Genomic DNA, 115343 nt, shown 5'->3' on the forward strand with positions numbered 1-115343 from the left:
CGAGCTTGGACATCGAGCGCAGCGCCGTGCCGACGGCGATGACGCGATCGGTCTCGCCACCCATCAGCTTGGGCAGCACCGCCGGGACGACCTGCCAGGACACCCCGAAGCGGTCGGTGAGCCACCCGCACGGACCGGGCGCGCCGCCGCCACTCGTCAACGCCTCCCAGAGCCGATCGATCTCGTCCTGGGTATCGACGATCACCTGCAGCGAGGCGGCATCACTGTGCGGGTGGCCCGGGCCGCCGTTCATCAGCGTGACGGCCTGGCCGTCGAGGTCGAGGGTGACGATGAAGGCCGAACCGTCGCCCTGGCGGGTGACCTCGACGACGCGCGAGTTCGGGACGGTCGCGGCATAGAGTTCGCCCGCCGCTTCGGCGTCGGCATCGAACCACAGGAATGTGTTGACGGACATGATGTGCTCCTTGGGGTGAGTGGCTTGCTTCACCCACTGGTCGGAGCCGCGCACCGCCCTTCGACACATCCACCGAACTTTATTTTCGCGGCAGGGTCTGCGCGAACCCCACCCCGCGTTCGACCCATTCCCGCAGTGCGGTGTCGTCGTCGACCGTTTCGGGGGCCACGCGCAGCCAGCCGTGCAGCTCGCGTCCGCCCATCACCATCGGCGTGATCGTCGATCCGTCGAGCAGGGCATCGCCTTCGGCCGGGGCGACCCGCACCAGCAGCCCGCCCTTGCCGCTGGCGGCCACGGCCATGTTGCCGCCGATCAGGAAGGCGAGACCGCCGAACATCTTCCGCTCGTCGAGATCGGGCCGTGGGTAGACGATCTCCCGGATCCGCTCGGCGAGTTCCTCGTCGTATGCCATCGGCTCAGTGTGCGCCGAGCCACCGACAAGAAGGCTCAGATGCCGAGGGCGGCGGCGAACATCGGCCAGGAATCGTGGACGTCGTCCTGCCAGTACGGCCAGGCATGGGTGCCCCCGGCGCGGAAGCGGACGTCCGCGGGGATACCGAGCTGGGCCAGGCGTCCCGCGAGTGGGCTCGAGCAGCTGCCGACCACGGCTTCCATGGTGCCGCCGACCAGCAGCCGGTCGAGCAGGACGCCGACGTTGCCCGCGATGCTCGGATCATTGAAGGCCTCGTGCGGGCCGGGAGCGCCGTTGCCCGAGGACAGGTAGATGGCGGTGCCGCGCAGGCGGTCGGCGTGCAGAGTCGGGTCGTTGGCCGCCCACGCCGGGTCGCCGGGGGCGCCCCACATGTTGGTCGCGTCGGCGCCGAACGTGGCCAGCTGGGACCGGACCAGCGTCTCCGCGAGCGGATTACTGGTCTGCGTGCACCCGCTGAAGGCACCGACCGCGCGATACAGGCCGGGCGCCGCGATCGCCAGATTCAAGGCCGAGGTGGCCGACATCGACAGGCCCGCGACGCCGTTGGCGCCGGTCATGCCGAAGCGATCGTTGAGCAGCGGGGGAAGTTCGTCGGTCAGGAAGGTGGACCACTTGTTGCGACCCAGCGCGCCGTCGTCGCGCTGCCAGTCGGTGTACATGCTGGCGCGGCCACCGATCGGGACGATCACGTTCACCGGCTTGTCGGCGAAGAAGTCGACCACATCGGTGCGCCGCATCCACGGCCCGCCGCCCTCGCCACCGTCGACCGCGTTCAGCAGATACAGCGCGGGCGCACCGGACCCGGGATGCGACATCCACAGGGTGATCGGGCGGTTCATCGCCGCGGAGTACACGACCACCTCGAATTGCCGACCGCCGAGCGGGCGAACATCGAGGATCCCCGACTCCGCCGATGCCGCGGGCGAGACGACGATTCCACAGCCGAGCAGGACGAGCAGACAGCACACAAGCCGACGCATGCGACGTAGTGTGCCGCATGACCCCGCTAATGTCCGGCATTGGGCGGTTCGTGTCCCTATTGTGCGTGTTCATCCGGAAAATGCGCGCGCAGCCCGGTGATCGAGGCGGGTCCCGCATCGGGGACGTGCATCCGGTCCGCAATCGTGGCGCGGAGCTTGCGCGGGAGTCCGGGCGCGTGCCGGGCGAGATAGGCCGAGAGCCATTCCGGTTCGCCGACGAGGAACGGGAAATCGGTGTTCATCATCGGACGGATCACCAGCATCGGCAGCGGGGCGTGCAGCGGGCGGTAGTCGCGATTCCACAGGCCCGCCACCGGGCAGCCGGGATAGAACTGGCCGAGCATGGCGCCCGCGCGCACGATGTCACTCTTTCGCGTGGCGTGGGCGGCGTCGATGCGGGTGGTGTCGTCGAGGTCGGGGAAGACGGTCAGAACGGCGGGGGTGTGGTCGAGGGTGCGGTAGAGGTCGAAGGCGTCGTCGACGGCCTCGGTGATCGAGCCGGTGCCGGCCAGTTCGGCGATCCACAGGGTGTGTTGTGCGGCAGCGGGTTTGACGAACGGGCAGACGGGGCCGGGCCGGCCCTGGGTGGGATCCGGTCGCATCAGGGTGTCGGCGAACCACTCCAGCAACGGCGCCGTTCGAGGGTGTTCGGCGGACCAGCGAACGGGGTCGTCGTAGACGCACCACCAGGTGGCAGCGGTGCGCCTGCCGGTCGTCGAGCGCAGGGTGGTCATGGTGTGGCCGTCGCGGTTTCGGCCGCACGCAGGTGACGGTCGAGGATCGGGCCGATGCGGGCGACGACATCGGCGTTGGTGAGCTGGGCGTGGGTGGTGTCGACCGGGTGCTCGACGAGACGACCCGTGACGAAAGGCCGCCAGATCTGGGCGTCGAGGAAGGCGGTCATGCCCTGGGTGGCGCAGAAGTAGAGGAGGTCGCCGTCGAACCGGTCGGGGCGGTAGCCGTGCGAGAGACGAACACCGTCGGCGTAGGCCTCGTGCAGTCGGGTCAGCTGGGCAGCGGTGAGCCCGGATCCGAGTGTTGCTCCGGCGGCGGCCAATTCGGCGGCGGCTTGCTCCGCCGAGAGGTCGGGAAGGGCGTCTGCGTCGTCGGGTTCGTCGCCGAGCAGGTGGGTGAGGAGGTCGCGCATGCGGGGGCGCGGGGGTGGATCCGCGTGCTCGGGGACGACGACACTGTCGAGCATGGCGAGGGTGGCGACGTCACGGCCTTCGGCGCGCAGCCGGACGGCGGTGGCGTGGGCGAGCTGGCCGCCGAGGGACCAGCCGAGGAGGTGGAGGGGGCCCTCGGGTTGCAGGCGGGTGATCTCGGTGGCGTAGGTCCTCGCGAGGAAGTCGACGGTCAGCGCGTCCGGCCGCGATGGTTTCGCGGTCACGTGCTCACCTGATGCGGCCCGGCCCGGCCCCGCGACCGACAAGGTCGGTGCCTGCAATCCGTACACCGGACGGTCCGTGATGTGGCGTGCCAGGCCGGTGTAGCACCAGGCGAGCGGGACGGCGGAGTGCACACAGAACAGAGGGGGGTGGGTCCCGCCGGTGCGCAAGGGCAGCACAGTGGCGAGGGCGTCGGCACCCGGGTCGGCGTCGGTGCGGTAGGTCTCGATGCGGTGGGCGAGGGCGGCGACCGTCGGTGCGGTGTAGAGCCAGCGGACCGTGATCGGGGTGTCCGTCGACTGGGCCAGCTGCGCCGAAACACTCACGCCGGTCAGGGAATTGCCGCCGATCGCGAAGAAGTCGTCGTCGGCGCCGACCGTCTCGAGATCGCAGGCGGTGGCGAAGGTGGTGGCGATCAGGTGCTGGAGCGGGGTTTGTGGCGATCGGTAAGGAGTGGCGGGCTGCGTGGGAAGTGCCGCGCGGTCGAGTTTGCCGTTGGCTGTCAATGGGAGGCGGTCGAGGGTGACCAACGCGGCGGGGACCAGGGCCGCGGGTAGGACAGTGCGGAGACGGGCGAGGGCCGCGGCGGCATCGAATGTGATGCCCGAGGCGAACAGATGCTCCGGCCCGCGGACCAGGACCCAGGCGGTGTCCGATGCGGGAGGATCGTCCGAGCCGCAGGGCAGGGGCGAGGCACTGTCGGACGTGGTGTTCGGCGCGCAGGATTGCCGCGGATCGGGGCGGCCGGAGGTTCGGGTCGGGACGACGTAGCCGATGAGCCGGGCGGCGGGGGTGCCCGCGTCGGCGATGTCGACTGCGGCGTGGGCGATGGCAGGGTCGGTGAGCAGCGCTGCTTCGACCTCGGCCGGTTCGATGCGGCGGCCGCGGACGGCCAGCTGGGAATCGATGCGGCCGAGGAACTCGTAGCCGCCGTCGGCGCGTGGTCCGACGAGATCACCGGTGCGGTAGACACGTCCGCCGCCACCCCGGGGATCTGCCACGAAACGGGCCGCGGTGTTCGCGGGATCGCCGATGTAGCCCTGCGCTACGCACGGCCCACCGAGGTACAGCTCGGCCCGCGCACCGGCGGGGACAGCTCGCAGGCGTGGATCCAGGAGCAGCGCCACCACTTCCGGCAGCGGTGCGCCGATGGTCACGGGCTCCCCCGCTACCAGGGGCTCCGATTGTGTCGCCATCACCGTGGCCTCGGTGGGGCCGTAGCCGTTGTGCAAGCGGACTCGGGCCGCCCAGGTGGCGACCAGTTCCGGCGGGCAGGCCTCGCCGCCGACGACCACCACCGCCAGACTCGGCACGTGGGCGGGGCGCAGTGTCGCCAGCACGGCGGGCGTGGTGAGCAGATGCGTGACGCGATGCTCGGCGATCAGCCCGGTCAGCTCCGCGCCCGCGACCACCGTGGGCGGTTCGATCACCAGGCGCGCGCCTGCGGCGAACGCGGCGAGGAGTTCGAGCAGGTGCGCGTCGAAGGCGGGTGAATGCGCGTGCAGCACTACCGAATCCGGTGTGGTGCGGTAGCGGTCGAGCAGATGGCCGGTCAAGGGAGCGAGGCCGCGATGTGTGACCGCGACGCCTTTGGGCGCCCCGGTTGTCCCCGAGGTATGGATCAGATAGGCCAGGTGCGCGGAGGTCAGCCGGCCGTGACGATCCGCGTCGGTGACGGGGTCCGATCGCTGATCGGCCACGCGGGCCAGGGTTTCCGCGTCATCGAGCATCAGCCAGGTGACCCCGGCTGCATCGCCGGTTCGCCCGGGGCGAGCAGCCCGTGTCGTCAACCCCAGCACCGCACCGGATCCGGCGATGATCCGGGCGACCCGCTCACCCGGATCACCCACATCGATCGGTGTCAGGCAGGCACCGGCCGCCGCGATCGCGCGCACTGCCAGCACCGACTCGAGCGACCTCGGAATCGCGGTCAGTACCGGACTTCCCGGCGTGGCCCCATACGCGATGAGGACCCTGGCCCACCGCGCCGCCGACTCGCCGAGCTCCCGATAGGTCATCGACCGGCCACCGTCCACCACGGCGACGCTGTCGGTCCCATCGAACCCGCTGAACAGTTCGCTCAACGTCGAAGTCGTCGCCGCACCGGTGTCCGTCCGTGAACAACTCGGCACCGATTTCGCAGCAGGGCGCAGCTCCGGTCGTCCTGCGATGTCACCGGCATCGTCGCGCTCACCGGGTTCCACGCCCGCGTCCTCGGCGGAGAATCGCGAGCGCGGCGTGCTGAATTCGGCAGTCAGGTCGCGAATCCGCCGGGTGGGCTCGGCGGCGAGGAACGTAGCGAACCAGTCGAGGAACAGGCGGTGGTACCAGGACAGGGTGGCGGCGTCGTAGCGGGCCGGGTTGGCTTGGAAGTCGATCGTCGCGGCGGTGTCGTCGGGACCGAGTTGATAGCCGTTGACGAGGAGATCTTCGACAGGGCCGAGGCTCAGCAGGTGGGCCCGGCCGGTAGCCGCCCCGAGGGTCAGCGGAGCGGTGAAGCCGAGGAGGTTGATCACCGGACCGAATCCGCCTCGGGCCAAGTGGGTTTCGCCACGGTCGCGCTGGATGTCCTCGTAGCGGTAGCACTGGTGACGCAGGGCGCCGATCACCCGCAGCCGCACCTGATGGATCAGCTCTTCGACTGTTGCCGAGCCGAGGTCGCGCAGCCGCAAGGGCACGACATTGGAGACCGATCCGGCCGAGCGTCGCAGGGCGGCGGTGGGCCGAGCGGCCACCGGCAGCGAGAGAACGACCTGGTCGGAGCCCGACATTCCGGCAAGGAACGCGGCGAAGGCGGCGGCGGTCAGCTCCGGAAAGCTTGCCGCGTAACGCCGGCGCGCGGCGGCCAGCAGATTCGCGGTGCGCTCGTCGAGGCAGGCCGACACCCGGTGCGGACAGGCCGACGCGGGCGCGGCGACACCGGCCACCCCGATCGGATCCGGCAGCCCAGCAGTCTCTTTCGCCCAGAAAGCCCGATCCGCCACCGCGCGCGAGGAATGCCGATAGACCCGATCCGCCTCGACCAGGTCCTCGATCGACAACAGCTGCGGGTGATCGAGACTGCTTCCCTCCGCATAGTTTTCGGCGGCCAGCCGCAGCAGCGCCACCGCACCGACACCGTCGAGCACCAGATGATGACTGCGCAGGTAGAGCAGGCACCGCTCGGGTGCGACGCGGTACAACGTCGCGACAGTGATCGCGTCCGCACACAGGTCCAACCGACCCCGGCGATCCGCCTCCATCCGCGACAGCGCTTCGGCTACCGCTGCACCATGATCCGTACCGCCGCCCGGCGGAACCTCGGCAGCACCGGTGAGATCGACCTCGGTGAGTTCGCCGAAGACGGCCGGGTCGAGGTATTGGTGTGGTGTGCCGTCGACGAGCCGCAGGCGCACGAGCGGTGACTGCAGTCGCACCGCCGCCGCGCGGATCGCGGTGCGCAGGCGCGCGATGTCCAGTGGCCCACGCAGATCCAGATACAGGGCGATCGTGGCGGGCACGCCGGGCGCGAGCTGATGAGCTACCCACCAGCGTAATTGTCCGGGAGACAAGGGAATCGGCACAGCTTCGGCCGCCATCACGGCATCTACCGCGCCGATACCATCCTCGCCTTGCCGCACCGGGCCTCCCGGGATTCGGAGCAACCGTTGACTGGTTACCCGGCAAACCTACGGCATCTACCCCGCGTCGGGCACCGATAGCCGCGCGGCCGCGTCGGCAGCGACCACCTCGGCGAGCACCTCGTCCAGCTTCGACGCGGTGATACCGAAGGTGGCACGCACCGCCGAATCGTCGACGACGAACTCGCGATGGGACATGTGTTTCGTCTCGAACAATTCGGTCCAGAACGGGTCCTGCTGGGCGAATTCGGTGATCTCCTCGTCGGTGAGCACCGCGAGTTCGGGCGTCGCGACGTCGGCCAGCTCGGCGAGCCGGTTCGCGATCGCGCGCACGGTCGTGGTGATCACCGGGGCATGCCAGGCCCTCCCCCACGACCGGTCGTCGCGCGCGACCGCCACCAGCGCGGCCGCGGCATCACCGGTCGCGGTGTACGAGTGCGGGAGGTCGAGTTCCTGCGGAACCTTGACCGGGGTGTTCGACAGGACCGCGGCCTGGACGAACAGGGTGAAGACCGAGACAGCGGCCGCGCCGAGGAATTGCCCCGCGCGCACTTCGGTGACGCGCAGCCGGCCTGCCTCGTGCACGGCGAGCGCATCGGCCCACATCCTGGCCCTGACCGCGCCCTTGCTGCCGGTCGCGGCGAGCGGGGTACGTTCGGACACGACACCATCGACCGGGCCGTAGCCGTACAGGTTCCCCAGCATGACCAGGTCGGCGCCAGCGGTTTCGGTGGCCGACAGGATCGAGCCGAACAGGGGCGGAACCGTTTCCGGCCAGGTGTGATACGCGGGCATCGCCATGTTGAAGACGGTGCTCGCACCGGTCGCGATCTCGATCAGAGCGGTGGTGTCGAGGGCGTCGAGGGCGATCAATTCCACGTCGGGATGGGTGGGGCCGAGCCCGGTCCGGCTCACCATCCGTACCCGATCCCCGGCTTCGACCAGCGACAACGCGGTGGCGGTAGCGGTGCCGCCACGGCCGATCACAACATGCGTGGACATGTGAATTCCCTTTCACAACAACATCTTTCGATGCGAGCAATGTGGTTGTGCCCGCGCCTTCCACGATGCCGTTCGCGAGACGGCTAAACTAGTGGCCGCACTGCCAGCTATCCCAAGGATCAGGCCATGAAGACCATTGCCGTGGTTGCTGTCCCACCGGTGAAGTCCTTCGATCTGTCGATGCCGGAAACGCTGATGGGCTCGATCACGGTCGGCGGCGAGCCCGGTTATCGCGTGGTGGTCTGCACCGCCGTGCCAGGGGCCCTGCCCTCGATGACGCCCGGTGGGTTCGATGTCGTGATCCGGCACGGGCTCGAGGTACTCGACACCGCCGACGCGGTGATCGTGCCGAGCACCGGCAGCCGCGCCGACGCGGATCCGGTGACGCTGAAGGCGCTGCGCGCGGCCGTCGACCGGGGCATCCTGGTCACCTCGATCTGCAGCGGCGCGTTCGTGCTCGCCCAAGCCGGACTGCTCGACGGGCGCACCGCGACCACGCACTGGGCACTGGCCGAGGAACTGGCCCGCGACCATCCGCTCGTCCAGGTGCGCAGCGACGCACTGTTCATCGAGGACGGACCGGTGACCACCGCGGCGGGCGCGGCAGCCGGAATCGACCTGTGCCTGCACCTGATTCGCGCCGACTACGGCGCCACCGTGGCGAACGCCGCCGCGCGGGCCGCGGTGGTGACGCCCGTGCGGCCCGGCGGACAGGCCCAGTTCGTCGACACACCACTACCCGCCGACGACGACCTGTCCCTCTCCGCCACCCGGACGTGGGCGCTACAACGCCTCGACACCCCCGTGTCCCTGCGCGACCTGGCCGAACACGCGCGAATCAGCGTGCGCACCCTGAGTCGCCGATTCCACGAGGAGACCGGCCTCAGCCCACAGAAATGGTTGCTGAGCCAGCGCATCCACCGCGCCAGGGAACTCCTGGAATCGACCACCCTGCCGATCGAACAGGTCGCGCGGCACAGCGGCATCGGGTCGGCCGAGTCGTTGCGCCAGCACATGGTTCGCCAGGTCGGCGTCTCCCCGAGTACCTACCGCGCGAATTTCAGTACGGCGCGATAGGCGGATAACCGGGGTAGGGCTGGTAGCCCTGCGGCGCCCGAGCCGCGAAGAAGGGCGAAGACGTCCGGTTCCACAGCAGGATCACCGCGGCGAGCCCGATCGCCAGGGTGACCGTGCTGAACACCAGCGCGATCCCCGCCGTCGAGGTGACGAACGCCGTCACCGTGCCTGCGGCATAGAGCAGCGCGTTGATCCCGAACAAGACCGTCCCCGTGATCCGGCCCCAGTTCTTTCCCGCCCGGCAGACGAACGCCATCCACACCCACAGCCCCACCGTCACCAGCGAACTCAGGAGGGCGCCGCCGACGCTCGCGTACACCAGAAGATCGAGTTCGTCTCCCCGCAACACCCCACCCGACGCGTCGAGCGCAGCACTGCGCGTCTCGTCGAGCACGGTGAGCGAGTAGGCCATGCTGAGCAGCGTGACCACCGCGCCCGCCAGCATCACGTAGAACGCGATCTGCACACTCTGCGGAACGACCCGAGGCCCGGCGTCCACCGGCGCACTACCCCCGGGATACGGAGCACCCGGCCCATAGGGCGGCGGCGGGGCGTAGGGCGGCGGCGATCCCACCGCACCCGGCACCGGGCCGTACGGCGGTTGCGGGACGGCCTGGCTCGGCGGTTGCGGATAGGCGCCGGGAACCGGTGGATTCGCGGTCCCCCGCGCCGCCGACTCGTCCGGGTACGACGTCAGCCCGTCATCCTGCGATGAATAGCCCTGACCTGCGGACGGATCTGACATCGAGCGGTGCCCCCTTGTTGTGAAGTCGGCCCAACTCTAGTCGCAGCCGCCCGCACCGGCTGCCTGTGCGATCGGCGTCAGCGAACGCCGACCAGCTCCCTGGCCGCGCTGCGATACCGATCGACGATCAACCGGACAACCCCGGGATGCACACCGATCGGCTCGGCCACCCCATCGGCACCGGCATCGTGCAACCGCTGATGAAACAGCCCGTGCGCCAGCAGATACGAAGCGATGAACACCCGTTGCGCACCCGATTCACGCAGCGAGGCAACGACTTCGGGCACACGCGGCGTACCGGTCGCCACATACGCGATCTTCACCGGCGCGCCCAGCTGCTCGGCCAGCATCCCCGCGGCCCGCCGAACATCCTGGCGCGCACGCGAATCCGAAGAACCCGCGGCCGCGAACACCACCGCGTCACCGGGCTTCCACCCGGCCGCCCGCAACCGCACCGCCATGATCCGGGTCAGCGCCGGATCCGGTCCCATCGCCTCGGTCACAGCCACCGCGCCGTGCCCGCTCTCGGCGACCTCACGCGGAACGTCCTGGTACACGTGATAACCGGAAGCGAGGAACGCCGGAACAACGACAGCGGGCCCATCGAGATCCCGCAGCACCTCCGACGGCGAGGGACCGAGCACGTCGACGAACGCGGTCCGCAGCGCGGTATTCGGCGCCGAGGACACCGCGACGCCGAGTTCGGCGGCCACCGCGTCGGCCAGCGCGGCGATCATCTCCACCCCGCGCGCACTGCGAGTCCCGTGCGCGACCAGCACCAGAGCCGGATCACCCGGCTGTCCGGCGCTCACCACACCCCGATCGCTTGGGCGGGCCGGGGCGAGCGGGCAGGTGTTCCGATCCCCGCGGCGTGCGGTGCCTGAACAGCCGCCCGCACGGGCGTATCGGAGCAGTCGGCCGCGTCCAGCGCCAGCCGGTACCCGCGCTTCACCACGGTCTGGATCGCCTTGGGAGTGCCGAGGCCGGCCCGCAGTCGCGCGATCGCGGTCTCCACCGCATGGGTGTCGTCACCGCCACCCGGCAACGCGGCCAGCAGGTCTTCGCGCGACACCACCCGACCGGGCTGACGAGCCAGCGATCGCATCAACGCCATCGGAGCGGGCGCCAGCTGGCGCACCTCACCGTCGACGACAACACATCCACCACGCACGCTGATCAGATGACCGGCGGCGTAGATGCGGCTGGCGCGACGCGGAAGTTCTTCTGCCACATGGCGAGCCAGCGCGCCCAACCGGGCACGACCCGGCATCGTCGTCGGCACGCCGAGTTCTTCCAGCGGGGCCGCGGTGATCGGCCCGACACAGGCGGCGAGCACCCGGCCGCGGAACGCGTGCAGCACCGACTCGAGCAGTCCGGTTTCCTTGGCGCGCATCAGCAGTGACGCCACGGCGGGCGCGCTGGTGAAGGTGACGCAGTCCAGGCTGCCGGATATGATCGATTCGATCATGTTGTCCATCGGCCCACGATCGGCCGGCGGCTCCCAGCGGTACACCGGGACCGGGACCACGTCGGCGCCCGCGCAGCGCAGCACCTCACAGAAGTCGGGAACCGGCTCCCATTCGGTGGTCGCGCCGTGCAGCTGCACCGCGATGCGGACGCCTTCGACGCCCTCGGCGAGCAGATGGTCGAGCACCTCGGCCGAGGACTCCGAGGCAGGCGACCATTCCTCACGCAGTTCGGCGGCGCGAATCGCGCCCTTGGCCTTGGGGCCGCGGGCCAGCATCCGGGTGGAGGCGAGAGTGTCGCGCAGGACCTCGGCCAGGCCCCAGCCCTCCGCCGCTTCCATCCAGCCGCGGAAGCCGATGCCGGTGGTGGCGACGGTGATCTGCGGCGGATCGGCGATCAGCAGTTCGGTGACCCGTTCGAGCTCGGTGTCATCGGCCAGCGGGATGATGCGGATGGCGGGGGCGGACACCACGCTCGCGCCCTTGCGGGTGAGCAGGGTGCTGAATTCCTCGGCGCGGCGAGCCGCGGTGACGCCGATGGTGAAGCCGGCAAGGCAAGGGCCACTGTCGGTGGGAGAGGTCATGGGGTCTGCACCGGCTCGTTGGAGACCGCGACGACGCCGCCGTCGAGTTGGACGGCGTACACCGGCAGTGACTGGGACTCGTCGTCGAGACAACGGCCGTCGATCAGCGAGAAGGCCTGCTTGAGCAGCGGCGACGCGACGACGGGAACACCGCCGCGATCACCGATGATGCCGCGTGACATCACCGCGGCCCGGCCGAACGGATCGATGTTGCCGACGGCGGCGAGCGTGCCGTCGGTGAGTAGGAACAGAGCCGCCTGACGGCCACCCTTCAGCAGGACAGCCACGCCGCGCCCCGGGATCAGGAAATCGAGCCGGCAAGCCTGGGTCCAGGTCACGGTCTCAGTGGTGATGGTGGGTGTGTCGATAACGGTCATCGGTTCCTCCTCCGAACGCCTTACCTATTGGTACAGGCGCCCTGTTTCCGCAGCGTTAAGGGCTTATTTCCCGGCCGGTGCTGTGTCCGAAGCAACACCGACGGGCATGCCGGGAAGACCGAGGAGCACTGGTACCTTGCGTTCTCCGCTGTCGTCGAACGAAATTGTCGGGTCGGCTTCGTCAGGGGCATTGACGAAGGAGACGAAGCGCGAGAGCTTGTTCTCGTCCTCGAGCACGGCGGCCCACTCGTCCTTGTAGCCCTCGACGTGCTTGGCCATGGCGGCCTCGAGGTCACCGGCGATGCCGAGGCTGTCGTCACAGACGACGGCCTTGAGGTAGTCGAAGCCACCCTCGAGGGCCTCCTGCCACGGCGCGGTGCGCTGCAGGCGGTCGGCGGTGCGGATGTAGAACATCAGGTAGCGGTCGATGTAGCTGATCAGGGTCTCGTCGTCGAGGTCACCGGCCAGCAGCACCGCGTGCTTGGGGGTCAGACCGCCGTTACCGCCGACGTAGAGGTTCCAGCCGTGCTCGGTCGCGATCACGCCGACGTCCTTGCCACGGGCCTCGGCGCACTCACGCGCGCAACCCGAGACGGCCAGCTTGATCTTGTGCGGCGAGCGAAGGCCGCGGTAGCGCTTCTCCAGCAGCACGGCCATGCCGACCGAGTCCTGCTGGCCGTAGCGGCACCAGGTGGAACCGACGCAGCTCTTCACGGTGCGCAGCGACTTGCCGTAGGCGTGGCCGGACTCCATGCCGACGTCGACCAGACGCTTCCAGATCAGCGGCAGCTGCTCCACGCGGGCGCCGAACAGGTCGATGCGCTGACCACCGGTGACCTTGACGTAGAGGCCGAACTCCTTGGCCACCTCGCCGATCACGATCAGCTGGTCGGCGGTCACCTCGCCACCGGGCATCCGGGGGACGACCGAGTAGGTGCCGTTCTTCTGCAGGTTGGCCAGGAAGTGGTCGTTGGTGTCCTGCAGCGCGGCCTGCTCGCCCTCGAGGATGTGCTCGCTCGAGGTCGACGCGAGGATCGAGGCCACGGTCGGCTTGCAGATATCGCAGCCCGAGCCCTTGCCGTGCTTGGCGATCAGCTCGGAGAAGGTGCGGATGCCGGTGACGGCGACCACGTCGTACAGCTCGGCACGCGACTGGGTGAAGTGCTCACACAGCGACTTCGACAGCGCCACGCCGGACTGCTCGAGCAGCTTCTTGATCATCGGCACACAGCCACCGCAGGAGGTACCCGCGTTGGTGCAGCTCTTGACGGCCGGGATGTCGCAGGCGCCCTCGGCGATCGCGCCGCAGATGGCGCCCTTGCTGACGTTGTTGCAGGAGCAGATCTGGGCGTCGTCGGGCAGCGCGTCGGCACCGAGTTCGGCGCCGGCCGGGGAGATCAGCGCGGCGGCGTCGGCGGGCAGCGGGCGCCCGACCAGCGGGCGCAAGGCCGCGTACTGGCTGGCGTCGCCGACCAGGATGCCGCCCAGCAGGGTCTGGGCGTCGTCGGAGACGACCAGCTTGGCGTAGGTGCCCTTGGCCGCGTCGTGCAGCACGACCTCGAGGGCGCCCTCGGTGGTGCCGTGCGCGTCACCGAAGGACGCCACGTCGACGCCCATCAGCTTCAGCTTGGTGGACATATCGGCGCCGGGGAACTCGCCCGCCCCGCCCAGCAGGCGGTCGGCGACGATCTCGGCGGTGGTGTAACCGGGAGCGACCAGGCCGTAGCAGACGCCCTCGATCGCGGCGCACTCACCGATCGCGTAGACGCTCGGGTCGGAGGTCTGCAGGGTGAGGTCGGTGAGGATGCCGCCGCGGGCGCCGATCTCCAGGCCGGAGGCCTTGGCGAGGGCGTCCTGCGGGCGGACACCGGCGGAGAACACCACCAGCGAGGCCTTGATCTCGGCCTCGTCGGACAGGTGCACGGTGACCTTGTCGGCGCCCTCCTCCTCGATCGAGACGATCTTGGCGGTGCCGACACCGGTGTGCACGTTGAGGCCGATATCGGTGACGAGCTTCTCCAGGATCGCGCCACCACCGGCGTCGACCTGGGCGGGCATCAGGCGACCGTTGTACTCGATCACGTGCGGGGTCATGCCGAGCAGGCGCAGCGCGTTGGCGGCTTCCAGGCCGAGCAGACCGCCGCCGACGACCACACCGTGCGCGCCGGGACCGGCCGCTTCGGCGGCGGCGCGGATGCCGTCGAGATCGTCGATGGTGCGGTAGACGAAGCACTCGGGCAGATCGTGGCCGGGGACCGGCGGCACGAACGGGTAGGAACCGGTCGCCATGACCAGGGCGTCGTAGGCGATGACGTCGCCGCTGGTGCTGGTGACGGTCTTGGCCTCGAGGTCGATGGACTCGCCGCGCTGGCCCAGCCGCAGGTCGACCAGCTCGTCACCGTCGTACATGTTGCCGGGCAGCGCCAGGTCGTCGGCGTTCCAGTTGCCGACGTAGTAGGACAGGCCGACGCGGTCGTACGCGGGCAGCTTCTCCTCCGACAGGATGATGACCTGCCACTGGCCTGCCTCGTCGCGCGAGCGAAGGGCTTCGACGAAACGGTGTCCGACCATGCCGTGGCCGACCACGACCGCTGTTTTGCGAGTGCTGTTCATGAGAGTGACCTCCTTGGTAGTGGTCGGTTGTCAGCGAGCCGACGAATTGGCCGACGAAGCGTTGGTTTCGGCCTCGAGGACCATGTGCTCGGCCTCGACCACCACTGCGGAGTCGGAGGTGAGACGGGGACGGCGCAGGAAGACCGTCCAGGTAACGGCGGCGCAGACCACGTAGAAGGCGAGGAACACCCAGAACGCGGAGGTGGCCGAAGCGGTGCTGGCGTAGGAGCTGCGCAGCACCATGTTGATGCCGACGCCGCCGAGCGCGCCGATGGCGCCGACGAAGCCGATCAGCGCACCGGAGGTGTTCTGCGACCAGGCCGCCTGCTCGACCCGCGAGATCGGCAGGCTCTTGGACTTGGCCTCGAACACCGACGGGATGATCTTGGTGACGGCACCGTTGCCGAAACCGGACAGGACGAACAGGGCGATGAAGCCCGCGACCAGCAGCGTCATGGTGGCACCGGTCGCGATGCCCTTGTTGCCGTCGGCCATCGTCGACGCGGTGATCACCAGCAGCGCGGCGGCCATCATGGCGCCGAAGGTGGCGATGGTGACCTTGCTACCGCCGATGCGGTCGGCCATCTTGCCGCCGTAGGGGCGGGCCAGCGAACCGAGCAGCGGGCCGATGAAGGCGATCGACGCGGCGTGGACGGCGGCCTGGGCGGCGGTGTCGCCACCGGCCTTGAAGCTGATCTGCAGGATCTGGGCGAAAGCGAAGCTGTAGCCGATGAACGAGCCGAACGTGCCGATGTAGAGGAAGGCGATCGCCCAGGACTGCGGTACCCGCAGGGCCTTGACCATGTAGGACATGTCGGCCTTCTGGTTGGTCAGGTTGTCCATGTAGACGGCGGCGCCGACGGCGGTGACACCGACCAGGACCAGGTAGACCGCGCAGATCACCGAGGCGTAGTCGCCACCGAGGGTGACCAGCACCAGCAGGCCCAGCAGCTGGATCACCGGGACGCCGATGTTGCCGCCGCCGGCGTTCATGCCCAGCGCCCAGCCCTTGAGCCGCTGCGGGTAGAAGGCGTTGATGTTGGTCATCGACGACGCGAAGTTGCCGCCACCGAAGCCGGCGAACGCGGCCACGACCAGGAACGTGGTGTAGGAAGTGCCGGGCTGGTTGACGAAGTACAGCGTCAGCAGCAGCGGGATGAGCAGCAGGAACGCGGAGAAGATCGTCCAGTTGCGACCGCCGAAGCGGGCGGTGGCGACGGTGTAGGGGATGCGGAGGAACGCGCCGACCAGGGTGGGCATGGCGACCAGGAAGAACTTGCCCGCCGCGTCGATGCCGTACTTGTCGGTGGGCATGAACAGCACCATCACCGACCAGATCGACCACACCGAGAATCCGATGTGCTCGGCGATCACCGACCAGATCAGATTGCGCTTGGCGACGTCCTTGCCACCGGCTTCCCAGGCCGCGACGTCCTCGGCATCCCAGTTGTCGATGTCGTGGTTCCGCTTCAGCGTGCTCAAGATTGGGCCTCCCAAAAGTGCGATGGCCCAACGGTAGGAAATGGGTATTGCCGAAATGCTGCGGGAAATGTCGCTTGAATCAACGGTTTCTCACCTTCCCCCGATCAGGGAGGTGAGATCAGCCCTTTTGTTTCCGGCATGTGTCGCAACGATTTCCGCGCGTAAGGAAGCAGCAAGAAATCATCGGAAACGCCCGTGAGGGTGTGATCTACACAGCATTACTCCGAACGCACCGGTTCGCAACTCGAACGGTGAGATCAATTCCAGCTGTCTTCGAGCATGCGCGGCTTGCAGGCTTGCCAGGCGCCCGCGAGGAGCACACCGAGGGCGACGAACAGCATGGCGAACGGGACGAGCCAGCCGCCGGTCCAGGTGTGCAGCATGCCGAACAGCAGCGGGCCCGTGCAGGCGATCGCGTACCCGACGCCCTGGGTGAAGCCGGACAGTGCCGCCGAGCCATGGGGGGTGCGGGTGCGCAGGTTGATCAGCGTCAGCGCCATCGGGAAGGTGGACGGGCCCAGACCCAGCAGCACAACCCACAGCAGGGGTGCCTGCATCGGCGCCACCAGCAGGCCGATGAAAGCGGTCGCGAACAGCACCATGCAGCCGACGACGACGGGGAACGGGTTGCGCATCCGCGAGACCACGGTGGGCGCGCCCAGCGCCGGGATCAGCCCGATCAGCGCGAACAAGCCGACCATGCTGCCGCCGAAACCGGCGCTCGCGCCCGCGTCGGACAGGATCTTGGGCAGCCAGGCGAACATGGCGTAGGTGGTCAGCGAGGTCATGCCGAACATGCCCGCCATCCCCCACGCCACCGGCGAACGCCAGACTCTGCCGGTCTCGGGTGCCTCGGCGGGTAGCGCGGTGGTGTCAACGGTGTCGCGACCACGCCGATCGCGCAGCACGACGAACCACGGGATCGCGGCGGCGAAACCGACCAGCGCCCACACCCCCATCGAGATCCGCCAGCCGTGCGCCTGCGCCACCGGCACGGCGATGAACGCCGGAATGACGGTACTGAGCTGCACCATCACGATGTAGAGCGAGCTGATCGCGGCCAGATGATCGCCGAAATACCGCTTCACCAGCGGCGGAATCACCACATTGCCGATGCCCATGCCGAGCAGCGCCACCCCGGAGAACGCCAGCAGTCCACCGGTACCGGTGGAGAACACCCGCACCAGCGACCCGGCGCCGGCCAGCAGCATCGCGACGAACACGGTTCGCTCCAGCCCGAACCGGCGCACGAACAGCGGCGCGATGAGCCCGGCGAGACCGAACATCGCGGTCGGCAACATGCCGAACACCCCGACGATCCCCGTCCCGTACCCGACCTCGGCGCCGATCGTCTCGGCAAGCGGACTGAATGCGGTGACGGCGGCGCGCAAGGTGAGCGCCGACATGATGATGGCCGCCAGAACGAGCAGCCGACCTTCGATCAGCGACCGCTGGGTGATCTCGGAAGGCGGGTCGACGTGACCGCGCCGGTCGTCCTCGAGGGTCGACCCGGCGCCGGAAGCTGGCTGGAAATCACGGAGCGGCGGCACCCGGAAATCATAGGATGACCCGATGACTACTGCCAAGCGACTGTGAGCGATCTCCCGCGAGAACACGGGTAAATCACCGGGAACGGACTACCGCACAACCGACCTCTCGTCGGCCGCCGACCCAGGTCACCCCGTGCACAAGTCCGGCCTGAAGTCCCGGAGAGGCGGAACAGCCCAGTAACCTTGCTGACGTGCAACCCGTCCGGCGTACCAGCCTCATCGCCCAGGTCACCGAGCAGCTTCGGGCCGAGATCCGTTCCGGCCGTTGGCCAGTGGGCCAACGGATCCCCACCGAACCAGAGCTCACCGAGCTCACCGGGACCGGCCGCAACACCGTGCGCGAAGCCGTCCAGGCGCTCGTGCACGCGGGCATGCTCGAACGCCGTCAGGGCTCGGGCACCTATGTGATCGCCACCTCCGAGGTCGGCGGCACCCTGGGCAAGTACTTCGCCGACGCGCACGAACGCGACATCCTCGAACTGCGCCAAGCTCTCGACACCACCGCGGCGGGCCTGGCCGCGCGCCGCCGCGACGACGCCGATATCGCCACCCTCCAGCGCTTGCTCGCCGAACGCAGCAACCGGAATTGGGCCGAGGCCGACCCGGTGGCCATCGCCGCCGACGTCGAATTGCACCGCGCGATCGTCGTCGCCAGCCACAACGCGGTATATCTGGAGTTCTACGATTCGCTGCTGCCGATCATCGAGCAGGTGATCCACGCGCGGACCGCGAAATCCGACGACGCGTACGACACCGAGCACGCCGAGCTGGTCCAGGCCGTCATCGACGGTGACGCCGAGCGGGCCGTGCAGGCGGCCAACTGCTTCCTCGGCTCGCTCATCGCCGAATATCCGGACCGCTGAGCAGCGCGGAGAGACGCTTCCTAAATCCAGGTAACCGGGCTGTCACCACCAGCGAAGTCGCACGGTGAGCCGTAGTTGCCGGGAACGTCACCTGCGGCCATTGTCACGCAACAACCGGCTCCTACCTTTATCTCGACACCGCAGGGAGCATCGTCGAACACCAGGCGAGCCGCTCCTATCGAGCCCGATCGAGAGGAAGCCGATGACCGCGATAGCCGCCACCGGCCATGAGACGGAAGCCCCGTCCTTCGAATACCAGAAGAAGGGCCGCTGGATCTCCCATTGGGACCCCGACAACAAGGGGTTCTGGGAATCCGGCGGCGCGAAGACTGCCAAGAAGAATCTGTACTTCTCCGTATTCGCCGAAAATCTCGGCTTCAGCATGTGGGTCATCTGGGGCTCCATCGTCACCGCGATGGGCCCGGCCGGCTTCGAGTTCCTGCAGGGTCTCGGCAAGGGCAACGCGGTCGCCGTGAGCAACGCGCTGCTGCTCACCTCGATCCCGACCTTGGTCGGCGCGGCCCTGCGCATTCCGTACACCTTCGCGGTACCGAAGTTCGGTGGGCGCGCGTTCACCGCGTTCAGCGCCGCGATGCTGTTCCTACCCGCGCTCGGCATCCTCTACTTCGTCAACCAGCCGAGCACGCCCATGTGGGTGTTCCTGGTGCTGGCCTCCCTCGCCGGTGTCGGTGGCGGCAACTTCTCCTCGTCGATGTCGAACATCTCGTTCTTCTTCCCCGAGGGCAAGAAGGGCGCCGCGCTCGGCCTCAACGCCGCGGGCGGCAACCTCGGTGTCGCGCAAACCCAGCTGATCGTGCCGCTGCTGATCACCTTCGGCACCCACATCATGGCCAAGGACGCGGGCGGCTACCGCTTCGGTATCACCCTCGCCGTGCTGTTCTGGCTGCCGTTCATCGCGGTCGCGACCCTCGGCGCGCTGTACTTCATGGACTCGCTGGCCGAGGCCAAGTCCGACGGCAAGTCCTACAAGCTGGCGCTGACCAACCGGCACACGTGGATCATGTCGTTCCTCTACATCGGCACGTTCGGCTCGTTTATCGGCTTCTCGTTCGCCTTCCCGACGCTGATCAAGGCCACCTTCCCCGACCTCGCCAAGATCGGCTGGATCACCACCCTGGGTAACCTGGCCTTCCTCGGCGCCCTGGTCGGTTCGTTCAGCCGCCCGTTCGGTGGTTGGGTCTCCGACAAGATCGGCGGCGGCGCCAAGATCACGGTGTTCGTCTTCGGCGGGATGTCGATCGCGGTGGCCTGCATCGTGGCCGCCGTCGACATGAAGAGCTTCCCGCTCTACCTGACCGCGTTCCTTGCCCTGTTCATCCTGGCCGGTATCGGCAACGGCTCCACCTACCGGATGATCCCGTCGATCTTCAACGCCACTGCCAAGAAGTACGCCTCCGAGCACGGCATGGACCTGACCGAGGCGGCCACCTCCGCCAAGCGTCAGGCCGGTGCCGCGATCGGTGTCATCGGCGCGGTCGGCGCCGCGGGCGGGTTCGTCGTCCAGCAGGCCCTTCGCCTGTCCAACGTCCACCTGAAGACCATGGCCCCCGCCTTCTGGGCCTACGCCGCCGTCTTCCTCGTGATGGCCGCCGTCACCTGGTGGTGCTACCTGCGCACCTCCTTCGCCACCGACAAGGTCCCCTCGCTGGCCTACGCCAGCGTCTGATCCATCCCCACCCACCCGGAAGCCACGTTCGGTCCCCTCCCGAACGTGGCTTTCGGCTGTTACGCCGTTTCCGTTGTTACCCACGTCGAAACGTATTACGGCACAACCGATGACAAGGACGCGTCCCAGCGTCCACACTGAGGAGGCAGTTGCACGGAGGGGACATCGGTGAGAATTCGACCGCGGCAACAACTTCTGGATCTCTGGCGCGCCCACCTGCGCACCTCGTTCCGCGATGGCGGGTGGGTCTGGGGCGGACGCGACGGACGCAATTCGATCAGCGACGCCGAACAGCTGATGTGCCTGCTGTATCCGTCCACCGAACTGGCGAGTTTCGCACTCGACCCGGACAGCATCGAGTCCGCCGACGATATCGCCGCGGTCATGGCGGCGCTCGGCGACAACCTCCGGGTCGGCGGCGCCCTGGTGACGAAGATCGAGGAGTTCTTCGACTCCTATACCGACGCCGACGGGAATCCGATATTCGCGGGCGGCAGCTACTTTCGCGACTCGGGCTTCGGAGAGCCCTCGGCGGCGCAGCGTGAGCTCGAGGTGGTCGACTCCTATTCGATGTCGCTGAGTCTGTGCATCGCGTCGCTGCGCTTTCTGCGCGGTCTCGACCGGTATCTGGTGCACGAGGTGCGCCGCGAGGGCACGCACCTGAAGGAGCGCATCCACGCGCTGACCCCCCGGGTAAGCGTCCGACTCACCTCCGCGATGGGGGGTCTGATCCGAAGTTTCGTTATCCACACCCCGCCCTTCTCCTCCTCCGCCGGGCAGGAGATCCTGAAACTGGTGAACCAGACAGGCGCCCCGGTCAAGGATGTCATCGCCGACTTCTCCGGTGCGCTCGAGCAGATCCGCGTGCAGGCCGAGAACGACGTGCGCAGCGGCCACACCCCCGGCCTCGATCTGCGCGACGACAACCTGGCTTTCGAATGCGGCTGGGCGTGGGGTATCGACACCAATGCGGGCCCCGCCGTCGAGGTCACCGGCCGGGTTGCCACCCAGCCCGGTTACGCGGTCACCGAGCCGTACCTCTACTTCACCCTGGTCGCGCTCGACGGCATCAAGGACCTGTACTCCCAGCGGACCCAGGAACCGGCGCTCCTCGAGCCGCATCAGCTCCAACTGGCCGAGGCGCTGAAGCGCCGCGCGGAGCTGACCCAGCGCTACTGGTCCACGATCTCTCGCTTCGGAACCGGGCGCTGGCCGCTGGAAGACCTACCCTGGCGCACTTCCGACGGGAAACAGTCGGACTACTACAGCCTGGCTGTGACGGCATTTCTCATCCAGGACTTGCTGGAGCGGGAGTCCACCACCGATCTGGCACGCACTGTCGGGGTGTTACGGCAGTTGGCCCAGCGTGCCCGGATCATCAACCGGCAGGTCCCCGACGATCCTGCCGCTCGTCTGCACTATCCCGGAATTACCCTGACGCTCAAGGGATCCGAGGCCATCGAGCCGGGCACGGTGCTGGGTTATCACGTCAGCGACTTCACTACGCTCCTACTCAAGCGCAGCCTCCAGGCCGCCCGGCTGGCACGTGACGTGGACACCCGCGAGGAGCTGCTCGACCTGGCCGCCTCGGCCCTGCAGCACATGCAGGACCGAGCCATCACCGGCGGCCGTTCCGCGGGCCTGTGGGACAACCTCGGACCGGTCGGCGATGCCGCCGACGCCGCGCCATCGTGGTTCCTGACCGAACGCATGATGGAGTGCCTGGTAGTCGCACACAACACCTACACTCGACCCCCGCTGGCCACCCAGGCAATGGTGAACGCCGCGATCGGCAAGCTCAGTGAGGCCGAGCATCTGCTCAGCCAGGAGTTTCTTCAGGTCAGCGATGCCGTGTACTCGTCGCGATTCCAGGAGCTGGCCGCGATCCAGCAGTCGCTGGACCGCGCTGACGAGATCCTGACCAAGCGACCGCACACCGCTGAGGCGCTGGCGGCCGACGCGCTGCTTCGGCTCAACGCGCTCGCCTACGCCCGGGAGGACGCCACCCGATGAGCGCCGATGACGCCGCGCCGATGCTGGTCTTCGCGACCTCTGACAAGGGAGGCACGGGGCGGTCGGTTACCAGCTGCAACATCGCCTACAGATTGGCTCTGCACGGCCTCGATGTCGCCTATGTCGACTTCGATTTCGGCTCTCCGACGGCGGGCGCGCTGTTCGAGATCGGACACGCCGAACGCGGCATCACCGATGACCGCGGGATGCATTCGTATCTGCGCGGGAACACCGGCGAGCCTCGGCGGCTGATCGTCGGCCGGGAAACCGACCGACCCCAACTACGCCGCGACGCACCTGGAGCTGGACAGCTGGTCTTGTTCCCCGGCGACCTGGGCGGTGCCGAATTCGGCTGCGACAATGCCATGGTGGCGCGCGGAACCGCCTTGTTCGCCCAGCTGCTGAGCGAATTCGCCGTGGTGATAGTCGATCTCAGCGCCGGGCGCTCGGTCGCGCTCGAGATCGCATTGCGGGCCACAGCCTCGACCATGCTGGCGCACCGCGCGCATCGTTGGCTGGTCTTCCACCGGTGGACGCGCCAGCACGTGCTGGCGGCCGGCGGCCTGGTACACGGACAGCACGGGCTGATCAAGACCGGTGCGATCTGGGATCGTCAGCGCGACAAACTGCTCACAGTCGAGAAGTCCGAACAAGCCCGCCTCGCGTCGATGCGTTGTGTGCGCACGGCAGTCGCCGCATCGGACCGGACCCACACAGTGGACCGGCCTGCCCAGGCTGCCTGGCTGAAAGAACAGGCGAACGCCTTGCGAGAACTGGCCACCGCCAAGGGTATCGGCGCGGCCATGGTGCTGGGGCAGACACCGATCGAGCCGATGCTGCAGTGGCGCGAACAGCTCATCCTCGATGCCGACGTCAACGCCGGCCTCGCCGATCCGGCAACCGTCGCGGCGTACACGGATCTGGCTCGGCGGCTTACCGTTCCGACGACCTGGGACATCGAATAGATGAATCTGCCAACGTATCGGGAAGCGTCGGAGGAATCCGCCGTCGCGCCACTACCCATGGCCCATCTGTCGATCGAGATCTGCCACTTCCGGCACGAGGAAATCCTCTACGACACCGACCTGGTCCGCGCCCAATTCCGGCGCGCGGTCCCGCTGGTCGCCGCGTTCATCGAGTCGGCTCGGATCGAGTACGGGCCGGACACCAGGGTGAGTACCTGCTACCTCACCGACGATTACTTCCAGCCACGCTTCGAACCTGCCGAGGTGCTCGGCAGGCTGCTGGGCGCCGCGGCCGACGCTGGGCTGACCATCGACTATCTGGCCAGGGAATCCGGTTGCCACCGAGCGCCGGTTTTCGCGGGCGGGGTCGCCGTCGGCGCACCGATCCCGGTCGCGGAGATGGTGGCGGCGCGGCTCGTCGCGCAGCCAGAGGACGAGGAGGTCGCCAACGGCAGCAGACCACCGACCACCGAATCCGGCTGGCTGTGCAACGGGCGTCGGGAACAGGACGATTCGTCCCGCCTCGCCATGCATCCGCAGCCATATCGGCCCCCACAGGAGTACGGCCGCGGCGAGCATTCGATCTTCCTCGACGTGGAGTTGTGGCACGACCGGGACGAGGCCGCACGACGCTGGTCGTGCCCGTTCCTGGCTGCGGTATGGCAGCTGTTGCGCCTGGGCATGCTGCGCTATCACGGTGCCCCCGTCGTGGATCCGCAGCTGTGGCCCGGCGATCGCGAATGGCCGGACAGCTGGGAGGACCTGCCTCCCGTGGTACGGCTCAATCCGGACGCGGCGCCGTTCACGGCGTATCGGACGCTGTCGATGCTGCCCAAGCGCTATCTGCTGATCGAGTCGGCGGTGCGGGTCATCCTCGATCATCTCGCGCCGGATGACGACGTCGCCGCCCAGGTCGCCACCCAGGGTAGTGCCGAGCAGGTGGTGGTACCGCCCAAAGTCGTCGAACGCGTGGGGCACCTGCTACTCGATGGGACCTGACCGTGCCGCCTACGCCGCCGCGCCGCGCCGCGCCGGGACCGCCGACCCCGCTCGTGGTGCTGGGCGAAATCCGTACCTGCCTGCTGCCGCATTCGATGACCTTGGACGGCCAGGCCACCGACGAACTGCTGGCGACGGTGGCCGGGGCGTCCGTCCTGCGCCGCGAACGTCCTGGCCCGCTTGCCTTCTCACCGCGCCGAGCGACCGGCGTCGACTGCCATCTCGGGTGGGGCGCGACAGCGACCGCGCGCGTGGTGGGGACGGTGGCATCGACTGTGGTCCTGGTGGGCGGCCGATTGGTCCAGCTGTCGTCGCACACCACCGTAGTGCGGGCCCAGCAGAAAAAGCGCAGGCCGTGGTCTCATTACATCAGCCGGATCGGCGTGACAGAGGTGATCGGTGAGGTGCCCGACCGCGCGGTCGCCGACAAGCAGTTGGTCGCAGGCTATTTCGCCCCACCCGGCCCGAACACGCTGGATCTCGCCTCGATCTGTGCCAGGCATCTCGATGACCTGAGGTCCTCGCCGCTGCTGGATCAACGGCCGCAGCTGAGGGCGCCGACCACGCGCCTGCGGTGGACCGCCGTCGTCGGGGGCAATGCCGGCCCGGCGGTATCGCTACGTCTCGAGGACGAGCTGTGCAGGGCGTTACGGGTCACGGTGCGTACGGCTACGGATCTGCCCGATGCCCTGCGGTTCTGCCAGGATGTCGCCGTCCACGACTGGCTCCTGACGGTCATCGACGCCAGAGTGCGGGCGGCCGAAGGGCTGGACGACGGGCAGCAGGTCACCGTGCTCGCGCCCGTGCTCGAACATCTGGCGCACCTGTGGATGCCGGGCGCACAGGTCCCGGCCGCGATGCGGGCGCCGTGGCGGGACTTGCAGGCCGCGGCCAACTTCTCCAAACAGTGGACCGCCCGCGTGGAACAGGTGCAGCGCCGGATCGACGTGGCGACGTACTACGCCGCACGCGGCGGAAACCTGTCCGGCGACTGGTGACTACAGCCGGAACCACCGGCGGACCAGCAGCGCGAAGAACACCGACATCGAGACCGCGCCCAGCCACGCTTCGGCGGCGAACAGGATTCGCGCCTGCGGAGCCATGCCCACCGCGTTCGCCGGATCGAGTGGATTGAGGAAGGTGAGGACACCCAGGTAGACGACCTCGGTCCACGGCTTGTTCCCTGCCCACAACAGGGCGAGTGCGGTGCACACGATGATCTGCACGACAACCCAGCCGAGCAGCCGGAACGGCTGATACCCGTAACCGCACAGTAGATCCGAGACGATGCTGACGCCACGCCGCCAACCCGGCGCGGCGGTGCGACGGCGGGCTCGCGCCAGCGCCAGCGCGCAGCGATCCTCGGCTCCGGCATTCTTGGCGCGGCGGTGCAGCTCCACGGCGCCGCTCCAGGCGCGCACCGCGTGCGCAGGTAGATCGGCGCGGGTGAGCGCGGTGGCGAGCGTCTCGTATCGGGCGGCGAGCAAGGTGTTCTGGGCCGGGCTCAGCCGCAGTGGCCCGCGGAATTCGACTTCCGCGGCGATCAGACCGGCGATCAGCGGCGTTCGCCAGGCCTCGTCGCCGGGTGCCGCGTTCGGGGCCCGCTCGTACAGCACGCCGAAACGCAGCTTGTTGCTCTGCCGCCCGCGGATGAGCAGTTCGGGGCGGTCGAGCAGGGCTTCGATGTGCGTGTCCAAGTCATCCAAGGTGCCGGTTCCGGCGACCCCGACCTGCTCGAGTCTCTGGGTGTAGCGCAGTGCGCGATCGCCGATATCGGCGATGACCGATTCGTGCGATGACTGCGGCCTACCCCCCGGCATCCGAATACCCCCGCATCGAGCCCAGCCGAATCAGGTTCCAGTGTAACCGTTTTCGCCGGTTCCTACCGAGTGGTCGCCGGGTAGGCGGTGCAGCTTGTACACCAGCACATCACGCGGTTCGTCTTCGCCGAAGTATCGCTCGTCGTGCTCGCGTAGCACGAAACCGAACTCTCTGAACAGGTTGTAAGCCGAGACGTTCTTCGGGTCGACGGTCAACCAGATCTCGTCGACATCACCTTTGTGCCGACAAACCCGGATGCTGCGCCGCAGCAGCCCACGACCGTAGCCGTGACCGCGCCGATCGGGAGACACCGCCAAACTGATCAGCCACGCTCTCGAGCCTTCGCCCATGATGGTCATCGCGTATCCGACAACCTTGTCCTCGTCGCCGCAGGGCTCGACGGCGACGACGCAGCGCGAACTGTTCAAGTCCATGAACTGGCGCAGGACGAAGAAGGGGTAACGGTCACGGAAGGCCGCGCCATCGATCACCTGAATATCGGGCAGATCGGCCTGCGTGGGCTCCCGATACCGCACGGCTTCCTCGATGGTGGTCATCTGCTCCCTTGCGTTCGCGCACAAGAACCTATGAAGTCAAGCCTAGACGCCGCACCTGATCACGAACATCGAAATCAGAGGCAGTGTACTCAGCTTTTACACGACAGCATCCGCGACATCGGAGGCGCGTGTCGGGTCGCAGTGCCTTACACGAACACGGTCACATCCCTTCTTCGCCGGCGCAACCCCTACACCGGTACCCACGTCGCTCTGTCCACCAGTCGTCGCGCCAGGTTGTCGAAAGCCGCCACCGTCGCCCAATTCGCGATACCGGCGCCAACATCGGCATCGAGAACAATCTGCTCCCGCCACTGCAGCAACCGGTCGACGGGGACCTCCCCCAGCGACACGCTGTCACCGAGTCGATACTCAGCAGCGAGAGACCGCAGGACATCGTGTTGTTTGAGCAACCAGGCCGCCTGTGGACCGCCGCCTGCGGCGTGCTCGCCGGTGACGCAGGGAACAGCAGTGCGCACGAAGCGGATTCTGGTCAGGAGGTCGTCAAGGCCATAACCGAGCTCGACTGCCCTCGCCAGCAGGCCCTTGGGTCCGTGCACCACACGCTTCGCGGACATCAGGTGCTGGCGGGTCCAGCGGTGGTAGACGAGCCAGTACACCTCGTTGTCCGGCATATCCAGTGGCCGGGTGGCTTCCAGCGCTATCTGCATCGCCACCGATCGGCCAGCGCTGAGGTCGACGATCACCACCTTGAAGGTGCTGTCCAGGTCGAGCAGTAACTCACGGCAGCGCCGCACCACCTGACGATCGTTGGCCGACACGGCTTCGCGGCAACCCTCGTCACCCGGCAGGAGGACCAGCGCGGCCCCGCGAGAGCGTCGGCTGTGCAACGCTTTTCGGTGGGTACTCGCCCGCACGTCCACGCGCCGATGGATGCTGTCGTGGCCGAGCAGATACGAGTGCAGCCCGTTGCCCGTCTCTGCGCCACTGTCGACCGAGCCGATCTCGAACACTGCGCCCGCGCTGGGCGAGCCGAGATCGAAATCGACGTAGGCCGTGCTGATGCCGTGCAGGCTGAGCCGGTAGGCCAGATTGCAGCTGGTCACCGACTGGCCGACACCGCCCTTGCCGGACGCAGCGAAGACGATCATCGTCAAGAACTCCGCATCGCGTCGAGGCGGGCCCAGGCGAGTCGATCGAGTTCGATCAGTGCCGCCGAGACGAGTGTGAACGCGGTTCCCGGCTGCGCATCAATGACGCTCCTCGCCCGGTCCAGCTTCTGCTCGACAGCGTCGAGCACGAACCGGTTGGCCGAGGTGTCGTAGACTCCGACGTCGAGCATCGCTTGATTCAGCAGGTGCTCGGCCTCGTGGAGCAACTCGACTGCCCGGACCACCATCGCGGGCGATCGCAAAGATACCGCACGATAAGTGCGGTCGGCGGCGACCAAGCACTTGACGATGCGCTCGGTCATGTACCACGACGGGAGCGGCCCGCGCTGTGCCGACGCACCGAATGCCGCGCCGGGATCGTCCCACAGACCGGCCGCGTCGCCATCCGAGATCATCCGATGATCGAGGTGATCCATCACCTGCTTCGCCAGTTCCATCAGCTGGTCACGGGCGGTGATGTTGCCCGACAAGCGAGCCGCCCGCAGCAGCCGCTCGAGTAGTACCGGTGCGAAATCCGAGGCGATCCAGTCCAGTCGAGACCCACCGCCGTCGACGAGTTCGCTGCCGCGCAGTGTCATCCGCACACCCGGACAGTGCAGGGCGACCGACGGGTCTGCCCGCGTCGGCCTTCGCGTGATTCGCCCGCGTCGCGCCAGCTCGTCGAAAATGCTGACCGCCCTGGTCAGATCGTCATCAACGGCGCTACGTTCGACCAGATCCTGGATCAGCACCGCCGAGACGAGCAGACTGAAATAGTCCGATTCCTCGCCGTCGGATGTACGCCACGGAATATCTTCCAGCGGCCAGGTTCCGGTGCCGAAACGGGCGACAGTCGACCAGTAGCGCTGGGTGATTTCCCAGCGCAGTCGCAGCGCCTCGGCCAGACGTTGCTGGGTTTCGTCGAGCAGGCCGAGTTCCCTGGTGCGTGATGACAGCACGTCGCTGATCGCATCGAGTGCGGTGATGGTGAAGTGGAGATAGGGTCGGCGGTCGGCGAATCCCTGACAGGAACCGATCGTGGTCGGCACGAAATCGACCGGGCCGGCTTCCTGGACGATGCCCCAGCTCCAGCCACACTCGAACAGCAGATCCTCGTTGTCGAGTTCGGACACCAGCGCCGGACCGAGCGTCACATCGCAGCGCAGACGGGCCCGCACGCGTTCGAGGCTCCGAGAGATGTCATGGATCACAGAGCTCTGCGGCTGCCCCGACTGATTCAGCATCCCGAGTATCGCTCTGCCCGAAGGTGAGTGCGGGGCGAGCGTGTCGACCGCGAAACTGCGCACGAGGCCGGTCATCGCGGCAGTCAGCCGGGTGCTCACATCGCGGCTCAGGTCGGCGATCCGCGTGCTGATCGCTGTGCGCCGCTCAGCCTGCGCCCACCGGTCGAATCCGCGCGCGAAACCGAGCGCCGCGATACACACGGTGACCGAACGGGAATACCCGTCGACCACCTCGAGAGCGCGCTGCGCGGCCGTCGGATCACCATCCTCGGGCGATCTGAGATAGCTGCCCGCGGCGAAGCGCGGTACGTCGTCGGCATCGGTGTTCCGGGCCAGGTACTCCTCGATGAGACCGAGAACCGTGGTGCCGATTCCTACCGGTCCCCCGAAGGCCGCCAACACCTTCCGCACATCCTCGGACATCGATGCCGGCTGATCCAGCGCGAAGGTCTCGATCTCCGCCGCTGGATACAACAAGCACAGCAGCTGTTCGGAATCGCTGATCGAATCGGCGCCGAGGATGCCGTCCCAGCGCCACTTCTCGTCCCGATAGCAGGTCGAAACCATGGCACCCCAGATGTCCAGGATCTGTTGTCTTGGCTGGATTCTCATCGCAACAATCCTCACCGCTCGTGACTGCCGCAGTGAGTCCGCGAGCCGACGTAGGACGCACGGCAGCGATGCTCGACGAAAATAGCACGGCTGACACCAGAAAACGTTGAGTGTCAACAGTTTTGAGTTCGATGACGACCGATAGGTCAGAGCAGGTGCGGTTTCCGCCTTACAGTGCCAAACGGACCATGTCCGCGGTCCGAGCGAGTCCGGGGAAGGCTTCGGGGGTCGAACGCGGGTGCAATGCGTGGACCGCCAGGCGGAACATCAAGGCGCGTAACAGCATTTGGGGCCATTCGGGCAGAGTCGCCCAGCGGTCGAGTAAACCGTCATCGCCCCCGCCCCAAGCCAGTGCGTCGACGACGACGACCCCCGCGGCCCAGGTGGCGGGGCGCCAGTAGGGGGTGATGTCGGTGAGGCCGGGGGTGTGGGCGCCGGTGAACAGGACCGTGCCGAAGAGATCGCCGTGGACGAGTTGGTCGGGGCTGCGGACGGGTTTGCGCAGCGTGGCGAGCTGGCCGATCAGTTCGAGGGACCGCTGGCCGTCGGGGGTGGCGGCGATGGGGACGCCGCCCGCGCGCAGGGTGCGCAGCGGGACCGATTCCCAGGCGGCGCGGTCGGCGGCGACGAACACGTCCACGTCGACCCATGGGGCGACGGGCGGCTGGACCAGGAAGCGGGGGCGTTCCAATTCCGCTGTCGCCTTGTGCAGACGCAGGGAGACCGAGACGACCTCGTCGTGGCGGGGCTCGGGGGCGCCGTCCACGAAGGTGTCGGCGCGCCAGCCGGAGACAACATAGCGTCCGTCGGTGGCGCGGACGGGCCGGGCCACCCGCAGCCCGTCGACCGCCAGGTGTTCGCGTACTTTCGCCGACCACGCGGCCCTGGCGTGATCGGCGACGGGGCTGAGCACCACGTCACCCATGCGCCAGCCACCGTCCCAGTCTCCGAGGGAAACCGGCGTCACTTCGCGAAGCCCGAATGTGGCTCGCACATGCTCGGGAGGTTCGACTGAGGTCACGGCCGTACCGTAACCCCGCGATCACCGCAGGCGACCCAAGGCACGCTGTGACAGTCCACTTTGCGACCTCACCGCAATATGCGATGAGGTCGCAAACCGGCAGCTATCGGGTCAGTAGACCGGAAGCGACGGATCGACCTGCTTGGCCCAGGCCACCACGCCGCCCTGCAGATGCGTCGCGTCGGCGAACCCGGCGCGCTTCAGCGCGGCCAGCGCCTCCGCGGACCGGATGCCGGTCTTGCAGTGCAGCACGATCGGCTTGTTCTGCGGCAGTTCGGACAGGGCCTCGCCGGACAGGATGCGATCCTTGGGGATCAGGGTCGCGCCCGCGATGTGGACGATGTCCCACTCCACCGGCTCGCGCACGTCGATCAGCTCGACCTTGTCGGCGTCGAGGAGATCCTTGAGCTCGGCGGCGGTGATGGTCGACCCGGCCGCGGCGGCGGTGCCTTCCTCCGACACCACACCGCAGAACGCGTCGTAGTCGATCAGTTCGGTGATCGGCTCGCGCTGCGGATCGCGGCGCAGCTTGATGGTGCGGTAGTTCATGTCCAGTGCGTCGTAGACCATCAGGCGGCCGAGCAGCGTCTCACCGATGCCGGTGATCAGCTTGATCGCCTCGGTCACCATCACCGATCCGATCGACGCGCACAGCACGCCGAGCACGCCGCCCTCGGCGCAGGACGGGACCATTCCCGGCGGCGGGGCCTCCGGGTACAGGTCGCGGTAGTTGATGCCGCGACCGTCGGGGGCGTCTTCCCAGAACACCGAGACCTGGCCCTCGAAGCGGTAGATCGAGCCCCACACGTAGGGCTTGCCCGCGAGGACGGCGGCGTCGTTGACGAGGTAGCGGGTGGCGAAGTTGTCGGTGCCGTCGACGATCAGGTCGTATTCGGCGAACAGCTCGACCGCGTTCTCCGGTTCCAGACGGATCTTGTGCAGCCGCACGTCGATCCCGGAGTTGATCTCCAGGATGGAATCGCGGGCGCTGTCGGCCTTGGGACGGCCGATATCGGATTCGCCGTGGATGATCTGGCGCTGCAGGTTGGAGGCGTCGACCTCGTCGAACTCGACGATGCCGAGAGTGCCGACACCGGCCGCGGCCAGATAGAGCAGGGCAGGCGAGCCGAGGCCGCCCGCGCCGATCACGAGGACCTTGGCGTTCTTCAACCGCTTCTGACCGTCGACACCGAGATCGGGGATGATCAGGTGCCTGCTGTAGCGAGCGATTTCGTCTTTGGTCAGTTCCGCGGCCGGCTCGACGAGCGGCGGCAACGTCCCATGAAGAGACACGTGAGAACTCCTGTATCTATGGCGGCGGGCGCGGCCGTGAACCGGTGGCCGCTCTGCTGACTACAACAAGACCCGCCGCGCTGTTCTTCCCCGTTCATGTTCCCGCATGGGCGAGGCCACTATCCGCGCGGGTACGGCCAGGGGTTGAAGCGGCAGGTCTTGCCGTCGGCGGGGACCACACCGTGGGGGTCGAGCAGGGCGATGTCGTTGTTCTTGGTGCCGAAGGTCTGCTGCATCATGATCGGCGCGAGACCGCCGTCGGTCTCGCACGGCTGATGGCCGTGATAGCCGATGGCGTGGCCGACCTCGTGGTTGATCTGGTACTGCCGGTAGGAACCGATGTCGCCGTCGAAGGCCAGCGCGCCGCGGACCCAGCGGACCTCCGAGAGCACGACCCGGTCGAGGTCGGCGTTGTAGCACGACGAGTCGATCGGGATCTCGAAGCCGCAAGCGGCGCGAGTGCTTTCGCGAGAGGTGAGCGAGAGCCGGAAGTCGGCCGGGCCCGCGTCGATGCGCTGGAAGCCGAACTTGGGGTCGTTGGTCCAGCTCTTCGGGTTGGCCAGGGTGGTCTCCACCATCTTCGCCACGGCGGCGTCGCCACCGAACGGTGCGGTGTCGATGCCGTCCTCGACTTCGACGGTGTAGCGGAACACCCGCTCGGTGCCGGCGCCGACCTGGGCGCTGGTACCCGGCACCACATGCCAGGTGCCTGCCGCGCGCTCGACGTAGTCGCCGCCCTCCGGCAGCGCGCCCAGCGGCAGATCGGCGGGGAACTTGCCGTCGCCGGGGGGTGCGCCGATGATGCCGGACTGCGCCACCTTGGGACTCAGCGCGCCGAAGCCGGGATCGCTCGGCGGCGGGATCGGTCCGGTGCGCACCGCGTCGACGACGACCAGCACGGTGATGGCGAGCAGCACCGGCAACGCGTAGGCACGCCACCCGTAGGCGGACACGAATCGACCGAGCGCGCTCTGCTTCTTCGCCTCCCGCTGCGGGCTGCGCGGGCGGCCGTTGTCGTGGTCGGTGGGATCCCAGCGGGCACGCAGCGGCTGGCGGGATCGGTCAGCGGGCTGATAGAGCCCGAGCGGGTCGTAGACCTGCAACTCCCGCCCCTCCGGCGCCGACGTGACAGCACCGGACTCGGAGGGTTGCGTGGAGCGAGCGACATCGCGCCCGCCGTCGGCATGGTCATCCGTCCGGTCGGTCACCCCATCAGATTCTCACAGTGCGCAAATCCGCCGTACGGGCGGCCGGAGGAGATCGCGCGGTTACGGCCCGGCGAACTCCGTGGACTGGTACTACATTTCCAGGGCGAGACGCAGGGCGAACACCGTGCGAGTATCGTTCGTGGGATACCCGACCGCACACCCGGCGGCCCGGGGAATCGACTATAGAGAGCCGAGATGACTGACCTCGTGGACCGCATGCCCTCGCGCCGATCGGTGCCGGAGACGGTCCCGGCCAAACGCGGCACCCGCCTGCCTCGTGACGAGCGCCGCCAGCAGCTGCTGCTCGCCGCCAGTGAGGTCTTCGTCCAGCGCGGCTACCACGCGGCGGGCATGGACGAGATCTCCCAGGTAGCCGGGGTCAGCAAGCCGGTGCTGTACCAGCACTTCGCCAGCAAGCTGGAGCTGTACCTGGCGGTGCTGCAGAACTACGTCGACATCCTGGTGTCGAGCGTGCGCCAGGCGCTGCGCTCCACCACCGACAACAAGCAGCGCGTGCGGGCCGCGGTCGCCGCGTACTTCGATTTCGTCGACAACGAGATGCAGGGCTTCCGCCTCGTCTTCGAATCCGACCTCACCAGCGAACCGCAGGTACAGCGCCGGGTCGAGCAGGCCACCGAGGCGTGTGTCGACGCGGTGTTCGATCTGGTCGCCCACGATTCGGGTCTCGATCCCTACCGCGCCCGCATCCTGGCCGTCGGCCTCGTCGGCGCGAGCCAGTTCTCGGCGCGCTACTGGCTCGAAGCCGATCGCCCGGTCCCCAAGGACGAAGCGGTCGACACCACGGTCTCGCTGGCGTGGGGCGGCCTCAAGCACGTGCCGCTGACCGCAGCCCAGCGCGCGTATTCGCAGGAACTCTGAACTAACGACAAATGCCCCGTCATCGTCGAAGATGACGGGGCATTTTCGTGTTCGCGGCTCAGACGGTGGCGAATCCCACGCGACCGGTGGCCGGGGAACCGATTTCCACGTAGGCGACCTTCGCGGCCTGGATCAGGAACTTGCGGCCCTTCTCGTCGGTGAGCGACACGACGCCGGCGGAGCCGCTCAGCGCATCGGACACCAGCGCCTCGATCTCTTCAGGGCTCTGCGCACTGTTGATGACGAGCTCTCGCGGGCTATCCGAAATACCGATCTTGACCTCCACGGCCAACCTCCGAACGTAAGAGTCCTGTGTTGTCGACTCCCAGGCTAGTGCAGGCGGCCGACGCCGGTGTCACAGCCGCCTGCGCTCTGAGCGAACGGATCAGGCGGACCTACGCCTGCGCTCCGGCCGTGCGCGGCTGAGGAACACTACGCGTCGGTGTCCTTTACGCAGGTTCGATCAGTTCGATTTCGAGTTCGATCTTCACCGTGTCCGACAGCATGCCCGGCATCGCGACGCCGACGCCGAAGTCGGTGCGCTTGATGGCGCCGGTGGCGGAGAAGCCCGCGTGCCGGGTGCCGTCGGGGAAGTCGGCGATGCCGCCCCATTCGACGTCGAGGGTCAGCGGCTGGGTGATCGCGCCGAGGGTGGCCTCACCGGTGACGGTGAAGGTTTCGGCGACCCGGACCGGCTGGGTGGCACGGAAGCTCAGGGTCGGGCGGTTGGCGACGTCGAGGAAGTCGGCCTGGCGGATGTGGGCGTCGCGGTCGGCGTTGCCGGTGTCGAAGGAGTCGAGTTCGATGGTGGCGCCGAGGGTGGCCGCGCCGGCTTCGTCGACGACGAACTCGGTCGCGAAGCGGGTGAAGCCGCCGCGCACCTTGGCGATCCCGAGGTGGCGAATGGTGAACGCGACCGAGGAGTGGGCGGTGTCGAGGGCCCAGGATCCGGTCTTCAGCTGCTGGGTCTGTGTCGAGGAAGTCATGCCTCCACCCTGTCCGGACTGCGGTCCGTTAACCAGACCGCGGTTATCCTGGTCCTGGCAGGGCGTGGCTGAAAACTCCACGACCAGGGAGGATCGAGGCATGGTTGGCGCAGACAGCACGGATCATCCCGGCGCCCGGTCGGCGTTCGCGGAACTTCTCATCGCCCGTCGCGCCGAGTTGCGCCCGGAAGACGTCGGCATGCCCGGCGGCGGCAGGCGGCGCACCCCCGGCCTGCGCCGGGAGGAGGTCGCGGTACTCGCCGGGGTGAGCGCGGACTATCTGGCGCGACTCGAGCAGGGTCGCGATACCAACCCGTCGATGGCCGTGGTCGACGCACTCGCCACCGCGCTGCGGTTCAACGACACCGAGCGGGCCCATTTCGGCTGGCTCGCGCTGACCACCAGCAGCGAATCCCGGTGCCCGAGCACGGCCTTCGACCCCGATCTCGATCAGGTGCCCGCCGCGCTGCGCAGCGTGCTCGACGCGCTCTCCCCCACCCCCGCGTTCGCGCTCGGACCCCGGGCGAACGTGCTCGCCTGGAACAGCGCGTGGGCCGACCTGGCCACGCCGCTCGGCCTGCTCGACAACCCGGACATGGTCAACCTCGCCGTCTGGGCCTTCCGCCATCCTTTGGCTCGCACCACGGTCACCGATTGGCCCCAGTTCGCCGATCATCTCGCCGACCAGCTCGCCAGAACACGCCTGCGCCGCCCCGACGACGAACGCATTGCGGGCGTGATCACCACCCTCTGCGAAGAACCCGAATTCGCTCGCCGCTGGCAACCCCACCGCCTGGCCGAGGACATCCCCACCCTCCTCGGCTTCGAACATCCCAGCCGAGGCACCCTCACCTATACGGTGCAAACGCTGTCCGCGGACAAAGACCAGCAGGTCGTGGTCTGGCTGCCACGCGAAACAGCCGCCCGCGCACCAGAATTGCGCTTGGTGCAGCAACGCGTGGTGGGCGGATAACCTACAAACCCAGTTCCGCCATGCGGGCCGCGTGCCGCTGCTGCATGCGGTCGAACAGGGTCGCGATGCCGTTGAGATCGCCGGTGGCGGCGAGGACCAGTTCGGCCAGCTCGTCGCGCTGGGCCATCACGAACTGCGCCTGCGTGATCGCCTCACCGAGCAGCCTGCGCCCCCACAGCGTGAGGCGGTCGCGCTCGGAGCGGCTGGCCGCCACCGCGCTGCGGACCTCGTCGACCACGAACTGCGAGTGACCGGTCTCGGCGAGGACATCGCGCACCACATCGGAGACCTCGGTGGGCAGTGCGCCCGCGATCTCGGTGTAGAAGTCGGCGGCCAAGCCGTCTGCCACGTAGAACTTCACCATCGACTCGAGCCAGGTCGACGGGTCGGTGGAGGCGTGGTAGGAGTCCAGCGCGCCCTGGTACTGCGCCATCGCGGCCTCGGCGTCGGCACCGCGCTCGGTGAGCGCCGCTTCGAGGGTCTCGAAGTGCGCGAGCTCGGCGGCGGCCATCTTGGCGACGCCGATCCGGCCGCGCAGCGACGGCGCCTGCTTCGCCTCTTCGGCGAGCCGGTAGAACGCGGACAGCTCGCCGTAGGCGAGGACCGCGAACAGCTCCGTCACCCCCGCGTGGTCCGCGGCGAGCGGCTCGGTCGAGAAGAATTCCGGCGCGGCAGAGGTCTGGGCTCCCATGGCTGTCAACAATAGTCCCGATCGGTGCTCAGTCGCGTTCGGCCAGGAATTTGTCCAGGTGTGTCCAGGTCGTCTCGCGGGCCTCCGGTCCCGTGAGAATGCCGAGGTGGCTGCCCGCAACGACCTCGTAGGTGACCGATGGCGAGCCCGACAGTGTGCGCAAACCGGCCTCGACAGCGGCCTTGGGGGTGATCACGTCGGACTTGCCGCCGATCAGCAGCACGGGCACGCGCACGTCGGCGAGTTCGATGGTCCGGTCGCGCAGTTCGAGCTTGCCGTTGCCGATGTCGTTGGCCAGCATCATCCGGCCCCACAGCTGGTTGTAGAAGCGGCCGGGGTAGCCGGGCATGGCGGCCTGGAAGCGGTCGATGGATTCCATCTTGGCCAGGGTCTCGGTGTTCGCGATATTGCCGGCGATGAATCTCGGACGCGCCAGTTCACGGTCGTAGGCGGCGAGCCGGTAGCCCAGCTTGGTCAGCGGTGCCGGAATGCCGCCCGCGGCCCGGACGAACGCGGTGGTCGCCCAGCCGCCGGTGAGGCCGGCGACGGCACGCAGCTGCGGAATTCCGAGCATCTTGTCGTAGTCGAGCGGCGGGCCGACCCCGGTGACAGAGCGGATCGGCAGTTCCGGATTCGCGGCCGCGGTGAGCAGCGAGAACATGCCGCCGACGGACCAGCCGATCAGGTCGACCGGGGCACCGCCGCGATCGGCGCTCACGCGCAGGATCGCCTCGGGCAGGATGTCGAGGACCCAGTCCTCGAAGCCCATCCGGCGATCGGCGAAGGAGATGTCACCGTAGTCGATCAGGTAGGGCGCACGACCGGTCTCCACCAGGTACCGGGCCACGCTCTGGTCGCGGCGCAGGTCGAAGCAGGTGGCGGGCGCGGCCAGTGGCGGCACCAGCAACACCGCGGAATCGCTTGCCGCAGACTGGAATTCGGTATCGTAGCGACGCAGCAGACGGTGCGGCTCGTCCCACAGCACGGTCGAGGGGGCCGGGTCGACGGGCTCGATGCCCGCGCCGAAGCTCAGCGCCCACGCGTTGCGCGCGGCAGTGGAGACGGTGTCGGTGATACTCACGACTAGAAATGTCTCACACACAGTACCGCCGGTACCAGTGAGCTCGATTACACCGGTGGACACGCGCGAAATCCGGCATCGATGAATTGCGCTGCGACACACCACCGGTGCCGAGGTAATCCCGTGGCGAGCCCGTATTCGCGCGGCATTCAGCCACGTCGAAATTCGGATTCCGCAGAATATCACGCTACAATCTCCGTGGACAACGCTAGTTTCGACGCCCGGACATACTCCGCGGCGTGGCACTCCACCGGCGCACAGCGCGGGCGGACAGCGGCGTTGCCCAGACAGCAATGTCGAAGAAAATGTGCGCGCAACGAATCCGCATCACCGCAGCGCCGCGCCGATGACACCGTCTCGACGACCACGCATAACGCCTGGTCGGCGATGGTTATCCGGCGCCGGCCCGGTGAATATCACAGGCGGGTATGTGGTCGTCGCGGGCCGACCGGCCCGCCCCACCTCGTGCGTGCGAGATGCAATGACGAGGAAGGCACGAACACTGAGCAAGATCACTGTCGAACAGGAACCCGGTTTGGCCGACACACTCCTGACGGCCGAACTGGACAACACCCACATCCCGCCGAGTTTCGCCGAATTGGGCGTGCGCGAAGAAATCGTGCGCGCACTCGGTGAGATCGGGATCGAACGCACCTTCGCGATTCAGGAACTGACCCTGCCGCTGGCACTGGCCGGCGAGGATCTCATCGGCCAGGCCCGCACCGGCATGGGCAAGACCTTCGGTTTCGGCGTGCCGCTGCTGCACCGCATCGCCACCGCCGACACCGGCACCACCCCGCTCGACGGCACCCCGCGCGCGCTGGTGATCGTGCCCACGCGCGAGCTGTGCATCCAGGTCACCAAGGACCTGGAGAACGCCAGCAAGTACCTGACCAACCACCAGGGTTCGCTGAAGGTCGCCGCCATCTACGGTGGCCGCCCGTACGACACCCAGATCGCCGCACTGCGCGACGGTGTCGACGTGGTCGTCGGCACCCCCGGTCGCCTGCTGGATCTGGCGAACCAGAACCACCTGATCCTGGGCAAGATCGGCGTGCTCGTCCTCGACGAGGCCGACGAGATGCTCGACCTGGGCTTCCTGCCCGATATCGAGCGCATCCTGTCGATGGTGCCGGACAAGCGTCAGACGATGCTGTTCTCGGCCACCATGCCAGGCCCGATCATCACCCTCGCCCGCACCTTCCTGACCAGGCCGACGCACATCCGCGCCGAGCTCGCCAACGACTCCGCCGTGCACGATCGCACCGCGCAGTTCGTCTACCGGGCCCACGCGATGGACAAGGCCGAACTGGTCGCGCGCGTGCTGCAGGCGGAGTCCCGCGGCGCGACGATGATCTTCACCCGCACCAAGCGCACCGCGCAGAAGGTGGCCGACGATCTCGCCGAGCGTGGTTTCAATGTCGGCGCCGTGCACGGCGACCTCGGTCAGATCGCCCGCGAGAAGGCGCTGACCAAGTTCCGCAAGGGCGCCATCGACGTGCTCGTCGCCACCGATGTCGCCGCGCGCGGTATCGACATCGACGATGTCACCCACGTCATCAACTACCAGTGCCCCGAGGACGAGAAGACCTACGTGCACCGGATCGGCCGAACCGGCCGCGCCGGCCGCACCGGTGTCGCGATCACCCTCATCGACTGGGACGAACTGCACCGCTGGGAGTCGATCAACAAGGCGCTCGGCCTGAACATGGCCGACCCCGCCGAGACGTACTCGCGCTCCCCCCACCTCTACAGCGACCTCGGCATCCCCGAGGGCATCACCGGTGTGATCCGCAAGCCCGCGGCCCCCACCCGTGACGACGACGCCGTAGTCGAGGAGCGCACCGAGCGTCCCAAGTCCTCCCGCAGCCGCCGCCGCACCCGTGGTGGCAAGGCCGACGCCGAGGGCACCGAGTCGACCACGACCACCGAGTCGGCCGACAACGCCGACGAAGCGGCCGACGGCGACAAGCCCGCCCGCCGCAGGCGCCGCCGCCGCAAGCCCGCCGAGGCAGGCGACGCGGGGACCGAGTCGACCGATGCGGCTACCGCGGAGTCGGGCGCAGCTTCCGCCGACGTCTCCGATTCGGCTCCGGCCGACAACGAGGGCGACGACACGGCCAAGCCCGCACGTCGCAGGCGCCGCCGCAAGCCCGCCGGTACCGGTGCAGGTGGCGACACCGAAGCCGCGACCACCGAGTCCGCCGTGCACGCGACGGCAGGCTCCGTCCAGTAGGACCGATCGGCTAGTGTCGCTCTCGTGCTCGCACCGGAGCGGCGGACGCGCGCCGATATCTTTGTAGCAGTCGCGATCGCCGTCACCCTCGTGGTGGCGGCGTTCGTCGTATGGGCGCGTGCCGATGCCACCGGGACCGATTCGGTCACCGCCGCGTCGCCCGCTCCCACCGTGACCGCGGCCACCCAGCTGCCCACCACCTTGCGCGAGCAGTGGCATGCCGCCGACGAGTCGAGCAGGCGCGCGCTCACGTCGGGCAATGTGGTGGTGACCGGCGATCACGGCACCGTGAGTGGGCGCGATCCGCTCACCGGCAATCAGCTGTGGTGGTATCGCCGGGATATGCCGCTGTGCGGGGTCGAGTCGCAGTTCGGGACCGTGATCGCGACCTATCGCGATCAGCGTGGGTGCAGCCAGTCCGTGATGCTCGAGGCCGATACCGGTGCGCGCCGGGTCGCGCGCAGCAGCTACATGGACGACGAGATCCGTGTCAGCGGTGACGGCACCTACCTGCTGGCGCTCGGCGCGAACCGGCTGGAGATGTGGCGTTCGGATCTGGTACGCACGCTCGAGTACGGCTACGTGGATGCCCCGGTGAATCCGAACACCCAGCCGCGCAACGGATGTGCCCTGCGGTCGGCCGCGTCGAGTTCTTCGCGACTGGCCGTGCTCGAGCGCTGCCCGGGTGACGCGACCGACCGGCTGACCGTGCTCAATCCGGCGCCGAAGGAATCGACCGCCCCCGAGGAATACGGCTCGCGGGTGCTCACCGCACCGGGTGCCGACGCGCCGCAGATGCGGGTGATCGCGGTGTCGGACAACAAGATCGCGGTCTACTACCCGCCGACGCCCGCGACCGCCACCGGCCTCGGGCTGCCGGCCAGGATCGCCGTGCACGACGGCACCGGCAACGAGATCGCGACCTACCAGCTCGCCGCCCCGTGGGACGAGCGCACCACGGTGACCCGCCTCGGCTCGGCCATCTACGTCTTCACCGGCAACAGCCTGATCGCCTTGAGCTCCAGCTCATTACAGCCGGTCTGGACGGTGCGCGACGCACTCGGCACCCCCGCCCTGATGGCGGGCAGGCTGCTGGTCCCGGTCCCCGACGGGCAGCTCGCGGTGGACAGCGGCAACGGCGCGACCGTCGCCCAGATCCCGCTCGCGCGCACCGACTACCGCGGCGACACCATCTCCACCGCCGTCCTGGGCAACACGGTCTTCGAACGCCGCGGCGGACAGCTCTACGCGCTCGGCTGAACCCGCACTGCCATGATGGAACCATGTCCACACCCGATGCCCGCCTGGTCCTGCTGCGCCACGGCGAAACCGAGTGGTCGAGTCAGCGCAAGCACACCAGCTTCACCGACTTGCCGCTGACCGAGCTGGGCGAAACCCAGGCCGTCGCGGCCGGGCTGGTGCTGAAATCCCTCGACCTGCGCGATCCGCTGTGCTTCACCAGTCCGCGGCTGCGGGCGCGACACACCGCCGAACTGGCAGGTCTGTCGCCGATCGAGGTCGACGACGATCTGGTCGAGTGGAACTACGGCGAGTACGAGGGCATCACGACCGCGCAGATCCGCGAGACCGTCCCCGGCTGGACGGTGTGGACCGCGCCCGTGCCCGGCGGGGAGACGGCCGAACAGGTGGGTGCCAGGGCCGATCGGGTACTCGCCCGGGCGGAGCCGGAGCTGGCGCGGCGCGACGTGGTCCTGGTCGGTCACGGGCACTTCTCGCGGGTGCTGATCGCGCGCTGGGCGGAGTTCGCGGTGCGTGAGGGACGCCGGTTCGCGATGTCGACCGGTGCGGTGAGTGTGCTCGGCTTCGACCACGACGCCCGCTCCATCTGGGGCCACAACCTGACGACCCGCACCGAGCCGATCGAAGGAGTCCACCGATGAGCGCATTCGTCCGCCGCGCCACCCCCGCCGACGTGCCGGCGATGGTCGGGCTCGTCCACGATCTGGCCGAGTACGAGAAGGCTCCCGCCGAGTGCACGCTCACCCCGGAGCAGTTGCGGTCCGCGCTGTTCGGGCCTGCCCCCGCGCTCTCCGCGCATGTCGCCGAGAACGATGGTGACGTGGTCGGCTGTGCCATCTGGTTCCTGAACTACTCCACCTGGGACGGCGTGCACGGCATCTACCTGGAGGACCTGTACGTGCGACCCGAGACCCGCGGTACGGGGCTCGGCCGCGCCTTGATCGCGGCGCTGGCCGCCGAAGCGGTCGAACACGGCTACAGCCGGGTGTCGTGGTCGGTGCTCACCTGGAACACGCCGTCGATCGAGTTCTACCGATCTCTCGGCGCCGCACCGCAAGACGAGTGGATCGGCTATCGACTCGCCGGTGCCGAACTGTCGGCGCTGGCCGCCACCGCGAGCTGAACCGTGCGCATCGCGTTGCCCCACGATTGGCCACGGACACCCGACGAGGCGATCGCCCTCCAGGACGAACTCCGCCCTTCGGTATCCACCGAAAACCCCGCGCCGCCGCAATTTTCGACGGCGGCCGGAATTGATTCGGCGTATGCCGACGACGGCACCGTTGCGACGGCCGCGGTAATTATCGACATCGCCACCATGGAAACGGTGGAATCGGCAGTCGCACACGGCATTTCGGAATTCCCTTATGTGCCCGGGCTACTCGCGTTCCGGGAACTGCCCGCAACGGTTGCCGCATTGGAAAAGCTCACTGTCACACCGGATCTACTCGTGTGTGACGCACAGGGTGTGGCGCATCCCCGGCGTTTCGGATTGGCGTGTCACGTCGGATTGCTCACCGGAATTCCGACCATCGGTGTCGCCAAATCGGTGTGGGGTGAATACCGCGCGCCGGGGCCGCGCCGCGGTGACGCCAGCGACGTGACGATCGACGGCGAGGTCGTCGGGCGCGCGCTGCGCACGCGCGACGAGGTGAAGCCACTGTTCGTCTCGGTCGGCCACCGCATCGACCTCGACACCGCCTGCGACCGGGTACTGGCCCTCACGCGGGGTTTCCGGCAACCCGAGACCACCCGCCGAGCCGACCACCTGTGCCGCCAGGCACTGCGCGCGGCCACGGCCTGACCTACGGACGCTCGTCGTCCTCGGGGATCTCGCCGTAGTCCTGAGCCATGAATCGACTCGTGGCGGGGGCGAACAGCGCGGCCAATCCGGCGACCGCCACGAGCCCGAGCAAGCTTCCCCACAGCGGCTGATGTGAGTCGGTCAGCAACGACCAGGCCACCGGCAACAGCAACACGTTCGCGATGACCGCGATGGCCCGCCCCCAGCGTTTGCCGCGCAGCAGCCCGATGCCCGCGGCGAGCACCCCGCCGAACAGCACCCCGAACCAGATCGCGGTGCCGACCCCGCTGGCCGCGGACTGATCGTGTCCGGTCAGCGCCCGCACGATCAGCACGATCGCGGTCACCACCCCGGCCAGCCCCTCCAGCGAAACCAGCCCACCGGCCACCCGCACTGTCGTCGGGATACCGGTCGACACCTGGTCGCCGCCCTCGCGCTGGTCACCGTCTGTCACGTCCTGCTCTGCCACGTGCCCAGCCTACGACGACGTGTCGTGGCGCCCGGCGCGCGCCGGGTGTTCGCCCGCGCGCACTACCCTCGGCACTGTGCGGACGTTGCTCATTGTCAATCCCAATGCCACCTCGACGACCCCGGCCACCCGGGATCTGCTCGCTCACGCCTTGGAGAGCCGAACACAGCTGACCGTTGCGCACACCCAGCATCGCGGCCACGCGGCCGAACTGGCCCAGTGGGCATCGACGCAGGAGATGGACCTGATCGTCGTGCACGGTGGCGATGGGACGGTCAACGAGACCATCAACGGCTTCCTGCCGGTGCCCCAGGTCGGCGACGACCAGGTGTGGCGCCCACGTCTCGGGATCATCCCGGGCGGCTCGGCGAACGTCTTCGCCCGCGCGCTCGGCATCTCCCCCGATCCGGTGACAGCAACCAACCAGCTCATCGATCTGCTGGCGCGCGATGCCGACCGCCGGATCGGGCTCGGTCTCGCCGACGACCGATGGTTCACCTTCAGCGCGGGCGTCGGCCTCGACGCCGATGTGTGCGAGTCGATCGACACCGCGCGCGCCAAGGGCCGCAAGGCGACGCCCGCGCGCTATCTGCGCACCACGGTCCGGCAGTTCTTCCGGGCTCGGCGGCAGGATCCGAGCGTCACCCTCGAGGTAACAGGACGGGATCCGGTCGAGGAGGTCTATTACGCCTTCGTCACGAATTCGAGTCCGTGGACCTATCTCGAGGACCGCCCGATTCGCACGAATCCCACCACCACCTTCGAATCGGGCCTCGGCGTGTTCGCGGTGCGGTCGATGAGTGTGACCCGCACACTGCTGCTTGCGCGGCAGTTGCTGGCCGAGAATGGAAACCCCAAGTCGCCCATACTTTTCCGCGCCGACGACGTGCCGTCCGTGCGAATCGAGACGGGCCAGGAGATCGGCCTGCAAATCGATGGCGACTTCATCGGAAAACGCAAGATGGTGCATTTCACATCCGTTCCCAGCGTGCTCGACGTGGTGGCACCCAAGCCGTCCTGACCACCGGACGGCAAGAAAAATCTCCTGGTTGCGCTGCGAAAACCCCGAGACGCGAGTACAAAGGACCGGGCAGGTTCCCCTTGTGGGGGCCTAGAGCGTGATCTCCCCCACGGTGCGCCGGAGACCTATTGACATCTACGGTGATCGTGAAAGCATTCACAAGCAACCGTGCGGAAACATTCGAGTCGCACAAGTGAACGATCCACTAACTACAGGCGCCCTTTGTGGCGCCCTCGCAAAGGAGCAGAGGAATGGACTGGCGCCACAAGGCCATCTGTCGCGATGAGGACCCCGAACTGTTCTTCCCGGTGGGTAACAGTGGTCCTGCGCTCGCGCAGATTGCCGATGCCAAGCTGGTCTGCGCCCGCTGCCCCGTCACAGCCGATTGCCTGTCATGGGCCCTCAAGTCCGGACAGGATGCCGGCGTGTGGGGTGGAATGAGCGAAGACGAGCGTCGCGCGCTCAAGCGGCGCAACGCGCGCACCCGTACGCGTACCTCCGTCTGAATCGACGGACCTGGCGTTGCCGGGCCATCAGCCCCGGTCCGGTAACGCATGTGTGAGAACCCGGCACCTTCACGGTGCCGGGTTTATTGTTGCCCACCTGAGCTTTCCGTAGTCTCAGCGCCCGGAACGGCGTCCGAGCGGAACCCGCAACACCGCGTCGGTGCCCACATCGGCACCCGGATGCAAGCCGATCGAGCCACCCAGTTCCGAGGTCACCAGGGTGCGCACGATCTGCAAACCCAACCGGTCGGAACCCTCCAGGCTGAACCCTGACGGCAGGCCACGGCCGTCGTCGGAGATGATCACGTCGAGCCAGCGGGCCGACCGTTCCGAGCGAATCGTCACGGTACCGTTCTCCCCCGCGTCGAAGGCGTGCTCGATCGCGTTCTGCACCAGTTCCGTCAAGACCATCACCAGCGGCGTCGCCCGTTCGGCGGAGAACACCCCGAGCGAACCCGCGCGGCGCACCTTGATCCGCGCGGTGTGCACCGTCGCCACATCAGCCATGATCGGCAGCAACCGGTCGATGACCTCGTCGAGGTCGACTTCCTCGTCCACCGACATCGACAGCATCTCGTGCACCGAGGCGATGGAGGTGACCCGGCGCACCGATTCCGTCAGTGCCACTTGGGCTTCCGGGTTCTCGGTGCGGCGCGCCTGCAACCGCAGCAGCGCCGCCACGGTCTGCAGATTGTTCTTCACCCGGTGGTGGATCTCACGGATCGTGGCGTCCTTGCTCAGCAGCGCGCGATCGCGCCGCTTCACCTCGGTGACATCGCGGACCAGCACCGCCGGCCCGGCCAGTTCCCCGCCCGGACGCAGCACCAGGGTGCGCAACAACACCGTCGCCCCGCGTGCCTCGACCTCCATCCGGCGCCCGGTTCGCCCGGCGAGCGCGGCCTGGATATCGGCCACCACTTCCTGGGCGTCGAACGGATCGGTGATCAGGGAGCGGGTGGTCACCGCGAGATCCTGGCCGACGAGATCGGCCTGCATCCCCATCCGGTGATAGGCCGAGAGCGCGTTCGGGCTCGCGTAGACGACGATGCCCTCGGTGTCGAGGCGGATGAAACCGTCGCCCGCACGAGGGCTGGAGTGCGTGGCCGCCCGGTCCTCCGGCACCGGAAAGCTGCCGTCGGCGATCATCTGGCACAGATCGTCGGCGCAGGACACATAGGCCGTTTCGAGGGTGCTGCGAACCCGCGAACGTGCCAGGTCGGAATCCCGGCTGAGCACGGCGATCACGTCGTCGCCGCAGCGCACCGGAATCGCTTCGCGCACCGCGTGCACCGGACTCGGGTGATAGACCCCGCTCACCTCGACCTCGGTGTCGGTGCGCACGGTGTTCCCGCTCAGCAGGGCATCGAAGACCTGCGGGAAATCGGTGCGCGAGGCGGTGGTGTCGACCTTGTCCTCGAGATGCACGGTGGGTGCGGTCGTCGGCCGGATCTGGGCCACACACACCACATCGGAACCGTCGACGACCGGGCCCGCGCCCACCCACAGCAGCAGATCGGAGAACGAGAGGTCGGCGAGCAACTGCCAATCGCCCACCACCCGTTGCAGATGGTCCACGGCGATGCCGGGAAGGTCGGTGTGTTCGGCCAGGAGCTCGCTCAGTGTTGCCACGCTGGATCTACCGCTTCGTTGCTCGGGTGACTTACGCGATGGTGGCGATGAGGTCGCCTGCCTGGAGAACCTGGCCCGGGCTGACGTCGACCGACGTGATGTCGCCCTCGACCTCGGTGAGCACCGGGATCTCCATCTTCATCGATTCGAGCAGCACCAGTGTCTGGTCGACCCGGACGTGTTCGCCCACGGTGACCTCGACAGCGAGCACGGTCGAGACCATCTCCGCGCGCACTTCTTCAGGCATGGCACCCCTTCGTTAGTATCCGCCGAAGCTACAGCCAACCACACGTGAAACAATGGCTCTCGACCAGACATAGAAGGGAGCTCCCATGGGTAAGCGTGGACGTAAGAAGCGCAGCCGCAAGGGCAACGCCGCGAACCACGGCAAGCGTCCTAACGCTTGAGTCGTGCCGCTGCGCACAGACGACAACAGCACGCTCTCGCGATGAGAGCGTGCTGTTTCCGTATTCGGGGGTGATCAGCCTTCGGTGGTCTCGATCCTGGTCACCGTGATCGACCGGTGGATCTCCAGCTTCAGCCGGTCGCGCAGACCCTCGGGAGCGTGCTCGCCACCGCATTTGCGGCTGAGCAGACCCTTGATCTTCTCCTCGATGCCGTAGGCCTCGATGCACGGGCTGCAGTGATCCATGTGCTCCTGCAAGCGCTGCCGAGTGGCCTGATCGCACTCGTTGTCGAGCATGAGCCACACATCCGCGAGGACCGCGGTGCAGTCCATGTCGAGATCGGGATCGTCACTCACTTGACTACCTCCTGGCGTTCCCCACGGTCGAATCCACGTTCACGCGCCACATCGGCGAGCAGGCCCTTGAGCTGCTTGCGTCCGCGGTGCAGCCGAGACATCACGGTACCGATGGGGGTGCCCATGATGTCGGCGATTTCCTTGTACGGGAAGCCTTCGACATCGGCGTAGTACACCGCCATCCGGAATTCCTCCGGCAGCTGCTGCAGCGCCGACTTGATCTGGTCGTCGGGCAGGGCATCCAGCGCCTCCACCTCGGCCGAGCGCAGACCCACCGAGGAGTGCTCGGCGGTGGCCGCCAGCTGCCAGTCGGTGATCTCGTCGGTCGGGTACTGCGCGGGCTGACGCTGCTTCTTGCGGTAGGAGTTGATGTAGGTGTTGGTCAGGATCCGGTACAGCCAGGCACGCAGATTGGTGCCTTCCCGGAACGACTTGAACCCCTGGAACGCCTTCACGAACGTCTCCTGCACCAGGTCCTCGGCGTCGGCCGGGTTCCTGGTCATCCGCAGGGCGGCGCCGTAGAGCTGGTCGATCATCGGGAGCGCGTCGCGCTCGAACCGGGCCGCCAGCTCGGCTTCGTCGACTTCCGTGCCGGACGCACCGTCGGACACCACGTCGTCGTCGCTCGTCACACCAATCCCTTCGATCGCCGTAGTAGCCGAATCTACCGGCACGACGGAATCGATAGGCAATCGCGCACCCCGTGGCAGGACAGGACGCTCCTCGAGCAGCAGTGTCACTATCTCTCCTTCACGTCGTCTCTGGCCGCGTTGGCTTGTCACTTGTGTGCAACATGCACCCCCGCATTCGTGTTCCCATACCGGCGGAAATGTGCTTGCCGGGCCGGGCGTGGTGGCGATTAGGGTGTCCGCTTATGTCGACTCCCGCGATCAAGGCCCTCAGCGGTATCGCGCACACGGTGCACTCCTATTCCCACGATCCGCGCGCCGACTCCTATGGCGACGAGGCCGTCGACGCACTCGGCGACGAACTGGGAGTGCGAGCCGCGCAGATCTTCAAGACGCTGGTGATCGAACTCTCATCCGGCGCGCTCGCGGTGGCCGTTCTGCCGGTGCCCGCGCGGTTGTCGTTGAAGGCGGCGGCCGCCGCGCTCGGCGCGCCGAAGGCGAGCATGGCCGACAAGACCAAGGCCGAGCGCACCACCGGCTATGTGCTGGGCGGGGTTTCACCGCTGGGTCAGCGCAAGAAGTTGCCCACTGTTGTCGACGCCTCCGCGCTCGACTGGGATCGGGTGCTGTGCAGCGCGGGCAAACGCGGGCTCGAAATCGAGTTGGCGCCCGCGGATCTGGTGCGCGCTTGCGCGGCCGTCACCGCCCCGATCACCAGCTGAGGCAATCCGGTCGGCGCCTCGTTCCGAATAAATTCGACGCATTCTGCGCCCGGTACGACCGATTCGACCCGAGGATGTGATGCGAAAATGTCCGCTCGTTCGACGATCGCCGCCCTGTCCGGTGCCCTGGTGATCACTTTCGGCGCCGCTGCTCTGGCCCCCGCCACCGCGGTTCCGCAGGTGGTTCCGCCGTCGCAGGCCGAACCCGGCGACTATCCGCTCAACGGCCAGGGCACCACGCCGAAGAGTTCGCCGAAGACCGACCCGGAGACCGAGGAGAGGGCCGAGAAGTCGGAGAAGCTCGGCGGTGGGGTCGCCACCGAGGTGATCGATCTGATCACCGGGATCATCAAGTGCGGGCTGAACATCGCCACCGATTCGGTGCCCTGCTCGCTCTGAGATCTGCTACCCGAGGCCGGGCACGATCACAGCAATGTGGTCTGCCCGGCCTTGTCGTCACAGGTCCCGTCCGGCACCAGCAGTTCCGGGCCGTTGTTGCGCACGTTGTTCACCAGGGTGGAGACCGGACGCGCCACGATCGTCGCCAGTACTGCCCGCGAGGGCGGTCTCAGCAATTCGGCGGGCGCCGGGTGATCCGGGTCGAGCCAGGCGTCCCAGTGTTCGCGCGGCATCGGCAACGGCATCCGGTCGTGGATGTCGGCCAGCTCGCCGCTCGCGTCGGTGGTCAGGATCGTGCACGACATGAGCGGCTCGGCATCGGGCAGGCTGCGATCACGCCAGACCGACCAGAGCCCGGCCATATAGAGCAGGGAACCGTCGCTGTGCGACATGTAGAAGGGCCGCTTCACCGCTTTGCCCCTGCCGGTCGGTGACGCCTCGACCAGCCACTCGTACCAGCCGTCCATCGGCACCAGGCAGCGCTTGTGCTTGGCCGAATCGCGGAACGAGGGCGCGGTGGTGGCCTTGTCGGCGCGCGCGTTGAACAGCGGTTTCCCCTTGGCGGGCACGCCGGGTTCGGCCGCCTTGGTCCAGTGCGGGATCAGGCCCCAGCGCATCCGCCGGATCCGCAGCCGCGGGTCGTCGTCGGGTTCGCCGTGCGCGTGCCGCTCCACGACCGTGAGCACCTGGGTGGTCGGCGCGACGTTGTAGCTGACGGCGGCGTCCGGCTCGTCGAGCCCCGTCTCGTCGACAGCGTCCAGTTCGGCCGCCAACCGGCCCGGATTCGTGGTCGTCGCATATCGTCCACACATAAAGGTCAAGATACGCGCGGGCACCGACATCAGGCCCCGCCGACGACGCCACCCCACGCCGAAAAAGCGCACCACCGGTGCGTCCGAACCGCACATAAGCGAAGATGGGGACGTGAGTTTCTGGCCTGCGCCCCATATCGAGGTCCCCGTCCACGCGACCGTGACCCTGCCCGGATCGAAGTCCATCACCAACCGCGCGCTCATCCTGGCCGCACTGGCCGATGGGCCGTCCACGCTCACCGGTGCCCTGCGCAGCCGCGACACCGATCTGATGATCGGGGCCCTGCGCGCCCTCGGCACCGAGATCACCGGCGACGCCGAGATCCTCGAGATCACCCCGGCGCCCCTGCGCAGTGCCGCTGTCGACTGCGGGCTCGCGGGCACCATCATGCGATTCCTGCCGCCCGCCGCCGCACTCGCCACGGGCGATGTCGCGTTCTTCGGCGACGAGCAGGCGAAGTTGCGCCCGCTGTCCACCATTCTCGACGCCCTGCGCAAGCTCGGTCTCGATGTCGACGGTGACGCGCTGCCGTTCGTCGTGCACGGCACCGGCGCGCTACGCGGCGGCACCGTCACCATCGACGCGTCGGGATCCTCGCAGTTCGTGTCGGGGCTGCTGCTCTCGGCCGCCCGCTTCGACGAGGGCATCACCGTCCACCACGACGGCAAGGCACTGCCGTCGATGCCGCACATCGAGATGACGGTCGAGATGCTGCGCCGCGCCGATGTGGCCGTGCAGACCCCGGCCGATTCCGGCAACGCCCAGACCTGGACCGTGGCGCCCGGCCCGATCCGCGCGGTCGACTGGGAGATCGAGCCCGACCTGTCCAACGCCACCCCGTTCCTGGCGGCGGCCGCGGTGACCGGCGGCGAGGTGAGCATCCCGATGTGGCCACGCGGCACCACCCAGCCCGGTGACGTGATCCGCGAGATCCTCGTCCGGATGGGCGCCGAGGCCCGCATCTTCGACGGCATCCTCACCGTGCACGGTCCGGAACGCCTGGCCGGTATCGACATCGACCTGCACGACGTCGGCGAGCTCACCCCCACCGTCGCCGCGCTGGCCGCACTGGCCGACTCCCCCTCGCGCCTGCGTGGCATCGCCCACCTGCGCGGACACGAAACAGACCGTCTCGCAGCACTTTCCGCCGAGATCAATCGCCTCGGCGGCAACGTCACCGAGACCGAGGACGGCCTCGAGATCGTGCCCACCCCGCTGCACGGCGGACAGTGGCACTCCTACGCCGATCACCGAATGGCCACCGCCGGTGCGATTCTCGGCCTGCGCGTGCCAGGGGTGGAGATCGAGGACATCGGCACCACCGCCAAGACCCTGCCGACCTTCGTCACACTGTGGGAGCAGATGCTGGCTCCCGCGTTATCCAGTGACGGAGTGGCGCGCTGAGCCGCCAGGGGCGATCCTCAGCCAGCTACGACGAATCCGACGTCCGGGTACGCCCGGGTAAGGCGTCGTCGCGTCCCCGCACCAAGACCCGTCCGCAGCACGCCGACGCCGAGGCCGCCATGGTGGTGGCCGTCGACCGCGGCCGCTGGGGATGCGTGCTCGACGGGGACGCCGACCGGCGCATCGTCGCCATGCGCGCCCGCGAACTGGGCCGCACCCCGATCGTCGTGGGCGATCAGGTCGACGTGGTCGGCGACCTCACCGGCAGGCCCGACAGCCTGGCCAGGATCGTGCGGGTGAGCGAGCGCAGCACCGTGCTGCGCCGCACCGCCGACGACACCGATCCGTTCGAACGCATCGTCGTCGCCAATGCCCAGCAGTTGTTCATCGTGGTGGCGCTGGCCGATCCGCCGCCGCGCACCGGTTTCGTCGAGCGGGCGATGGTGGCCGCGTATGCCGGCGGGCTGGAACCGATTCTGGTGCTCACCAAACGCGACCTGGTCTCGGAATCCGAATTCGCTGCCGCCTTCGACGGTCTCGATCTGAAGATCCTCTACGCGGGCATCGACGATCCGATGGAGCCGGTGCTGGAAATCTTGAACGACCGGCTCACCGCGCTGATCGGGCACTCCGGTGTCGGCAAGTCGACGATGGTGAATCGTCTTGTGCCCGATGCCTATCGGGCGGTGGGCGAGGTCTCCGGTGTCGGCAAGGGCAAGCACACCTCCACCCAGTCGGTAGCGCTACCGCTACCCGAAGGCGGCTGGGTGATCGACACCCCGGGCGTGCGTTCGTTCGGCCTCGCCCACATCACGCCCGACGATGTGATCGCCTCGTTCACCGACCTCGCCGGTGCCATCGAGGACTGTCCGCGCGGCTGTACCCATCTCGGGCCGCCGGCCGATCCGGAATGCGCGCTCGATCAGCTGCCCGGCACGGAACGGCGGGTCGCCGCGATTCGCACGCTGCTGACCGCCCTGATCGCCAATGACGCTTGGTAGCAACCGATTCCGTGCCGGGGTGACTCTCAGAAGCTGAACGACCCCGTGTCGACCCCGCCGCCACCGCCGCCGCCATCGGTCGGCACCTCGGCCACGGTCACCGTCGCGGTGCTCGACGAACCCGCCACCCCGCTGCGCCCGGAGAAGGCCGCGCCGATGCTGTAGGCACCCGGGGCACCCGGCGTCCAGACGATGCTCGCCTTGCCGTTCGCGCCGACCGGGATGTCGCCGAGCACATTGTCGCCCGCCTTGAACTGGATCGTGCCGCCCGCCGCGGCCGGGGTCACGCTCGCTTCCAGCGTGACGGCCTTGCCGACCTGCGCACCCGACACCGCGGTGATGGCGGTGCTGGACACGGCGTCGCCCGACACCGTGATGGCCGGTCCCTTGGCCTGGTAGATGCCGTCGCCGAGAGACCCGCCGTAGTGCATCGAGGTCGGCAGCGGGGTGTCGCGGGCGCAGTTCACGCCGACCTTGTACTGGATCTCGAAGGTCTGCGATTTCGGCGAGATATTCGGGTACACCGGGTACTTGGTGATGCCGAACTCGGCGCGGATCCAGTCCGACGACGACGTGTCGATCGAGACCGCGTCACCCGACATCTTCGCCGAGCCCGCGACCGGCGTCAGGCACGCCGGGTGCAGGTCCTTGATCGAGTAGATGTATTCCACCGGGATGCCGGTGCGTTCGAACTTCGTGGTCACGGTGACCGTGTCGCCGACCACCGGGTTGGTGTTCGATACCGTTCGGGTGAAATGGCTGTTGCCGTCATCCCAGGTGATCGATCCCGGAGCGGCTACGGCCGAGCCGGGAAACGCCGTCATCGCCAGCCCCGCCGCGGCGGCGAAAACGGCTGCGCGCTGCACTCTTCTGTCCACCATCATGTGTCTCCAACTACGTGCCGGACGCCCTCGACGTCGTCGAGGCGCTGATACGCCCGAGTGGCGAGCAGTAGATCACGCCATGGTCCCCGGCGGATCCAAATCCGAAATAGATCTCGTTCAGATTTCGAATTCGACTCGCGTTCGCTCGCGTTCACAACCACGACACTGTCCGCCGGTACCGTCATCCCCATGAAGCCACCGGCGATCGGTTACCTGCGCCGCGACATCTCGGGTGTCGCCCAGTCCTGGGACGAAACGCAGATCCGTTCCCTAGCCGAACGCCTGGGCTACCGCTTCACCAAGACCGTCGTCTTCAGCGACCGCACCGCCGACCCGATCGGCCGCCTGCTCGACGTGGTCACCACCACCGAAGCCGCCGCGATCGTCACCCCCAGCCTCACCCACCTCGGCTCCGACCTCCCCCACCGCATCGTCGCCGCCTGCGACATCATCACCGTCACCCCCGAGATCACCCACACCAGAACCCTGCCCGCCCTCCCCGCCTAGGTCAGCGCGCGGTAGCGACCGTCGGGGTCACGGGCCAGGCGTCCGCGCCGGACCGCCATGGTCAGACACGCTTCGATGCGGTCCTCCGCGGCACCGGTGCGTTCATGGCCGAACTGGGTGAGCGTGGCCCAGACCATCTCGTCGAACGAATGCTTATTGCGTTGTGCCACATGGGTTATCGCGTTGACGATTTCCTCGGCGGAAATGGTGCCGATGGCGCGCGAGACGGTGGGCGGGGTGAAACGGAAACCGCGCCAGGTCGAAGGGTCCAGGTCGGACGGCCAGACGAACACACCTGACGAGGTAGCGCGCATCAGCGATTCCGGCACCTCGCCGAGGACGCAGATCTGCTGTTTCTCGGAGGGTTTGTGCACACCGAAGCGCTGGGCGACCCGCGCCACCAGGTGGCTCCGCTCGATGGGACCTTCGATCGCGATCGTTTCGCGGACTGCGTCGCGCACGCGGATCGGGATGGTAGCGGAACTGTCGCGGTCGAGGTCGGCGGGAGAACCGAGGACGCCCGTGGGTGCGCTCGCGTAGGGGATCCCGGTGGGCAGCCAGTGCTGGGCAGTGCGGGTGCGGGTCTGCCAATCGGGGGTTTGCGCGACCGTCGGCGCGATCGGCGCCGAGGGTGGAGTGTAGGGCGATCGCGGGTACTGCGGCGACTGCTGAGCAACGTAAGGCACCTGTGGATACGGAACCGGCGGCGTTGCCGGGCTCGGAGGCGTCGGGATCGCACCGGTATTCCAGGACGGCCCATAGCCGATCTGTGCCGCACCGGGATCGGGCTGCCGAGTCCGTTCGCCGTGCGGGTAGAAGGTGTGCCGCTTGCGCCGGTCGCCTGCCACGAGCTGCCACATCGAGGCGCCCGCCAGTGCGGTACCGAGTACCAGAAAGGCCACCGCCAGCACGATTTCGAACGTACTGGCATGGTCGATGCCGGTGAAGTAGCCGACGATTCCGAGAAGAATACTGAAGGCACCGGCCAGCAGCCCGACGACCCACCCGAACTTGGCGAACAACTGCACCTGGCCCACTCCACTTCCGTGCGAACCCCCTGTTGGCGGCCGCACCGACTGCCGACGCGCTCCCCCGTCGGCGAATGCGAGGAGCATACTCGGCGGGCCCGACGACCGGGATGCCCGCGACCGCGCCTCGACGGCAGCCCGGTTCCGCTCGGACAACCGCGTCGAGCAGAACGGTCAACTGTCAGCGGTGCAGTTCGACGGCCAGCTGCTCGACCCGTCGCCGCACCGGATCTTCCGGCGGCCGAAGCACTTCGAGATCGTTTCGCAGCTGCGTGAGGAACCGCTGCGCCCTCGATCGATCGCCCACCGCGGGCAGGAGCTCCGCGATGGCGACGCGCACCGCCACGGCGGCATCACCGAATTCGTTGTCCGCGGCGCGGATTTCACCGAACAGCCGGTACAGCTCGTCCACCGCCGCAGCCGCGGCGAGGTCGCCGAGGGTGGCCCGGCACTGGACTGCGGCAATCCTCGCCTGCCACACCCTGCTCGTGGCACCCACCTGTCGTTCGATCGTCTCGACGCGCTCCCATTCGGTCAGGGCTCGGCGGTGTTCGCCGCTGTGAGTGAAGGCGGTGGCGATGTCGCGGTGCAGAGCGCCGAGCTGGGGGCTGTGTGAGCCGTAGCGCTGCTCGGCCTCGTCGACGACGGTGACCAATGCCTCGGCCGCCTGGGCGAAGCGGCCGAGTTCGCAGAGTTCCCGGTAGCGTGCCGCGACGTCGACGAGGCCGCCGGTCGCGGACGCGGGCTTGCCGGGTGCAGACCGTCGCGGCGCGGGTTCCGGTGCCGGATCGGCGGGCGGGTTGGGGCGGCGGAAGATTCTTGTCGGATCGGGATACCCAGCGAGGGCCGGGCCTTCGGGCGTCCCCGGCCCGGGGAGGAACGGCAGCAGATGGTCGTAGACGTCACGGGCAGTGGCCGGCCGGTCGACCGGATCCTTCGCGAGCAAGTCCAGGACCAGCTGTTCGATCTGTGGTGGCACCTCACGGCGGAGCGTGCACAACGGCGTCGGCGCCTCCGAGAGGTGCCGATTGTGCGTATCGAACTCCGACCTGGCTGCGAAGACGCCTCGGCCGCTGAACATCTCGTGCATGATGCAGCCGAGCGCGTACAGGTCTGCCCGTGGCCCGACATCCTGCCCGTTCACCAGTTCCGGCGACATATACGCGGCCGTCCCGAGCACCGACCCGGTCCGGGTGATCCGGCTCGTACTCCCATCGAGCAGCGCCGCGATCCCGAAGTCGATCACCTTCACTGTCCCATCGCCTGCCACCAGCACATTCGCCGGTTTCAGATCGCGATGCACCACCGGCAACACATGGGCATGCGACAGCACCGTCGCGATCTGCGCCGCGACGGCGACCCCGTACTCGATCGGCAGCATCCCCACCCCGGACACGAAGTCCCGCAATGTCACGCCATCGATGTGCTCCATCACCAGATACACACTCTCGGCATCCTTGTCGAGCACCGCATCGAACACCTGCGGTACACCGTGATGCCGAATCCGCGCGGTCACCCTGGCCTCCCGCCGAAACCGGGCAACGAACTCCTCGGCCAGGTCGGCCCGAGACGCGAACTGCCCCACCGCGATCCGCTTGACGGCCACCGCCCGATCCAGCACCACGTCGTACCCCGACAGAACCTGCCCCATCCCGCCTGCCCCCAAAGCCCCGGAGATCTCATACCGCCCGTCGATGACCTCGCGCACCCCAACCTCCGACCCGACACCCGACACGGTCCCCCGCACGATACTGCGCGCCGTCCACCGGCGACGGCATCGTCGAGCCGACAGCGCGCACGATGCGGGCCGGTCAGTTTTCGGGGTGGGGCTCCAGGGCGCCCGCGGTGAGTCCGGTGGCGATGAGGTCGGCGGCCCGGTGGGCGGCGGTGGCGGTGGTGTGGGCGGCTACTCGAAGGTGGTGCAGGCGACGGAAGGCTGCGCCGTAGGTCTTCTGGTCGGCGAGGGGGAGCATGGGAATGCGGAGGCGGGCGGGGTCTAGGCGGATGGTGGTGGTGCCGTACATGGCGGCGGCGTTGTCGGGGCTGCCGATGAAGCCGGCGAAGAACCAGGGGTCGATGCGGGTGGGGTCGGTGCGGAAGACGAGGACACCGGGTGCGGGGACGGCGCCGATGTCGGCGCCTTCGGCGACGCGGGTGCCCTGGGCGGCGCCGTGGTCGTCGCGCAGACGGGAGACCAGGACGTCACCTTCCTCGATCGGATCGCCGACGGGGGCGCCGGGGGCGGTGAGGCCGGAGGGGGCGCGGCTGTTGAGCAGATCGTGGCCGGTGAGGACCGGTCGTTGCGGGGCGTCGTCGGCGACCGCGTCGGGGGTACTGGTGACGATTCGCACGGCCTTACCCGCGATCAGGTTGCCGACCGCCACATAGCGCCACACGGTGCCGGGCGCCGAATCCCATTCGCGCACAGCATCTACGACGGAATGCAGATCCGTGAGGTTCGCGCCGAGGTGACCGATGGCGCCACGGGCCGAGGTCGAGGCACTCTCCGGGTCGACGGCGGCGCGCACCTGACGCGCGGGCGTGAGGTCGACGTCGTCGTCGAGTACATCCATCACCCGGACCACGGCGGTCACGTCGGGGACGGTGGCGTCGTCGCCCTTGTCGAAGGCATGCCACGCAGTGACGACTGTTTCGGCGAGGACGTGCCAATCCGGTTGGTCCCCACCATGATCGGGTAACCGGGTCGTGTCGGCGAACAGCAGGGTGTCGGTCGGATTCCCCTTGCCCGGGCGGCGGAGGACCCACAGTTGCAGTCCTACCTGTCGCGGTGTCGACGCGCCGGGCGGCAAAGCGATCACGGCACGTAATGCGCCCGCCCGCAACAGTTCCATCCGTATCCGCCGACCCGAGGACCTGGCCGCGACAGCGGGTGGCAGCAGCAGAACAGCGGTGCCGCCGGGGTGCAGATGGGCGATGGCGTGCTGCACCCAGGCGAGTTCGGATTCGCTGCGCGGAGGAACCGAGTACACCCACCGCGGATCCAGCGCCAGTTCGTCGGCACTCCAATCCCGTTGCGAATAGGGAGGATTCGACAGCACAGCGTCGACCTCGACATCGGTGAACGCGTCGGCGAGCAGAGCATCGCCCGCGCGGATATCCGCTTCGGCGCCAGGGGCGAGCGTGCTGAGCAGCGCGGCGGTGCGACTCGCCTGCACGGGCAGGATGTCCTGACCGTCGAGCCGTTCGGCGCCGATCCGAGCGGCCTCGAGCAACAGGGTTCCGCCGCCGCACGCCGGGTCGAGCACCGAGCGCGGAGCGGGCGACGCGGACGCGGCGAGCACATCGGCCATCAGCGCGGCGACGGGTTGATCGGTCGGGTAGATGCCGGTACTCGGACCGTCGAGACCGCGTTCGGCCAGCACCGCCAGAGTCTGCTGTACGCCGACTTCACCGATCGACGCGCGCACCGCCTCGTGCGCCGCGCCCTTCACCTCGACTGCCGGGTCCGCCACGAAGGCCATCAGCCCGGCGACATCCTCGGGTGCGACCTCGGAACGCAGCACCGTACGCAAGCGCTGAACAGGAGAATCCGCCGCGGTCACACCGTGTCCACGCAACCACTGCTGCACCTCGGCGAGGTCGAACAGCGGCCGCGATTCGGAGCCGCCCGGTACCGGCGCGGGGAAATCGGCGTGTCGGCGACGCCAGTTGCTCACGGTGGCACGGGTGACGCCGGCCAGCCGGGAGATCTCGGCGGCGGCGACGGTGGGCGTCGAGTCTGACAAGGGGTCTCCTCTGGTCAAGGTCAAACCTTACACATCATCGTTGACATAAGACGACGTCAGTACACATGTTTTCATCGTCCACAGTGAAAACATTGTTTCCCTGTTGCTATTGCGGTTGCGTAGGTGTAGCGTCCTTTTTCGACGGAGCGGCAACAACCCGAACAGTCGCTTCCAGCACACGAACAACGTTGCGAGACAACAGTTCTTGCAGATTCCTTCGTCGATGCACCATCCCGCACCGCACGGCCCATCGAGGCCGCGATCGGTCGCGCCACGGCGACCGACAGCGTTTCCCAGAAGAGGACGATCGTCATGACCAATCCCCAGTACCCGACCAACCCCGCCGCCCCGCACCAGCCCTACTACCCGCAGCCGCCGCGTAAGAAGAAAGTGTGGCCGTGGGTGCTCGGCGGTTCGTCCTGGCCGTGCTCGTCCTGTTCGGCGGATGTGCGGCATTGATCGGCACCGCCGCCAACGAGGTCGCCAAGGCCGAGGAGACCAAGTCGGTCGCGGCTCCCGCCGGGACCGAAGTACGCGACGGCAAGTTCGGGTTCACGGTGACGAAGGTGGATCCGCCGGTCACCACCGTCGGCGACAACCAGTTCCTGCAGAAGACCGCGCAGGGCGAATTCATCCTGGTCTACGTCGACGTCGCCAACACCTCCACCGTCGCCCAGAGCTACTTCGGCTCGAACCAGAAGCTGATCGACGATCAGGGCCGCGAGTTCGCCAACGACACCACCGCCGAGATCAACGTCAACGACCAGCTCTCCGCAGAGATCAACCCCGGCAACAAGACCTCGATGGTCCTCGTCTTCGACGTCCCGGTAGGCACCGTCCCCACCGCGGTCGAATTCCACGACTCGGCTTTCTCCGACGGAGCCCGTGTCGCACTGAAATAGTCCCGCTCCCGCACCGGCCACGGGCCCAGCGAACTCGCTGGGCCCGTGGCTGTTTCGCGGGCGCGGGATGGATACGGCTCCCGGAACACGACTATCGGGGTGTCGTGCGGGAAAATGAGGGGGTGACCACCGAGAGCGAGCGTCCTGGACCGCCGGCTATGAGCCCGAGCATTTTGGTGATCACGATGTCGCGGCGGGTGGAGGCGGCGCTGGGGGTCGAGTTGGGGGCGCTGGATTTGACGGTGGCCCGGCTGGGGTTGCTCGGGCATATCAATGGGGTGCCGGGGGCCTCGTTCAGCGAGCTGGCGCGGATGTCGGGGACGAGCGTGCAAAGTGTCCATGCCGCGGTGAAGGGGCTGGTGGGGGCCGGTTTGGTGCAGGATCGGACGGCGCGGGCGGGGTCGGCGTCGGCGATCGAGCTGACGGAGGCGGGCGCGGAGCTGCTGGCGCAGGCGCGTAAAGCGGTGGCGCGGGTGGACACCCAGCTGTTCGGGGCGGAATCGGATCCGATTCTGCGGCGGGTCGGAGCGGCGATCGTCGACGCGTTCGCGGGGACGATTCCCCCTCGACCAGAGGCGTGACGAATCCGACCTTCAATGTGGCTGAAACTCGAGCTAGGCTTCAAGCACATTGAAGGTCGGAGGGAGTCGGTAGTTGGAACACGTCTTGTTGTCCGTGCATGTGCTCGCGGGCATCGTCTTCGTCGGCGGCTCAGCGGTCGCCACCAGTCTTTTTCCCCGGTACGCGCCGGTCGCGGGCGCGCCCGATCCGGACTCGGTGCGCAGCAGGCCGGTCGCGGCCGCCATGCACCGGATCACCGGGAACTACGCGAAACTCGCCATCATCGTGCCGGTGATCGGCATCGTGCTGGCCGCGATTCAGGGCCGGATGAACGAAATCTGGATCACCACCGCGATGGTGACGACCGCGGTGGCAGGCGGGCTGCTCGCCGTGCAGATCGTTCCGATGCAGCGCGAGGCCCTCGACCAGCCCGACGACGGCAAGCGCCTGCGGGTGCTGTCGATGCTCGCGGGTATCTACAACCTGCTGTGGACGGCCGTGGTCGTTCTCATGATCGTGCGTCCCGGATCCGCCGCGTGACCGAACAGGAGCTCCCCATGACCGACCAGGGTGTCACTTTCATCAATGTGATCGAGGTTTCCGCCGACGACATCGAGAGATTCGTCGCGCAGTGGCGCGAACGGGCCGCGCACATGCGCACCGCCCCCGGTTTCCGCGATGTCCGCCTGCACCGCGCCTTGCTGCCCGATTCGCGATTCCAGCTGGTGAACATCGCACACTGGGACAGCGCCGAGGCCTGCGAGGCCGCCGGACGCAATCCGACGGTCGTCGCCTCGGTCGACCAGGCGCGTCAGGTCGCGCGCGCAAATCCCGCCCTCTACGAAGTGGTCGCCGAGTTCTGCTGAGCGACAGGCATTCACAGCGCGCCAAGCACCGCCGCGGCCAGCGGGCCTGCCGAGGCGGGGTTCTGACCGGTGTCGCGACGACAACGTGCCCGGCAATGATCGGCACCGGTCAGCACGTACAGGACCTTCGCCGTCATCGCCTCCGAGAAGCGGACTCTCGACGTCAGTGCTTGGCGCCGATGGTGTGCAGAATTTCGTGGATGATCGGGTCGGTGAGCCGGTTGGTGACCGATCGGCCTTCGCGACTCGAGGTGACGCACCCCTCGTGCCGCAGCACGCGCAGCGCCTGGGAGATCGCGTTCTCGTTGCGGCCGACAGCGGCGGCCAGTTCGCCGACGCTGATGCCGGGCGAGCGGTGCAGACACAGCAGGATTTCCAGGCGGCCGGGGTCCGACAGCAGGTCGAAGCGCTGCGCCCATTCCCTGATCTCGACGTCGCCGATCGCGCGCCGGCCGAGTTCGACCGGCGACCCGTGCAGTGTGCGTGGCTCTCCCATGGCGGTGCCCAGCTTAATCGCCGAGTGGACAGGACGGCACCGCCCGCGACTATTATCTGTTCATCTGTTCAGATAAACATGTAGGGATGATGGATGCGCACTCGGCCGCTGTTCGCTGTAGGAGCCGCGCTGGCGGTCGTGCTGACATCGTGCGGAGCGCCCGACAGCGGGTCCACCGACTCGCTCGTGCTCGCCGACGCGTATGAGCTCGGCGGGTACAACCCGGTCGCCGGGTACGGCGCGGCCGGCGAGGCCAAGGTCTACGACGGATTGCTGCGGCTCACCGGCGGCACCGGCATGCCCGGTTTCGAGCCTGCCCTGGCAACGGCATTGCCGACGCCCGACGCCGATGCGACTGTCTGGACGGCGCCGCTGCGCCCCGGTGTGCGGTTCAGCGACGGGTCGGCGTTCGACGCCGCCGACGTGGTGGCGACCTACCGGGCGATTCTGGATCCGGCGTCGGCCTCGGAGGTGCGGTCGTCGTTTTCGATGATCGACCGGGTCGACGCTGTCGATCCGCTGACGGTGCGGTTCACCCTGCGTCATCCCTATGCCGCGTTCCCGGCCAAGCTGCTGATCGGGATCGTGCCGTCGGAGGCCGTCGCCACGCCGGGACCCGCGACCGAATCACCGCTCAATACCGCCCCGATCGGCACCGGCCCCTATCGGCTCACGGCGCTGGAGCCGACGCGGGCGGTGTTCGAGGCGAACGAAAGCTATTGGGGTGGTGCGCCTTCGGTCAAGCGGCTGACGGTTCTCTACGTACCCGACGACAACACCCGCGCGCAGCGGATGGCCGGGGGTGAACTCGACGGAACGTCGCTGCCGCCCCTGCTGGCCGCCACATTCGAACCACGGATGTCGGTGCAGGCCAACATGTCCGCGGATTGGCGCGGTGTGTCGATGCCCGAGCGCGATCCGGTCGCCGGGGACCCGGCCGTCCGGCTGGCACTGAACTACGCGGTGGACCGCCAGGCGATGATCGACAACATCCTCGGCGGCCACGGCCGCCCGGCCTACACGCCTTTCGCCGAGGTCTACGGCGAATCCCACAACCCGGCAGTCGCTTTCGCCTTCGATCGCACGCGTGCCGAAACGATCCTCGAGGGTGCGCGATGGCGGACCGGCGCCGACGGCGTGCGCGCGAAAGACGGTGTGCGCGCGCGATTCACCGTGATGTACAACTCCACCGACACGTTGCGCCGTGACCTCGCACTGGCTTTCGCCTCCGATGCGCGGCGGGTGGGTATCGAGATCGATCTCGAGGCGCTGTCCTGGGATCGGATCGAGCCGCGCATCGCACAGGCCGGGATCCTGCTCGGCGGCGGGAGCGAGCCCTTCGATCCCGACACCCAGGCCTACAACACCCTGCACTCGCCGCTGCTCGACCCGAGTGCGGGCAGCCCGTACGACAATGCGAGCAGGCACGCGGATCCCGCGATCGACGCACAACTCGACACCGCGCGGCGCAGTGTCGATCCCGCGGTGCGCGCCGCCGCGTACCGGGAGGTCCAGAGCCGGTATGCCCAGGATCCGAGCCACGTCTTCCTGGTCCATCTCGATCACACCTATGTGGTGAAGGATTCTTCCTGGACGATGTCGGGGCCGATTCTCGAGCCGCACGCGCACGGCGTCACCTGGGGACCGTGGTGGTCGCTGCAGACCTGGACCCGCTGATGGGGCGCAGTCGCGTTCGCGGACGCGGCCTGCGGGCAATGGTCGGGTGGCGACTGGCGGCGTTGATTCCGGTGCTCGCCGCGGTGTCGGCCGCGCTCTTCGCCGCGGCGGCGGTGTCACCGTTCGACCCGCTGGTCGGCTATCTCGGCGCTCGCTACGAGACGACGAGTGCGTCGGATCGGGCGTTGCTCACGGACCGGCTCGGGCTGGACGCGTCGTGGTACCAGCTCTACGGACGCTGGATCGGCGACCTGTTCAGCGGCGATCTCGGTGTTTCCCGCGGGTTCGCCCAGCCGGTGAGCACCCTGCTCGCCCAACGGATTCCGTGGACGGTGCTGCTGGTGGTGGTCGCGATGAGCGTGGCGGTCGCCATCGCGCTCGGCGCGGGCGTCTGGGCGGGCATGCATCGCGGTGGGGTGATCGATCGGCTGGTCACCGCGTCGTGTGTGGTGATGCAGGGGCTGCCGCCGTTCGTGGTGTCACTGGCCGCGATCGGCGTGTTCGCGGTCGGACTCGGCTGGTTGCCGCCTGCCGGGCTCACCGACGCCGGGGCCGAGGTCGGAGCCGGTCAGGTGGCACGACATCTCGTGCTGCCCGCTGCCGCGTTGGCCCTCTCGCAGGTGCCGTGGCTCCTGCTGGCCGTGCGGGAATCGGTGGCGGGCAATCGCGGTGAGGATTTCGTGGTCGGTGCCGTCACCCGCGGCATCGACACCGCGACGGTCACCCGCAGGCACATTCTGCCGACCTCGCTGGCCCCGTTCGTGACGATCCTCGGCGCTCGATTGCCGGAGGTCGTGGTCGGGGCGGTGCTGGTGGAGGAGATCTTCTCGTGGCCGGGGATCGCGGGCGCGTTCGTGCAGTCGGCGAAGGATCTGGACATGGCGCTGCTTGCCGTGCTGACTGTCGGCACGACCTGCGCGGTGATGCTCGGGTCGCTGCTCGCCGATGTCGCGGTGGTGCTGCTCGATCCGAGGGTGCGCGCCGATGGTTGAGCGGTGGCGCGACCGCACGCACGGGGCTGCGGAGCGACGGTTGTATCTCGCGCTAACGGTGCTGTTCGCGGTCGTGCTGTACGCGGTGATCGTGCCGTGGGTGGGCGGGGTCGACGATCGGCTGACCGATTTCGCGCACGCGCGGCAGGCGCCGTCGGGGCAGTGGTGGTTCGGGACCGACTCGGCCGGGCGGCCGCTGTTCGTGCGGATCGCGGCGGCGCTGCGGACCTCGCTGATCGTCGCGGCGTGCGCGGCGGCCGTGTCGACGGTGATCGGCGTGCTCGTCGGTGCGGTGTCGGCGCTGGCAGGCGGGTGGGTGGACCGGGTGGTGATGCGGTTCGCCGATACCGCCAACGCGCTGCCGCATCTGCTGCTCGGGATCGTGATCGTGGCGCTGTTCCGGGGGAACGCGCTGGCGGTGGTGCTGTCGATCGGACTCACGCACTGGGTGCAGGTGGCGCGGATCGTGCGGGCGGAGAGCTTGAGTCTGCGCGAACGCGAGTACGTGTCCGCGGCGGTGCTCGCGGGCGCGAGCCGCACCCACCTGTTGCTCAGGCATCTGCTGCCCGCTGTCGCCCCGCAGGCGTTGATCGCGGTGGTTCTGCTTCTCCCGCACGCGATTTGGCACGAGTCGACCTTGTCGTTTCTCGGGTTCGGACTGCCGCCGCACGAACCGAGCCTCGGCACCCTGCTGGAGGAAGCGCGCACTTCGCTGCTTCTGGGCGGGTGGTGGACGCTGGCGTTCCCGGCCGGATTCCTGGTGCTGACGACGGTGGCGGTCGCTGTCGCGGGGTCGTCGCTGCGCGGACTTCTCGCCCCACCCACACCGTCGAGGATGCCGCGATGACAGAACCTTCCCTCCCTCGTGAGACCGCGGACGCACTGCTCGACGCCCACCGTGGAGGTCGGGGCACCCGCTTGTCGATCGATGCGCTGACCGTCCGGATTCCGGTCGGCCGGGGTGATGTGGTGCATGCGGTGACCGAGCTGTCGCTCGACATCGAAGCGGGCAGCGTCACCGCACTCGTCGGCGAATCCGGGTGCGGGAAGTCGATTGTCGCCGGTGCGGTGATGGGCGTGCTGCCCCACGATGCCGTCACCACCGGGTCCATCCACCTGCGTGTGGACGGTCCGGCGGACTCCGCCGACGAACCGATCGACATCCTCGTCGGCGAGCACTCCTATCGCGGCCGCCATATCGCGCTGGTGCCCCAATCCCCGAGCACCTCCTTCACTCCCGTGCGAACCGTCGGCTCCCAGCTCCAGGAGACGATCACCGCCCTCGGCACCGCGCACACCCCCGCTGACCTCGTCGATCGCGCGGGGCTCGCCCGCACCGCGCTCGACCTGTACCCGCACGAGCTCTCCGGCGGGATGGCCCAGCGGGCGGCCGTGGCGGCGGCGCTGGCGGGCGATCCCGAGGTGATCATCGCCGATGAACCGACCTCCGGACTCGATCGCTCACGCACCGACCAGATCGGACAACTGTTGCGCGAGTGCGCCGACAGCGGCGCCGCGGTCCTGCTGATCACGCACGATCTCGGGCATCTGATCCGCGCGGGCATCGCCGACACCGTCGCGGTGATGTACGCGTCACGCCTGATGGAGGTCGGCCCCGGTGCGCACGTGCTCGACGATCCGTGGCACGACTACACGCGCGACCTGCTCGCCGCCCTGCCCGAACACGGCCTGCACCCGCTCCCCCATCCCCCGCGAGCGCTGACGAACCTGTCCGAGATCTGCCCCTACGCGGGTGGCCCGACGCGATTGATTCCCCAGCAGCCGCGCATGATTCGCCGACCGAGGTCCTGATGCTGATCGCCGACTCCATGACCGCGGGCTACGGCTCGGAATCCGTCATCCGCGGGGTCGACCTGCGGATCACTCCGGGCGAGATCATCGGCATCACCGGCGACTCGGGATCGGGGAAAACCACGCTGGCGCGAACCATGGCCGGATTACTGACGCCCACCTCCGGCACCGTCACCGTCGACGGACAGGCACCCCGACGGGCTCGCGGCAGCATCGCCATGGTCTTTCAATCCCCCCGTGCCGCAACCAATCCCCACTTCACTCTCGCCCGGATCATCGCCGAACCCGCCCGCATCCGCGGTGCCTCGGTCCCCGATCTCACCGCGCTGGCCACCGCTGTCGGTCTCACCCCCGACCTCCTCGACCGCCGCCCCCACGCCCTCAGCGACGGCCAGCTCCAGCGCGCCTGCCTGGCCCGCGCCCTCGCCCAGAACCCCCGCTACCTCATCCTCGACGAAGCCACCGCCATGCTCGACGCCGCCACCACCGCCACCATCATCCGCCTGGTCATGACCCGCGCCGACGACAACCTGGGCGTCCTGCTGATCAGCCACGACGAGCCCCTCCTCGCGGCCGCCTGCACCCGCGTCGCCACGATGCGCGAAGGCATCCTCACCCCGCGGCAGGCATCTCCGCAATAACCGCACGATTACCTCAGGCTGCGCACAGGAACCCGTTTTAGCGTGAGCCCCTGTGACTTTCACGCAACCGAATCCAGTCAGCGCGTGCCGCAGCCTCAGCGGATGGGCCCGCACCGCACCGACCGTCGCCGAAGTGCTGCGCACCCCCGACATCGCGGTGATCGCCGAACGGGTGCGGACCGCGGGGCCGCGCGGGGTGATCGCGCGCGGGCTCGGACGTAGTTACGGGGATCCGGCGCAGAACGCGGGCGGGCTGGTGGTCGACATGACCGCGCTGGACCGTATCCACAGCATCGATCCCGACAGCGGGATCGTCGAGGTCGACGCGGGCATCAGCCTGGACACGCTCATGCGGGCGGCACTGCCGTTCGGGCTGTGGGTCCCGGTGCTGCCGGGCACCCGGCAGGTGACGGTCGGTGGGGCGATCGGCGCGGATATCCATGGCAAGAACCATCATTCGCAGGGCAGCTTCGGCAATCACGTGGTGTCGATGGATCTGCTGACCGCCGACGGATCGGTGCGTACCTTGACGCCGGAGGGGCCCGACTCGGCGCTGTTCTGGGCGACGGTCGGCGGGATGGGACTCACCGGCATCATCGTCGGCGCGCGAGTTCGGTTGAAGCACACCGAGACCGCGTATTTCCTCGTCGACAACGACCGCACGCGCGATCTCGACGAAACGATGGAATTGCTGACCGGCGGTTCCGACGACGGGTACGACTACTCGATGGCGGTGCCGGACACCATTTCCACCGGGGCGAAACTCGGGCGGGCCGGATTCAGCCGAGGCTCGCTGGCCACCGTCGACCAGTTGCCGTCGAGACTGCGTAGCAAACCCTTGAATTTCGATGCCCCACAATTGTTCACGGTGCCCGATATCTTTCCGAACGGGATGGTCAATTCGGTGACCACCCGGATTGCCGCCGAGGCCGCTCATCGCCTGTTTCCCCGGCGGGCCCGTGGGCGCATCCAGAACCTGACGCAGTTCTATCATCCGCTCGACCTGCTCGGCGAATGGAATCGGGCGTACGGCAAGCGAGGATTCTTGCAGTATCAGTTCTCGATGCCGTTCGGGGCCGAACAGCAACTGGCCGACGCGGTGCGCACCATCGCCGAGTCGGGGCACCACTCGTTCCTCAACGTCTTCAAACGGATGGGGGCGAGCAACCCGGCGCCGCTGTCGTGGCCGCATCCCGGATACATGCTGAGCTTGGACTTCGCGCTCACCAGCGGGCTCGACCGGTTCTGCGTGGACCTCGACGAACGGGTGCGGGCGGCGGGTGGCCGCCTGTACCTCGCGAAGGAATCACGGACGACACCCGAGATGATCGCGACGATGTATCCGCGGCTCGCCGAATGGCGCCGGATCAGGGACCGAGTCGACCCCGAACGGGTATTCGCCTCCGACCTCGCACGACGGTTGCGGCTGGTGACAGAACTTCGACATTGATGTGCTTCAGATCACGGCCGATGAATTGTGAGCGAAAGTTGTTCACAGCTCATCGAATTCACCGGCAATGACGCACGTCACTGTCCGTTTTGAACTCTTATGACTTTTTAAGTTACATTTCAGCAACAAACAGTTGGACACTTGATCATGGGTGCTCGATCGAGGGCCTGCGCTCCCCAGGGAGCATCGCCATTGAGGGAAAGACTGCATTCATGAACATCAGCAAGGTTGCCGCAACCTCCGCACTCGTCATCGCCGCGCTCGGCGTTGCCACCGGCACGTCGCACGCCGCTCCGGCGCCTGCTCCCGCGCCCGTCGCGGCCTTCCTCGACGGCGTGAACCAGGGTGTGAACCAGGTGCTGCCCGGCATCAACTGGAAGACCGGCATCGAGGGCGACGCGGTCGTCGTCGAGACCGACGCGGGCTCGCTCACCACCGAGAACAACCAGTTCCAGGTGCGCGACAACCAGGGCAACGTCGTCGCCGCCCTGCCGCTCGCCTACACCATCGACGACCTCGAGTACCCGATCGACGCCGTCGTCGACGGCACCCGCGCCACCCTGACCCCGCGCACCGACGCGGCCTCGGCCCGCCCGTCGACCCTGCTGAAGGACGTCGTTCGTCAGGACGCCTTCGACGACGCCGTCAGCGCCGCTGCCACCCAGTTCGGCATCATCACCGCCATCGGCACCCTCGTCGGCACCCTCACCGGCGGCGTCGCGGGCTGCGCCATCGGCGGCGTCGGCGGCCTGGTTCTCGGCGTCCCGGTGCTCGCCCTCGGCGGCGCGACCGGCATCGCGGGCTGCCTCGCCGGTGCCGCCGTCGGCATCCCGCTGGGTGCGGCCGCCGGCCTGGTGCTGACCGGCGTCCCCGCCGCGATCGCCATCGGCATCGGCTTCCACAACCGGATCAACGCGCCCGAAAACCAGTAGTCGTCGTCGCGATGGCCCCGTCCACCCGGACGGGGCCATTGTGCTGTTCAGCGCGCGAGCCGGATGCGCAGCTTCTCGTAGGTAGGGATGAAAACCTTTCTGCGATAGCGACGTTCGACGATTTCCCAGGGGCGACCGGCGGCGGTCAAGGCTTCGAGAAGTGCGGTGAGTTCGGAGTGGACGAGCTGTGCGCCGAGGCAGAGGTGGCGGCCGCCGCCGAACCAGAGCTGGCGGGTCACGGGGTTGTAGTCGCGGTCGACGCGGAACTCGCCCGCGGCATTGTTGATGGTCCAGGTGAGGATCTTGACGTGTTCGCCGGCGCGCAGGTCGCGGTCGGCGACGCGGACGTCCGCGGTGACCGAGCGGCCGACGAGGTAGGCCGGGCTCGTGACGCGCAGGGTCTCGCGGACCGCGTCGGGGAGGCGATCGGGAGCGGCGAGCAGGGCGCGGTGCTGGTCGGTGTCATGCATGATCGCGACCATTCGGGTCATGGCGCTGGCGAGCGTGTCGGTGCCCGCGACGGCCATCAGGATCGCCAGGCCGCCCGCGTGCTCGACGTCGAGACCCAGTTCACGGCAGCGACCGAGGGTGGTGTCGGGATCGGCGCGGGCGTACGCGTCGGGAACGTTGACGGCGAGCTGGGTGGCCAGCTCACGGGCGCGGGCCAGCGCCACCGGGTCGAGCGTGGTCGAGGCCATCGTGCCGAAACCCAGGTTGACCAGTTCTTCGACGTGGTGGAACAGGCGCAGGAACAGCGCGTCCTGATCGTCGGTGTAGTCGCCGCCGATGGCCGCGGCGATGTCTTCGGGGCGCATGCCGACCAGGTCGGAGACGCTGCGGCCGACCAGGATCTGCGCGCGGGCGGCGATGTCGACGGTCTCCCCCGCCGCCAGGCGTTCGCGCAGGTCACGCAGGTCGGGGCCGATCACGCGCGCGACCAGGGCATCGGTGTGGCCGAGGGTGAACAGGTCGCGCGCCTTGGTCCGCAGGTCGGTATGGCCGGGACCCTCGAACAGATCCTCGACCCAGTCGCCGATGACCTGCGCCCACCAGTGCCCGGCCGCGCCCTCGGACACGATGCTGAAATGGGTGCTGTCGTTGTAGATCTGGCGGGCCACCAGCGGGTCGGCGACGAACCAGCCGAGTTCGGGCACCTTGCGGATCGGCCGCGCGAACCGTCCCAGCAGCAATAATCCAGGCAACCAGGGTTGACCAGCGGCGAGTAGGGTTAGTTCATGGCGTCGGGCGGAGCTCCACACCCCGGCAGAATCTAATCGAGCACGCCCGATTAGTGAAGGTCTGTGGCTAGGATCGACGAGATGCGCTGGTGGTGATCTGTGCATCACGCGATATCTGGAAGTGAACAAGCATGGTGAGTTCGACAATCGAAGCCGTCGGCGCGTATCTGCCGGCCAGAGAAGTGACCACGGCGGAGTTGCTGGCGCAGCTGGCCGTCGACGCGCCGCTGGATCTGGAGAAGGTCAGCGGAGTCAGGGCGCGCAGAGTACGCGGCGAATCCGAGGACTCCCTCACCATCGCCTTGGCCGCCGCCCGCAGCGCACTGGGCAATTCGCGCTACGACGCCGCCGATCTGGATGTGATCATCTCCTGCTCGATCACCCGCACCCGGGGCGAGGACTTCTGCCTGGAACCGTCGTTCGCCCTGATGCTGCGCACCGCGCTCGGGGCGAACAGGGCGATCCATTTCGACGTGTCCAACGCGTGTGCCGGGATGATGACCGGAGTTCTGCTGCTGGACAGGATGATTCGATCCGGTGCCGTGCGTCGCGGCATGGTGGTGTCCGGGGAGTGCATCACGCCCATCGCCGACACCGCGGTGCGGGAGATCTCGCAGAAGTACGACCCGCAGTTCGCCTCGCTCACCGTCGGCGACGCCGGGGCGGCCGTGCTGCTCGACGGCACCGACGGGCCAGGGCTCGACTACGTGGAGCTCAACACCAGCGCCGCGTTCGCGAAGCTGTGCTTGGGGATGCCCAGTGATCAGGGGCCGGGAGTCGCGCTCTACACCGACAATCGGGCGATGCACAACGAGTCCCGGTACCTGCTGTGGACCTCGCGGCAGCTGGAGTTCCTCGCCGCGCGCGGTTCCAGCTTCGCCGAGGAGGGCTACGACTACCTGATCCATCACCAGTTCAGCGGCCCCGCTGTGGAATTGATCAACAAGATCGCCGAGCGCGAATTCGACGCGGCGATGCCGCCGGGACTCGCGGTGCTGGACAGATACGGCAATACCGCGTCGACCTCACATTTCGTGGTGCTGCACGACGCGTTGCGGCAGGGCCTGATCGAGCCGGGGTCGAAAGTACTGCTGGTACCGGCGGCTTCCGGGGTGGTCGCCGGATTCTTGTCGGTGACAATCGGCGATCTGCGGGTATAGGACAGTATGGGAATCATCATTTCTTCGGCAGTGACGCGCAGCGGCGGAGTCAGCTCGGTGGGACAGGCGGCAAGCGCCGCGCGCGACGCGTTAGCGGCAGCCGGTTGTCCGCCGGAGCAGGTCGACGCACTGATCAATGTGGGGGTCTATCGCGATGCGAACCTGGTGGAACCGGCGGTCGCGGCGCTGATCCAGCAGGCCGCGGGGATCGGGCTGGACTATCGACGCGGTGACGTGCCGTGCTTGTCGTTCGATCTGATGAACGGTGCCTGCGGGGTGGTGAACGCGGTCGGGGTGGCCGCCTCGCTGCTGGCAGATCTGCCCACGGGACATGTGGTCGTCGTGTCGGGCGACGCGCATCCGTCGGGCCGGGCCGATGTGGAGTTCGCGTTCGAGCCGGTCGGGGCGGCTTTCGTGCTCGAGAATTCCGCCGAAGCCGCGGGTTTCGGCGGAGTCCACGTGAGTGCCGGCGACGTATTGCCCGACCCGCAGGGATACGTGAAGCTGTCCGCGATGGGAGCCGAAGGGCGTTCCTCGCTGACGGTGGAATTGCTCACCGGGACAGCGGAACTGGTCGAGCACGCCGCTGTCGCGGCGCGAGAAGCGTTGGCGGCGGACGGTATCGACGCCGGACAGGTGGTGCTGCTGTGCGGTAAACCGACAGCGGACTTCGCCGGCGAACTGGCGGCCCAGCTCGGCGTGGGCGCGGTGGTGACCGACGACTTCGCCGCCGACGCGCACACTTCCGCGTTGACCGCCGCGTTCGTGGCGGCCCGTGACGCGGGACTGGCCGAACGGCCGTTGCTGTTCGTCGCCGCCGACGGTGGACCCACCGCGGCGGCAGTGACCTATCGAGGGGTTGGTGTGCGGTGACACGGTCTCTGCATGTTGTTCCGGATCCGGTGAGTGTGCCGCGACATGGTCGCCATCGCGCGGCGGCCGGTACTTCGGTCGCGGTACCCGGCCCGGGAGCCGTGCTGGCGCTGCGGTCGATTCCGGTGATCGGCTGGATATTTCTGATCGTCGGGGTCGTGCGGCCGTTCCGGGCCCGGTGGCTGCGGACGGCCTTCTGGATCGATGTGGTGCTGAGCGTCGGGGTGCACGCCGCGCAGATTCCAGCGGCCCGGAAAGTAGCCGCTGAACGGGGGATCTCGGGTCGTCGTGCGGCCGTGATGACCATGCTGCTCGGGGCTACCTGGTGGAAGACGCTGGGCGAGGGCGAACAGTGACCGAGGCGGCACCGTCCGGCTGCGGCTTCGCGCGATCGTCGACGGGATAACGTGGCGCGATGACAGTGCTGGTGACTGGCGCGAGCGGGTTCGTCGGCGGGGCGATCGCGCGCGGGCTGGTGGCGCGCGGGGTGCCGGTGCGGGCGATGGTTCGCGATCCTGCCTCGGCGCCGGAGGGTGTCGAGGTGGCGGTGGCCGATCTCGCCGACGCGGGTGCGCTGGCCGCGGCGGTGGCCGGGGTGCGCGCCGTTGTGCACGCGGCGGCCCTGCTCGGTGAATTCGGCAGGCCCGCCGATTTTTTCGCGGTGAACGTGGCCGGGACCGATCGGCTGATGCAGGAGGCCGCGGCGGCCGGAGTACGGCGGTTCGTGTTCATCGGGAGTCCGAGTGCGTTGATGGCGCCCGGCGGTGGGGATCAGGTGGGGATCGATGAGACCGTGCCCTACCCCGCGCGATTTCTGAACAGCTATTGCGAGACCAAGGCCGTCGCCGAGCAGTTGGTGCTGGCGTCCGATACACCGGAGTTCACGACGTGTTCGTTGCGGCCGCGCGCGGTGTGGGGGCCCGGCGACCGGCACGGGCCGATCGTGCAGATTCTGGCGAAGTTGCGGGCGGGGCGGTTGCCGGATCTGTCCGGCGGGCGCGATGTACGGGCTTCGCTGTGCTACATCGACCACCTCGTCCACGCCGCCGCTCTCGCGCTGACGGCCGAGAAGGTCGGTGGGCGTGCGTATTTCGTCGCCGACGCGGAGCCGGTGTCGGTATGGGCGACCTTGGACGCGGTGGCCGCGCGGTTCTCGTTGGCCGGACCGAGCGTGACGGTGCCCGCACCGGTGCTCGGCGGGGCCTTGGCGGCGATCGAAACACTGTGGCGGATACCGGCGGTCGCGCAGCGGTGGACTCCCCCGCTGTCGCGGTACGCGGTCGCGCTGGTCACCCGGTCGGCGACCTATGACATCTCGCGCGCCGCCCGTGAACTGGGCTATCGACCGGAGGTGCCGTTCGCGACCGGCCTGGACAATTTCCACCGCTGGGTCGACCAGGCCGGCGGGCTCGACCGGCTGCTGGAGGACGCGTGAGTGATCTGTGGGTGGTGATTCCCGCCTTCGACGAGGAACGCGGCATCGGCAGCACCCTGGATGCCATCGCAGCGCAACAGGACACGGATTTCACGGTGGTCGTGGTCGACAACAACTCCACCGACCGCACCGTCGAGGTGGTGCGGGCATTCGCCGCCGCCCATCCACTGCCGCGCATCGTGGTGATCGACGAGCAGCAGAAGGGCACCGGCGCCGCCGCCGATACCGGGATGCGCTACGCGATCTCCCGAGGCGCCACCTACCTCGCGCGCACCGACGCCGACTGCCTGCCCGCCCCCGACTGGACCCAGCGGATCAAGGCCGGGTTCGGCTCCGGGCTGCGATTGGTCAGCGGTCAGCTGATTCCGCGCACCGACGAAGGCGTTTCCTGGATCGACCGCACGATCATTCGGGTGGCACTGGAAGTGGCCTCGACGTTCGGCAAGGTGCGCTCGGGCAATCGGGATCCGAAGTATCTCGGACCGTATGTGATGACACCGGGGTGCAATATGGCCATCACCGCCGAATTATATGTTGCCGCAGGCGGATTCCCGCGCACCGCGATCGAGGATCTCCACGAGGACCGGGCGCTGGTCAACGCGGTGCGCACGATCACCACCGACTATGGTTTGCGCCGGGACGTGCGGGTGCACGGCTCGAATCGGCGAGTGCGCGCCTGGGGTATTCGCAAGACACTGGCCTGGTACGCCGATCATCGGTATCGGCCCGACGTGGTCGATATTCGGTGACCGACTTTCTCGCACGGCTTGCCGCGCAAGCCGAACGGATTCCGGACGCATCGGCGCTCGGCACGGTCGGCAAGCGCGCGCTCACCTACCGGGAGCTGGTGGATTCCATCGGCCGGGTGGCACACAATCTCGGCGAGGCGGGGTTCGCCCCGGGCGATCGAATGCTGTTCTCGATCCGGCCGAGTGTGTCGTCGGTGCTGGTGATCTTCGGGGTGATCGCAGCGGGCGGGACGATCGTGTTCGTCGATCCCGGCGTCGGGCCGGAGCTCTTCGCCAAGCGAGTCGGCCTGGTCGAACCTGCTTGGGCCGCAACGGAATCACTGCTGTACGCGGTGAGTGGTCCACTCGCCGGGTTCGGCCGCAAGAAGGGGCTGGAACTGCCGCGGTTCGGCGCGCTCGATGTTCGCCATATCCACAGCGGAGTGTGGTTGCCCGGTACGCCGTTCGGGTCGATTCCGTTGCGGCGGTTCACCGGTGACGCACGCGAGACCGCCCTGCCAGCCGCGGATCCCGAGGCGGCGGCGTTGATCGTCTTCACCTCCGGAACGACGGACGATCCGAAAGCCGTTGTGCACAGCCGTGCTTCGCTGAGTGCAGGACTCGCCGCGATGGGCGGAAAGACCAGCCTCGCGCCCGGCGCCTTCCTGCACACCGAGCAGCTCATGATGGGTCTGCCCGCGTTGATGGCGGGGGCACGGTGGGCGATGCCCCGGTATCCACGGTTCGGGACGCACATCGATCCGGTGCGATTCACGCGAAATCTGCGGAGTGCGACGCATACGTTCTACACCCCGGCCGATCTCGCTGTCGCGCTCGACGCGATCGAAGCCGGCGACCTCGAGCCGCCGCCGAATCTACGTCAAGTGGCCCTAGGCGGTGCGCCGGTCACCTCCGCACTCCTGCGCCGGGCACGGCAATCGTTGCCCGACACCGAGTTTCTCGCGATCTACGGGATGACGGAGATCCTGCCGGTGGCGATCGCGACCGGCACCGCCAAGCTCGCGCACGACGGGGATCTGCTCGGCGCTCCGGTGCGGGGTGTGCAGGCGCGGATCGCCGACGACGGGGAACTCCTGCTGTCGGGTCCGAACCTGTGCCGCGGGTATCTCGGCGCGGAGCCGCTGACCGAGATCGCGACCGGGGACCTCGCACGGTGGGACGGCACGGAACTCGTCCTCACCGGACGCAAGAAGGACATGATGATCCGGGGGAAGACCAATATCTACCCGGGGTTGTACGAGCCGGTGATCACCGCGATCGACGGGGTGCGCGAGGCGATCATGGTCGGCCTGCCGGACGAGATCGGCGATGAGCGGATCGTGCTCGCCATTGTCGCCGAACCGGGGGCAGACGACATCGCGGCCCTACTTCGTCAACGGCTGCCGCAGGTCATCGACACCACCGCCGTCCCCGACGACATCGTGGTGGTGGATCGAATTCCGGTCAGCGGGCGGACGAACAAACCGGACCGCGCGGCGCTGCGGGAGCTCGTGGGCAGGCTGCTCGCCTGAGCCCCGCCCACTGCTGGGCTCGGTACGCGCAATGACGGTTACGGCTCAGCGGGTCACCGAGCGGAGCGTGCGGTCGGCGAGGGTTTCGATGGTCGCCCGGGGGAGCATGGTGTCGACGTAACAGAAGGTGATCGACATCGTGGTGCCGAGAGTGGCTACCGCGACCGTCAGCGCACTGGCGCAGGAGTTCGTACCGGCGACCGTCAGCGCCGTGATGTCCAGCGGCTCAGGAGTTTCGGGCGGTGACAGCCTGCCCAAGTTGCTGAGCGTGACATTCCACGGGGCTCGGCGGTCGATGAGTTCGATGGTGCGCCTGCCGGATTCGAGGGAACGGGGGCAGCCGTAGCGAATCGCGGCAAGGGCGGTGAGATCGTTGTTCTTCGCCAGCCGCCGGCGCAGTTGGGTTTTCGCCGCGCGAGCCGCCTCCCAGAGGGAATGGGCAGGGCCGTAGGGGACGAAAGTGGGGACCACCGCGGTGAACATGCCGGGCTCGTCGTCGGCCGGGGGCGGGTTCAAGCGGGACCGGACGTCGACCGGAATGCCGATGCCCGCGACGCCGGAGGGCCGGGGGGCGAGTTCCCCGAGGGCGCCGGCCAGGGCGGCGGTCAGCGCGGCGTTGATCGTGACGTCGTGCTCGTGGCAGCGGGTGCGCAGCTCGGTGAGGGTGTCGCCCTCGATGGTGCGGATCACGGTGCGGGTGCGGCGGATCGGGAGTGGTGGCGGGGTGCCGGGCAGGCTGGTCGGGCGGCGGGCCATCGCGGTGAGCTGGCCGGTGAGGTTGGTGCGCAGGCAGCGTAGGAGGCGGGTGTACGCGGGCGGGATGAGATCGTCGGGGGCCGGGATCGGCGAGCGAGAGCCGGCGGGGACGGGAGATCCGAAGGCGTAAGCGAGGATTCGCCAACCCAGCGACGTCATCGAACGGCCGTCGAGCACCACGTGGGACAACACGAGGATCAGGTCGTGTCGTTCCTCGCAAGTGCCTGGGCGCCACACCAAATCGATGAGGCGCCCCGGTGCCGTCGCGAGGTCGACGGGCTCGGCCAGCTGTTCGTCGAAGACCGTGCGCCACTCGTCGGGGTCGTCGACAATGCGGTGCAGGACCGGTAGATGCGGGTCAGCGGACGGGGCGAAACGCGGGCCGTCGACAACCGTTGTCCGCAGCAGCGGAAATTCCGCGACCAGCGCGTCAGCGGCCTCTTCCAACCGGTAAGCGCCGATCGGTCCGCGCACCCGCAATCGGACCACACAATTCGCCGGCGACAACTGATCGACGAGCCAGAACCACCGCTCCGACGCCGACAGCGGCCGCGTCACCTCGCCCAACACGGCCTCCGCTGTATCGACACACCGCGAGCGTACCGACGCCCGCCCGAAACTCAGCACTTTCACATGGCGTTACTACATGCGTATTATGGACTTATGGGTTTCGAGTGGCCTGATTGGGCGATCGCTCACCTGATCGGCATCGAACCCAGCGAGGTTCGGCAGGTCCTCGCAGCGTCACGACGGTGGCCACGCCCGGCCTTCGACGGCCAGGTGACCGTCCTGACGGTGTGGGGGCGCACCACAGCCGGCCGCCCGTTGATCGTGGTGATGCGACAACGGGAGGACTGGACGTGGGTGATCATCGGCGCACGCACGATGCGCGCCGAGGAACTGGCGCAATTCGAGCAGTGGGAAAGTGAGACCCGATCATGAGCGAGCCAGGACTTCCGTCCAGCAAAGAAGAACTCGCCGACTTCATGGATCGGCTGAGTTTCTCCGACGAGCCCACCGATGCCCCACCACGTCTTCCCGTCAACGAAGACATCATGGTGACCACGTCGATCCGGCTCCCCCTCGGCCTGCACAGCCGCCTGAAATCCCTCGCCGACGAACGTCGGGTAGGGGTCTCCACCCTTCTGCGCGAATGGGCCGAAGCAGCCGTCGCCGACATCGACGACGAAGACCAGATGATCTCCCTCGCCGAAGCCAAACGCGCCCTCTCCCGAGTCCACCCCATCCACCGGGCGAGCTGACGCGCGGACCGAACGGTAGACGCGAAGACGACTGAAGCCCCCGCCGAAAGCGGGGGCTTCAGTCGTCTAGATCAGCTGGCTCACCTCAGCGGCGGCGCTTGCCCTTCGAGTCGGTCCGGGCGGCTTCGCGGCGTTCGCGGCGGGTGCCGGACTGCGGCTGGCCGCCGTATTCCTGTGCGTCGGAATGGGATTCGGCGTGGCCGTCCTCGGCGGGGCCCGAGTAGTTCATGGCTCGGGGAGCCTGGTCGCTGATTCCCTTGGCACGCAGAGCAGGCGGGGCCTGGTTCGCCGCGGGGGTGTCCTGCGGGCGGGCACCGACCGGGGAGCGCAGCCCCTTGTCGACCGAGACGCCTTCGGGCTGGGGCTGCTGGACCTCCACCTGGAGATTGAAGAGGAAGCCGACGGACTCCTCCTTCAGGCCTTCCAGCATGGCGGCGAACATGTCGAAGCCCTCGCGCTGGTACTCGACCAGCGGATCACGCTGGGCCATGGCGCGCAGGCCGATGCCCTCCTTGAGGTAATCCATCTCGTAGAGGTGTTCGCGCCACTTGCGGTCGAGGACCGAGAGCAGAACCTGACGTTCCAGGTTACGCATGGCGCCTTCGCCCGCGAGACCGTCGATCTCCTGCTCGCGCTTCTCGTAGGCGTTGTGCGCGTCCTCGAGGAGGGCTTCGCGAAGCTCGTCGCGGGTGAGTTCGCCCGCGTCGCCGGTGGCGGTCTCGCCGGTGAGTTCCTTGTGATCCAGGGTCACCGGGTAGAGCGTCTTGAGGGCGGTCCAGAGCTTGTCCAGATCCCAGTCCTCGACGTAGCCCTCGGCGGTGGCGCCGTCGACATAGGCGGTGGTCACATCGGTGATCATGTTCTGAACCTGACCCTCCATGTCCTCGCCACGCAGGATCTGGTTGCGCTCGCCGTAGATGACGGTGCGCTGCTGGTTCATGACCTCGTCGTACTTCAGAACATTCTTGCGGATCTCGAAGTTCTGCTGCTCGACCTGGGTCTGGGCACTCTTGATGGCCTTGGAGACCATCTTCGCCTCGATCGGCACATCGTCGGGCAGGTTCAGCCGGGTCATGATCGACTCGAGCGCGGCGCCGTTGAAGCGGCGCATCAGCTCGTCGCCCAGCGACAGGTAGAAACGGGACTCGCCCGGGTCGCCCTGACGGCCGGAACGACCACGCAGCTGGTTGTCGATACGACGCGACTCGTGGCGCTCGGTGCCGAGCACGTAGAGACCGCCGGCCTCGCGGACCGTCTCGGCGTCGTCCTCGGTCTGCTTCTTCACCTGTTCGAGCGCGGAGTGCCAGGCGGCCTCGTACTCGTCGGGGGTGTTCACGGGGTCGAGGCCCTGCTTGCGCAGCAGGATGTCGGCGATGATGTCGGCGTTGCCGCCGAGCACGATGTCGGTACCACGACCGGCCATATTGGTGGCCACGGTGACCGCGCCGGGACGACCGGCCTCGGCGATGATCTGGGCTTCCTGCTCGTGGAACTTCGCGTTCAGCACCGAGTGCGCCACACCGCGTTTGGTGAACTGCTTGGACAGGTACTCCGAGCGCTCGACGCTGGTGGTACCGATCAGGACCGGCTGGCCCTTCTCGTGCCGCTCGGTCACGTCGTCGACGACCGCGGCGAACTTGGCCTCTTCCGACTTGTAGATCAGGTCGGCCTGGTCCTTGCGGACCATCGGCTTGTTCGTCGGGATCGGGACCACGCCGAGGTTGTAGATCGAGTGCAGCTCGGCGGCCTCGGTCTCGGCGGTACCGGTCATGCCGGAGAGCCGGTTGTAGAGGCGGAAGTAGTTCTGCAGGGTGATCGTGGCCAGCGTCTGGTTCTCCGGCTGGATCTCGACCTTCTCCTTGGCCTCGATCGCCTGGTGCATGCCCTCGTTGTAGCGGCGGCCCACCAGGATGCGGCCGGTGAACTCGTCGACGATGATCACTTCACCGTCGCGGACGATGTAGTCCTTGTCGCGCTGGTAGAGCTCCTTGGCCTTGATGGCGTTGTTCAGGTAGCTCACCAGCGGCGAGTTCGCGGCCTCGTAGAGGTTGTCGATACCGAGCTGGTCCTCGACGAACTCCACGCCCTGCTCGTGCACGCCGATGGTGCGCTTCTTGATGTCGACTTCATAGTGGACATCCTTCTTCAGCAGCGGCGCGATGCGCGCGAATTCGGCATACCACTTCGAGGAGGCGTCGGCCGGGCCCGAGATGATCAGCGGGGTGCGGGCCTCGTCGATGAGGATCGAGTCGACCTCGTCGACCACGGCGAAGTTGTGGCCACGCTGGACGAGATCGTCCAGGGAGTGGGTCATGTTGTCGCGCAGGTAGTCGAAGCCGAACTCGTTGTTCGTGCCGTAGGTGATGTCGGCGGCGTAGGCCACCCGACGCTCGGCGGGAGTCATACCGCCCAGGATCACGCCGACCTCGAGACCGAGGAAGCGGTGCACGCGGCCCATCCACTCGGCGTCGCGCTTGGCGAGGTAGTCGTTGACCGTGACCACGTGCACGCCGTCGCCGGAGATGGCGTTCAGGTACGCGGGGAGCACACAGGTGAGGGTCTTGCCCTCACCGGTCTTCATCTCCGAGATATTGCCCAGGTGCAGCGAGGCGCCGCCCATGATCTGGACCTTGTAGTGCTTCTGGTTCAGCACTCGCCACGAAGCCTCACGCGCCACGGCGAAGGCCTCGAGCAGCAGGTCGTCGAGGGTTTCCCCGTCGGCGTAGCGCTGGCGGAACTCGTCGGTCTTGGCACGCAGCTCGTCGTCGGTCAACGCTTCGATCTCGTCGCCGTACGCGATGACCTCATCGGCGAGGTTCGAGAGCCGCTTGACCATGCGACCTTCACCAATCCGTAGCAACCTCGTCAGTGTCAGCGCAGGCACGGGTCTCGTCAGTCCTCTGGTCGGAGTTGTGTTCAACGGCGATGGTAGTCCGCAGACCACCGTACCCGGCGGTGCGGACCCGTGCCCGGCGTACCGGCGCACTCATTACCCCAGGTCACGACGCTCGGCGAGCCTCCTTGCCCGGCACCGCGATTCACCTGCCGTGACGTAGGATGTAGCGCGTGCCCGATCAGCGCCATGCGGCACCGGAAGGAGCTTCGGAGCGCGTGATCACGAGATTGACGCCGCAGGACGCGTCGTTCTATCGGCTCGAGTCGAGCAGTAACCCGATCCACATCGGCTCTCTCGCGATCCTGAACAACTCCTCCCCCGACAGCACGGGCCAGGTACTGGACTACGAACGCCTCGTCGACCTGGTCGAATCCCGGCTGCCGATGGTGCCGCGCTACCGCCGCAAGGTGCGCGAGATCCCGCTCGCGATGGGCAGACCGGTCTGGGTCGAGGACAGCCGTTTCGACATCAGCTATCACATCCGGCGCTCCGCGCTGCCGAGTCCCGGCAGCGACTGCCAGCTCTACGATCTCGTCGCCCGGCTCGCGTCACGACCCCTGGACCAGGGACGACCGCTGTGGGAGATGTATCTGATCGAGGGCCTCGCCGACGGGCGCGCCGCGGTGTTCACCAAGTCGCACTCGGCGCTCGTCGACGGTGACACCGCCCTGGAGATCGGGCACGTGATCCTCGACAACTCCCCGCTGCCGCGCGAACTGGCCGACGACTCGTGGCGTGCCCCGCGCGAACCCACCGATGTGGAACTGCTGGCCGGCGCGCTCTCGCAACTGGCCGCGCAACCGCGCGAGGCCTACAGCGTGATGCGCGACGCCGGATCGAACGCGTTCGGCGTGGTGCGCGGCACGCGGATGGCGGTGAAGGCCGCGGCCAACGTGGTGCGCGCGGCGACCTCGAGCGCGGCGCCGGACAGCCCGCTCAACGCCCGCACCTCCCGCAGCCGCCGCTTCGACGTGGTACGCACGGATCTGGACGACTACCGCACGATCCGCAGGCATTTCGACTGCTCGATCAACGACGCCGTGCTCGCGGTGGTCACCGGGGCGCTGCGCAACTGGCTGCTCTCGCGCAACGAGGCGCTGGTCGAGTCGACCAATCTGCGCGCGGTGGTGCCGATGTCGGTCTATGTCGACGGCGACAATCAGCTGACCCCGGCCAGCGAGGTGTCCTCGTTCCTCATCGATCTGCCCGTGGGCGAACCGAACCCGACGATGCGGCTCTCACACATCTCGCATGCCACCGAGGCGGCGGGCAGGCAGCGCCGCGGGGTGCGGGCGCGCACACTCGTGCACCTGGCCGGGTTCGCGCCCGCGAGCCTGCACGCGATGAGTGTGCGAGCGGCGAGTACCTTCGCCGACAACAGTTTCAATCTGGTGATCACCAACGCGCCGGGACCACAGACCGCGATGTACATCGGCGGCGCGCGCATGCTGGAGATGTATCCGGTATCGCCGCTGCTGCGCAATCAGACGTTGAGTTTCGGACTCACCTCGTACGACGGTCAGGTCTTCTACGGACTCAACGCCGACCGCGACGCCATGGCCGATATCGATGTCCTCGCGGCATCGGTGCACGAATCGATGGAGGAGTTGCTCGGTGCCTGTCCCTGAGAACGACACGATGCGCGTCTACATCCCGGCGACGATTCCGCTGCTGCGCCAACTCGTCGACGAGCAGCAACTGCTCCCGCTCGGCGCGACCGCGTTCGCCGTGACGCCCGCGCTGCGCGAGGCCTACGCCGCGGGCGACGACGAGGAGCTCGCCGAAGTGGCGATGCAGGAAGCCGCGCGGGCCTCCATGCGGTTGATCGGCGCCGAGCGCGACGGACTCGACGATCTCGACGACGACGCCGAGGGCTCGGCCACCGCCCCGGCTAGCCCGGTGTATCGGCGCGCGGTGATCGCCGCGGATGTAGCGGGGGCGAAACTGCGGCCCGATCTCGACGATGCTGTGGTGAAGCTGTCGGGACCGGTCACCTTCAAACAAATCGCGGCCGTGCATGTGGACCTGGCCGAGGCCGAGCCGCAGGTGGCCAAGGCGGTGGACGTCATCGACGCCGCTGACCTCGGTGATACCGACGCGGAATTCGTCCTCGGTGACGCGGAGGACCACCAGCTTGCCTGGTACGCACCACAAGAACTGCCGTTCCTGCTCGAGCTGTTGTAATTTGCGGTGGGCGACCTCGGGGTTGCCCACTGTTCACAACTGGCGCCGAACCTACGATGCCGTAACCTGGCTGCGAGAGGGCTACCCCACGGTGGACCGGATGCACGACAGGGAGAAATCGCACAGCATGGTCATCGACAAGTTCCGGGAATGGCTCGAAGCACCGGCGGCGCAGGTCGCCGACCGCGGCGGCAAGCTCAATATCTTGCGCGGCGCGGTAGCCCGGGTCACCACTCCCCTGCTGCCCGACGACTATCTGCATCTGGCCAACCCGCTGTGGTCGGCGCGCGAACTTCGCGGGCGCATCGTCGAGGTCCAGAAGGAGACCGCCGACTCGGCGACCCTGGTGATCAAGCCGGGCTGGGGCTTCGATTTCAAGTACCGCCCCGGGCAGTACATCGGCATCGGCATCCTGATCGACGGCCGCTGGAACTGGCGTTCCTACTCGCTGACCTGCCCGCCGGACTGGACCGGCGAGGGCGGCAAGCGGCTCATCTCCATCGCGGTGAAGGCGATGCCGGAAGGCAAGTTGTCCAGCCACCTTGTCAACGGGGTGGCTGCGGGCACCATCGTGCGGCTGGCCGCGCCGCAGGGCGGGTTCGTGCTGCCGGAGCCGCCGCCGGCGAAGGTGCTGTTCCTCACCGCGGGCAGCGGGATCACCCCGGTCATGTCGATGTTGCGCACGATGGACCGGCGCGACGGCGTCAACGATGTGGTGCACGTCCACTCCGCGCCCACCGACGCCGACGTGATGTTCGGCGCCGAACTGCGCGCCCTGCACGACAAGCACCCCAGCTTCGTCTCCCACTTGCAGCTCACCGACGCCCACGGCCTGTTCTCGCTGGCCAGCCTCGACGAGCTCTACCCCGACTGGCGCGAGCGCGAGACCTGGGCGTGCGGACCTGCCCCGATGCTCGACGCGATCGAAACCCACTGGAAGAACGCGGGTGTGGGCGACAAGCTGCACATCGAGCGTTTCGAGGTGGAACGCTCCGCGATCGGCGAGGGCGGCACGGTGACCTTCGGCACCACCGGACGCACCCTCACCGTCGACGGCGCCACCAGCCTGCTCGAAGCCGGTGAGTCCGTCGGCGTGCAGTTGCCCTTCGGCTGCCGGATGGGCATCTGCCAGACCTGTGTGGTGACGCTGTCCGCGGGACACGCCCGCGACCTGCGCAACGGCGACGAACGTCAGCCCGGCGACAAGGTGCAAACCTGCATCTCCGCCGCCGCAGGCGACTGCACGCTGGACATCTAACCGGTTGCCGAACCGCTGAGCGGGTACCCTTGAAGTACGCGTCGGCCATAACCCGTGACCGGCGGCAATCGCTTAGGCCCCTCACTTCGATCAATGCCTGAGGGCGCGACTTAGGATCACTCACAGGCCGAACCGCATCGAGGCGACAACCCTAGGCGCGCAGCGCCCGGTTTTCGGCGCCTCGATTCCGGACTCGCCGAAGAGTGCGACCGAGGAGCGCCCTCGACGAGGCAAGATCGAGGTTCCCAGGCCGAGAACCCGCGGCATCAGCTGCTGATAAACAACAGGAGGACCCCCGGTGGCCATCACCGATATTCAGGCCTTCGCCCATCTGACGGCGGCCGACATCGAGACACTGGGGAAAGAACTCGATTCGATCCGCCGTTCGGTGGAGACCTCCCGTGGCGAACGCGACGCTCGCTACATCCGCCGCACCATCGCCGCCCAGCGAGCTCTCGAGGTCGCCGGGCGCGCGGTGCTGTTCGGCAGCCGCAATCGCTGGGCGTGGCTGGGCGGCACCGCGATGCTGTCGGTCGCCAAGATCATCGAGAACATGGAGCTGGGCCACAATGTGAGCCACGGCCAATGGGATTGGATGAACGATCCCGAGATCCACTCCACCACCTGGGAGTGGGACATGACCGGCACCTCGGCGCAGTGGCGCCGGGCGCACAACTATTCGCACCACACCTACACCAACGTGCTCGGCAAGGACGAGGACCTCGGCTTCGGCATTCTGCGGATGACCCGCGACGAGGCGTGGCGTCCGGTGCACCTGGTCCAGCCCGCCGCCAATCTGCTGCTGGCCGCGACCTTCGAGTGGGGTATCGCGCTGCACGATCTCGGCATCGAGAAGGAGCTGGCCGGAGTCGAGAGCGGCACGATGACCTCGCCCCCCGATATCGAGTTCTATCGCAAGGCGGGCCGCCAGGTCGCCAAGGATTTCGTGATCTATCCGGCGCTGACCGGCCCGGCCTGGAAGTCGACGCTCAAGGCCAACGCCACCGCCAACCTCGTCCGCAATCTCTGGTCCTACGCCGTGATCTTCTGCGGCCACTTCCCCGACGGCGCGCAGAAGTTCACCGCCGAGCAGCTCGACGGGGAAACCCAGGGCGAGTGGTACCTGCGCCAGATGCTGGGCAGCGCCAACTTCAAGGCCGGCCCCGTGATGGCGTTCATGAGCGGCAACCTCTGCTACCAGATCGAGCATCACCTGTTCCCCGACCTGCCGAGCAATCGGTACTCGGAGGTGGCGGTCCGGGTGCGCGAACTGTGCGACAAGTACGACCTGCCCTACACCACCGGATCGCTGGGCAAGCAGTACCTGCTGGCCTTCCGCACCATCCACAAGCTGGCGCTGCCGGATCGCTTCCTCAAGCGCACCGCCGACGATGCGCCCGAGACGTCGTCGGAGCGCAAGTTCGCCGGCATCTCGCTGCCCGACAGCCTGCGGGTCGATCCCGAGACCGGCAAGCGTTTCGGTCTGCGCTCGGCGCTGCACGATGCCAAGGTCTCGCTCGAGATCAAGGCGCGGCACGAGAAGGAAGTACTGCGCGAGGCCAAGACCGCGCTGAAGGCGCGAGCACGGCAGGAGAAGCTGGCGCTGCGCGAGGCCAAGCGGGCACTGGGCGAACGCGCCGTGCGCGAACGGGGTGTGCTGCGCGACAAGGCAGCTCGGCGCATGGCTCGCCATTCCCGATAACATTTTCATCTCGATCGCGCAATAGGACTTATCACACATTTCGTCCCGAAAATCGCCAACCTACGCTCTCGTAACTTACGGTACTGTAGCCGCCATGGCGATCTCGGATGTCAAGGAATACGCGCACCTCACCGCAGCGGATGTCGAAGCTCTAGGCGCGGAGTTCGATGCGATCCGCCGGGAGATCGAATCCTCACGCGGCGCGGCCGACGCGCGCTATATCCGCAACGTCATCCGGCTACAGCGCGCGCTCGAGATCAGCGGCCGCACGGTCCTGTTCGCCAGCTTCCTGCCCCCGGCCTGGCTGGCCGGTGTCGCCCTGCTCGGCTCCGCCAAGATCATCGAGAACATGGAGATCGGGCACAACGTCATGCACGGGCAGTGGGACTGGATGAACGATCCGGAAGTCCACTCCACCTCGTGGGAATGGGACAACGCGGGCCCGTCGGCGCACTGGAAGATCACCCACAACTTCCTGCACCACAAGTACACCAACGTGCTCGGCATGGACGACGACATCGGCTACGGCCTGCTTCGCGTCACCCGTGACCAGCGCTGGATGCCGTTCTACCTGGGCAACCCCATCTACAACTTCCTGCTGCAGGCGCTGTTCGAGTACGGCGTCGCGATCCAGCACCTCGAGCTGGGCAAGGTCGCCAAGAAGAAGTGGGCCAAGGACTCACCCGAGTGGAAGCAGTTCGAGGCCGACCGCACCCTGGTCCTGAAGAAGATCGGTAAGCAGGCCGCCAAGGACTACCTGGTCTTCCCGCTGCTCACCGGCCCCTCGTTCGTCACCACGCTCACCGCCAACATCGCCGCCAACGTGATGCGCAATGTGTGGACCAACGCGATCATCTTCTGCGGTCACTTCCCCGACGGCGCCGAGAAGTTCACCAAGGCCGACATCGAGAACGAGACCAAGGGCGAGTGGTACCTGCGCCAGATGCTGGGCAGCGCCAACATCAGCGGCGGACCGCTGCTGCACTTCATGAGCGGCAACCTCAGCCACCAGATCGAGCACCACCTGTTCCCCGACCTGCCGAGCAACCGCTACGCCGCCATCGCGGTGCGGGTGCGCGAGCTGGCCGAGAAGTACGACCTGCCCTACACCACCGGTTCGCTGCCGGTGCAGTACTTCAAGTCGTGGCGCACCATCCTCAAGCTGTCGCTGCCGAACAAGTACCTGCGCCACACCACCGACGACGCGCCGGAGACCAAGTCCGAACGCCTGTTCGCCGGCAACACCACCCCCTCGATCGACCCGGTGACCGGGCGTCGCCAGGGACTGCGCACCGCACTGGCCGCCGGGCGCAAGCTGGCCCGCCGGACCATGGCCTGACCGGCTGCGGTTGTATGGTCGGCGTGAGTGCCGATCAGCTGAGCGTCTACGACGCGATCCGTTTGCGTCGTGACGTGCGCGCCGAATACACCGGCGAGCTCGTCGACGACGCCACCCTCCTGCGGATCCTCGACGCCGCGCATCGCGCGCCCAGCGTCGGGAACTCACAACCGTGGGACTTCGTGGTGGTTCGTCAGGCCGAGACCCTGCGCCGTTTCGCCGACCATGTGGCGGACAAGCGGGTCGAGTTCGGTGCGTCGCTGCCCGCCGAGCGCGCGATGACCTTCGCGCCGATCAAGATCGACGGAATCGTCGAGAGCGGTACGGGTGTGGTTGTCACGCACGATGATTCGCGTGGCGGCCCACAGGTGCTCGGGCGGGCGAGTGTGCCGGAGACCGGCGTGTACTCCACCGTGCTGGCGATCCAGAACCTGTGGCTCGCGGCGACCGCCGAGCAGGTGGGGGTGGGCTGGGTGTCGTTCTACGATCCGGAATTCCTGCGCGAACTCGTCGGCCTGCCCACCGGGATCAAGCCGGTGGCCTGGCTGTGCGTGGGCCCGGTCGACGCGTTCCAGCAGGTACCGGACCTGGAACGTTTCGGGTGGCGGTCCGGCCGATCGCTGACCGAGGCCGTACATCACGAGACCTTCGGCGGCTGAACAAGATCCGGACATCCGCACGGCGGATGCCCGGATCGGTCAGGGTCCTAGGCCAGCTTGATCAGGCCGTAGTCGAAGGCGTGTCTGCGGTAGACCACCGATGGACGGTCGGTCTCCTTGTCATGGAAGAGGAAGAAGTCGTGACCGACCAATTCCATCTGATAGAGGGCGTCGTCCACCGACATCGGTGTCGCGGTGTGCACCTTGGTGCGCACGATGTGGCCGGGGCCCGTCTCGTCGACTGCCTCGTCGTGGTCGTGGGCAGCGGAACCGTCCGGCGGGGTGAACAGCGACTCGTCGACCAATGTGGCAGTGGCCTGCGCGACCGAGACCGGCGTCTTGTCGCCGTAGTGCACGACGCGCCGCTTGTCCTTGGCCCGGCGCAGTCTGCTCTCGATCTTCTGGGTGGCCGATTCGAGCGCGGCATAGAAACTGTCGGCGCACGCCTCGGCGCGCACGATCGGTCCACGGCCACGCGCGGTGATCTCCACACGCTGACAGGCCTTGCGTTGACGACGGTTGCGTTCGTGGAACAGTTCCACATCGAAAAGGAAGATCGACGGGTCGAAGCGCTCTAACCGAGACAGCTTCTCCGCGACGTAGATTCGATAGTGGTCAGGGATTTCGACGTTGCGACCGGAGACCACCACTTCGGCGTTCGGGGTCTCGAAGTCGATCGTCTCGGTGGCACCGTTCTGGAGTGCCGTGGGTTCAGCATCTTGCACTGATGCCCGTGAAGAAGTCGTCACGCGTACCTCCCGGATATGGCCGCACAACTACAAGCGTAGGGCGGCGGGATTGAGCTGTGCCGATCGGGAATCGCCCGGCACCTGTATCCGCGGCACCACCTCCCAAACTTGTGGTTCGGTGTGTGCTCGCGACGCTAGTCCGCCATCGGCAAGTCCGCCACTGTTCACGCGAACTTTCATCAGTCAAGCCGCGCAGGTCACCAAAACCGCGCGGGGAACTATGCCGATCCGGTTGAGAACACGTGTCGATTCACAGGCTGTCGCACCGGTTGTCAGCACGTCGTCTACCAGCACTACCTGGGCTTTCGCGCTGATCGCGACCCATTCGCCCGGATCGGCGACAGTCATGATCTTGCCGCGCACATTGTGGGAACGTTCATCCGTCGTCAAGCCCACCGAATCCCGGACACCGCGTCCCATCCGCAGCAGCGGCACACTCCGGCAATCGATCAGCCACCGTGCCGCGACCTCGGCCGAGCGGGCCACCGGGTCACCACCGCGGCGCCGCGCCGCCGCGGTTCTGGTCGGCGCGGGCACGAGTAACAGCGGGCGATCGGGGGCACGCAAGCGGGCGAGCGCGTGGGCGAGCGCCAGCCCGAGTGGGGCGGCGAGGTCGCGCCGGTTCTGTTCCTTGGCTGCCAGCACAGCCCGCTTACCCACACCGGCGTAGGGGCCCAGCGCCCAGCACGGAACCCCGGGATCAGCGCGCGGGCGCACCCGGACGGGATCGCGGCCGAGTTCGGCCGCGCACTCGGCGCACCAGCTCACGCCCACCGCACCGCAGCCACCGCACCGGTCGGGCAGGATCAGATCCAGCAGGCCTCTCATAGCGGAGAAGCATGACAGCGGGCACCGACATGATCAGCTCGGCAAGACCGGCACAACCCGTTCTCCGGTCAATCCGGGTACCTCACGCCAGAAACGGTCGTTGCGGGTCGGATCGGCGGTCTGGAGCTGCAGGACGGCCCGGGAATCGGCCACGTACTGCGTGGCCGGGGCCGCCGTCACCACCCGCACCGGCGGAGTGAGGTTCTGCGAGGTCACCGCACTGAACTGCGAACCGTCGATGGAGACGGTGAAGACCGGGTCGACATTGCCCTCGCGGGCCACCATGATCGTGTCGCCGGTGACCCAGCTCAGCGACACCGCGCGCGAGCTCAGGCCGAGCGCGAGCGGCAGCGGCGAGGTGAGCGCGTACTTGCCGTCGGGGCGGCGCTGGACCACCGCCACATAGACCTTGCCGTCGGCGATCAGCGCCGCGCGCACTCCGGTGCGCGAGATCACCACTTCGCTGATCGGCGGACGTGGAGCGCCCGCGCCTTCGAACAGGGCCGTGATGTCGACGTCCTCGGTGGAGACATTGCCGGTGGCCCGATCGGTGACCGCCCGGATGACCCGGTCACCGTCGATCACGGTCCAGGCGGCGCCGCCGTCACTGGTCCAGGACGGACGGGCGATGCCGGCACCCTCGGCGACCGCGAACGCCTTGGCTCCGTAGTTGCCGATGAGCAGGGTTCGGGCGGCTTCCGGCAGCGGTTTGCCGGAGTCGGCGACCGCGGCGACGAACTGGCCGTCGGCCGAGATGCCGACGGACTGCAGGTTGGTCGCCTCGCCGAAGGAACCGCTCGGGGTGACGATCCCGTCCGGGGTGACCTGCACCAGGGTGCCGTTGCGCAGGGCGTGCAGGCCGATCCGGTTCTGGCCGGGCGCCGAGGCGCTGTACTGGTCGACATCGGCGACCGACCAGCCGTTGGCCGCGTACCGGTCGTCGAGCGGTTTACCGTCGGCGAGCAGCACGTACGGTCCGAGGATGTCGGCGCCGGCCAGAGTGAGCACCACCTGCGCGGCGAGCAGTTCGCGGTCGCGCTGGGCGAGTCCGCCGAGCCCGGCGAAGTCGATGCGCACTCCCCCGATGCCGACACCGACGTCACCCGGTTCGTTGTTGGCCTTGGTGATCGGACCGCGCAGCGAGACCGGCTGCGCCAGCTGGTTGCGCACCACCGGGGCGATCGTGGACTGCGGGCCTTCGGCGAGCATGCCGATCAATCGCTCGGTGAGCTGGGCGCGCGGCACCGAGATCCAGCGCGGATCCGGGACCAGGAGCGAGTTGCCCGGGTCGATGTAGTGCAGGACGTAGCGGTGGTAGGACTTGACGAACGCGTCGTTGCCCATCACGACGCCCGGTGGCAGCTCGGTGATCCGCCACTCGCCGTCGATCTTGCTCATCTCGATCTTGTTCTCGAGGGTGCCCTCGGTGGCCCGGTAGCCGCCGTCGCGGGCGAGCTCACCGACCTTGCGGGCGCGCAGCACATAGCTGGCCTTGTCGCCCGACCGCGACTCGCGCAGGGTGTCGGGGCGATCGTCGACGATGGTGGTGCTCGCCTCGTCGTTCCAGCTGCCCGCCGTCTCGGGCGCCATGTACTGGCGGGCCGCGGCGTGCCGGTTGGTGGGGTCGGCGCTGGCGGTGAGGAAGTCGCCCAGCAGCAGGTCGGGGTCGCGGCCGGAGGTCGGCGGGGTCGGGCCCTCCGAGGTGGGCGCGCGGTCGATCGTGCCGAGTGCCTGCGGTGCGGAGGACTCCGGCAGGCTGGCGCACCCGGTGAGCACCATCAGACCGGCCAGAACCGCCGCGACCAGTGCGGCGCCGTGCCGATCCCGACGATCACCACGCGCACTAGTCATGACTTCCTGTCTCTGGTCTCGGTGGGCATCGTCTCGTCGCGGTCGGCGTCGGCGGGGGCCGCGTTGCGGCCGTTGGTCGCCGAATGCGCGCCTGCCGTGGGCGGTTCGACACCGGAATCGTCGGCCGCGGGGTCGTCTTGCGGTTCGGCTCCCGTCTCGACAACCGTCAGTTCGGCAACAGTCGAGTCGGGTCCAGCCGACTCGGCTCCGGTCGGCTCCGCGCCGATGGCCTCTGATCCCGTCGCCTCGTCCGCGGTCGGTCCGGCAGGTTCGGCTTCGATGATCGTCGGCTCGGGTTCGGCTTCCGGCAGCGCGGGGACCTTGCGCAGCATCGGTTCCAGGGCGAGCGGGCTCTGGCCGAGTTTGCGGCCGCGCACCATCGGGAGCAGCAGCCGGAAGCTCGCGCCGACGCCGGGATCGCCCCAGGCCTCGAGCCTGCCCTCGTGCAGATTCGCGTCCTCGACGCTGATCGACAAGCCGAGCCCGGTGCCGCCCGAGCGCCGCACCCGCGAAGGGTCGGAGCGCCAGAACCGGTTGAACACCAGCTTTTCCTCGCCCGGCCGCAGCCCGACGCCCTGATCGCGCACCACTGTCGCGACGGCGTTGGCCTCGGCGTCGCCGCGCATGCGGATCAGCACCGGCTTGCCCTCGGAGTGGTCGATCGCGTTGGCGAGCAGGTTGCGCAGCACGCGCTCGACGCGGCGCGGGTCGACTTCGGCGATCACCGGTTCCTCCGGCAGATCGATCACCACCTCGATCTCGGCGTCGCGAGCCAGGTGGCGGACCGTGGAGATCGCGGCCCGCGCGCACATCCGCACATCCAGCGATTCGACCTGTAGTTCGGCCACGCCCGCGTCGTGGCGGGAGATTTCGAGCAGGTCGTTGAGCAGGCCCTCGAACCGGTCGAGCTCGTTCACGAGCAGTTCGGAGCTGCGCGCGAGGGCGGGATCGAGATCGTCGCTGGAGCCGTGGATGAGATCGGCCGCCATCCGCACCGTGGTGAGCGGGGTGCGCAGTTCGTGGCTGACATCGGAAGTGAATCGGCGCTGCAGATTGCCGAATTCCTCGAGCTGGGTGATCTGGTTCGACAGGCTCTCGGCCATCTCGTTGAACGCCTGCGCGAGCCGGGCCATGTCGTCCTCGCCGCGCACCAGCATGCGTTCTTTGAGCCGGCCGTCGGCGAATCGGCCCGCGATCCGCGCCGCCGACCGGATCGGCAGCACCACCTGCCTGGTCACCAGCGCGGTGATCGCGGCGAGCAGCACCAGCAGCACCACGCCACCGATGAGCATCGTGCCGCGCATCAGCGACAGGCTCGATTCCTCGCTGGCCAGCGGGAAGATCAGGTAGATCTCCAGGGTCGCGACCTCGGCGCTCGGGCTGCCGATGACCAGCGCGCGCCCGCGATAGCCGTCGGGGTCGGCGACGGTGGTGAACTGGTAGGAGACCTGATTGCGCTGGACGAATCGGCGCAGCTCCTGCGGCACCTCGGTGAGCGGTCCGGCCGCGATCTCGTGTGGCGGAGTGCCGCCGACCATCGCCAGGGCCGAGTCGAAACTGCCCGCGGCGCCGCTGGACTGCCCGGTGCCACCACGGCTGGACAGCGCGGCACGCGCGTCGGCGAGTTGCTGATCCTGGCTGTTACCGGACGGAACGCCGGAAAGCTTGTTCTCGATCGTGCTGCGGGCACGATCCATCTCCTCGACAGCCGCGTTGATCTTGGCTTCGAGGAGCCGGTCGGTGATCTGACCGGTGAGCACGACCCCGAGGATCGTGATCACGATGAGCGACAGGGTCAACGTCGAGACGATGACTCGCAGCTGCAGCGATCGGCGCCACAGGTGGCCGAGTGCGGTCCCGACGGCCTGGAACCAGGCCATGATCGGGCTCGCCCATCGCCGCAGCTGCGCCACTGGACCAGTGGTCACAGCGGCGCCCCGCAGTGACCGATCACGGCGGTCCGGCCTTGTAACCGACGCCGCGCACGGTGAGCACGATCTCCGGGTTCTCCGGATCCTTCTCGACCTTGGCGCGCAGTCGCTGCACGTGCACGTTCACCAGACGGGTATCGGCGGCGTGCCGGTAGCCCCACACCTGTTCGAGGAGCACCTCGCGGGTGAACACCTGACGCGGCTTGCGCGCGAGCGCGACCAGCAGGTCGAACTCCAGTGGGGTGAGCGAGATCTGCCCGGGGCCGCGGGTCACCTTGTGCGCGGGCACGTCGATGACGATATCGGCGATCGAGAGCAGCTCGGCGGGCTCGTCCTCGGTGCGGCGCAAACGCGCTCGCACGCGGGCGACGAGCTCCTTGGGCTTGAAGGGTTTGACGATGTAGTCGTCGGCACCGGACTCCAGGCCGAGGACCACATCGACCGTATCGGTCTTGGCGGTGAGCATGACGATCGGAACGCCGGAATCTGCCCGCAGCACCCGGCATACATCGATGCCGTTCATGCCGGGCAGCATCAGGTCGAGCAGTACCAGGTCGGGGCGGATCTCCCGCACCGCTGACAGGGCCTGTGTGCCGTCGCCCACCACATGCGGGTCGAACCCTTCCCCGCGCAAGACGATGGTCAGCATCTCAGCGAGTGCCATATCGTCGTCGACGACCAGAATCTTGGGCTTCATAGTCCTATGTTGTCATCTCCATGGCCAGGATCGGGCCGCCACGCCATTAATGGTGTGAACCCGTCGCGTATCCAACCTTATCCGGAAAAGATTTCCGAGCAGAGGGTGAGTAACGCAGGCCTATCGTCATCGGATCGGTATGTCCACCACCGGCCGAACCAGTCGCGGTCGACGAGTTCACGATAGACCTCGCCGGTGCGTCGTTGCAGACCGCCGTCCCGTTCGTAGGCATCGAGGGCGCGCGCGTCGTCGAGTTCGCCTCGGCGCCGGGCGCGTTCGGCCGCCACCTCGGTGGGCACGTCGAGCAGAACGGTGAGATCCGGCGGCGGCAGTTCGAGCCTGCCGAACTCCAGATCGCCCACCCACGAAACGATTTCGCCGTCGGCGTCCTGGTGCGCCCGCGCGGCCGAGTAGGCGGCGTTGGACGCCACCCACCGGTCCAGGATCACGATGTCGTTGCCGCCCAACAGGTCCGACAGCTCCGCGCGCGCCGCCGCCCGGTCGAGCGCGAACATGATCGCCATGCCGTTGATCGAGCCGGCCAGGTCGCCGTTGCCCCCGCGCAGCGCTTCGGCCGCCAGATCGGCGTGGATCGAATGCCCGTACTGGGGAAAGGCCAGACTGTCCGCGCGGAGCCCCTTGGCGGACAATTCGGCGATCAATCCATCGATCAGCGTGCGTTTGCCCGCCCCGTCGAGCCCTTCCACCGCGATCAATACACCCATGCGGTGAGATTACCGCGCTCGCGCGCGTTGCCCTCACACCTCACCGTCACCCCAGAATTGCGGTCTGGTCGGCACCCGCTCGGGCGAACGAGGATCCCCCCATGAAAACGATCGTCCGCACCACCGCCGCCACGCTTGCCATCACCGCCGCCTTTGCCTGCGGCACCGCGTCCGCGCAGACAGCCACCCCGACCGCCGCTCCCGACGCGGGGTCGTCGGCGGCTTTCAACTCGGTGATGTGCGCGCTGCTCGGGATCAGCAGCGAGCACAACATCTTCTGCACCGGCCTGATCATCGGCTAGCCGAGATCGAACATGCCGGTGGCCCGTCGACCAGCTGGTCGACGGGCCACCGTTGTCAGAACTCAGTAGCGGTAGTGCTCCGGCTTGTACGGGCCTTCCACGTCCACGTTGATGTACTCGGCCTGATCCTTGGTGAGCTTGGTCAGGGTGCCGCCGAGGGCCTCGACGTGGATCTTGGCGACCTTCTCGTCGAGGTGCTTGGGCAGGCGGTAGACCTCGTTGTCGTACTCTTCCGGCTTCGTCCACAGTTCGATCTGGGCGATGACCTGGTTGGAGAAGCTGTTGGACATGACGAACGAGGGGTGGCCGGTGGCGTTGCCCAGGTTCAGCAGGCGACCTTCGGACAGCAGGATGATCGCCTTGCCGGTCTCCTTGAAGGTCCACTCGTCGACCTGCGGCTTGATGTTGATCCGGGTCGCGCCCGAACGCTCCAGCGCCGCGATGTCGATCTCGTTGTCGAAGTGGCCGATGTTGCCCAGGATCGAGTGATCCTTCATCGCCTTCATGTGGTCGAGGGTGATGATGTCCTTGTTGCCGGTCGAGGTGATGACGATGTCGGCGTCGCCGATCGCCTGCTCGACGGTGACCACGTCGTAGCCGTCCATCAGCGCCTGCAGCGCGTTGATCGGGTCGATCTCGGTGACCTGCACGCGCGCGCCCTGGCCGGCCAGCGACTCCGCGCAGCCCTTGCCGACATCGCCGTAACCACAGATCAGCACCTTCTTGCCGCCGATGAGCACGTCGGTGCCGCGGTTGATGCCGTCGATCAGCGAGTGGCGGGTGCCGTACTTGTTGTCGAACTTGGACTTGGTGACCGAGTCGTTGACGTTGATCGCCGGGAACACCAGCTCACCCGCGGCGGCGAACTGGTACAGCCGCAGCACGCCGGTGGTGGTCTCCTCGGTGACGCCCTTGACCGAGTCGGCGATGACGCTCCATTTGGTCTTGTCGGCTTCGAGGCTCTCGCGCAGCAGATCCAGGAACACCGTGTACTCGGCGGAGTGATCGGCGTCGGCGGGCGGAACCAGACCGGCCTTCTCGAACTGCGCGCCGCGCAGCACGAGCATGGTCGCGTCGCCACCGTCGTCGAGGATCATGTTGGCCGGGGCGTTCGGCCAGGTGAGCATCTGCTCGGCGGCCCACCAGTACTCCTCCAGCGTCTCGCCCTTCCAGGCGAAGACGGGGATGCCCTTGGGCTCGTCGACGGTGCCGTTCGGGCCGACCACGATGGCGGCGGCGGCGTGATCCTGAGTGGAGAAGATGTTGCAGGAGGCCCAGCGCACTTCGGCGCCGAGAGCAACGAGGGTTTCGATCAGGACGGCGGTCTGGACCGTCATGTGCAGCGATCCGGAGATTCGCGCGCCCTTCAGCGGCTGGACGTCGTGGTATTCACGGCGCAGCGCCATCAGGCCCGGCATCTCGTGCTCGGCGAGGCGGATCTCCTTGCGGCCGAATTCGGCCAGCGAGAGGTCTGCCACCTTGTAGTCGATGCCGTTGCGGACGTCGGGGGTGAGCTCGGTGCGCGCGGGGAGTTCTGAGGTCGTCACGTTGGCTAGGTTACCGTCTGGGGCCGCGCGAGTTCCCCTCCTCCGTCGAGGTGGAGTCTCAGGCCGCCGCGCGGTATCGGGCCAGCAACCGTCGCGGCTTCGCGGGCGAGACATTGGCCAGGCTCAGATCGCCGCCGTAGTGCGCCGCGACCCTGGGGTCCATCACCGCACGCCACAGCGGCGGAACGGCGGCGAGCACGATCATGGTGGCGTATCCCGCGGGCAGCTGCGGAGCTTCTTCGGTGCTGCGCAGTGTCTGGTAGCGGCGCCCCGGATTGGCGTGGTGGTCGCTGTGGCGCTGCAGATGGAACAGGAAGATGTTGGTGACCAGGCGATCGGAGTTCCAGCTGTCGCGCGGGGAGCACCGTTCGTAGCGGCCGTTGGGCTTGCGCGCGCGCAGCAGCCCGTAGTGCTCGACGTAGTTGACGGTCTCGAGCAGCGCGATCCCGATCGCGGCCTGGATGGCCAGCCACGGGAGGATGGACGGGCCGAACACGAGCGTCAGCGAACCGAACAGCACCGCCGTCATCGCCCAGGCCTGCAGGATGTTGTTGTCGGCGCTCCACCAGCCGCGACCCTGCCGGTGCAGGCGGGCGCGCTCGAGGTGCACGGCCGACCGGAACCCACCGATCACGCTGCGCGGCAGGAACTCCCACAGCGATTCACCCAGCCGGGCGCTGGCCGGATCCTCGGGGGTTGCCACGCGGGCGTGGTGTCCCCGATTGTGCTCGACGAAGAAGTGCCCGTAGCCCGACTGGGCCAGCGCGATCTTCGACAGCAATTTTTCGGCACTCTCCACCCGGTGACCCAATTCGTGGGCGGCGTTGATGCCGATGCCGCTGACGAAGCCGACCGTGGCGGCCAATCCGAGCTTGTCGACCAGGGCCAGCTCGGGGCTCGTCCACATGAAGCAGGCCACGCCGAGGCTGACCAGCTGGATCGGCAGGAACAGGTAGGTGCACCACCGGTAGTACCGGTCGGCGGAGAGCGCCGCGTAGTCCTCGTCGCGGGGATTGTTGCCGTCTTCGCCGACGATCCAGTCCAGCACGGGAATGGCGATCAGGACGATGACAGGTCCGATCCACCAGAACACTTCGGCCTTGGTATGGAACACCAGCTGGGAGGGCAACAGCGCGCACGCCGGGGCGATCAGCCCTAAAGCCCAGAGATACCGTTTGGGATCACGAAAACCCCCCGGTTTGCCAACCGTTTGCACACCCGCTCCGCTACAAAAAGATCAATCGCCGACCGATGTGAATACTGACAGACCGTAGGCGCGTTACACAGCGGCAGATCCTCAAACGTGGTGATGGTTACACAGGGGCGAACCAGAGCTGGTGACTTCTCTCAGTGATCCACTTCACCGGATGGGACACGGATGCCCCGTACCTGCACAATTGCCTCGACGTACGGGGTGAGCAAGGCACTCATCTCGGCCGCGGCGTCGCGTTCGGGCACGGGCGGATTCGGAATGTAGCTCAGCGCGATCCGCACCAGCGCGTGCGCGAGCACGTCGGCCTCGGCATCGGTCGCGTTCACCCAGCTGTGCGCGAAAACCTGGGTCAGGCGCGCGGTGGCGTGCTCGAGCAGCGGCGCCGCGTCCAGCGTGATCAACCGCAACAGGTCCGGCTTCATCTCCCCGCTCAGCAGCGAACGGACCAGTGGGTCGCCCGCGGCGGAGAGGAAGAAGCCGGTCATCCCGACCCGGATCGCGGCGCGCGCGTCGCCCACGTTGGCATCGAGCGCCTCGCGCACATGGTCGACGAGGTCGTCGGCCAGGCGTAGCGCGTAGGCCTGCGAGAGCCCCGCGCGCGAACCGAACTCGTTGTAGAGCGTCTGCCTGCTCACCCCGGCCCTGGCCGCGACGTCACCGAGCGTGACCTTGGACCAGTCACGCTCGGTGAGCAGTTCGCGCATCCCGTCCAGGACCGAGTTGCGCAGCAGTTCGCGCGCGGCCTCCTGATACGGGATGCGCGAACCGGTGCGCGGAGTACCCGCGACGCTCACGAACGTTCGATCTCGACCATGAAGAAGTCGGACTTGCGGGCACCGCAGTCCGGGCAGGTCCAGTCGTCGGCGATGTCTTCCCAGAGGGTGCCGGGGGCGATGCCGTCGTCGGGCCAGCCCTGGGCCTCGTCGTACTCGAAACCGCACTGTGCGCACTGGTACAGCTTGTAGTCGGTCACTGCGAAACTCCTACCGCCTCGAAGTCGATCTTTTCCCGCACCCCACAGTCCGGACAGCACCAGTCGTCGGGAACGGCCGTCCACAGTGTGCCAGGCGGAAATCCTTCGCGTGGCGCGCCTTTGGCTTCATCGAAGACGAAATCACACACCGGACATTTGTAGGCGCTCACGACTGGACCTCGGTTCCGTACTTTTCCAGCACCTGCTCCCGGCGCTTGGGTTCGATATTGGCGAGCGTGACGTCCCCGCCGTAGTGCGCGAGCACGCGCTTGTCCATCACCTTGCGCCAGATCGGCGGGAAGTAGCCGAGCAGGATCATGCTGGCGTAGCCACTGGGCAGGTTCGGCGCACCGTCCCAGCTGCGCAGCGTCTGGTAGCGCCGGGTCGGATACGCGTGATGGTCACTGTGGCGCTGCAGGTGGTAGAGGAAGATGTTGGTGACGATGTGGTCGCTGTTCCAGCTGTGCGCGGGCGCGGGTCGTTCGTAGCGTCCACTGGCGGTCTTCTGCCGGACCAGGCCGTAGTGCTCGAGGTAGTTCACCGATTCGAGCAGGCTGAACCCGATCACGGCCTGCAGGATCAGATACGGCAGTACCTCGATGCCGAACACGGCGATCAATCCGAGCCACAACACCACCGACATCGCCCAGGCGTTGAGCACGTCGTTGCGCAGCGTCCATGGACTCTTGTCGAGCCGACCCAGACGTTCCTTCTCGAGATGCCAGGCCGAGCGCAGGCTGCCCCAGACCGTGCGCGGCCAGAATGCCCAGAAGGACTCACCGATGCGCGAACTCGCGGGGTCCTCCGGAGTGGCGACCCGCACGTGGTGACCGCGGTTGTGCTCGATGTAGAAGTGCCCGTAGAACGACTGGGCCAGCGCGATGCGCGCGAGCCAGCGTTCCAGTTCGACCTTCTTGTGGCCGAGTTCGTGCGCGGTGTTGATGCCGATGCCGCCGATCATGCCCACGCTGATCGCGATACCGATCTTGTCGACCACATTGGCGCCGCCGGGGAAGCCGAGCCAGTGCAGGTTCGGCGCGGTGATGATGTAGCAGGCGAAGATGAGCGAGGCGTACTGGAACGGCAGGTACAGGTAGGTGAGGTAGCGGTAGTACTTGTCGTTCTCCAGGTACTCCATCACCTCGTCGGGCGGGTTGTTGCCGTCGGGACCGAAGAACAGGTCCGCCAGCGGGATCACGAGGTAGACCAGCACCGGCCCGAGCCAGAACGGGATCTCGGCGATGCGATGCCAGCCGAGCTGGTTGAGGCCCCAGATCAGGGGGATCGCGATCGTGAACAGGCCGGTCGGGGCGAACAGCCCCCACAGCCACAAATATCGCTTGGAATCTCGCCACTGCGGCGGTGCGACCCGCTGCTCGGACGCGTTGGCATCAGTCGACATCATCGTCTCCAGTTCCGAGGCACATCTCACACGTGTGATGTGCGTAACTCTCTGTCACAGACGATATGTCCGGATGCGTCCGCTGTCTAGACAAATTGGCTAATTTGTAAAGCAGTGACGACCCGGTAACGCGGACGGCGACCGTGCCCCCACTGGACACGGTCGCCGTCGTTACAGGTCAGTGACCTTTTCAGGGGCCTTTACATTCGGCCTCTGACCGGAAGTAGCACGTCCGCGCCCGGTGGTAGCCCGTCGACCGGCCACCACCGCAGATCGGTCGATTCGGCACTGCGGACCGGCACCGCGCCGGGGGGCGCCATGATCTCGAAGAGCAGGTCCAGATGCCGCGTCGGCACGCCGAGCGAGCAGGTGATCGGATGCGCCTGCGCGCCGTAGAGACCCGGCGTGAGAATCAGGTCGGGGATGCCGGATTCCTCCACCGCCTCCCGCAGCGCCGCGTCCTGCACGGTCTTGTCATCGGGTTCGCAATGACCACCCAGCTGGATCCAGCGACCGACGCGCGGGTGCAGGGTGAGCAGGATGTCGCGGCGGTCGTGCGACAACACGATCGCCGACGCGGTGATGTGGCCGGGCGCGTGTTCGCGTAGACACCCGCGGGGAGCCGAACCGAGGAAGGCCAGAATCGCTTCGCGCAGTGAGTGATCCGCGCGGGTCTCGGGTTCCCAGTGCGTGAGCAACTCGGTGGCCGACGCGTGCAGCGACTCCGCGCTCACAGTTCCACCAGGCCGGTGCCCGCCGAGCTGACGGTGCGCGCCACCGGCTCCTCCAGTGGATGACCGATCGCGATGGCGCCCAGCGGCATCCAGTCCTCGTCGAGCCCGAGGACCTCACGAACGATCTCGGGCGCGAAGATGGTCGAGCCGATCCAGCAGCTGCCGAGGCCGTCGGCGGCCAGCGCCACCAGCAGCCCCTGCACCGCCGCGCCGACGGCCACCGTGAACATCGTCTGCTCGGCGGCCTGCCGACGAGCGTCGGGATAGTCGTGGGCGCCGTCGGGCACGCAGAACGGGATGATCACTTCCGGCGCGTCGAAAAGGATTCGGCCACGCGCGATTCGACGCCGCACGCGTTCGGGGTCGAGCCCGTCGGCGGCGAGGTCCTCGCTCCACTTCTCGGTCATGGCATCGAGCAGCTGGGCCCGCAGCGTCGCCTTGCGCAGCCAGACGAAGCGCACCGGGCGGGTGTGGTGCGGCGCGGGCGCGGTGAGGCCGACCGCCACGGCGGCGCGGATGCGTTCCGGGTCCACCGCCTCGGCGGTGAACGCTCGCACCGAACGGCGCAGCGGCACAGCTTCTTTGCGGCCCTGCTCGAGCGCTTCGGCGGTGCCGAGCCAGAACAGGTCGTCGATGCCACCGCGCAGCAATGCCGCCGCGGTCGACCCGTCGTCGTCGGTCCGCAGCCCGCGCACCACCGCCACCGGGACTCCGCCGAGCTTGCCCTTGACCAGATCGGCCGCGGCGGCGAGCTCATCGGCGATGGCCACCTGCGTGACGTGCAGTTCGTTGCCCTGCCCATCCACCGAGCCGGCGTAGTCATGGAGCACCCGCAGCCCGGCCGATCCGATGGCCGCGTCGATCTGCCCGTTGCGCCAGGCCCGGCCCATGGTGTCGGTGACGACCACGGCCACGTCGACGCCGAGCCGCTGGGCGAGCGCGGTGCGCAGTGACTTCGCGCTGCCGTCGGGATCGACAGGCAACAGCACCAATTCGCCCTCGGCCACGTTGGAGCCGTCCACACCGGAGGCCGCCTGCACGATGCCGAGCCGGTTCTCGGTGATGAGGGTGCGGCCCTTGCGCGCGAGCACCCGCACGGCTTCGTCCTCGACCAGCTTGCGACGAGCGGTGTCGCGCTCCTCGGGGTCGACCGGCGCGACGACGATGCGCCCCTCGACCTTCGACACGATCTTGCTGGTGACCACGATGATGTCGCCGTCGGCGAGCCAGGGCGCCTGTGCCGCAAGGTGTTCGGCGATGTCGTCGCCGGGCCGGAACTCCGGCAGCCCGGTCACCGGGAGGATCCGCAACTCGTCGGCGGCGTGGTCGGGCAACGCGCCGCCGGTGCCGTTCTCCTGCGAACTCATGCCTTCACTCCCGCCAATTCCAGTGCGGCGCGCGCCATTTCAGCGGTGGTGTCGGGGTCACTCATCAACAGCGGAACGCTGCGCACCTCCACGCCGGGAACATCGGCGGAGTCGGTGGAGTGCACCAGCCACCCGTCGAGGATGCCGGTGGCCGAGCGGGCGCCGTAGTGGCGGCCGATCGCCTCGGCGGTGGACTCGACGCCGATCGCCGTCAGGCACTCATCGGCCATGCCGCGCAACGGCTTTCCGTCGATCACCGGCGAGAGGCCGATCACCTTGGCTTCGCTGGTGCGTAGCGCGCCTCTGATCCCGGGCACGGCGAGGATCGCGCCGATGCTCACCACGGGGTTGGACGGGGCCAGCAACACGGCGTCAGCGGAGCCTATGATTTCGGTCACATTCGGCGCCGGAGAGGCTTGCTCGGCGCCGATCGAGGCAAATCCGTGAGTCGGGAGCGCCGCGCGGTACCGCACCCACCATTCCTGAAAGTGGATCGCGCGACGTTCGCCAGCATTGTCGGGATCGCTGACCACCACGTGGGTTTCGCAGCGATCGTCGGTAGCCGGGATCAGCTTCACTCCCGGCTGCCAGCGATTGCACAGCGCTTCGGTGACCGCCGACAGCGGATATCCGGCGCGCAGCATTTCGGTGCGGATGAGGTGGGTGGCGATATCGCGATCGCCCAGGCCGAACCAATCGGGCTGGGCGTTGTATTTCGCCAGCTCCTCTTTCGCGTGCCAGGTTTCGTCGGCGTGGCCCCAGCCACGCTCGGTGTCGATGCCACCGCCGAGGGTGTACATGCAGGTGTCGAGGTCGGGACAGATGCGAAGGCCATGCATCCAGACGTCGTCGCCGACGTTGACGATGGCCGAGATGTCGGCTTCGGGCAGCAGCTGCCGGACGCCTTGGAGGAACCGGGCACCGCCGACACCGCCGACGAGAACGGCGATCTTGGGCTCGCGCACCGCGTGTTGTGCAGTCACAGGGTCACAGCCTAGTGAGTGGCGGTTGCCGGTTGGTTCCGCGCCGAACGACAGCGAAGTTGCTGGTCATTTGCCACGGCACATAACAAGATCAACACGAAAGGCGGGTGCGGAGTGTAACGGAAGGGTGACGGCGGGTTGACCACCGGCAAGTGCGGCGTGTCTAATCACAGACATGTCATTCCGGTCACCGCGAGAGGGCATAGCGCGGGGGCGTTTGCGAGAGGGTTCCAAGTCGCCGGAAACGGCCACGGCGCGAGGACATAGCGCAGGGGACGTTTGCGAGAAGGTTCCCGCTCGCCGGAAGGCAGGCTCGGGGAAGCCCGCGAGACTACGTCGCGGTGTTGGGCCGTCGGAGATCTCATTCGGACCGACGGAAAGAATCATTCTGCGCTAACACATAGTGAGGAGGCGGAACGATGACCGAAGATCTGGTCTCGCCGACCGATTCCACAGCAGGCGCAGCTCACGCTGTCTGCGCTGACATGAGCTGGCAGGAACCGGACGTGGTAAGCGAAGTCGCGGCTCCCCGGCTGAGTCTGGTCGTTACGGGCTTCGACGAAATGTTCGAGTCGATCGAAGAGCAGTGGCAGGAACGTGCCCTCTGCGCTCAGACCGACCCCGAGGCGTTCTTCCCCGAGAAGGGCGGCTCGACGCGTGAGGCCAAGCGCATCTGCTTGGGCTGTGAAGTACGTGACCAGTGCCTGGAATACGCACTGGCACATGATGAACGCTTCGGCATCTGGGGCGGTCTCTCGGAACGAGAGCGTCGCAGGCTGAAGCGCGGAATCGGTTAAGTGACTGTTCGAAAGTAGACTCTCTCCAGGCCTGGCCCGGAGCCACGCAGGCGCAGTACGTCGGTGTCTCCGGGCGAACGCCCTTGTTGATTTTCACGGTGCAGGCGAGAGAGGTGAAAGACCCATGGCACGTTCCCGGCGTCATTCCCCGGCACCCACCGCTCGTTCGGTGACCCGCCGCGGCCGCGGTGTCCGTGGCCCCATGCTCCCGCCGACGGTGCCCGCGTGGCGCACCAGGGGCCAGAAATTCGATCGGCTCGTGCTCGAGGCATTCGCCCCACTGGACACCCGCTGGCACGATCGCCTCACCAAGCTCGACATCGCCGTCGACGATGTTCCGAAAATCCGTCCACTGCATCCTGATTCGGTCACCTGGCCGGATGAGGTGGTCGCCGACGGACCGGTGCCGCTGTCGCGGCTGATCCCCGCGGGCGTCGACCGGCACGGTGCGGCCACTCGCGCCAGAGTGGTGTTGTTCCGCAAGCCGCTGGAATTGCGGGCCGCCGATCCCGACGATCTGGTCGAGTTGCTGCGCGAGGTCCTCGTCCAGCAGATCGCGACCTACCTCGGCGTCGATCCCGATCTGATCGATCCCGAGCCCGAATAGACGTCCTCCGCCTTCGCTCATTAGGGCGTGTCCGTATCCACTTTCGGGCCGCGGAGGGCTAATCTCGACGTCGTGATCCCTATGCGTCGTTGCTGCCGACCCGGCTGCAAGAACCCGGCTGTAGCGACGCTGACTTATGTGTACTCCGACTCGACCGCTGTCGTCGGACCCCTGGCCACCGTCGCCGAACCGCATTCCTGGGATCTCTGCGAAACGCACGCCTGCCGCATCACCGCGCCCAAGGGCTGGGAACTGGTCCGCCACGAAGGCGGCTTCTCCTCGAGCACCCCCGACGACGACGATCTCACCGCGCTGGCCGAAGCCGTCCGCGAAGCGGGCCTGCGTCGCCGCCCCGCCGAAGCCGACCAGCCGGGCTACCGCGACAACGCCGCCGCGGCCCCCCGCACCGCGCGCACGGGCCGCCGCGGCCACCTACGGGTTCTGCCGGATCCGTAGCTAGTCCGGCCAGGATCCCGGAGAGTCGGCGCAGCCCGCTAGGGTTAGCCCCATGACGACCCTCGCGCGCTCTGGCGAACTCGTGAATGCCGTGATCAAGGCTTATGACGTCCGCGGGGTGGTGGGCGAACAGATCGACGAGGCGTTCGTCGGCGATGTCGGCGCTTCCTTCGCGCGTCTGATGCGCGAAGAAGGCGCCACCCGCGTCGTGATCGGCCACGACATGCGCGAGTCCTCCCCCGCGCTGTCCGAGGCGTTCGCGCAGGGCGTGCGGGCCCAGGGCCTCGATGTGGTGCACATCGGTCTGGCCTCCACCGACCAGCTCTACTTCGCCTCGGGCAAGCTCGGTTGTCCCGGCGCCATGTTCACCGCCAGTCACAACCCGGCCAAGTACAACGGCATCAAGCTCTGCCGCGCGAACGCGCTGCCCGTCGGGCAGGACACCGGGCTGGCGACCATCGCGGCCGAGGTGATCGCGGGCGTGCCCGCCTACGACGGCGCGCCCGGCACCGCCACCAGCACCGATCTGCTCGCCGACTACGCGGACTACCTGCGCGAACTGGTGAACCTCGACCAGATCCGCCCGCTCACCATCGCGGTCGACGCCGGCAACGGCATGGGCGGCCACACCGTGCCCGCCGTCCTCGGCACCCTGGGCCCGATCACGATCGTGCCGCTGTACTTCGAACTCGACGGCTCGTTCCCCAACCACGAAGCCAACCCCCTCGACCCGAAGAACCTCGTCGACCTGCAGGCGCTGGTGCGCTCCAGCGGCGCCGACATCGGCCTGGCCTTCGACGGCGACGCCGACCGTTGCTTCGTCGTCGACGAGCGCGGCGAGCCCGTGTCGCCGTCGGCGATCACGGCGATCGTGGCGCAGCGTGAGCTGGCCAAGGAGCCGGGCGCGACCGTGATCCACAACCTGATCACCTCGCGCGCGGTGCCCGAGCTGGTCGAGGAGCTGGGCGGCAAGCCGGTGCGCACGCGGGTGGGGCACTCGTTCATCAAGCAGGAGATGGCCTCGACCGGCGCGGTGTTCGGTGGCGAGCACTCGGCGCACTACTACTTCCGCGATTTCTGGGGTGCCGACTCGGGCATGCTGGCCGCGCTGCACGTGCTGGCCGCGCTCGGCGAGGGCGAGCGTACGGTCTCGGACCTGATGGCCGCCTACGACGTGTACGCCGCCTCGGGCGAGATCAACTCGACCGTCGCCGACGCCGCCGACCGCACCGCCGCCGTGCTCGCCGCGTTCGCCGACCGCACCGAGTCGGTGGACCGGATGGACGGCGTCACGGTCGACCTGGGCAACCACGCCTGGTTCAACCTGCGCGCATCGAATACCGAACCGCTGCTTCGACTCAATGTCGAGGCCGGATCGCGCGACGATGTAAACGCACTCGTGACCGAGATCCTGAGCATCGTCCGCGCCTGACTGGGAAGATGAAACCAGTACCCGTGGAATCACATGCCCGGTATTCGGCGACGGCGGATTACGAGCATTGCCGGTGCCCGGCTGGAATAGTGGAGTCACAGACGACACAGCGCGATGAGGGGAGGTGGATTCGGCGATGATCGCTGGAACACCGGTATTCGACCTCGACGATGCCGAGTCGCTGGCGGCGGCCGACACCGGCGGCGCCCTGCGCTCGGCGGCCTCGGGCGGCGCCCAGGTGCGGGCCACCGCGGCGGCGGTCGCCGAAACCTCGCTCATCGAACGGCTCTCCGACCTGCGCCCGCGCAGCCTGGTGCTGGTGGCGGGATCGGGTCGCGCCGCGCGCGCGGCCGGACTGCTCGTCGCCACGCTCGGCGATCGGGCCGGGCTGCCGATCGTGCCCGTCACCGCGCTGCCGCCGTGGGTCGGTCCGCTGGACGTGGTCCTGGTGGCCGGCGACGACGCGGGTGACCCGCGGCTGATCGATGCCGTCGACCGTGCCCTGCGCCGCAGCGCCGAGGTGGTGATCGCCGCGCCCAACGAGGGTCCGTTGCGCGCGGTCGCCGCCGGTCGCGCGATCGTGCTCGAACCGAGGGTGCCCGTTCTCGACCACAATCGGCTGCTGCGTTTCCTCGCCGTCGGCATCGCCGTGCTGCGTGGGGTCGACGCCCAGCGCAGCGGCCCGGCCACGCCCGATCTCACCGCGCTGGCCGACATGCTCGACGCCGAAGCGCTGCGCGACGGCCCCACCAACGAGGTCTTCCACAACCCGGCCAAGACCCTCGCCGCGCGGATGCACGGGGTGGGGATCGTCCTCGCGGGCGACTCGCCCGCCGCGGTGGAACTGGCCGGTCACGGCACCGAGGTGCTGCTGCAGTCCGCGGGCCGGTTGGCTTCGGCCGCCGATCTCGCCGACGCCGTCGCGGCGGTCGGGCGCCTGGCCGCTGCCACCGGCGGCACCGCGCCCGGCTTCGATCCGCTGTTCCATGACGAGGAACTCGACGGTCCCGCCCCGGTCGACCGGGTCCGGGTGCTGGCCTTGAGCGTGCATCCCGACCAGGCCGCCGCCCGGCGCAAGCTCGCGGTCTTCGAAGGCGCGGGCGCGGGCCTGGTCGACGCCGATCTGGTCCATGCCGATGTCGACGTGCTGCAATCCCAGCTCGCCGACCCCGGCGCCGCGCCCGCGATCGAACGCACCGCTGCCGACTCCGCCGCAGGGGGCGGACACGGCAGCGAACTCGAGCAGCTCGCTGTGCTCGCGCTGCGGCTCGACATGGCCGCGGCCTATCTTCGACTCACCGGTGCGCGCGGTGCCGCCGCGCCCGAACCGGATCGATACGACGGGGGACGCTACTAGTGCAGGAACTCGTTGGTGCGCTGCGTTCTTACGCATGGGGGTCGCGCACCGCGCTCGCTCAGCTGTGCGGACGGCCGGTGCCATCGGCCCATCCCGAAGCCGAACTGTGGTTCGGCGCGCACCCGGCCGATCCCGCGCACGTGCAGACCGGCTCGGGCAAACGTTCACTGCTCGATGTCCTCATGGCCGACCCTGCGGGTGAATTGGGACCAGCGGCCGACACTTTCGGCGCCCGGCTGCCGTTCCTGCTGAAGATCCTCGCCGCCGAGGAACCGCTCTCGCTCCAGGCGCACCCGAGTTCGGCGCAGGCGCGTGCCGGTTTCGAACGCGAGAACCGCACCGGCGTGGCACTGGATTCGCCGCTGCGCAACTACCGCGACGACAGCCACAAGCCCGAACTCGTTGTCGCACTCGAACGTTTCGAGGCGCTGGCCGGGTTCCGCGATCCGCACCGCACCGTCGACCTGTTGCGCGCGCTGGATGTACCCGGCCTCAACATCTACGCCGAACTGCTTGCCGCCCAGCCCGATTCGGCCGGTCTGCGCACCCTGTTCACCACCTGGATCACGCTGCCGCCCGCCGTGCTGTCGAAGCTGCTGCCCACGGTGCTCGAGGGCTGTGTGACCTACCTGTCGAGCAAGGGCGCGCACGAGTTCACCGCCGAGGTGCGCACCGCGCTCGAACTGGCCGAGGTCTACCCCGGCGACGCGGGCGTCCTCGCCGCGCTGCTGCTCAACCGGCTGACCCTGGAACCTGGCCAGGCGCTGTTCCTCGCGGCCGGCAATCTGCACGCGTACCTGCGCGGGGTGGGCGTGGAGATCATGGCCAATTCCGACAACGTGTTGCGTGGTGGGCTCACCCCCAAGCACGTCGACGTGCCAGAACTGCTGCGGGTGCTGGACTTCGAGCCGATCGACCTGCCGGTGATCGAACCCGAACCCGGTAGCGACGGCGGCATCCGATACCGCACGCCCGCACCGGAATTCGCCCTGTGCCGTTTCGACCTCGGCGCCGACGACGAGCCGGTCGTGCTCGCCGACGCGGGCCCCGGCATCGTGCTGTGCACCGCGGGCACGCTCGAACTCTCCGAGAACGGGCACACGCTCATCGTCGAACGTGGCAGCGCGGCCTGGATCTCCGCTGCCGACACCGACATCAAGGCGCGCGCGCTGCGCGGCCCCGCCCAGCTGTTCAGCGCCTGCGTCGGCGACAACTGAACCGCCTTCGCCGCGCCCATGCCGCAAGGGACTGATGACCGGTTCGCGGCTGTGTCCGATTAGGCTGTGGCGAGTCGTGTTCAGTGAACAGAAGGGCGGGCCGGCATGTCGGCTGGTGGTGGCAAGAAGGCGATTGTCGCGGCGTTGACGGCCAACGCGGGGATCGCGGTGGCGAAGTTCGTCGGCGCGTTCATCACGGGTTCGGCCTCGATGATGGCGGAGGGCGTGCACTCGGTCGCCGACACCGCGAATCAGGGCCTGCTGCTGTTCGGCCAGCGCGCCGCCGCCAAGGACGCCGACGAGCTGCACCAGTTCGGCTACGGCCGCAATCGCTACTTCTACTCGTTCGTCGTGGCGCTGGTGCTGTTCACCCTCGGCTCGGTGTACGCGATCTACGAAGGCATCCACAAGATCCAGCACCCCGAAGAGCTGAGTCAGCCGATCGTCGCGGTCGTCATCCTGGTGATCGCGATCGGCCTCGAGACCTTCAGCTTCCTCACCGCGGTCCGCGAATCCAGGCCGCTCAAGGGCAACGCGAGCTGGTGGCGGTTCATCCGCAACTCGCGCAGCCCCGAGCTGCCGGTGGTGTTGCTCGAGGACACCGGCGCGCTGATCGGTCTGGTGCTCGCCCTCGGTGGCGTCGGGCTCACCATGGTCACCGACAACCCGATCTACGACGGCATCGGCACCCTGTCGATCGGTGTCCTGCTCGGCATCATCGCGATCGTGCTGATCGTGGAGATGAAGAGCCTGCTCATCGGTGAGGGCGCCACCCCCGAACAGGGTCGGGCGATCCGCGAGAACCTGGTCGACGGCACCAGGATCACCTCGCTGATCCACCTCAAGACCGAGTACCTCGGCCCGGACGAAATGCTGGTCGCCGCGAAGGTCGCCCTCGCCCCGAACCTGGACATCGCCGATGTCGCCGAGGCGATCGACGCCGCCGAAACGCGCGTGCGCGCAGCAGTCCCCATGGCCCGCCTCATCTACCTGGAACCCGATCTGTACCGAGTTGAATAGCGGCTGGCGCCGCGGTTCTCGGCCGACGACACGGTGCCGAGGTCGGTGCGTGGCTCGGTGTTGGCGGTAGCGTTCCGATATGGCCGAGCAAGGTGAAGACAGCAAGATCGCGATCCTCGCCGCACTCGGGGCGAACGCGGGGATCATGGTCGCGAAGTTCATCGGCGCGTTCATCACCGGCTCGTCGGCGATGCTGGCCGAGGCCGTGCACTCGGTGGCCGATACCGGGAACGAGGCGCTGCTGCTGGTCGGCCGCAATCGGGCCGACCAGCCCGCGGATACGCTGCACCCCTTCGGGTATTCGCGCAATCGGTATTTCTATTCGTTCGTCGTCGCGCTCGTCCTGTTCGTGATGGGGTCGCTGTTCGCGATCAACGAGGCGATCCACAAGATCCGGTTCCCCGAGGAGATCGTTTCGGCCTGGGTGGCGATCGGGATCCTCGGGGTGTCGCTGGTACTGGAGAGCGCCAGTTTCCGTACCGCGCGCAAGCAGTCGGCGCCGCTGAAGGGCAAGAATTCGTGGTGGTATTTCATCCGCCACACCCGCAATCCCGAACTGCCCGTGGTGCTGCTCGAGGACGCGGGCGCGATCATCGGCCTGCTGTTCGCCCTGACCGGGGTGAGTCTGTCGGTGCTCACCGGAAACGCGGTATGGGACGGCGTCGGCACGCTGTTCATCGGCATCCTGCTCGGCGTGAACGCGGTGATCCTGATCGTGGAGACCAAGAGCCTGCTGATCGGTGAGGGCGCGACGGCCAAGGACGACACCGCGATTCGGTCGGCGCTGCTGGCCGATCCGCGGATCGAGCGCGTGATCAGGATGCAGACCCAGTACCTCGGGCCCCAGGATCTGCTGATCAACGCCAAGATCGCGCTGCACGCGGGCCTCGACATCACCCAGGTCGCCGAGGTGATCGACGCCGCCGACGACCGTATCCACATCGCCGTGCCGAACACGTGCACGATCTACCTCGAGCCCGATGTGTTCGAGCCCGACAAGGTCCACGACGCACCGATGAAGCCCTACCGGTAGGCGGGCGCCTCGCCGCGCAACAGGTCGAGCGGGTCGGTGACGATGCCGAATCGGTTGCGCAGCATGTGATGCGCCGCGTGCAGGCCCGGCATCCCATGGACACCGGGACCCGGTGGAGTCGACGACGAGCACAGGTAAGTGCCCGGAATCGGGGTGGAGTAAGGATTCCAGCGAGCGAGCGGCCGGAACAGGGTCTGACGCGTGGTCATCGCGCCCGCCGAGATGTCGCCGCCGATGTAGTTGGCGTTGTGCGCGGGCATGAAGGCAGCCGGTGTCACGTGTTTCGCCAGGATCAGGTCGCGGAAACCGGGCGCGAAACGTTCGACCTGGTCGATCACCTGATCGCTGATATCGCGATCGGTGCCGTTGGGGACATGGGCGTAGGTGTAGAGAGTGTGCTGCCCCTCCGGAGCCCGGGTGGAGTCGACCACGCCGGGCTGAATGGCCAGCACGAAGGGCTGATCGGCGAAAGTGCCGGTGGCGACCTGATGTTCGGCGTGCATCGCCTGCGCCCTGGTGCCGACCAGGTGCAGGGTGCCCGCCAGGTCGGCGCCGGGGGCAGCCCACGGCACCGGTCCCGCCAGGGCGAAGTCGACCTTGCACGCGGCATTGCCGTACTGGAAACGCCCGAGGCTGTTGCGGTATCGCGAGGGCAGACGGTCACCGGCGATGCGAAGGAGTTCGGCGGGCGAGGTATCGAACAGCACCGTGCGCGCGGTGGCGAGTTCGGCGAAATCGTCGACCCGGTGCCCGGTGCGCACCTCGCCGCCGAGACGTTCGATCTCGGCGATCATCGCGTTCGGGATGGCTTGACTGCCACCGCGCGGGATCACCCAGCCACCCGCGTGCGCGAGAGTGCCGAGCAGCAGGGCCGCGCCCACGGCGGGGAAGGCGCGCGGTGAGGTGATGGCGTGGGCGGCCACCCCGCTGAACATCGCGGGCGCGACGTCATCGCTGAAACGGCTGTCCGACAGCGGGGACGCCTGTTCGAGCAGACGGGTCGCGAACTTGATGCCGGTGCCGACGCGCAGTGGCGGGTGCCGCAGATCCGACATGGCCAGGTCGACGACATCGGGCCAGTGCTCGACCAGCGGCGCGAACAGGTCGCGCCACGGGCGACCGTCGCGGCCTAGGTCGGCGACGGTGGATTCGATGTTGCGCCACGCCAATCCGGCGATCCCGCCGTCGAGGGGGTGCGCGTAGGAAACGGTCGGGGTGAGCAGGTCGACGCCGTGCGCCTCGAGGTCGAAAGCCCGAAAGAACGGTGACGCCAACGCCATCGGATGCGCGCCCGCACAGATGTCGTGATGGAATCCGGGCAGGGTCAGCTCGGCCGTGCGCGAGCCGCCGCCCGCCTGTTCCTGCGCTTCGAGGACCCGCACCGACAACCCGGCGCGAGCGGCGATCACCGCCGCGGCAAGACCGTTCGGCCCCGACCCCACTACTACGACTTCCGCCATCCGCCGTCCCTTCGCCCTCGCCCCGCTCTGCCGACCTGCGTCGTTGCCTCCAACCTACGCGGAGCGACGAGCCCGTCCAGGTGCGCTGGGTCACCCGGCAGGTTCGACGCGCCGTCGCCTCGCTCAGGCCGGATCGGCTGTCGCCTCGCTGGTCCCGTCGACCAGCAGGGTGAGGCGTCGTTCACGCAGTTCGGGGCGCAGCCGTCCACCCCGGTCGAGGGTGGCCAGGCCGTGCAGGGATGCCCAGGCCACTTCGGTGCGGGCGCCGAGATCGTCGCCCTCGGCATAGGGGGAGAACATCGCTTCCAGGCCGGCGAAGGCGTCACGCAGGGGCTGCGGGGCGTCGAGGCCGAAGTTCAGGTCGGTCTTCTGCTGGAAGATGGCGTCGTAGCGGGCCGGGTTGGCGGTGGCGAAGTCGAGGTAGGCGCGCGCGACGTTGGCGATCACCTCGGAATGGGTGGTCGCCGCCTCGCGGGCCTGCTTCAGTTGCTCGGCGAGTTCGACGCAGCCCTGCAGGGCGACGGCGCCGACGATGGCCGCCTTGTTCGCGAAATGGCTGTAGAGCACGGGCTGGCTGTATTCGATGCGGTCGGCCAGTTTGCGGATGGTGACCGCGTCCCAGCCTTCCGCTTCGGCCATCTCGCGCGCGGTGTCGATGATCCGCTGATGCCGTTCGGCGCGTTCGCGTTCCTTGCGCTGCTGGGTGCTCATGCTCGATATTCTAGCAACGCTAGACAAGATAGCGAGGATCGGGTTATTGTTCTCTCAACACCTAGCGCCGCTAGATTTCAGAGCAAGCAACAAGATTCAGGAGCACCTCATGACCACCTCGCGCATCGCCACCGCCCTCTCCCTGCTCGGCGGCCTGTTCATCATCTACGTCGGCATCAACTACCTCATCGCCCCGGAGATGACAGCCGCGGGCTTCGGCCTCCCCGCTGTACCCGAGGGGGACGCGGTGGCCTTCCTGAACCTCAAGGGCGTCCGCGACGTGGTGAGCGGCCTGGTGATCCTCGGCCTGCTGGCCACCAAGCAGCGCTTCGCGCTCGGCGTCGCCATGCTGGCCACCTCGCTCACCCCGTTCGGGGACATGGCCACCGTCCTGAGCTGGCACGGCTCCACCGCCACCGCGTTCGGCGTCCACGGCTTCACCGCCGTACTCGTCGCGCTCGCCGGCGTGCTGCTGATCCGCGAACGCCGCTCGACCACCACCGATCACGCACTCGTCGCGGCATGACCCCAGCAGCGATGAATTTCGCACCGCCGCACCGTCTCCACCGATAACGATCACCTGTCGAGGAGGAACCACCATGGCGAACGCGCCGCACGGCCCCGCGTCCTACTTTCCCACCATCGAGACCAAGTACGGGCGCACCGTCGACGAGTGGTTCGCCCTGCTCGCCGCGGCCGAGCCGACCGGGCACACTGCCCTGGTCACCTGGCTGAAGTCCGAGCACGGCCTCGGCCACGGTCATGCCACCGCCCTGGTGCAGTTCCACCTCAACCCCGGCAAGTGGTCCAGAATCTAGCCGGTCCAGGATCTCACCGTCGAAAGGCCCCGCGATCTCGTCGCGGGGCCTTTCGGCTGTCTCACTGCGCGTCGACCACCTGGGCCGGAACAGGTTTCGTGATGTCGACGCGATGTTCGTCGACGTGGTTGTCGATGTGGTCGTCGACCATCGTCTCCTCGTCGAAGGGCAGCTCACGATCGAGCACGCGCCGGGTCCGGTCGGCGTCGACGGTCTTGGTCCAGGTACCGATGAGCAGGGTGGCCACCGCGTTGCCCGAGAAGTTGGTCAGCGCACGGGCTTCCGACATGAAGCGGTCGATGCCGACGATCAGGCCGACGCCGTCGAGCAGGTCGGGGCGATGGCTCTGCAGGCCACCGGCGAGGGTGGCCAGGCCGGCGCCGGTCACGCCCGCGGCGCCCTTGGACGCGATGATCATGAACAGCAGCAGGCCGAACTGCTCACTGAGCTCGAGCGGCTTGCCCATGGCGTCGGCGATGAAGATCGAGGCCATGGTCAGGTAGATGGCGGTGCCGTCGAGGTTGAACGAATACCCGGTCGGGACCACAACACCCACGGTGGTGCGCTCGACCCCCGCGTGTTCCATCTTCGCGATCAGGCGCGGCAGCGCCGACTCCGACGACGAGGTCGCCACGATCAGCAGGTACTCACGCGACAGGTAGCGGCACAGCTTCAGGATCGAGACGCCCGAGACCATCCGCAAGATCACCCCGAGCACACCGAACACGAACACCAGGCACGTCAGATAGAACGCGATCATCAGCGTCGCCAGCTGCACCACCGCCGACCAGCCGGTGCGGCCGACCACGTTCGCGATCGCGCCGAACGCGCCGATCGGCGCCAGCCACAGGATCATCGACAGGATCCGGAACACCAGCTTCTGGCCCAGCGAGACCGCGCGCAGGATCGGTGCGCCCGCCTCGCCCATCGCCTGCACGGCGAACCCGACCAGCAGCGCGACGAACAGCGCCTGCAGCACGCTGCCCGCGGTGAGCGAGGACACGAGCGTGGTCGGCACGATGTTCTGGATGAAGTCCCAGGTACCGCCCGCGCTGTGCGCCTGATCGGCGTACTTCGCGCCCGCTCCGGTGGCGCCGACGTTCAGGCCCTCGCCCGGATCGATGAGGTTGCCGACGACGAGCCCGATGCCGAGCGCGACCGTCGACATCGCGAGGAAATAGCCGATGGCCAGGCCACCCACCTTGCCGACGGTCGCGGCCGCGCGCA

General features: G+C 67.9%; 115 protein-coding genes (2 of these 115 running past the window's edge). 58 read left to right on the forward strand and 57 right to left on the reverse strand.

The window, feature by feature from the left end:
• The 6 genes from ACWF99_RS26820 to ACWF99_RS26845 form a co-directional block, all read right to left on the reverse strand.
• Window positions 1-415, reverse strand: the 5' portion of a protein-coding gene (locus ACWF99_RS26820) for a VOC family protein (RefSeq protein ID WP_378632767.1). It extends 38 nt beyond the left edge of the window; only the first 415 of its 453 coding nucleotides appear in the window; it begins with the start codon at window positions 413-415; the stop codon falls past the left edge of the window.
• Window positions 416-494: 79 nt separating this feature from the next.
• Complete coding sequence (locus ACWF99_RS26825) at window positions 495-827, reverse strand: TfoX/Sxy family protein (protein WP_378632765.1); 333 nt, start codon at window positions 825-827, stop codon at window positions 495-497.
• Window positions 828-862: 35 nt separating this feature from the next.
• Complete coding sequence (locus ACWF99_RS26830) at window positions 863-1828, reverse strand: alpha/beta hydrolase (protein WP_378632762.1); 966 nt, start codon at window positions 1826-1828, stop codon at window positions 863-865.
• Window positions 1829-1884: 56 nt separating this feature from the next.
• Window positions 1885-2562: a DUF6875 domain-containing protein gene (locus tag ACWF99_RS26835; protein ID WP_378632759.1), complete on the reverse strand. Its 678-nt coding sequence runs from the start codon at window positions 2560-2562 to the stop codon at window positions 1885-1887.
• Window positions 2559-6794 (reverse strand): amino acid adenylation domain-containing protein, encoded by a 4236-nt coding sequence (locus tag ACWF99_RS26840; protein WP_452537701.1) that lies wholly within the window; start codon window positions 6792-6794, stop codon window positions 2559-2561. Before ACWF99_RS26840 ends, ACWF99_RS26835 begins: the two co-directional genes overlap by 4 nt.
• 99 nt (window positions 6795-6893) lie before the next feature.
• A complete protein-coding gene (locus ACWF99_RS26845) occupies window positions 6894-7838 on the reverse strand; it encodes an NAD-dependent epimerase (RefSeq protein WP_452537702.1) in 945 nt (314 codons plus the stop codon).
• Window positions 7839-7964: 126 nt separating this feature from the next.
• Between ACWF99_RS26845 and ACWF99_RS26850 the strand changes: the two genes are divergently transcribed.
• Window positions 7965-8915 (forward strand): GlxA family transcriptional regulator, encoded by a 951-nt coding sequence (locus tag ACWF99_RS26850; RefSeq protein ID WP_452537703.1) that lies wholly within the window; start codon window positions 7965-7967, stop codon window positions 8913-8915.
• Here ACWF99_RS26850 and ACWF99_RS26855 read toward each other — a convergent pair.
• From ACWF99_RS26855 to ACWF99_RS26885, 7 genes are all read right to left on the reverse strand, one after another.
• A complete protein-coding gene (locus tag ACWF99_RS26855) occupies window positions 8899-9660 on the reverse strand; it encodes a hypothetical protein (protein ID WP_452537704.1) in 762 nt (253 codons plus the stop codon). The genes ACWF99_RS26850 and ACWF99_RS26855 overlap by 17 nt on opposite strands.
• 77 nt (window positions 9661-9737) lie before the next feature.
• On the reverse strand, window positions 9738-10472 hold the full coding sequence (locus ACWF99_RS26860; protein WP_452537705.1) for a sirohydrochlorin chelatase: 735 nt from the start codon (window positions 10470-10472) through the stop codon (window positions 9738-9740).
• The gene (locus tag ACWF99_RS26865; RefSeq protein ID WP_378651976.1) at window positions 10469-11710 is read right to left on the reverse strand and encodes a uroporphyrinogen-III synthase; all 1242 of its coding nucleotides are present in this window, start codon (window positions 11708-11710) and stop codon (window positions 10469-10471) included. The genes ACWF99_RS26860 and ACWF99_RS26865 overlap by 4 nt, the downstream gene beginning before the upstream one ends.
• Complete coding sequence (gene nirD, locus ACWF99_RS26870; protein ID WP_101466100.1) at window positions 11707-12087, reverse strand: nitrite reductase small subunit NirD; 381 nt, start codon at window positions 12085-12087, stop codon at window positions 11707-11709. Before nirD ends, ACWF99_RS26865 begins: the two co-directional genes overlap by 4 nt.
• A gap of 63 nt (window positions 12088-12150) precedes the next feature.
• The gene (gene nirB, locus ACWF99_RS26875; protein WP_378651978.1) at window positions 12151-14700 is read right to left on the reverse strand and encodes a nitrite reductase large subunit NirB; all 2550 of its coding nucleotides are present in this window, start codon (window positions 14698-14700) and stop codon (window positions 12151-12153) included.
• 30 nt (window positions 14701-14730) lie between these two features.
• Complete coding sequence (locus tag ACWF99_RS26880) at window positions 14731-16185, reverse strand: nitrate/nitrite transporter (protein ID WP_378633448.1); 1455 nt, start codon at window positions 16183-16185, stop codon at window positions 14731-14733.
• A 254-nt stretch (window positions 16186-16439) separates the two neighbouring features.
• Window positions 16440-17588, reverse strand: coding sequence for an MFS transporter (locus tag ACWF99_RS26885; RefSeq protein WP_378652419.1), 1149 nt, complete (start codon window positions 17586-17588; stop codon window positions 16440-16442).
• 335 nt (window positions 17589-17923) lie between these two features.
• Here ACWF99_RS26885 and ACWF99_RS26890 point away from each other — a divergent pair, with 335 nt between their 5' ends.
• From ACWF99_RS26890 to ACWF99_RS26915, 6 genes are all read left to right on the forward strand, one after another.
• Window positions 17924-18595 carry a FadR/GntR family transcriptional regulator gene (locus ACWF99_RS26890; RefSeq protein ID WP_101466098.1) on the forward strand — a complete coding sequence of 224 codons (672 nt, stop codon included), beginning with the start codon at window positions 17924-17926 and terminating at the stop codon, window positions 18593-18595.
• Between the two features lie 202 nt (window positions 18596-18797).
• The gene (locus ACWF99_RS26895) at window positions 18798-20282 is read left to right on the forward strand and encodes an MFS transporter (protein WP_452537706.1); all 1485 of its coding nucleotides are present in this window, start codon (window positions 18798-18800) and stop codon (window positions 20280-20282) included.
• A gap of 168 nt (window positions 20283-20450) precedes the next feature.
• Window positions 20451-22295: an SCO2524 family protein gene (locus ACWF99_RS26900; protein WP_452537707.1), complete on the forward strand. Its 1845-nt coding sequence runs from the start codon at window positions 20451-20453 to the stop codon at window positions 22293-22295.
• Window positions 22292-23260, forward strand: coding sequence for an SCO2523 family variant P-loop protein (locus ACWF99_RS26905; RefSeq protein ID WP_378651983.1), 969 nt, complete (start codon window positions 22292-22294; stop codon window positions 23258-23260). The genes ACWF99_RS26900 and ACWF99_RS26905 overlap by 4 nt, the downstream gene beginning before the upstream one ends.
• The gene (locus tag ACWF99_RS26910; protein ID WP_378632730.1) at window positions 23261-24259 is read left to right on the forward strand and encodes an SCO2522 family protein; all 999 of its coding nucleotides are present in this window, start codon (window positions 23261-23263) and stop codon (window positions 24257-24259) included.
• 2 nt (window positions 24260-24261) lie between these two features.
• Window positions 24262-25257 (forward strand): SCO2521 family protein, encoded by a 996-nt coding sequence (locus tag ACWF99_RS26915; RefSeq protein ID WP_452537708.1) that lies wholly within the window; start codon window positions 24262-24264, stop codon window positions 25255-25257.
• On the opposite strand, the gene ACWF99_RS26920 is transcribed toward ACWF99_RS26915, so the two are convergent.
• From ACWF99_RS26920 to ACWF99_RS26950, 7 genes are all read right to left on the reverse strand, one after another.
• Window positions 25258-26079, reverse strand: a complete 822-nt coding sequence (locus ACWF99_RS26920; protein ID WP_378651990.1) for a hypothetical protein — start codon at window positions 26077-26079, stop codon at window positions 25258-25260.
• Between the two features lie 30 nt (window positions 26080-26109).
• Window positions 26110-26637 carry a GNAT family N-acetyltransferase gene (locus tag ACWF99_RS26925; protein ID WP_378632723.1) on the reverse strand — a complete coding sequence of 176 codons (528 nt, stop codon included), beginning with the start codon at window positions 26635-26637 and terminating at the stop codon, window positions 26110-26112.
• A 188-nt stretch (window positions 26638-26825) separates the two neighbouring features.
• Entirely contained in the window at window positions 26826-27746 is a 921-nt protein-coding gene (locus ACWF99_RS26930) for an SCO2523 family variant P-loop protein (RefSeq protein WP_452537709.1), read from the reverse strand.
• 2 nt (window positions 27747-27748) lie between these two features.
• The gene (locus tag ACWF99_RS26935) at window positions 27749-29602 is read right to left on the reverse strand and encodes an SCO2524 family protein (RefSeq protein ID WP_452537710.1); all 1854 of its coding nucleotides are present in this window, start codon (window positions 29600-29602) and stop codon (window positions 27749-27751) included.
• Between the two features lie 169 nt (window positions 29603-29771).
• Window positions 29772-30623, reverse strand: coding sequence for a TIGR02569 family protein (locus ACWF99_RS26940; protein ID WP_378632716.1), 852 nt, complete (start codon window positions 30621-30623; stop codon window positions 29772-29774).
• 111 nt (window positions 30624-30734) lie between these two features.
• Window positions 30735-31916: an adenylyltransferase/sulfurtransferase MoeZ gene (moeZ, locus tag ACWF99_RS26945; RefSeq protein ID WP_378632713.1), complete on the reverse strand. Its 1182-nt coding sequence runs from the start codon at window positions 31914-31916 to the stop codon at window positions 30735-30737.
• Between the two features lie 119 nt (window positions 31917-32035).
• Window positions 32036-33124, reverse strand: coding sequence for a DUF3152 domain-containing protein (locus ACWF99_RS26950; protein WP_378652002.1), 1089 nt, complete (start codon window positions 33122-33124; stop codon window positions 32036-32038).
• A 195-nt stretch (window positions 33125-33319) separates the two neighbouring features.
• Between ACWF99_RS26950 and ACWF99_RS26955 the strand changes: the two genes are divergently transcribed.
• Window positions 33320-34003 (forward strand): TetR/AcrR family transcriptional regulator, encoded by a 684-nt coding sequence (locus tag ACWF99_RS26955; protein WP_379220779.1) that lies wholly within the window; start codon window positions 33320-33322, stop codon window positions 34001-34003.
• Window positions 34004-34061: 58 nt separating this feature from the next.
• Here the strand turns inward: ACWF99_RS26955 and ACWF99_RS26960 are convergent, their stop codons facing one another.
• Both ACWF99_RS26960 and ACWF99_RS26965 read right to left on the reverse strand, forming a co-directional pair.
• The gene (locus tag ACWF99_RS26960; RefSeq protein ID WP_357366222.1) at window positions 34062-34289 is read right to left on the reverse strand and encodes a DUF3107 domain-containing protein; all 228 of its coding nucleotides are present in this window, start codon (window positions 34287-34289) and stop codon (window positions 34062-34064) included.
• Between the two features lie 163 nt (window positions 34290-34452).
• Entirely contained in the window at window positions 34453-34989 is a 537-nt protein-coding gene (locus ACWF99_RS26965; RefSeq protein WP_452537711.1) for a YceI family protein, read from the reverse strand.
• A 100-nt stretch (window positions 34990-35089) separates the two neighbouring features.
• On the opposite strand from ACWF99_RS26965, the gene ACWF99_RS26970 reads away from it, so the two are divergent.
• Entirely contained in the window at window positions 35090-35962 is an 873-nt protein-coding gene (locus ACWF99_RS26970) for a helix-turn-helix transcriptional regulator (protein WP_452537712.1), read from the forward strand.
• Between the two features lies 1 nt (window position 35963).
• On the opposite strand, the gene ACWF99_RS26975 is transcribed toward ACWF99_RS26970, so the two are convergent.
• The gene (locus ACWF99_RS26975) at window positions 35964-36653 is read right to left on the reverse strand and encodes a ferritin-like fold-containing protein (RefSeq protein ID WP_378632701.1); all 690 of its coding nucleotides are present in this window, start codon (window positions 36651-36653) and stop codon (window positions 35964-35966) included.
• 28 nt (window positions 36654-36681) lie between these two features.
• A complete protein-coding gene (locus tag ACWF99_RS26980; protein ID WP_378632699.1) occupies window positions 36682-37734 on the reverse strand; it encodes an alpha/beta fold hydrolase in 1053 nt (350 codons plus the stop codon).
• 481 nt (window positions 37735-38215) lie between these two features.
• Between ACWF99_RS26980 and ACWF99_RS26985 the strand changes: the two genes are divergently transcribed.
• The 5 genes from ACWF99_RS26985 to ACWF99_RS27005 are packed head-to-tail and all read left to right on the forward strand — an operon-like array spanning window position 38216 to window position 43034.
• Window positions 38216-39970, forward strand: a complete 1755-nt coding sequence (locus tag ACWF99_RS26985) for a DEAD/DEAH box helicase (RefSeq protein WP_378652014.1) — start codon at window positions 38216-38218, stop codon at window positions 39968-39970.
• A 24-nt stretch (window positions 39971-39994) separates the two neighbouring features.
• Window positions 39995-41230 carry an Rv3212 family protein gene (locus ACWF99_RS26990; protein ID WP_378993561.1) on the forward strand — a complete coding sequence of 412 codons (1236 nt, stop codon included), beginning with the start codon at window positions 39995-39997 and terminating at the stop codon, window positions 41228-41230.
• Window positions 41231-41253: 23 nt separating this feature from the next.
• On the forward strand, window positions 41254-41871 hold the full coding sequence (locus tag ACWF99_RS26995; protein ID WP_378993560.1) for an acid phosphatase: 618 nt from the start codon (window positions 41254-41256) through the stop codon (window positions 41869-41871).
• Window positions 41868-42353, forward strand: coding sequence for an N-acetyltransferase family protein (locus tag ACWF99_RS27000; protein ID WP_452537713.1), 486 nt, complete (start codon window positions 41868-41870; stop codon window positions 42351-42353). The genes ACWF99_RS26995 and ACWF99_RS27000 overlap by 4 nt, the downstream gene beginning before the upstream one ends.
• Before the next feature lie 3 nt (window positions 42354-42356).
• Window positions 42357-43034 carry an endonuclease V gene (locus tag ACWF99_RS27005; protein WP_378993558.1) on the forward strand — a complete coding sequence of 226 codons (678 nt, stop codon included), beginning with the start codon at window positions 42357-42359 and terminating at the stop codon, window positions 43032-43034.
• A gap of 1 nt (window position 43035) precedes the next feature.
• On the opposite strand, the gene ACWF99_RS27010 is transcribed toward ACWF99_RS27005, so the two are convergent.
• Window positions 43036-43440 (reverse strand): hypothetical protein, encoded by a 405-nt coding sequence (locus ACWF99_RS27010; protein ID WP_378652422.1) that lies wholly within the window; start codon window positions 43438-43440, stop codon window positions 43036-43038.
• 139 nt (window positions 43441-43579) lie between these two features.
• On the opposite strand from ACWF99_RS27010, the gene ACWF99_RS27015 reads away from it, so the two are divergent.
• Together ACWF99_RS27015 and ACWF99_RS27020 are read left to right on the forward strand one after the other, a co-directional pair.
• A complete protein-coding gene (locus ACWF99_RS27015; RefSeq protein WP_378632685.1) occupies window positions 43580-44524 on the forward strand; it encodes a diacylglycerol/lipid kinase family protein in 945 nt (314 codons plus the stop codon).
• 251 nt (window positions 44525-44775) lie between these two features.
• Entirely contained in the window at window positions 44776-45030 is a 255-nt protein-coding gene (locus ACWF99_RS27020; RefSeq protein ID WP_022567051.1) for a WhiB family transcriptional regulator, read from the forward strand.
• Window positions 45031-45144: 114 nt separating this feature from the next.
• Here the strand turns inward: ACWF99_RS27020 and ACWF99_RS27025 are convergent, their stop codons facing one another.
• Together ACWF99_RS27025 and ACWF99_RS27030 are read right to left on the reverse strand one after the other, a co-directional pair.
• Complete coding sequence (locus ACWF99_RS27025) at window positions 45145-46659, reverse strand: sensor histidine kinase (protein WP_378632683.1); 1515 nt, start codon at window positions 46657-46659, stop codon at window positions 45145-45147.
• Window positions 46660-46690: 31 nt separating this feature from the next.
• The gene (locus ACWF99_RS27030; protein WP_378632681.1) at window positions 46691-46906 is read right to left on the reverse strand and encodes a biotin/lipoyl-binding carrier protein; all 216 of its coding nucleotides are present in this window, start codon (window positions 46904-46906) and stop codon (window positions 46691-46693) included.
• Between the two features lie 85 nt (window positions 46907-46991).
• On the opposite strand from ACWF99_RS27030, the gene ACWF99_RS27035 reads away from it, so the two are divergent.
• Window positions 46992-47066, forward strand: a complete 75-nt coding sequence (locus ACWF99_RS27035) for a 50S ribosomal protein bL37 (protein WP_022597109.1) — start codon at window positions 46992-46994, stop codon at window positions 47064-47066.
• A gap of 74 nt (window positions 47067-47140) precedes the next feature.
• Here ACWF99_RS27035 and rsrA read toward each other — a convergent pair whose 3' ends face one another.
• Complete coding sequence (rsrA, locus tag ACWF99_RS27040) at window positions 47141-47398, reverse strand: mycothiol system anti-sigma-R factor (protein WP_378633441.1); 258 nt, start codon at window positions 47396-47398, stop codon at window positions 47141-47143.
• A 20-nt stretch (window positions 47399-47418) separates the two neighbouring features.
• Window positions 47419-48054, reverse strand: coding sequence for a sigma-70 family RNA polymerase sigma factor (locus tag ACWF99_RS27045; protein WP_174552018.1), 636 nt, complete (start codon window positions 48052-48054; stop codon window positions 47419-47421).
• 242 nt (window positions 48055-48296) lie between these two features.
• On the opposite strand from ACWF99_RS27045, the gene ybaK reads away from it, so the two are divergent.
• Complete coding sequence (gene ybaK, locus ACWF99_RS27050) at window positions 48297-48773, forward strand: Cys-tRNA(Pro) deacylase (RefSeq protein WP_378652024.1); 477 nt, start codon at window positions 48297-48299, stop codon at window positions 48771-48773.
• Window positions 48774-48860: 87 nt separating this feature from the next.
• Window positions 48861-49172: a hypothetical protein gene (locus tag ACWF99_RS27055; RefSeq protein WP_378632676.1), complete on the forward strand. Its 312-nt coding sequence runs from the start codon at window positions 48861-48863 to the stop codon at window positions 49170-49172.
• A 26-nt stretch (window positions 49173-49198) separates the two neighbouring features.
• Here ACWF99_RS27055 and ACWF99_RS27060 read toward each other — a convergent pair whose 3' ends face one another.
• Entirely contained in the window at window positions 49199-49984 is a 786-nt protein-coding gene (locus ACWF99_RS27060; RefSeq protein ID WP_452537714.1) for an SOS response-associated peptidase, read from the reverse strand.
• Between the two features lie 112 nt (window positions 49985-50096).
• Between ACWF99_RS27060 and aroA the strand changes: the two genes are divergently transcribed.
• Window positions 50097-51389: a 3-phosphoshikimate 1-carboxyvinyltransferase gene (aroA, locus tag ACWF99_RS27065; RefSeq protein ID WP_378632671.1), complete on the forward strand. Its 1293-nt coding sequence runs from the start codon at window positions 50097-50099 to the stop codon at window positions 51387-51389.
• A gap of 119 nt (window positions 51390-51508) precedes the next feature.
• Window positions 51509-52390: a ribosome small subunit-dependent GTPase A gene (rsgA, locus tag ACWF99_RS27070; protein WP_378632668.1), complete on the forward strand. Its 882-nt coding sequence runs from the start codon at window positions 51509-51511 to the stop codon at window positions 52388-52390.
• Between the two features lie 26 nt (window positions 52391-52416).
• Here rsgA and ACWF99_RS27075 read toward each other — a convergent pair whose 3' ends face one another.
• Complete coding sequence (locus ACWF99_RS27075) at window positions 52417-53256, reverse strand: Ig-like domain-containing protein (RefSeq protein ID WP_378632666.1); 840 nt, start codon at window positions 53254-53256, stop codon at window positions 52417-52419.
• Between the two features lie 207 nt (window positions 53257-53463).
• On the opposite strand from ACWF99_RS27075, the gene ACWF99_RS27080 reads away from it, so the two are divergent.
• Window positions 53464-53781: a hypothetical protein gene (locus ACWF99_RS27080; RefSeq protein ID WP_101466068.1), complete on the forward strand. Its 318-nt coding sequence runs from the start codon at window positions 53464-53466 to the stop codon at window positions 53779-53781.
• On the opposite strand, the gene ACWF99_RS27085 is transcribed toward ACWF99_RS27080, so the two are convergent.
• From ACWF99_RS27085 to ACWF99_RS27095, 3 genes are all read right to left on the reverse strand, one after another.
• Entirely contained in the window at window positions 53778-54818 is a 1041-nt protein-coding gene (locus tag ACWF99_RS27085) for a hypothetical protein (protein ID WP_452537715.1), read from the reverse strand. The genes ACWF99_RS27080 and ACWF99_RS27085 overlap by 4 nt on opposite strands.
• 172 nt (window positions 54819-54990) lie before the next feature.
• Window positions 54991-56517: a serine/threonine-protein kinase gene (locus tag ACWF99_RS27090; protein WP_452537716.1), complete on the reverse strand. Its 1527-nt coding sequence runs from the start codon at window positions 56515-56517 to the stop codon at window positions 54991-54993.
• A gap of 103 nt (window positions 56518-56620) precedes the next feature.
• On the reverse strand, window positions 56621-58555 hold the full coding sequence (locus tag ACWF99_RS27095; RefSeq protein WP_452537717.1) for an N-6 DNA methylase: 1935 nt from the start codon (window positions 58553-58555) through the stop codon (window positions 56621-56623).
• A gap of 392 nt (window positions 58556-58947) precedes the next feature.
• Here ACWF99_RS27095 and ACWF99_RS27100 point away from each other — a divergent pair, with 392 nt between their 5' ends.
• The 4 genes from ACWF99_RS27100 (at window position 58948) to ACWF99_RS27115 (ending at window position 60884) form a co-directional block, all read left to right on the forward strand.
• The gene (locus ACWF99_RS27100) at window positions 58948-59457 is read left to right on the forward strand and encodes a DUF4352 domain-containing protein (protein ID WP_452537718.1); all 510 of its coding nucleotides are present in this window, start codon (window positions 58948-58950) and stop codon (window positions 59455-59457) included.
• A 122-nt stretch (window positions 59458-59579) separates the two neighbouring features.
• Entirely contained in the window at window positions 59580-60038 is a 459-nt protein-coding gene (locus ACWF99_RS27105; RefSeq protein WP_452537719.1) for a MarR family winged helix-turn-helix transcriptional regulator, read from the forward strand.
• Window positions 60039-60111: 73 nt separating this feature from the next.
• Window positions 60112-60558: a hypothetical protein gene (locus ACWF99_RS27110; protein WP_452537720.1), complete on the forward strand. Its 447-nt coding sequence runs from the start codon at window positions 60112-60114 to the stop codon at window positions 60556-60558.
• A gap of 17 nt (window positions 60559-60575) precedes the next feature.
• A complete protein-coding gene (locus ACWF99_RS27115) occupies window positions 60576-60884 on the forward strand; it encodes an antibiotic biosynthesis monooxygenase family protein (protein WP_452537721.1) in 309 nt (102 codons plus the stop codon).
• Window positions 60885-60895: 11 nt separating this feature from the next.
• Here the strand turns inward: ACWF99_RS27115 and ACWF99_RS27120 are convergent, their stop codons facing one another.
• Complete coding sequence (locus ACWF99_RS27120) at window positions 60896-61021, reverse strand: hypothetical protein (RefSeq protein WP_378632645.1); 126 nt, start codon at window positions 61019-61021, stop codon at window positions 60896-60898.
• Between the two features lie 26 nt (window positions 61022-61047).
• Window positions 61048-61380 (reverse strand): ArsR/SmtB family transcription factor, encoded by a 333-nt coding sequence (locus tag ACWF99_RS27125; RefSeq protein WP_378632642.1) that lies wholly within the window; start codon window positions 61378-61380, stop codon window positions 61048-61050.
• Between the two features lie 93 nt (window positions 61381-61473).
• On the opposite strand from ACWF99_RS27125, the gene ACWF99_RS27130 reads away from it, so the two are divergent.
• The 7 genes from ACWF99_RS27130 (at window position 61474) to ACWF99_RS27160 (ending at window position 68884) form a co-directional block, all read left to right on the forward strand.
• Window positions 61474-63057: an ABC transporter substrate-binding protein gene (locus ACWF99_RS27130; RefSeq protein ID WP_452537722.1), complete on the forward strand. Its 1584-nt coding sequence runs from the start codon at window positions 61474-61476 to the stop codon at window positions 63055-63057.
• Window positions 63018-64049: an ABC transporter permease gene (locus ACWF99_RS27135; protein WP_452537762.1), complete on the forward strand. Its 1032-nt coding sequence runs from the start codon at window positions 63018-63020 to the stop codon at window positions 64047-64049. The genes ACWF99_RS27130 and ACWF99_RS27135 overlap by 40 nt, the downstream gene beginning before the upstream one ends.
• Complete coding sequence (locus tag ACWF99_RS27140) at window positions 64042-64896, forward strand: ABC transporter permease (RefSeq protein WP_452537723.1); 855 nt, start codon at window positions 64042-64044, stop codon at window positions 64894-64896. Before ACWF99_RS27135 ends, ACWF99_RS27140 begins: the two co-directional genes overlap by 8 nt.
• Complete coding sequence (locus tag ACWF99_RS27145; protein WP_452537724.1) at window positions 64893-65861, forward strand: ATP-binding cassette domain-containing protein; 969 nt, start codon at window positions 64893-64895, stop codon at window positions 65859-65861. Before ACWF99_RS27140 ends, ACWF99_RS27145 begins: the two co-directional genes overlap by 4 nt.
• The gene (locus ACWF99_RS27150; protein WP_452537725.1) at window positions 65861-66502 is read left to right on the forward strand and encodes an ABC transporter ATP-binding protein; all 642 of its coding nucleotides are present in this window, start codon (window positions 65861-65863) and stop codon (window positions 66500-66502) included. Before ACWF99_RS27145 ends, ACWF99_RS27150 begins: the two co-directional genes overlap by 1 nt.
• A gap of 52 nt (window positions 66503-66554) precedes the next feature.
• A complete protein-coding gene (locus ACWF99_RS27155; RefSeq protein WP_452537726.1) occupies window positions 66555-67952 on the forward strand; it encodes an FAD-binding protein in 1398 nt (465 codons plus the stop codon).
• Between the two features lie 212 nt (window positions 67953-68164).
• The gene (locus tag ACWF99_RS27160) at window positions 68165-68884 is read left to right on the forward strand and encodes a hypothetical protein (RefSeq protein WP_452537727.1); all 720 of its coding nucleotides are present in this window, start codon (window positions 68165-68167) and stop codon (window positions 68882-68884) included.
• A 47-nt stretch (window positions 68885-68931) separates the two neighbouring features.
• Here ACWF99_RS27160 and ACWF99_RS27165 read toward each other — a convergent pair whose 3' ends face one another.
• Entirely contained in the window at window positions 68932-70074 is a 1143-nt protein-coding gene (locus ACWF99_RS27165; protein ID WP_452537728.1) for a cytochrome P450, read from the reverse strand.
• Window positions 70075-70253: 179 nt separating this feature from the next.
• Here ACWF99_RS27165 and ACWF99_RS27170 point away from each other — a divergent pair, with 179 nt between their 5' ends.
• From ACWF99_RS27170 to ACWF99_RS27195, 6 genes are read left to right on the forward strand one after another with little or no spacing between them, the layout of a single operon-like run.
• On the forward strand, window positions 70254-71282 hold the full coding sequence (locus ACWF99_RS27170) for a 3-oxoacyl-ACP synthase III family protein (protein WP_378652057.1): 1029 nt from the start codon (window positions 70254-70256) through the stop codon (window positions 71280-71282).
• A 57-nt stretch (window positions 71283-71339) separates the two neighbouring features.
• On the forward strand, window positions 71340-72155 hold the full coding sequence (locus ACWF99_RS27175; RefSeq protein ID WP_378632621.1) for a hypothetical protein: 816 nt from the start codon (window positions 71340-71342) through the stop codon (window positions 72153-72155).
• The gene (locus tag ACWF99_RS27180) at window positions 72152-72511 is read left to right on the forward strand and encodes a hypothetical protein (RefSeq protein ID WP_452537729.1); all 360 of its coding nucleotides are present in this window, start codon (window positions 72152-72154) and stop codon (window positions 72509-72511) included. The genes ACWF99_RS27175 and ACWF99_RS27180 overlap by 4 nt, the downstream gene beginning before the upstream one ends.
• 59 nt (window positions 72512-72570) lie before the next feature.
• Window positions 72571-73590, forward strand: a complete 1020-nt coding sequence (locus tag ACWF99_RS27185; protein ID WP_452537730.1) for an NAD-dependent epimerase/dehydratase family protein — start codon at window positions 72571-72573, stop codon at window positions 73588-73590.
• Window positions 73587-74339: a glycosyltransferase family 2 protein gene (locus ACWF99_RS27190; RefSeq protein WP_378632612.1), complete on the forward strand. Its 753-nt coding sequence runs from the start codon at window positions 73587-73589 to the stop codon at window positions 74337-74339. Before ACWF99_RS27185 ends, ACWF99_RS27190 begins: the two co-directional genes overlap by 4 nt.
• The gene (locus ACWF99_RS27195) at window positions 74336-75850 is read left to right on the forward strand and encodes a class I adenylate-forming enzyme family protein (RefSeq protein ID WP_452537731.1); all 1515 of its coding nucleotides are present in this window, start codon (window positions 74336-74338) and stop codon (window positions 75848-75850) included. Before ACWF99_RS27190 ends, ACWF99_RS27195 begins: the two co-directional genes overlap by 4 nt.
• A gap of 45 nt (window positions 75851-75895) precedes the next feature.
• Here ACWF99_RS27195 and ACWF99_RS27200 read toward each other — a convergent pair whose 3' ends face one another.
• A complete protein-coding gene (locus ACWF99_RS27200) occupies window positions 75896-77164 on the reverse strand; it encodes a phthiocerol/phthiodiolone dimycocerosyl transferase family protein (protein WP_452537763.1) in 1269 nt (422 codons plus the stop codon).
• 105 nt (window positions 77165-77269) lie between these two features.
• On the opposite strand from ACWF99_RS27200, the gene ACWF99_RS27205 reads away from it, so the two are divergent.
• Both ACWF99_RS27205 and ACWF99_RS27210 read left to right on the forward strand, forming a co-directional pair.
• Window positions 77270-77548, forward strand: coding sequence for a hypothetical protein (locus ACWF99_RS27205; RefSeq protein WP_056813016.1), 279 nt, complete (start codon window positions 77270-77272; stop codon window positions 77546-77548).
• The gene (locus ACWF99_RS27210; protein WP_378632602.1) at window positions 77545-77868 is read left to right on the forward strand and encodes a hypothetical protein; all 324 of its coding nucleotides are present in this window, start codon (window positions 77545-77547) and stop codon (window positions 77866-77868) included. The genes ACWF99_RS27205 and ACWF99_RS27210 overlap by 4 nt, the downstream gene beginning before the upstream one ends.
• Before the next feature lie 85 nt (window positions 77869-77953).
• Here ACWF99_RS27210 and secA read toward each other — a convergent pair whose 3' ends face one another.
• Window positions 77954-80752, reverse strand: coding sequence for a preprotein translocase subunit SecA (gene secA / locus ACWF99_RS27215; RefSeq protein WP_378632600.1), 2799 nt, complete (start codon window positions 80750-80752; stop codon window positions 77954-77956).
• A gap of 227 nt (window positions 80753-80979) precedes the next feature.
• Between secA and ACWF99_RS27220 the strand changes: the two genes are divergently transcribed.
• The 6 genes from ACWF99_RS27220 (at window position 80980) to bluB (ending at window position 87906) form a co-directional block, all read left to right on the forward strand.
• On the forward strand, window positions 80980-82392 hold the full coding sequence (locus tag ACWF99_RS27220) for a WS/DGAT/MGAT family O-acyltransferase (protein ID WP_378632599.1): 1413 nt from the start codon (window positions 80980-80982) through the stop codon (window positions 82390-82392).
• 10 nt (window positions 82393-82402) lie between these two features.
• On the forward strand, window positions 82403-82948 hold the full coding sequence (locus ACWF99_RS27225) for a DUF6912 family protein (RefSeq protein WP_378633435.1): 546 nt from the start codon (window positions 82403-82405) through the stop codon (window positions 82946-82948).
• 100 nt (window positions 82949-83048) lie between these two features.
• Window positions 83049-84206, forward strand: coding sequence for a ferredoxin reductase (locus ACWF99_RS27230; RefSeq protein WP_378632597.1), 1158 nt, complete (start codon window positions 83049-83051; stop codon window positions 84204-84206).
• A 298-nt stretch (window positions 84207-84504) separates the two neighbouring features.
• Window positions 84505-85908 (forward strand): fatty acid desaturase family protein, encoded by a 1404-nt coding sequence (locus ACWF99_RS27235; RefSeq protein ID WP_378632595.1) that lies wholly within the window; start codon window positions 84505-84507, stop codon window positions 85906-85908.
• Between the two features lie 94 nt (window positions 85909-86002).
• Window positions 86003-87247: a fatty acid desaturase family protein gene (locus ACWF99_RS27240; RefSeq protein ID WP_378632593.1), complete on the forward strand. Its 1245-nt coding sequence runs from the start codon at window positions 86003-86005 to the stop codon at window positions 87245-87247.
• 14 nt (window positions 87248-87261) lie between these two features.
• Complete coding sequence (bluB, locus tag ACWF99_RS27245; RefSeq protein ID WP_452537732.1) at window positions 87262-87906, forward strand: 5,6-dimethylbenzimidazole synthase; 645 nt, start codon at window positions 87262-87264, stop codon at window positions 87904-87906.
• 47 nt (window positions 87907-87953) lie between these two features.
• Here bluB and hpf read toward each other — a convergent pair whose 3' ends face one another.
• The 6 genes from hpf to ACWF99_RS27275 all read right to left on the reverse strand — a co-directional run bounded on the left by hpf (window position 87954) and on the right by ACWF99_RS27275 (window position 94687).
• Window positions 87954-88583 carry a ribosome hibernation-promoting factor, HPF/YfiA family gene (gene hpf, locus ACWF99_RS27250; RefSeq protein ID WP_378633433.1) on the reverse strand — a complete coding sequence of 210 codons (630 nt, stop codon included), beginning with the start codon at window positions 88581-88583 and terminating at the stop codon, window positions 87954-87956.
• A gap of 255 nt (window positions 88584-88838) precedes the next feature.
• A complete protein-coding gene (locus ACWF99_RS27255) occupies window positions 88839-89483 on the reverse strand; it encodes a ComF family protein (protein WP_452537733.1) in 645 nt (214 codons plus the stop codon).
• Between the two features lie 33 nt (window positions 89484-89516).
• On the reverse strand, window positions 89517-91334 hold the full coding sequence (gene lpqB / locus ACWF99_RS27260) for an MtrAB system accessory lipoprotein LpqB (RefSeq protein ID WP_378632586.1): 1818 nt from the start codon (window positions 91332-91334) through the stop codon (window positions 89517-89519).
• Window positions 91331-93214: an MtrAB system histidine kinase MtrB gene (gene mtrB, locus ACWF99_RS27265; protein ID WP_452537764.1), complete on the reverse strand. Its 1884-nt coding sequence runs from the start codon at window positions 93212-93214 to the stop codon at window positions 91331-91333. Before mtrB ends, lpqB begins: the two co-directional genes overlap by 4 nt.
• Window positions 93215-93284: 70 nt before the next feature.
• On the reverse strand, window positions 93285-93962 hold the full coding sequence (mtrA, locus tag ACWF99_RS27270) for an MtrAB system response regulator MtrA (protein ID WP_056813049.1): 678 nt from the start codon (window positions 93960-93962) through the stop codon (window positions 93285-93287).
• A 77-nt stretch (window positions 93963-94039) separates the two neighbouring features.
• Window positions 94040-94687 carry a dTMP kinase gene (locus ACWF99_RS27275; protein WP_452537734.1) on the reverse strand — a complete coding sequence of 216 codons (648 nt, stop codon included), beginning with the start codon at window positions 94685-94687 and terminating at the stop codon, window positions 94040-94042.
• 101 nt (window positions 94688-94788) lie between these two features.
• Here ACWF99_RS27275 and ACWF99_RS27280 point away from each other — a divergent pair, with 101 nt between their 5' ends.
• Window positions 94789-94989: a hypothetical protein gene (locus ACWF99_RS27280; protein WP_378632582.1), complete on the forward strand. Its 201-nt coding sequence runs from the start codon at window positions 94789-94791 to the stop codon at window positions 94987-94989.
• A 62-nt stretch (window positions 94990-95051) separates the two neighbouring features.
• Here the strand turns inward: ACWF99_RS27280 and ahcY are convergent, their stop codons facing one another.
• The 9 genes from ahcY to cofD all read right to left on the reverse strand — a co-directional run bounded on the left by ahcY (window position 95052) and on the right by cofD (window position 103190).
• Window positions 95052-96536, reverse strand: a complete 1485-nt coding sequence (gene ahcY, locus ACWF99_RS27285) for an adenosylhomocysteinase (RefSeq protein WP_378632580.1) — start codon at window positions 96534-96536, stop codon at window positions 95052-95054.
• A 58-nt stretch (window positions 96537-96594) separates the two neighbouring features.
• Window positions 96595-97752 (reverse strand): alkane 1-monooxygenase, encoded by a 1158-nt coding sequence (locus ACWF99_RS27290; protein WP_452537735.1) that lies wholly within the window; start codon window positions 97750-97752, stop codon window positions 96595-96597.
• A 131-nt stretch (window positions 97753-97883) separates the two neighbouring features.
• Window positions 97884-98543 (reverse strand): TetR/AcrR family transcriptional regulator, encoded by a 660-nt coding sequence (locus tag ACWF99_RS27295; RefSeq protein ID WP_378632576.1) that lies wholly within the window; start codon window positions 98541-98543, stop codon window positions 97884-97886.
• The gene (locus ACWF99_RS27300) at window positions 98540-98722 is read right to left on the reverse strand and encodes a rubredoxin (protein ID WP_378632574.1); all 183 of its coding nucleotides are present in this window, start codon (window positions 98720-98722) and stop codon (window positions 98540-98542) included. Before ACWF99_RS27300 ends, ACWF99_RS27295 begins: the two co-directional genes overlap by 4 nt.
• Window positions 98719-98892, reverse strand: a complete 174-nt coding sequence (locus ACWF99_RS27305) for a rubredoxin (RefSeq protein ID WP_082844102.1) — start codon at window positions 98890-98892, stop codon at window positions 98719-98721. The genes ACWF99_RS27300 and ACWF99_RS27305 overlap by 4 nt, the downstream gene beginning before the upstream one ends.
• Window positions 98889-100127: an alkane 1-monooxygenase gene (locus ACWF99_RS27310; RefSeq protein ID WP_378652100.1), complete on the reverse strand. Its 1239-nt coding sequence runs from the start codon at window positions 100125-100127 to the stop codon at window positions 98889-98891. The genes ACWF99_RS27305 and ACWF99_RS27310 overlap by 4 nt, the downstream gene beginning before the upstream one ends.
• A gap of 197 nt (window positions 100128-100324) precedes the next feature.
• Window positions 100325-100858 carry an NUDIX hydrolase gene (locus tag ACWF99_RS27315; protein WP_378632571.1) on the reverse strand — a complete coding sequence of 178 codons (534 nt, stop codon included), beginning with the start codon at window positions 100856-100858 and terminating at the stop codon, window positions 100325-100327.
• Complete coding sequence (locus ACWF99_RS27320) at window positions 100855-102225, reverse strand: coenzyme F420-0:L-glutamate ligase (protein ID WP_378632569.1); 1371 nt, start codon at window positions 102223-102225, stop codon at window positions 100855-100857. The genes ACWF99_RS27315 and ACWF99_RS27320 overlap by 4 nt, the downstream gene beginning before the upstream one ends.
• A complete protein-coding gene (gene cofD, locus ACWF99_RS27325; protein ID WP_452537765.1) occupies window positions 102222-103190 on the reverse strand; it encodes a 2-phospho-L-lactate transferase in 969 nt (322 codons plus the stop codon). Before cofD ends, ACWF99_RS27320 begins: the two co-directional genes overlap by 4 nt.
• Window positions 103191-103771: 581 nt before the next feature.
• Between cofD and ACWF99_RS27330 the strand changes: the two genes are divergently transcribed.
• The 8 genes from ACWF99_RS27330 (at window position 103772) to ACWF99_RS27365 (ending at window position 111127) form a co-directional block, all read left to right on the forward strand.
• Entirely contained in the window at window positions 103772-104005 is a 234-nt protein-coding gene (locus ACWF99_RS27330) for a WhiB family transcriptional regulator (protein ID WP_133733920.1), read from the forward strand.
• A 124-nt stretch (window positions 104006-104129) separates the two neighbouring features.
• Entirely contained in the window at window positions 104130-104612 is a 483-nt protein-coding gene (locus tag ACWF99_RS27335; RefSeq protein ID WP_194826429.1) for a metallopeptidase family protein, read from the forward strand.
• An 81-nt stretch (window positions 104613-104693) separates the two neighbouring features.
• On the forward strand, window positions 104694-105068 hold the full coding sequence (locus ACWF99_RS27340; RefSeq protein ID WP_378633427.1) for a DUF3499 domain-containing protein: 375 nt from the start codon (window positions 104694-104696) through the stop codon (window positions 105066-105068).
• A gap of 52 nt (window positions 105069-105120) precedes the next feature.
• Complete coding sequence (locus ACWF99_RS27345; RefSeq protein ID WP_452537736.1) at window positions 105121-106500, forward strand: phosphomannomutase/phosphoglucomutase; 1380 nt, start codon at window positions 105121-105123, stop codon at window positions 106498-106500.
• Between the two features lie 136 nt (window positions 106501-106636).
• Window positions 106637-107857, forward strand: coding sequence for a tobH protein (locus tag ACWF99_RS27350; protein ID WP_452537737.1), 1221 nt, complete (start codon window positions 106637-106639; stop codon window positions 107855-107857).
• Window positions 107857-109074, forward strand: a complete 1218-nt coding sequence (gene manA / locus ACWF99_RS27355) for a mannose-6-phosphate isomerase, class I (protein ID WP_452537738.1) — start codon at window positions 107857-107859, stop codon at window positions 109072-109074. Before ACWF99_RS27350 ends, manA begins: the two co-directional genes overlap by 1 nt.
• A 105-nt stretch (window positions 109075-109179) precedes the next feature.
• Window positions 109180-110094: a cation diffusion facilitator family transporter gene (locus ACWF99_RS27360; RefSeq protein ID WP_452537739.1), complete on the forward strand. Its 915-nt coding sequence runs from the start codon at window positions 109180-109182 to the stop codon at window positions 110092-110094.
• A gap of 79 nt (window positions 110095-110173) precedes the next feature.
• The gene (locus ACWF99_RS27365) at window positions 110174-111127 is read left to right on the forward strand and encodes a cation diffusion facilitator family transporter (protein WP_452537740.1); all 954 of its coding nucleotides are present in this window, start codon (window positions 110174-110176) and stop codon (window positions 111125-111127) included.
• Here the strand turns inward: ACWF99_RS27365 and ACWF99_RS27370 are convergent.
• Both ACWF99_RS27370 and ACWF99_RS27375 read right to left on the reverse strand, forming a co-directional pair.
• Entirely contained in the window at window positions 111118-112587 is a 1470-nt protein-coding gene (locus ACWF99_RS27370) for a phytoene desaturase family protein (RefSeq protein ID WP_378632551.1), read from the reverse strand. The two genes, ACWF99_RS27365 and ACWF99_RS27370, sit on opposite strands and share 10 nt — an antisense overlap.
• Before the next feature lie 123 nt (window positions 112588-112710).
• On the reverse strand, window positions 112711-113298 hold the full coding sequence (locus ACWF99_RS27375) for a TetR/AcrR family transcriptional regulator (protein ID WP_378632549.1): 588 nt from the start codon (window positions 113296-113298) through the stop codon (window positions 112711-112713).
• Window positions 113299-113407: 109 nt separating this feature from the next.
• On the opposite strand from ACWF99_RS27375, the gene ACWF99_RS27380 reads away from it, so the two are divergent.
• Both ACWF99_RS27380 and ACWF99_RS27385 read left to right on the forward strand, forming a co-directional pair.
• Complete coding sequence (locus tag ACWF99_RS27380; protein WP_378632546.1) at window positions 113408-113824, forward strand: DUF4267 domain-containing protein; 417 nt, start codon at window positions 113408-113410, stop codon at window positions 113822-113824.
• Window positions 113825-113897: 73 nt separating this feature from the next.
• The gene (locus tag ACWF99_RS27385) at window positions 113898-114116 is read left to right on the forward strand and encodes a DUF4287 domain-containing protein (RefSeq protein ID WP_378652122.1); all 219 of its coding nucleotides are present in this window, start codon (window positions 113898-113900) and stop codon (window positions 114114-114116) included.
• Window positions 114117-114177: 61 nt separating this feature from the next.
• Here the strand turns inward: ACWF99_RS27385 and ACWF99_RS27390 are convergent, their stop codons facing one another.
• Window positions 114178-115343: the 3' portion of a cation:dicarboxylate symporter family transporter gene (locus ACWF99_RS27390; RefSeq protein ID WP_378632542.1), read on the reverse strand. 211 nt of this gene lie beyond the right edge of the window; 1166 of the gene's 1377 nt are visible here — the last part of the coding sequence; its start codon lies off the right edge, out of view; its stop codon occupies window positions 114178-114180.

This window comes from Nocardia sp. NPDC055002, from assembly GCF_053608825.1.

Bases quoted from the DNA above. Each gene is read 5' to 3' on its own strand.
- ACWF99_RS26825 (WP_378632765.1), bottom strand. From the start codon at position 827: ATGGCATACGACGAGGAACTCGCCGAGCGGATCCGGGAGATCGTCTAC.
- ACWF99_RS26830 (WP_378632762.1), bottom strand. From the start codon at position 1,828: ATGCGTCGGCTTGTGTGCTGTCTGCTCGTCCTGCTCGGCTGTGGAATC.
- ACWF99_RS26835 (WP_378632759.1), bottom strand. From the start codon at position 2,562: ATGACCACCCTGCGCTCGACGACCGGCAGGCGCACCGCTGCCACCTGG.
- ACWF99_RS26840 (WP_452537701.1), bottom strand. From the start codon at position 6,794: ATGGCGGCCGAAGCTGTGCCGATTCCCTTGTCTCCCGGACAATTACGC.
- ACWF99_RS26845 (WP_452537702.1), bottom strand. From the start codon at position 7,838: ATGTCCACGCATGTTGTGATCGGCCGTGGCGGCACCGCTACCGCCACC.
- ACWF99_RS26850 (WP_452537703.1), top strand. From the start codon at position 7,965: ATGAAGACCATTGCCGTGGTTGCTGTCCCACCGGTGAAGTCCTTCGAT.
- ACWF99_RS26855 (WP_452537704.1), bottom strand. From the start codon at position 9,660: ATGTCAGATCCGTCCGCAGGTCAGGGCTATTCATCGCAGGATGACGGG.
- ACWF99_RS26865 (WP_378651976.1), bottom strand. From the start codon at position 11,710: ATGACCTCTCCCACCGACAGTGGCCCTTGCCTTGCCGGCTTCACCATC.
- nirD (WP_101466100.1), bottom strand. From the start codon at position 12,087: ATGACCGTTATCGACACACCCACCATCACCACTGAGACCGTGACCTGG.
- nirB (WP_378651978.1), bottom strand. From the start codon at position 14,700: ATGAACAGCACTCGCAAAACAGCGGTCGTGGTCGGCCACGGCATGGTC.
- ACWF99_RS26885 (WP_378652419.1), bottom strand. From the start codon at position 17,588: ATGTCGGCGCTCACCTTGCGCGCCGCCGTCACCGCATTCAGTCCGCTT.
- ACWF99_RS26895 (WP_452537706.1), top strand. From the start codon at position 18,798: ATGACCGCGATAGCCGCCACCGGCCATGAGACGGAAGCCCCGTCCTTC.
- ACWF99_RS26905 (WP_378651983.1), top strand. From the start codon at position 22,292: ATGAGCGCCGATGACGCCGCGCCGATGCTGGTCTTCGCGACCTCTGAC.
- ACWF99_RS26910 (WP_378632730.1), top strand. From the start codon at position 23,261: ATGAATCTGCCAACGTATCGGGAAGCGTCGGAGGAATCCGCCGTCGCG.
- ACWF99_RS26920 (WP_378651990.1), bottom strand. From the start codon at position 26,079: ATGCCGGGGGGTAGGCCGCAGTCATCGCACGAATCGGTCATCGCCGAT.
- ACWF99_RS26925 (WP_378632723.1), bottom strand. From the start codon at position 26,637: ATGACCACCATCGAGGAAGCCGTGCGGTATCGGGAGCCCACGCAGGCC.
- ACWF99_RS26930 (WP_452537709.1), bottom strand. From the start codon at position 27,746: ATGATCGTCTTCGCTGCGTCCGGCAAGGGCGGTGTCGGCCAGTCGGTG.
- ACWF99_RS26935 (WP_452537710.1), bottom strand. From the start codon at position 29,602: ATGAGAATCCAGCCAAGACAACAGATCCTGGACATCTGGGGTGCCATG.
- ACWF99_RS26955 (WP_379220779.1), top strand. From the start codon at position 33,320: ATGACTGACCTCGTGGACCGCATGCCCTCGCGCCGATCGGTGCCGGAG.
- ACWF99_RS26965 (WP_452537711.1), bottom strand. From the start codon at position 34,989: ATGACTTCCTCGACACAGACCCAGCAGCTGAAGACCGGATCCTGGGCC.
- ACWF99_RS26970 (WP_452537712.1), top strand. From the start codon at position 35,090: ATGGTTGGCGCAGACAGCACGGATCATCCCGGCGCCCGGTCGGCGTTC.
- ACWF99_RS26975 (WP_378632701.1), bottom strand. From the start codon at position 36,653: ATGGGAGCCCAGACCTCTGCCGCGCCGGAATTCTTCTCGACCGAGCCG.
- ACWF99_RS26985 (WP_378652014.1), top strand. From the start codon at position 38,216: ATGACGAGGAAGGCACGAACACTGAGCAAGATCACTGTCGAACAGGAA.
- ACWF99_RS26995 (WP_378993560.1), top strand. From the start codon at position 41,254: ATGTCCACACCCGATGCCCGCCTGGTCCTGCTGCGCCACGGCGAAACC.
- ACWF99_RS27000 (WP_452537713.1), top strand. From the start codon at position 41,868: ATGAGCGCATTCGTCCGCCGCGCCACCCCCGCCGACGTGCCGGCGATG.
- ACWF99_RS27020 (WP_022567051.1), top strand. From the start codon at position 44,776: ATGGACTGGCGCCACAAGGCCATCTGTCGCGATGAGGACCCCGAACTG.
- ACWF99_RS27030 (WP_378632681.1), bottom strand. From the start codon at position 46,906: ATGCCTGAAGAAGTGCGCGCGGAGATGGTCTCGACCGTGCTCGCTGTC.
- rsrA (WP_378633441.1), bottom strand. From the start codon at position 47,398: ATGGACTGCACCGCGGTCCTCGCGGATGTGTGGCTCATGCTCGACAAC.
- ybaK (WP_378652024.1), top strand. From the start codon at position 48,297: ATGTCGACTCCCGCGATCAAGGCCCTCAGCGGTATCGCGCACACGGTG.
- ACWF99_RS27055 (WP_378632676.1), top strand. From the start codon at position 48,861: ATGTCCGCTCGTTCGACGATCGCCGCCCTGTCCGGTGCCCTGGTGATC.
- ACWF99_RS27060 (WP_452537714.1), bottom strand. From the start codon at position 49,984: ATGTGTGGACGATATGCGACGACCACGAATCCGGGCCGGTTGGCGGCC.
- rsgA (WP_378632668.1), top strand. From the start codon at position 51,509: ATGGTGGTGGCCGTCGACCGCGGCCGCTGGGGATGCGTGCTCGACGGG.
- ACWF99_RS27080 (WP_101466068.1), top strand. From the start codon at position 53,464: ATGAAGCCACCGGCGATCGGTTACCTGCGCCGCGACATCTCGGGTGTC.
- ACWF99_RS27115 (WP_452537721.1), top strand. From the start codon at position 60,576: ATGACCGACCAGGGTGTCACTTTCATCAATGTGATCGAGGTTTCCGCC.
- ACWF99_RS27120 (WP_378632645.1), bottom strand. From the start codon at position 61,021: ATGACGGCGAAGGTCCTGTACGTGCTGACCGGTGCCGATCATTGCCGG.
- ACWF99_RS27125 (WP_378632642.1), bottom strand. From the start codon at position 61,380: ATGGGAGAGCCACGCACACTGCACGGGTCGCCGGTCGAACTCGGCCGG.
- ACWF99_RS27130 (WP_452537722.1), top strand. From the start codon at position 61,474: ATGCGCACTCGGCCGCTGTTCGCTGTAGGAGCCGCGCTGGCGGTCGTG.
- ACWF99_RS27140 (WP_452537723.1), top strand. From the start codon at position 64,042: ATGGTTGAGCGGTGGCGCGACCGCACGCACGGGGCTGCGGAGCGACGG.
- ACWF99_RS27145 (WP_452537724.1), top strand. From the start codon at position 64,893: ATGACAGAACCTTCCCTCCCTCGTGAGACCGCGGACGCACTGCTCGAC.
- ACWF99_RS27150 (WP_452537725.1), top strand. From the start codon at position 65,861: ATGCTGATCGCCGACTCCATGACCGCGGGCTACGGCTCGGAATCCGTC.
- ACWF99_RS27160 (WP_452537727.1), top strand. From the start codon at position 68,165: ATGAACATCAGCAAGGTTGCCGCAACCTCCGCACTCGTCATCGCCGCG.
- ACWF99_RS27170 (WP_378652057.1), top strand. From the start codon at position 70,254: ATGGTGAGTTCGACAATCGAAGCCGTCGGCGCGTATCTGCCGGCCAGA.
- ACWF99_RS27185 (WP_452537730.1), top strand. From the start codon at position 72,571: ATGACAGTGCTGGTGACTGGCGCGAGCGGGTTCGTCGGCGGGGCGATC.
- ACWF99_RS27205 (WP_056813016.1), top strand. From the start codon at position 77,270: ATGGGTTTCGAGTGGCCTGATTGGGCGATCGCTCACCTGATCGGCATC.
- ACWF99_RS27210 (WP_378632602.1), top strand. From the start codon at position 77,545: ATGAGCGAGCCAGGACTTCCGTCCAGCAAAGAAGAACTCGCCGACTTC.
- ACWF99_RS27225 (WP_378633435.1), top strand. From the start codon at position 82,403: ATGCGCGTCTACATCCCGGCGACGATTCCGCTGCTGCGCCAACTCGTC.
- ACWF99_RS27230 (WP_378632597.1), top strand. From the start codon at position 83,049: ATGCACGACAGGGAGAAATCGCACAGCATGGTCATCGACAAGTTCCGG.
- ACWF99_RS27240 (WP_378632593.1), top strand. From the start codon at position 86,003: ATGGCGATCTCGGATGTCAAGGAATACGCGCACCTCACCGCAGCGGAT.
- bluB (WP_452537732.1), top strand. From the start codon at position 87,262: ATGGTCGGCGTGAGTGCCGATCAGCTGAGCGTCTACGACGCGATCCGT.
- ACWF99_RS27255 (WP_452537733.1), bottom strand. From the start codon at position 89,483: ATGAGAGGCCTGCTGGATCTGATCCTGCCCGACCGGTGCGGTGGCTGC.
- lpqB (WP_378632586.1), bottom strand. From the start codon at position 91,334: ATGACTAGTGCGCGTGGTGATCGTCGGGATCGGCACGGCGCCGCACTG.
- mtrB (WP_452537764.1), bottom strand. From the start codon at position 93,214: ATGGCCTGGTTCCAGGCCGTCGGGACCGCACTCGGCCACCTGTGGCGC.
- mtrA (WP_056813049.1), bottom strand. From the start codon at position 93,962: ATGAAGCCCAAGATTCTGGTCGTCGACGACGATATGGCACTCGCTGAG.
- ACWF99_RS27275 (WP_452537734.1), bottom strand. From the start codon at position 94,687: ATGGGTGTATTGATCGCGGTGGAAGGGCTCGACGGGGCGGGCAAACGC.
- ACWF99_RS27280 (WP_378632582.1), top strand. From the start codon at position 94,789: ATGAAAACGATCGTCCGCACCACCGCCGCCACGCTTGCCATCACCGCC.
- ACWF99_RS27310 (WP_378652100.1), bottom strand. From the start codon at position 100,127: ATGATGTCGACTGATGCCAACGCGTCCGAGCAGCGGGTCGCACCGCCG.
- ACWF99_RS27320 (WP_378632569.1), bottom strand. From the start codon at position 102,225: ATGAGTTCGCAGGAGAACGGCACCGGCGGCGCGTTGCCCGACCACGCC.
- ACWF99_RS27330 (WP_133733920.1), top strand. From the start codon at position 103,772: ATGTTCGAGTCGATCGAAGAGCAGTGGCAGGAACGTGCCCTCTGCGCT.
- ACWF99_RS27335 (WP_194826429.1), top strand. From the start codon at position 104,130: ATGGCACGTTCCCGGCGTCATTCCCCGGCACCCACCGCTCGTTCGGTG.
- ACWF99_RS27340 (WP_378633427.1), top strand. From the start codon at position 104,694: ATGCGTCGTTGCTGCCGACCCGGCTGCAAGAACCCGGCTGTAGCGACG.
- ACWF99_RS27345 (WP_452537736.1), top strand. From the start codon at position 105,121: ATGACGACCCTCGCGCGCTCTGGCGAACTCGTGAATGCCGTGATCAAG.
- ACWF99_RS27350 (WP_452537737.1), top strand. From the start codon at position 106,637: ATGATCGCTGGAACACCGGTATTCGACCTCGACGATGCCGAGTCGCTG.
- ACWF99_RS27360 (WP_452537739.1), top strand. From the start codon at position 109,180: ATGTCGGCTGGTGGTGGCAAGAAGGCGATTGTCGCGGCGTTGACGGCC.
- ACWF99_RS27365 (WP_452537740.1), top strand. From the start codon at position 110,174: ATGGCCGAGCAAGGTGAAGACAGCAAGATCGCGATCCTCGCCGCACTC.
- ACWF99_RS27370 (WP_378632551.1), bottom strand. From the start codon at position 112,587: ATGGCGGAAGTCGTAGTAGTGGGGTCGGGGCCGAACGGTCTTGCCGCG.
- ACWF99_RS27375 (WP_378632549.1), bottom strand. From the start codon at position 113,298: ATGAGCACCCAGCAGCGCAAGGAACGCGAACGCGCCGAACGGCATCAG.
- ACWF99_RS27380 (WP_378632546.1), top strand. From the start codon at position 113,408: ATGACCACCTCGCGCATCGCCACCGCCCTCTCCCTGCTCGGCGGCCTG.
- ACWF99_RS27385 (WP_378652122.1), top strand. From the start codon at position 113,898: ATGGCGAACGCGCCGCACGGCCCCGCGTCCTACTTTCCCACCATCGAG.